This window comes from Microbacterium sp. NPDC089189 (genome assembly GCF_040685095.1).
Classification (GTDB): Bacteria; Actinomycetota; Actinomycetes; order Actinomycetales; family Microbacteriaceae; genus Microbacterium.
On sequence record NZ_JBFBHG010000013.1, the window covers coordinates 1 to 101,762 of the forward strand.

Here is a 101,762-nt window from a genome sequence, read left to right on the forward strand (position 1 = left end):
CTGCTCGGAGGGTCGGCCGCGTCCTTCGCGGAGGCGACCGGCGGCTCGCCCGCGGTGGCGCTGTACGACGGCCCCGCGGTGACGGCGGGGCGTATCGAGACGCTGCCGTACCTGCGCGAACAGGCGGTGTCGATCACCGCGCACCGGTTCGGCACACCGCGTCGCTATCCGGTTCCCGCGCCGATCGGCGGTGCCCGGTGAGGCACACGCCCGACTACGCCGTCGGGGATGCGGAGTGGGTGAAGGCCCTCGTGCGTGAGAACCCGTGGGCATCCATCGTCTCGTACGTGCCGGGCACGGGGCTGGTCGCCTCGCACTACCCGGTGATGCTCGACGAGGACGACGACGGCATCGTCCTCCTCAGCCACGTCGGTCGTCCCGATGAGCGCCTGCACGAGCTCGGCCGACACGAGCTGCTCGTGATGGTCTACGGTCCGCAGGGCTACGTCTCGCCGGGGTGGTATCAGACGTCGCCCGCGGTCCCCACCTGGAACTTCGCGGTGGTGCACGCGTACGGGACCCCCGAACTGCTGAGCGACGAGGAGAACCTCGCCGTGCTCGACCGTATGGTCGCGCACCTCGAGAACCCGCTTCCCGAACCGTTCCTCATGACCGCGACGTTGGAGAACGAGGAGTACGCGCGGCGGATCGTCGGCGGCACGGTCGGCTTCCGGATGCGGGTGGAGCGGTTCGAAGCCAAGGAGAAGATGAGCCAGGACAAGCCGCAGGCCGTGGTCGACCGGGTGCTCGGGCACCTGCGCGCACCCGGCCCGTATGCGAATCCCGCGCTCGCCGACAGGATGGAGCGGGTGCACCACCCCCGCCGAGGAACGGAGAACGCATGACCGCCCCCGATCTCCTGCTGCGCGGTGCCCGTGCCTACGATGCGGGAGCGCCGCTCGATGTGCGTCTCTCCGGCGGTGTCATCGCCGAGATCGCGCCGGCCGGCACGCTCTCGGCCGACGGCGCCGAGACGCTCGACCTCGACGGTCGTCACATCGGCCCCGGGCTCTGGGACGCGCACGTGCACTTCACCCAGTGGGTGATCCAGCAGCGCCGGGTCGACCTCGCCGGCACGCGGAGCGCGTCGGACGCGGTGGCCGTCGTGCGTCAGGCGCTCGCCGCCGGGTTCCCGACCACCGACGGCGTGCTGTTCGGCTACGGCTACCGCGACGGCCTCTGGAACGAGCCGACGACCCTGGCCGCGCTCGACGTCTTCGCGCAGCCCGTCGTCCTCATCAACGGCGACCTGCACAGTGCCTGGATGAACACCGCGGGCGCTCGGCGTCTCGGCCTCCGGCCCGACGCCACCGGCGTGGTGAGCGAGGGGGAGTGGATCGGGGTGTTGCAGCGCTTCCACGCCGAAGCGGCGCTGCCCCTCGCCGACTACCGCGGCGCCGCCGATGCCGCCGCCGCGCGCGGAATCGTCGGCGTGGTCGAGTACGAGAACGTGCTCAACATCGACGAGTGGTCCGAGCGTGTCGCCGGCGGGATGTCGAGCCTCCGCGTGGATGCGGCGGTCTGGCCCGATGAGCTCGACACCGCGCTGGGGCGCGGGCTTCGCACCGGCGATGCCGTCGAGCCCACCGGACTCGTCACGATGGGACGCCTGAAGGTCGTCGTCGACGGCTCGCTGAATACCCGGACGGCCTACTGCTGGGATCCGTATCCCGGCCTCGACGCGCACGCCGCGCACGGCTGCGGCGTGAGCAGCATCCCCGTGTCGGAACTGCGCGATCTGCTCGTGCGCGCCCGCGCCGGCGGAATCGAGGCGGCGGTGCACGCGATCGGCGATCGCGCGAACACCGAGGTGCTCGACACCTTCGAAGAGCTCGGGATGCGGGGCATCATCGAGCACGCGCAGCTCGTGCGCTCCGACGACTTCGCCCGGTTCGCCCGGCTCGGGCTCATCGCCAGCGTGCAGCCCGAGCACGCCATGGACGATCGCGACGTCGCCGACCGTTACTGGGCCGGGCGCACCGACCGGGCGTTCGCCTTCGGTTCGCTGCACGCGGCCGGGGTCGCTCTGCGCCTGGGGTCCGATGCGCCCGTGGCGCCGCTCGACCCGTGGCAGGCGATCGCCTCGGCGGTCGCGCGCAGCCGGGGCGATCGCGGCGCGTGGCACCCCGAGCAGTCGCTGCCGCTCGACGTGGCGCTCGCGGCGAGCACGCGGCATCCGCTCGCCGTCGGCTCCCCGGCCGATGTGGTGATCACCGACGCCGATCCCTTCGCGCTCGATCGAGACGCCCTGCGCGCGATGCCCGTGGCGGCCACGCTGCTGGCCGGCCGCTTCACGCACCGAGCCCTCTAGGACCGGCGGATCAGGTGTCGAGGGTCAGCGTCGGGCTGAGCGCGCGCGAGACGCAGGGGTAGACCACCGACGCGCCCTCGGTGCCGAGCGAGTCGCGGTGCTCGGGGGTGCCGTCGAGCACCGGGAGCGCGCACGAGCCGCACACGCCGCGCAGGCACGACCCCGGGGCGTCGACGCCCGCGCCGCGGAGGGCCTGCAGCATCGTCCACTCCGCCGGCACCGCGATCTCCTGCCGCGTCCGCGCGGCGACGACCGTGAACGCCTCGTTCGGGCGGAACTCCCGTCGTGCCGGCTCGAACCGCTCCATGTGCAGGCGCGATCCCTCGGGAAGCGCGTCGCGGAGATCGGAGAGGGCGTCGGCGAAGCGTGCGGGCCCGCACGCGTAGACGTCGGTGCCCGATGCGGCCGACCCGAGCACCTCGCGCAGGTCGAGGCGCCCTTCGGCGCCGCTCAGATGCACCCGCACCCGGTCGCCGAACACGGCGAGCTCCTCGGCGAACGCGACGTCGTCCGCGTGGCGGGCGAGGTACAGCATCCGCCACGGCGCCCCGACGGCCTCGAGATGACGGGCCATGGCGAGGATCGGGGTGATGCCGATACCGGCGGCCAGCAGCAGATAGGCGGGGGCGTCGCCGAGCGCGAACAGATTGCGCGGCGGACGCACGTACACGCGGCGTCCCACCTGCAGGTGGCGGTGGATGTAGTGCGATCCGCCGCGGGAGAGCGGCTCCTTCAACACGGCGATGCGGTAGGCGTGGGCGTCGGCGGGATCGCCGCAGAGTGAGTACTGGCGTTCCTGACGCGTGATGAGCTGCACGTCGACGTGTGCGCCCGGCTCCCAGGCCGGGAGCACGTCGCCGTCGGGGTGGGTCAGCCGGATGCTGACGATGGAGGGCGTCTCTCGGATGATCTCGCTCACGACGAGCGGCATCATGTCACTGCGGTCGCGCATTCAGTACAGCACCCGGTTGCCCGATTCCACGGCGCGGTCGATCGCCTCGCCGACCTCGGTGTCGAGCCCGGACATGCTCGCCCAGATCGCGCCGGAGGTGGGAACCTCGGCGGCGAGGTCCTGCATCTCCGCGTCCCAGATGCCGCCGCGAAGCAGCGCCCGGCCGCAGTGCAGGTAGACCTCCTCGGTACGCACGACGATCGCGAGCTCCGGCACCGAGTGGTCCTGCTCCAGCATGGTCAGCAGGGCGGGGTCATCGGTGATGTAGGCGCTGCCGTTGATGCGCAGGGTCTCGCTCATGCCGGGGACGAAGCACAGCAGACCGACGTGCGGGTTCTCGAGCATGTTGCGGAACGAGTCGACCAGACGATTGCCGAGCCGATCGGGGATCACGAGCGTCCGCGGGTCGAGCGCGCGGACGAAGCCCGGGTAGTCGCCGCGAGGAGAGCAGTCGCAGTTCCCCTCGGCGTCGGAGGTCGACAGGCAGAGGAACGGCGAGTGGGCGAGGAACCGCAGGCAGTTGTCGTCGAGGTGATCGAGGATCTTGTCGACGGCGGCCTGACTCGGGTCGCCCAGTTTGGCGCGGATACCGTCGAGATCGACGCGCGCGAAGTCGGTCGGGGGCATCCTTCGACGATAGGCGAACGGTCGCCAGAAGCAACGTGCCGCGGGCACAGCATTTCGCTCCGAGATGTGCTGTCGGCACAGGAGCGCGATCCGACGGTGCGCGTCAGCGACTCGCGCCCAGCAGGCGCACGCGGCACGCCAGTTCGACGGCGAAGCGGACGTCGGGATCGTCGAGATCCAGCTGCAGCACCTCCCGGATGCGTTTGAGACGGTACCCCACGGCGTTCGGATGGAGGTTCAGCTCGCGCCCGGCGCTGGCGAGCGAGTTGCGGTGCGCGAGATACGCGAGGAGCGTCCGTACCGAGGTCGTCGCCCGTTCGCCGCCCAGCGCGTCCAGGGGGGTGAGTACATCGTTGAGCAGGCTGCGGCTGATCGGCGAGGCGTAGAAGTCGAGCAGGACGCGCCGGAGCCCGGTCACATCGGTCAGCTCCACCCCGCCCGGGCGGCCCGCGGCGACGGCGGAGTCGGCGGCGATCCGCGCCTCGGCGGCCGACTGGCGCAGACCGATCGCGCCGAGCTGCGGTGTGCCGAGGCCGAGGGTGTACGCCCAGCCCGGTCCCGCGAGCTGCTGGGCCTGCCGTTGGAGACGCGCGCCGAGCTCGCGCAGGCGGCGCTGGTGATCGCCCGCGCCGTGCGTCTCGGTGCTGACGATCAGCATGTCCTCCTGGATGAATGCGACGTGCCACATCTCGTCGCGCCCCTCCACCAGCTGCAGGGCGAACAGTTCGAGAGCCGGTTCGACCCCCCGCGGCGGCCGTGCGTCGGGATCCCCGATGGCCGTGGGTTTCAACCAGCCGACGACGTGGGACAGCTGCAGGGGGAAGCCCAGCCGCGCCGCCTGGCCGACGAAGGCCTCGACCCGGGACGACTCGGCGAGCACGAGCTCGACGAGGAGGTCGGCGCGCGACTGCGTCGGCGCGTATCGATCGCGCATCTGACGCTGCGACGCGCGCGAGAGGAGCGAGGCCACGACCGGTCGTGCGACGTCGGCTGCGGCATCCGTCCGGTCGGCGACGAGTCGCCCGATCGGCACTTCGCCGATGCACACCGCATCGTTGTCGCTCCAGAGCGCGGTCGGATCGTCCTCGAGCGAGAGCCGGACCCCGAGCGCGCGGCTCGCCGCGGTGAGGATGTCGTCGACCGAGCCGTCGGCGCCCGCGGCCGCGGCGGTCGCCTGTTCGATCGCGTAGGCGGCACGTGTCATGGCTTCCGAGGCGCCGGCCGACAGCAGGCGGTCGATCGCGACGGCGAGGTCGGACGGCTTCGCGTGCGGTGCGGCGAGCACCGGCACCCGTCCGCGTTCCGCCAGGACGACCGCGGTCTCGGGCAACGCCAGGTCGGTGGTGAACACGAGACCTGCGAGGCCCCGCGCGCTCGCCCGGCGGAGGGCGACATCTAGTCGGTAAGGCGCGGGATCCTCGTCGCCGGGGATGATCGCGAGGGTGCCTGCGGCGAGGGAGTCGAGGGCATCGAGAGTCGCAATGTCGACGGACGCGATGTCGATCCCCGACACCGGCCCGGCCGCCAGGTCGAGCCCCAAACGCTCGCGCTCAGCGAGGAGGTCTCGCACGGAGAACTGTGCCATGGGCACAAGTGTGCCTGATTCTCTAGGTTTGCGACACATTGTCGAGTCGCGGAACCGTGCCTACTGTCGGAACATGGTCCACGCCCCCACCGATGCCCCGTCGCGCGAACGGCTCTCCTCCATCGCCGCCGCAGACGTCGCCCCGCTCGCCGCCGGCTGCGCCGTCTTCGGCACCGGGGGCGGTGGCGCGGTCTACACGTCGCAGCTCGCGACCGAGCAGGCGCTCGAGGCGGCGGGTCCCGTACGTCTCGTGACGGTCGACGAGCTCGGCGCCGATGACGCGATCATCATGATGTCGGGCATCGGCGCCCCCACGGTCGGCATCGAGATGCTGTCGTCGACCAGCCAGATCGACGCGCTGCTCGCGGGGGCCGAGGCCGCCGCGGGCCGCCGCATCACCACGCTCATGGCGGCGGAGATCGGTGGCAGCAACGGCGTCAGCCCGGCGGGGTGGGCGGCTCGGCTCGGACTGCAGCTGCTCGACGCCGACGGGATGGGCCGGGCGTTCCCCGAGGCGACGATGATCGCGATGAACGTCGCGGGCGTGCCGTGCGACTTCGCCGTGATGGCGGATGTGGTCGGCAACGTCGTCACGATGAAGACCGTCGACCTCTCCTGGCTCGAGCGTCACGCCCGCGCCGTCACGGTGGCCAGCGGCGGGCTCTGCCTCGGCGCGCACTACCCGTTGACCGCCCGTACCGCCCGCGGCGCGGTGATCGAGGGCACCGTGAGCGCCGCCATCCGCGTCGGCCACGCGCTGCTGTCGTCGTCGGACCCCGTCCACGCCGTCGCCGACGAGCTCGACGCCGCCGTCCTGATCGCGGGCAAGGTCATCGACGTCGCCCGTCGCACCGAGGGCGGCTTCGTTCGCGGCTCGGTCACGATCGCGGGCGTCGGCGCCGATCGCGGACGGCTGCAGCGCATCGAGCTGCAGAACGAGAACCTGATCGTCCTCGAGGACGGAGAGGTGCTCGCCACGGTTCCCGACCTGGTCACGATCGTCGACTCCGAGACCGGTCATGCGATCTCGACCGAGATGCTGCGCTTCGGCCAGCGCGTGTCGGTGCTCGCGTGGGCGTGCGACCCACTGTGGCGCACCGAGCGCGGTCTCGAACTCGCCGGACCCCGCGCCTTCGGCTACGACCTTCCCTACGTGCCCTTCGAGGGAGGACAGCGATGAACGCCCCGCGCACCCTGTCGATCGGCGTCGACGTTGGCGGAACCAACACGGACGCCGTCGTGCTCGACGCGGCCGGCGCCGTGCTCGCCTCGACCAAGCAGCCGACCACGCCCGACGTCACCGGCGGCATCCGCGCGAGCATCGCCGACGTGCTGGCGCAGATCGGCGACGCGCGCGACCGAGTCTCCCGGGTGATGCTCGGCACGACCCACGCGACCAACGCCATCGTCAGCCGCCGCGAGCTCGGCCGCGTCGCGATGGTGCGCCTGGGCGCCCCCGCGGCGACGGAGTACCCGCCGCTGAGCGGATGGCCCGCGGACCTCACCGCCACCGCCCTCGCCGGCACCGCGATGCTCGGCGGCGGACACATGGTCGACGGCACCGCGATCGCCCCGCTCGATCGGGACGGCATCCTCCGCTTCCTCGACGGCCTCGACCGGTTCGACGCGGTCGCCGTCGCCGGCATCTTCAGCCCCTCGTTCCCCGATCAGGAGCTCGAGGTCGCCGCGCTCATCCGTTCGCACTTCGGTCCAGACGCGCAGGTGTTCCTGAGCCAGGACATCGGTCCCATCGGACTGCTGGAGCGAGAGAACGCGACGGCGCTCAATGCCGCTCTCTACGGTGTCGCGCGGTCGGTGACCCGCGCGCTCCTGACGGTCGTCGACGAAGAGGGACTCGACGCGGTCACCTACTTCGCGCAGAACGACGGCACGCTCATGTCGCTCGACTACGCCGCGCAGTACCCGGTGCTGACGATCGGGTCGGGCCCGGCCAACTCGATCCGCGGCGCGGCCTATCTCTCCGGCGTCGACGATGCGATCGTCGTCGACGTCGGAGGCACGACGTCCGATCTGGGGGTGCTCGTGAACGGGTTCCCGCGCGAGTCGACGCTGCCGCGCGAGATCGGCGGGGTGCGGACCAACTTCCGGATGCCCGACATCCTGAGCCTGGGCGTCGGCGGCGGCACGATCGTCGACCGGGCCACCGGCAGGATCGGTCCGGACTCGGTCGGGTACCGCATCGAGAAGGAGGCGCTGCTGTTCGGCGGCTCCACTGCAACGCTGACGGATGCGGCAGCCCTGGCGGGCGCGGCCGTGGCGGGCCGGTCGCTTCCGAGTCTGCCCACCGCATCCCGATCGGCTCTCCGCTCCGCGCTGGCACGGGCGCATGAGCGCCTCGAGGAGGCCGTCGAGCGGCTCTCTCTCGGCCGCCTCGACCTGCCGCTCGTGGTCGTGGGCGGGGGAGCCTTCCTCGTCCCCGACGACCTGCCCGGCGCAGGTCCCGTCATCCGCCCGAATCACGGCGGCGTCGCCAACGCCGTGGGCGCGGCCATCTCGCTCGCCGGAGGCCGCGCCGATCAGATGAGCGACGTCGAGGACCGCGATGCCGCCATCGAGGCGGCGTCCACGGCGGCGATCGCGAAGGCCATCCAGGCCGGCGCGGACCCGCTGCAGGTCGCCGTCGTCGACATCCTCGAGACCCCGGTCTCGTACACCACTCGTCCCACCGTCAAGGTCTCGGTGAAGGCCGCCGGCCCGCTCGCGCACCTCGGTGCGTTCGCTCCCGCCAGGACCTGACAGCTCCACCCCCTTGCACCAGCAACCCGAGGAGTAATCATGCACAGACGCACCATCCTGCCGGCGGCACTCGCCGGCGGCGCCATTCTCGCCGTCACGCTCGCCGGATGCTCCGGCGGCGGGAACGCAGACGGCGAGCCCGTCTCCGGCGGCATCTTCACCCACGCCGTGTACCCCGAGGTCGGCAGCATCGAGCCGATGACCGCGAACCAGCCGCAGGAGCTGCAGATCCTCACATACGCGTACGAGGGACTGATCTACACCGACGGCGAGGGCGAGGAGTACCCGTGGCTCGCCGAGTCGTGGGAGACCGGCGAGGACGGCAGATCCGTCTCGTTCCAGCTGAAGGACGGCGTCACCTTCCACGACGGCACGCCCTTCGACGGCGCCGCCGCGGCGGCGAACATCAACTATCACGCCGATCCGGCCAACGCGACGGTCCTGGCGGACGTGCTGCCGGAGGGCCTGACCGCGACCGGTGACGGCCTGACGCTGGAGGTCACCGCCGACGAGTCCGATCCGTTCCTGGCGAGCATCGTCGGCGACATCTTCATGGTCGCCCCGGCGGGCCTCGACGATCCGTCGAGCCTCGAGTCGGGCTCGAACGGGACGGGCCTCTACGAGCTGACCGACGTCGCCGCAGACAAGTACACCTTCGTGACCCGCGACGACTACACGTGGGGCCCCGACGGCCTCACGTCCGAGACCGAGGGGCTCCCCGACGGTCTCGAGGTGTCCGTCGTGACCGACGAGTCCACGCGAGCGAACCTGCTGCTCTCGGGCAGCCTGAACGCCGCGCAGGTCGAGGGCCCCGACATCGATCGCATCGAGGCCGCCGGCTACGAGTACGCCGGACGCATCAACCCCATCGGGCAGATGCTCTTCAACGAGCGCCCCGACCGGCCGACGTCCGATCCTCTCGTCCGCGAGGCGCTCGTCCTCGGCTTCAACCACGATGAGGCCACCGAGGTCGTCACCGGGGGCCGCCCGTACGAGCTGACCTCGTGGATCACGGATGCCCCGTTCACATGCTTCAGCGAGGAGCCGGTGTGGGAGCGCCCCGCGTCCGATCCCGAGCGCGCCGCGGAGCTTCTCGACGAGGCCGGCTGGGTGGAGGGCGCCGACGGGACCCGGTCGAAGGACGGCGTGCCGCTGTCGATCAACTTCATCTACGACGCCGCGTCCGGCGGACACGCGTCGGCGGGTGAGCTGGTCGCCGAGGATTGGGATCAGCTCGGCATCACGACCAACCTGATCGCGATGGACGGCGCGGCGTGGTCGGAGTACCTCTACGAGACCTTCGACTACGACACCGGCTGGATCCAGATCGGCGTCGGCAGCCCCGTGACCCAGGACCTGTTCTACGGCGGCGCGTTCCCCGAGGACGGCGGACTGAACTTCATGGGTGTGAACGACCCCGAGTACGTCGCGTTCGCGGACGCGGCTCGTGCGGCGGCGACGCCCGAAGAGGCGTGCGAGTCCTGGGAGCAGGCGGAGAAGGTCGTCGTCGAGAGCTTCCACACGTTCCTGATGGCCGGCACCGAGGCGCCGACCTTCATGAACGGTGCGACGTTCGAGATCACCGACTACATCCAGCCCGTCACGATCCGCATGACCGAGTGAGGAAGCGGCGATGACCACGACAGACCAACGGGTGCAGACGCCCGCCGGGCCCGCCTCGGATCGCAGGACGCTGCGGTCGCGGCTCTCGCCGCGCAGCGACTTCGCGATCCGGCGGATCGGCCGCCTCGTCACCAGCCTGGCTGTCGTGGTCCTCGCCGCGTTCTTCCTCGTCTACCTCGTGCCGGGCGACCCGGTGCGCGCCGCCCTCGGGCCGACCGCACCGGCAGCACTCGTCGAGCGCACGCGGGAGGCGCTCGGACTCGATCTTCCCGTCCTCCAGCAGCTCGTCAACTACCTCGCCGGCTTGCTGCGGGGTGACCTCGGCACATCGATCCAGTCGGGCCTGTCGGTCGCCGACACGATCGCGGCCCGGTTCCCGACCACGCTGACCCTCGCGGCGCTGGGCTTCGCGCTCGCCGTGATCGGAGCTCTGCCGATCGGGATGGGGGCGGCGCTGCTGGCCCGCTCGGGTCGTGGTCGAACCGCCAACAGCGGCATCGCGGGGCTCCTCGGCGTCCTCATCGCCGTCCCGGACTTCGTTCTCTCGGTCGCCCTCATCGCCGCCTTCAGCATGGGCCTCGGGCTCTTCCCGCCGGCGGGCTGGGGAGATCCCGCGAACGCCGTCCTCCCGGTGCTCGCGCTGGCGCTCGGACCGATGGCGTATCTCGCCCGCATCGTGCAGGTCGAGATGATCTCCGTGCTCGACTCCACGTACATGGCGACGGCGCGCGCCAAGCGCCTGCCGCAGCGGGTGATCCTGCTGCGTCACGCGTTGCCGAACATCGTCACCTCGACGTTGACCGTCGGCGGTCTGCTGCTGTCGGGACTCGTGGCGGGCACCGTGATCATCGAGACGGTCTTCGCCATCCCGGGTGCCGGCAACACGCTTATCTCCGCCGTGGGAACGAAGGACTACCCCATGATCCAGGGCATGGTGATGGTCTACGCGGGACTCGTGCTCGCCGTGAACCTGATCGTCGACCTCATCCTCATCACCATCGATCCACGCACGACGATCGCGGAAGGGTGAGAACCCGCTCATGACGAACACGATCCCCGGAAGAATCGGCGGGAGCACCGTCGCCGCACCCCCGAAGCGCCGTCGCCGATCGCGGTGGGCGAGCGTCACGGGCGTCGTCGCGATCGTCGGCGTCGCCGCGCTGGTCACGATCGCGATCATCGGTCCGGACATCTGGATGGAGGCGGCCACCGCGCGCAACATCCCCGACCGCTGGGCGCCCGCGGGCGCCGAGCACCCCTTCGGCACGGACGACATCGGGCGCGACATCTTCGCGCGCGTCATGGTCGCCACCCGCCTGTCGCTGCTGCTGACGGCGGGTGCCACCGCGATCCTCATCGGGGGAGGGCTCATCATCGGGCTCACGGCGGCCGTCCTGCCGCGGCATCCGCGTCGCGCGCTGATCTGGGTGATGGACATCCTGCTGGCGTTCCCGTGGCTGCTGCTCGTGCTGTTCTTCTCGGTCATCTGGAACGTCTCGGCGATCGGCGCGATGCTTGCGATCGGCCTGGCCGGCATCCCCAGCATCACGCGCCTGGTGTACAACATGGCGTCGTCGGTCACGGACCAGGACTACGTGCGCGCCGCGCGCGTGATCGGCGTCGGACCGATCGGGATCATGCTCAGGCACGTCCTCCCGAACATCGCCAACCCGCTGCTGGTGCAGTCCGCGGCGGCGGCGAGCACGACGCTGCTGTCGTTCGCCGGGCTGTCGTTCCTCGGCCTCGGTGTGCAGCCGCCCGAGTACGACTGGGGGCGCCTGCTCGACGAAGGGCTCGTGCACCTGTACACCAACCCGATGGCGGCGATCGGTCCCGGGCTCGCGGTGGTCTTCGCGGCGCTCGTCTTCACCATGATCGCCGAGACCATCGGCGAGCAGCCCGGTCAGGGTGTCCGGGCGCTCGCGAAGGCGACGCGGGCGGCCGCCCTCGGCCGTCGGCGTGCCGGGGCGGCAGCGACGCGCACGACGACGGTCGGCGGCGCCGACGAGAGCCTCGCAGAGGTGCGCGATCTGCGCGTGTCGTTCCCGGACGGCGAGGGCGGGATGGTCGAGCGCGTCCACGGCGTCAGCCTCCGCATCGCGCCGGGCGAGATCGTCGGCATCGTCGGCGAGTCCGGATCCGGCAAGTCGCTCACCGCCATGGCCCTCGCCGGGCTCCTGGAACGCCCCGCCGTCATCGAGTCCGCCGTCCGGCGCTTCGACGGCATCGATCTGGACGCGAAGCTCGGCCCCGTCGAGCGCCGCCGTCTCGGCGTCGAGATCGGCGTGATCTTCCAGGACCCGCTCACGTCGCTGAACCCCGCCCTCACCATCGGCCGTCAGCTCACCGAGGTGCCGCGCGAGCACCTCGGGATGAGTCGAGCCGCCGCGCGCCAGCGGGCCGTCGACGGCCTCGACGCCGTCGGCATCCCCGACGCCGCGGGCCGCCTGCACGACTACCCGCACCAGTTCTCGGGCGGGATGCGCCAGCGCGCCATGATCGGCATGGCGCTGACGGGCACGCCGCGCCTGATCATCGCCGATGAGCCGACGACCGCTCTCGATGTGACGGTGCAGCGCCAGGTGCTCGCGGTCCTGCGCGCGGCGCAGCGCGCCACCGGCGCCGGCATCGTGTTCATCTCGCACGACATCGCGCTGGTGTCGGGGTTCTGCGACCGCATCATCGTCATGAAGGACGGTGCGATCGTCGAGGAGCTGCCCGCAGCGCAGCTCCGTGAGCACGCGCAGCATCCGTACACGAAGGGGCTCATCGCCTGCCTTCCCGACATGAGGACCGACCGCACGCAGCCGCTGCCGGTCATCGGCGAGAGCGGGGGCCCCGTCTCCGCGCCGCCCCCGAGGCAGCCCGACGCCGAGAACGAGCGGCCGCGAGTGGAGGTCGGACGATGAGCGCTCTCGAGATCGAGGACCTGGTGGTGAGGTACGGCAACCGTGAGGTCGTCTCGGGTGTCTCCATCGAGGTGCCGGCGGGTCGCACGCTGGGTCTGGTCGGCGAATCCGGGTCGGGCAAGTCGACCGTGGCGAACGCGGCCGTGGGCCTCGCGCCCGTGCACTCCGGCGACATCCGCGTGCACGGCACGAGCGTGGTCGGTCGCAGCAAGGCGGCGCGGACGGCGCGCCGGCGGTTGCAGCTCGTCTTCCAGGACCCGTTCTCGGCCCTCGACCCGCGGATGTCGGCCGGCGACTCCATCGCCGAGGGCCTCATCGCGAGCACGCGCACCTACACGCGCGCCGAACGCCGAGACCGGGTGGCCGAGTTGCTGCGACAGGTCGAGCTCGACCCGTCCCGGGCCGACGAGCTGCCGCGCGCGTTCTCCGGTGGGCAGCGTCAGCGCATCACGATCGCGCGTGCACTCGCGAGCGACCCGGGCATCCTGATCGCCGACGAGGTGACCTCGGCGCTCGACGTGTCGGTGCAGGGTTCGATCCTCAACCTGCTGCGCGATCTGCAGCAGCGGCTCGACCTGTCGATCCTGTTCATCTCCCACAACCTCGCGGTCGTGCGCTACGTCAGCGATGAGATCTGCGTGATGCGCGGTGGGCGGATCGTCGAGGCCGGCCCCACCGAGACCGTCCTGGCGAACCCGGCTGCGGCCTACACCCGCGAGCTGCTCGAGGCCGTGCCCGTGCTCGGTCGCCGTATGGAGTTCAGTGAGTGAGCGCGCGGTGATCGCCGCGCCTCGCGACCTCCTGCCCGCCCTCGTCGCGCTGCGCCGGGCGCTGCACGCTGATGCCGAGGTCGGGCTCGTCCTGCCCCGGACGCAGCGCCGCGTCCTGGACGCTCTCGCCGACCTCGACCTCGAGATCACCACCGGCGCGCGGGTGAGCTCGGTCACCGCGGTGCTGCGGGGCGGGCTGCCGGGCCCCGTGGTGCTGCTGCGGGCCGACATGGATGCGCTTCCGGTGGTCGAGGCGACCGGGCTCCCGTTCGCGGGGGTCGACGGGGCCATGCACGCGTGCGGGCATGATCTCCACATGGCGGGGCTCGTCGGGGCGGCGCGCCTGCTGGCCGCGCGCCGCGACGACCTGCCGGGAACCGTGATCTTCATGTTCCAGCCCGGCGAGGAAGGTTACGCCGGCGGGCGCATCATGCTCGAGGAGGGTGTACTCGACGCGGCGGGGGAGCGCCCCGTCGCGGCGTACGCCGTGCACGTCGACTGCACGACCGAAGGCGGCACCGCCGTGACGCGGCAGGGGCCGATCATGGCGAGCGCGAGCGGACTCCGCGTGCGCGTGCGGGGCACCGGCGGACACGCGGCGTGGCCGGAGCACGCGATCGACCCCATGCCCGTGGCCGCGGAGATGGTGATGGCGATCCAGTCGTTCGTCGCGCGGCGTGTTCCCGCGACCGATCCGGCCGTCGTGTCGGTGACGCGCATCTCGTCCGATTCGGCGGCGGGCAACGTGCTGTCGACGACGGTCGATCTCGAGGCGAACGTGCGCACCCTGTCGCCGCAGACCCTGCGGCTCGTGCGCGACGAGCTGCCGCGTCTTCTGGGCGCGATCGGCGAAGCGCACGGCTGCTCCGTCGACGCCGAGTGGGTCGACTCGTACCCCGTGACCGTGAACGATCCGGTCGAGACGGGAATCGTTCTGGCCCACCTCGACGAGCTGTTCGGCGCCGAGAAGGTGGTGCGGCTGACGCAGCCGTCGATGGCGTCGGAGGACTTCGCCTACGTCCTCGAGGAGGTTCCCGGCACGCTGGTCTTCCTCGGCGTGCGTCCGGTGACGATCCCGGCGGGGGAGGCCCCCGGCATGCACTCCGAGGGTGCGGTGTTCGACGACGGGCGCCTCGACGACCAGGCGGTCCTGCTCGCCGAGCTCGCGTGGCGGCGCCTCACCCGCTGACGATGCGTCAGCGGGCTCCGGTGTCCGCAGATCCTCGCCGCTCCCACCGCCGTCCGGAAGGCGCGGCGCGGGCGACGGACGGGATCAGGCGCTGAGGCAGTCCTCGACGCTCGCCGCGTACTCCTCGCTCGCGAGGATCTCGAGGTCGGACTCGGAGAACACGTCGGTGCCGTCGCTGCTGATCACGGCGGGGTCGTCGATCACCGCCTTGAGCGCATCCTCGGAGATGCCGGAGTCGTCGACCAGGTAGGTGGCGATGCACGTCGCCGCGGCCTCGCCCGCTCCGGTGCCCGACGAGATGGCGGTGGCCAGCTCGCCGGTGTCGACTCCGCTGCCGCCACCGCTGCATGCGGTGAGGGCGAAAGCGCCGAGGACGACGGTGAGGGTGGCTGCGGTGCGGCGGAAAGACATGGTGCTCCTGTGCGATGGGTGACGGGGCTCTACGCGAGAAACGGTACCGTAGTGAGGTAAGGATAACCTTATTCGGAAAGAGGCGAATGATCACCGCGGAGCGTCGTGCCGGGAGGAGGGCGCTCGGGCTGTCCGTGGGGATCGGCGCCGTCGCGCTGGGAGTGCTCGCGAGCCTGCAGTTCGGCTCCATCCCGGTGTCGGTCACGGACGCCTGGGAGGCGATCGTCGACTACGACCCCGACGTGTACGAGCAGATGGTGGTGCGAACGATGAGGGTGCCGCGCACGGTGTTCGCCCTGGTCGTGGGCTGCGGCCTCGCCGTGGCAGGCGCCGTCATGCAGGGTGTCACGCGCAATCCGATGGCAGACCCGTTCCTCTTCGGCGTGAGCGGGGGCGGAGCGCTGGGGTTGACGATCGCGGTGAGCATCGGCGTCCTGTACGGCCCGGTGCAGCTCATCTCGTTCGCGTTCCTCGGTGCCCTCTGCGCCACGGTGCTCGTCTACGTGATCGGGTCGGGCGGGCGGAGAGGCGGCAGCCCTGTGCGCATGGTGCTGGCGGGGGTGATCACCGCGACCCTGATGAGCACGTGGAGCTCGTTCATCGTCTACACGGACTCGTCGGCGCGCGAGACGATGCGTCACCTCCTGATCGGGACGCTCGCCGGCCGGTCCTTGGACGACTACGGGATCACGGTGCCCTTCATCCTCGGGGGCGTCGTCGTCTGCATCCTCATGGCGCACCAGCTCAATGTGCTCGCGCTCGGCGAGGACGCCGCACGGTCGGTGGGCATGAAGACGAGCCGGGTGCGGTTCACGCTGCTGCTGCTCACCGCGGTGATCGCGGGGGCGTGCGTCGCCGCGGTCGGTCCGATCGGCTTCGTCGGCCTCGCGGTCCCGCACATGGTGCGGTACTTCACGGGGGAGGACTACCGGTGGTTGCTCGTCTTCTCCGCGATCTTCGGCGCGGCGCTCCTGCTCGCCGCCGACGTCCTCGGGCGGGTGCTGCTGAACCCCGCGGAGCTGGAGGCCAGCATCGTGATGGGCATGATCGGAGCTCCGTTCTTCATCTGGCTCGCCCGGCGTCGGAGCCTGTCGTCGTGACGGCGTCGTCGAGGCTCCGTCCCGGGCTCATCGCCGTCCGGACCCGGCGCTGGTCGTTGCGTCTCAACGGACGCGTGCTCGCGCTGTCCGCCGTGGCGCTCGCCGTCATCGCGGCCATCGCGACGTGGTCGATGTCGCTCGGCGAGATCCAGCTCCCGTGGGATGTGGTGGCGCGCGCGGTCGTCGGGATCGGGCATCCGGGCGACGTCTTCATCGTCCAGCAGCTGCGCCTCCCGCGGATCGTCGCCGCGCTCCTGGTGGGGGCCGCACTCGCGCTGTCGGGCATGATCTTCCAGGGGCTGGTGCGCAACGAGCTCGCGTCGCCCGACATCATCGGCATCAACGCGGGGGCGGCCGCGGCCGGCTTCGTCTGGCTGCTGCTCGTCGGAGACACGAGCGCGCTCCCGGTCGCGCTCTTCCTCGGGGCGCTGGGCACGGCGGCGGTGATCTACGGCTTGAGCTGGCGCGGCGGGATGGCTCCCGACCGGATGATCCTCGTGGGCATCGGTGTGGCATCGCTGCTGACGGCGGCCGAGACGTTCCTCGTGCGCCGGTTCCCGATCGAGAACGTGATCTGGGTCGACAATCTGCTGCTGGGCACGGTCGGTGTGGCGGACTGGTCCGACAACATCCTCCTGCTGACCGGGCTGGGCGTCCTCGTCCCGCTCGCTCTCGTGCTCTCGTGGCCGCTTCGCACCATGCAGCTGGGCGACGATGCCGCGCGCAGCGTCGGCTGGTCGGTCGAAGTGATCCGGCTGCTGCTCATCGTGGTGGCGAGCTGGCTGTCCGCGCTCGCGATATCGGTCGCGGGGCTGATCGGGTTCATCGCCCTCCTCGTCCCCCACGCGGCGCGGATGATCGCCGGCCCGATCTCGGCATCCGTCATGGTCTTCACGGCGCTGCTGGGCGCCGGCGTGCTGCTCGCGGGTGACATCGTCGCTTTCCACCTGCTGCCGGTCGGTCTGCCCGTCAGCGTGGTCATGGGCGCCATCGGAGCGCCGTACTTCCTGTTCCTGTTCTGGCGGTCGGAGGTGCGACTGTGACGGCCGCGCTCCGCGCGGACGGCGTGAGCCTCGGCTACGCGCGCGACGCCGCAGACGTCGTCGCCGACCTGTCCCTCGCGATCGAGGACGGTCAGGTGACGACGATCGTGGGACCGAACGGATGCGGCAAGTCGACGCTGCTCCGCGCGTTCGGGAACCTGCTCCGCCCCCACACCGGGGCGATCATCCTGGACGGCGCGTCGCTGTCGGTCCTGCCGACGAAGGCCGCCGCTCGCCGCGTCGCACTCATGCGTCAGCAACCGGCGGAGCCCACCGGTGTCACGGTGGAGAGCCTCGTCGCGAGGGGACGATACCCCCACCAGGGGTTTCTGCAGTCGGCGACCGACCGCGACCGTGGTGCGGTCGACCGCGCGCTCGCGCTCACCGGCATCCAGCATCTGCGCGCCCGGGATCTCGAGACGCTGTCCGGGGGACAACGCCACCGCGTGTGGCTCGCGCTGGCGCTCGCGCAGCAGACCGACATCCTCCTGCTCGACGAGCCGACCACGTACCTCGACCCGGCCCACCGCGAGGAGGTCCTCGGCGTGGTGCGACAGATCGCGGACGACGGCGTGACCGTGGTGCTCGTGCTGCACGACGTCAACGAGGCCGCGCGGGTCAGCGATCGCGTCGTCGTCATGCGCGACGGACGCGTGGTGCGCGAATGCACGCCCGAGGAGCTCATGGACGCGGACCTGCTCGGATCGGTCTACGACATCGGTTTCGACATCGTCCCTCATCCGCTCAGCGGGGCCTCGATCGCCGTCCCGGTCAGCGAGGTCGTGGATTTCGCGCCGGTGCCGCCGCGCGGAGTCATCGAGGTGCGCGGTCTCACCACGGGGCACCGCTCCGACGCGGTCGTGAGCCGTGACCTCGATCTCGACCTTCCGCTGCACGCGATCAGCTGCATCGTCGGACCGAATGCGAGCGGAAAATCGACCCTGCTGCTCACGGCGGCGCGTCTTCTTCCCGCGCTCGCCGGATCGGTGCGCATCGACGGTGTCGACACGCGGCAGGGGACGCGGCGCTCGCTCGCCCGTCGGCTCGGCGTCGTGCAGCAGGGGATGAGGCCTCCGGCCGGCTTCTCCGTGGCGGACGTCGTCCTCACCGGGCGCAATCCTCGGCAGCGCTCCTGGCGTCAGTGGAGCGCGGAGGACGAGGAGATGGTCGATGGCGCCCTGGATGCGATGGGGATCTCCGATCTGAGGGACCGGGACGCCGGTGCGCTGTCGGGCGGTCAGCTGCAGCGCGTGCTGATCGCCCGGGCGCTGGCGCAGGACACCCCGGTGCTGTTCCTCGATGAGCCGACGACGTTCCTCGATCCGGGGCATCAGATCGAGCTCCTCGACCTCATCCATCGCCTCAACCGCGAACACGGGCGTACCGTCGTGATGGTGCTCCACGATCTGCACCTGGGCGCCCGGTACGCCGACCACATCGTCGCGGTGAAGGACGGCCGCGTCGCGGCGCGTGGGGCGCCCGACGAGGTGCTGACGCCTCAGACCGTCAGCGATGTCTTCGGCGTCGACACCACCGTCACGACCGACCCGCGAACGGGGCGACCGCTGGTTCTTTCCGCCCCGACCCGAGAAGAAGGATGACATGTACGGCGAAGTGATACGCACCGATCGGATCTCCGACAGCCTCATTCGTGTGGTGCTGGGTGGGGAAGGGCTGGCCGACTTCGCGCCGTCGAGCGATGCCGATGCCTACGTCAACTGCTTCTTCCTGCCCGACGCCTCTCCGCTCGTCGTTCCGTGGCAGGACGCGCAGGCGCGCGAACTCCCGGCCGAGCAGCGCCCGCGTCCGCGGCGGCTCACCGTCCGCCGGTGGGACGCGGATGCCGGCGAGCTCACGCTGGATGTCGTCAGCCACGGCGACGTCGGCCACTGCGGTCGATGGGCGGGCCGCGCTCGCCCCGGCGACCGGCTGCAGCTGCGGGGGCCTGCGGGCGGATACTCGCCGCATCCGGATGCCGACTGGTATCTCCTCGTCGGCGACGAGTCCGCGCTTCCGGCGATCGCCGCCGCGGCCGAGGCCGTCCCGACCGGCAAGCCGGTGCGGGTCGTGGGGCTCGTCGATCACCCCGGTGAGGAGATCGAGCTGCGTTCTGCCGGCGACCTCCGCGTCGTCTGGGTGTATCGCTCGGCGGATGCATCCGAGACTGCGCTCGCGGATGCCGTCGCCGCACTCGAGCGGCCGGTCGGCGCGGTGAGCGCCTTCGTCCACGGCGAGGCGGAGGAGTCGCTCGCCGTCGTCCGCGTGCTCGCGCGTGGTCGCTGGGGTGATCCGGAGCGGCTGTCGTTCTCGCCCTACTGGCGGCGGGGTGCCGACGACGACGCATGGCGCACGGTCAAGGGCGAGTGGGTGCGACGGGCCGGCGACGAGGCCCGAACGCTGTTCGCGGGCGACGGCGGCGCGGCGTAGGGAGAGTCAGCGGAACAGCGCACTGAACTCGCCGAGGAAGCGGACCTGTCCTTCGGCTCCGGGGTAGCCCAGGCGGTCGAATGTGTGCACGTTCCCGGCCCGGACCGCCGGGAGGGTCGCCATCAGCGGGTCGTTCCGAACCTGGGTGAGCGCGAGGTCTTCGCCTTCGGCCGAGCTGCTCTGCAGCAGCACCATCAGGGGCGCCTGGAATCGGTTCAGCTGCTCCAGGGAGAGTCGTGCGCGTCCGTTCTGATCGTGCTCGAGGTCGGAGCCGGGAACGAGTTCGCATCCGACGGAGAGGATCGCACTCGGGATGTCCCACGGCCCGTCCACAAAGGCCACGATGCTCGGTCCGGTGTAGATCGTCGCCAACGAGACGCGGCAGTCGTCCGGTACCGCATCGGCGGCGGCAGCGGTGGCTGTCTCGAGGCCCGCGAGAAGGCCGTCGGCCTCGTCCTCCGCGCCGAGGAGCGTGCCGAGTTGCGTGACGCGTTCGGGGGTCGTCAGACCGTCCGGCACGACGATGACGCGGGCGATGCCTTCGAGCCGCTCGCGGCCGATGTTGTCGGCCCAGAACGCGTAGGTGATGATCGTGTCGGGCCGGAGGGCGATGACCTCCTCGAGATCGAGCTGGATCATCGGCAGGACCTCGACGTCTGCGACGAGTTCCTCGTCGATCCCCTGGAAGCCCGCATCGTCGACCGAGGCGCTGCTCGCCACCACGTCGACGTCCAACGCCAGGATGTCTGCCAGGAGCGCCTCCTCGCCGAGCGCGACGACGCGACCCAGCCCGCCGTTGGTCGTCGGCGCGGGGCGATCGGCGGCCGCCGGTGCGCACGCCGAGAGGGTGACGAGCGTGAGCAGCGCCACGATGCCGATCGAGCCCGAACGCAGAAGTCGTCGTGTCATGAGGCCACACTATCGAATAAGTAAGGGTGCCCTTACCTTCATCCCGTCGCCCGGTGAACAGGCGTGATCAGCGGCTCCTCCCCACCGCGCCGCTGTGGATAACTCCTGCGCTCGCACCGATCCGGGGGTGAGGATGCTGCGCATGTCGCTCGCCCCCGCGCTCACCGCCGCGGCGACCGCTGCGCCCGCGCTGATCGCGGAGCGGGTGCGCGAGCGCCTCCGAGCGGAGGGCGTCGATCCGACGCGCGACGCGGCCGCCGGTGAGCGGGCGGCGCGCGCCGAGGTCCGCCGGCACAACGATGCGGCGCTGGCGCGGGGCGGCGCGACGATCGACGACGAGGACGCGTGCGTACGCGAGGTGCTGGCGGCGGTCGCGGGCTACGGGCCGTTGCAGCCGTATCTCGATGATCCGTCGATCGAGGAGGTCTGGATCAACGCCCCGGACCGGGTGTTCGCGGCGACGGGCGGCCGCGCGCGACGTCTGCCGCTCCAGCTCACCGAGTCGGCGGTGCGCGATCTCGTCGAACGGATGCTGCACGCCACCGGTCGCCGCGTCGACCTCAGTCAACCGTTCGTCGACGCCTCTCTGCCCGATGGCAGCCGCCTCCACGTGGTGATCGGGGGCATCACCCGCCGGCACTGGGCGGTCAACATCCGCAAGTTCCTGCCCACCTATCGCCGGCTCGGGCAGCTGGTCGATTCGGGGATGCTGCCGCCCGTCGTCGCGCAGGGACTGGGTGAGGCGATGCGTGCGGGCCGCAGCATCCTCGTTTCCGGTCCGACGCACGCCGGCAAGACGACGATGCTCGCGGCGCTCATCGGCGAGTGCCTGCCGCAGCAGCGCATCATCACGGTGGAGGAGACGTTCGAGCTCGCGGTCGACGCCCACGACATCGTCGCCCTGCAGGGTCGGCAGCCGAGCCTGGAGGGGACGGGGGAGGTCACGCTCCGGCGTCTGGTGAAGGAAGCCCTGCGGATGCGGCCCGAACGCCTCATCATCGGCGAGGTGCGCGACGCCGAGGCGCTCGACCTGCTGCTGGCGTTGAACACGGGTGTGCCGGGGGCCGCCACGATCCACGCGAACTCGGCCCGTGATGCTCTCGTCAAACTCGCCGCACTGCCGCTGCTCGCCGGCCGGAACATGGATCGAGGCTTCGTCGTGCCGGCCATCGCCGCGAGCGTCCACCTGGTCGTGCACTGCGCGCAGCGGCCCGACGGCACCCGGCACGTCGTCGAGGTGATCGAGACGACGGGGCGGGTCGTCGACGGAGACGTCGAGACGCGCGTGCTCTACGAGGGCCCGCGATGATCGTGCTGCTGGGGGCCGCGCTCGGGGCGGGCCTGCTGCTGATGCTTGCACCGCACCTATGGCCGGCGCGACCGACGCGTGCGTCCCGCGACCCCGGAGACAGTCGGATGTCGCGCCTGCTGGCCTCGGCGGGGTTCGCGCACATCGCACCGACGGCGGTCGTCGCGATCGGCGCCGGAGCGGCGGTGGTCGCCTTCGCGGTGGCATGGCTGCTCACCCAGGTGCCGGTCTTCGCGGTCCTGGCCGCGGGTGCCGGCGCGGCCGCGCCCGTCCTGTGGCTGCGGGGCCGCGCGCGGCGGCTCCAGCACGCGCGGCGGGCGATGTGGCCGGACGTCTGCGATCTCCTCATCGCATCGGTTCGCGCGGGGCTCTCCCTGCCGGATGCCGTCGCCACCCTCCGCACGTCGGCCCCGGTGTCGTTGCGCCCGGCCTTCGCCACCTACGCGCGGGATCTCGCCGCCTCTGGCCACTTCGACGCGAGCCTCGACCGGCTGAAGGCGTCGCTCGCCGACCCCGTGGCCGACCGCATCCTCGAGACGCTCCGCATGGCGCGTCAGGTCGGCGGCACCGAGCTCGTCCCCGTCCTGCGCTCGTTGTCGGCGGCGGTCCGGGCCGATGCGACCGTCCGTGCCGAGATCGACGCGCGGCAGTCGTGGGTGCGCGGAGCAGCCGTGCTGGGGCTCCTCGCCCCGTGGGTGATCCTCGTGCTCCTGGCGCTGCGTCCCGAGGGCTCGGCCGCCTACAGCAGTCCGGAGGGCATCGTCCTCATCGTCGTGGGGGCGCTCGTCTCGGTGTCGGCCTTCCGGCTGATGCTGCGCATCGGGCGCCTGCCCGAGCCGCGGCGGTGGTTCGCATGAACGCCGTCGCGCTGACGCACCTGGCCACTGCTGTCGTGCTGGGAGGAGCGCTCGGCGCCGGACTGATGCTGATCCTGTGGGCGACGCCCCGATGGAGCGCCCCCACGCTGGCCCGTCGCATCGCGCCGTACGTGCGGGATGTGGCCGACCCGCTGGGTCTCACGCCGCTGCAGGCGCCGACGCGGGAGCCCGGCCGCTCCGCGCTCACGCGCCTCGCGGCACGGTGGGCCACACCGGACGGCCTCACCGACCGCCTGCGCCGCGCGGGATGGGAGATCGATCCGGCGACGTTCCGTGCCCGCCAACTCGGATGGGGCATCACCGGTCTCGTGGTCGGCGCCGCGGTCGTGGTGTCGCTGGTCCTCACCGGTGCGGCGTCGCCCGCGCTCGCCGTCGTCCCGGTGCTGGCGGCGGCCGCCGGGATCGTCGGCTACGACATGTGGCTGGGAGCGGCGGTCCGCGCGCGCGCCGCCCGCGCCGCCGAGGAGCTGCCGACGATCCTCGAGTTCCTCGCGCTGTGCCTCGCGGCCGGAGAGGGAGCGCTCGATGCGATCCGCCGTGTCGCCGCGGTCGGATCGGGCGAGATCGTCACCGAGCTGCGGCGTGCGGTCGTCGCGGTCGGCACGGGAGCGACGCTCACCGACGCCCTCATGGATGTCGGGCGAGCGCTCGAGACACCCGGGGTCACGCGCAGCATCGATCAGATCGTCGCTGCCATCGAGCGGGGTGCGCCGCTCGCCCACGTCCTCCAGGCGCAGGCGTCCGACGCCCGCGAAGACGCCAAACGTCTGCTCATCGAGAAAGCCGGGCGCAAGGAGATCTACATGCTCCTGCCGCTCGTGTTCCTCATCCTGCCGCTGAGCGTGCTCATCGCGGTGTTCCCCGGCATCGTCCTGCTCCGGCTCGGCATGCCCTGATCACGCGGCGGTCGCGCCGCATCCACGAAGGAGAGAACCCATGACCAACCGATCCGTCTCACCGCCCGTCCGCCGGGTGCACCGCACCGCCTGGGGAGAGATGCTCGACGACGAGCGCGGCGATGTGCCCGGCTGGGTCCTGATCACGTTGATGACCGCCGGGTTGGTCGTGGTGATCTGGGCGCTCGCCGGTCCCGCGCTGGCGGGGTTGTTCGAGCAGGCCATCTCGAGCGTCTCCGGCTTCTGAGTGCGGTGGCGGGCGTTGCGGCATCCGCAAGCAGGACTCGACGACCTCGGTGACGACGAGCGCGGCTCGGCGCCGGTCGAGTTCGTGCTGGTCGGCACGCTGCTGACATTCCTCACGCTCGCGGTGCTGCAGCTGGGATTCACCGTCTACGTGCGCAATGTCGTGCACGACGCCGCTGTGGAGGGCGCGTATCACGCCGCGCTCGCCGACACGACGTTGGCGCAGGGGGCCGAGCGCGCGCAGCAGGTGGTGGAGCGCGCGGTCGGCGATGGCTACGTCACTGAGGTGCAGGTCGTCGAAGAACAGTCCGGAGGTCAGCCCGTGATCCGGGTCACGATGCAGGCGACGCTGCCGCTCGTCGGCCTGCTCGGTGTGCCGCGTGGCATGGAGGTGCAGGCGTATGCGCCCGCCGAGAGCTTCGACTGAGCGCCAGCGTCAAGGCCTGCGCCTGCGCGGGTGGCGTACGGCGCTTGCCGACGACACGGGCAACGCCTCGCTCGAGTTCATCGTGGTGGGTCTGATCCTGCTCGTTCCGCTCGCGTACCTCGTGATCGCGCTCGGCTCCATCCAGGGGCACACGCTCGGCGTCGAGGCCGCGGCGCGTCACGCCGCGCGGGCGATCTCGACCGCGACGGATGCGACCGACGCGTCGCAGCGTGCCGAGCGGATCATCGGTGCCGTCGCCGACGAGTACGGGCTGTCTCGCGACGATGTGGCCGTGCGCTGGGACTGCGCACCCGCGGGCGTCGAGTGCCCGTCAGCCGGGGCGACACTCATCCTGACCGTCTCCTTCCGCGCCCCGTTGCCGCTCGTCCCGCCCGTGCTCGGGCTCGAAGACACGGCGGCCGTCCCGGTCGAGGCGACGGCGGTGCAGAAGGTCTCGCGCGTCTGGGGGACGCCATGAATAGGCTCAGGCTCGGGCGGATGCACGATGACGAGGAAGGCAGCATCCTGCCCCTCGCGATCAGTTATGCGGTGCTCGCCATCGCCGTGATCTTCGTCTGCGTCTGTGCGACCGACCTCTACATCCAGCAGAAGCGTCTCGACGGTCTCGCGGATGCGGCGGCGCTCGCCGGAGCCGACGGGTTCACGCTCGCGGTTGTCGACGGCGAACCGCGAGCGGAGGTCACCGCATCCGGGGTGCGCGAGCAGGCGGAGGCGATCGCGAGTTTCGTCGGCGACGTGTCGCTCGTCGCGGCCGACTCGCCGGATGGGGTGTCCGCGCGCGTGACTCTCGCGACGGTGTGGCATCCGCCGCTCGTGTCGGCGTTCGTTCCGGAGGGGGTGCCGCTCGAAGCGACCGCCACCAGTCGCACCGCCCTGCGGTGAGAGCGGGAGGGGCGCGCTCAGGCGGTGAGGGCGCGAACGACGGGTGCCCAACGTTCGGCCCACGCCTCGATGACGCCGTCCTCGGTGTACGTCGAGTCGATCAGGCTGAGTGCCGTGGTCGGCAGTGTGGCGCCGAGCTCCGACAGCACCGGGCGCAGCTGATACTCGACGGCCAGGGCGTGATGCGGCGCGGCGGTGAGCATGAGGGGGACCGCGACGACGTTCGCGAGACCGGCCTGTCCGGCGAACTGATCGAGGAAGAGCTTCAGCAGCCCGGTGTACGACGCCTTGAAGGTGGGGCTCGCGAACACCGCGACATCGGCGCTCGACACCTGCGCGACCGCATCCTTCACGGCCGGATCACCCCAGCCGAGCAGCGCCGGTCCGAGCTCCGACACCTCCAGCACGGTGACCTCGTCGACGCCGAGCGCCGCGAGGGTGCGCTCGGCGGCATCCCGGGTGCGGGAGTTGAGCTTGGGGTTTCCGATGACGGCGACGCCGCGCATGTCGATCTCCTCAGGACGGGATGGATGGGGCTGCCCTCGGGCCGTGCCCCGGGCGCGGAGGATGCGTGGGCCGTGACGCGCGAAGCGTCCTCACCCAGGGCTCCGCCCCTCACTGTGCCCCGCCGGCTTCTGCTCTGGCAAGAATGTGACGCTGCCCTCCCTTACTCGCTCGTCGCAAAAGCGGGGTGCACGCGCCGCGCACCCCGCCTTCGCGACGAGTGAGCCGGGACGACGCATGACGCCGTCGCCCCCCACCTGTTCACTCGTCGCGAAAGCGGGGTGAATGTGCCGCACACCTCGCTTTCGCGACGAGTGAGCACAGGGGGCTCCGTGCCCGCGACTCTCGATGCCTCATTGCGCACGGGGCACGAAACCCGCGGGCATCGCGGAGGGGTAGTGGGGGGCCGTGCCGCCCCACCTGCTCGCTCGTCGCAAATGCAGAGTGGATGTGGCGCGCACCCCGCTTTTGCGACGAATCAGCACAGTCGACGAAGCAGCACAGCCGACGAGGCACGACAGCCGACGAAGCACCACAGCACGCGAAGCAGCACAGCCGACGAGACAGCACAACAGCCGCCGCGGGGTGTACGCGACGGAGGCGCGGCGCGGGAGGATCAGCGGCGGCGCAGGAGGATGACGCCGTCGTCGATGGATGCGGGCGAGCCGTCCGGAGCGGTCGTGTCGCGGTGCCGGTGCTCCACGACGACCCTGTCCCACGCCGCGTCGTCGAGGTCCAGCGCGGCCACCTCCTCTTCGGCGGTGCGGAACAAGGGTGCGTGCCCGGGCTCGAACGTCGACCACGACGGCGGCGAGACGTGCGAGGTGATCAGCAGGTGCCCGCCCGGCGCGACGCGCGCCGCCGCGGCCCGCAGGATGTCGACGCGGGGCAGCATGACGGGGGAGTGCAGGAAGCTCGCCGTCACCAGGTCGAAGGCCGCCTCCTCATCCCACTCGCCCAGATCGGCCGCCACGAAGCGGGTGCGTGCGCTCATGCCGCGCTCGCCGGCGGCGGCCGTGGCGCGCGCCACCGCCGTCGCCGAGATGTCGATGCCCGTCGCCCGCCACCCCTGCTCCGCCAGCCAGATGACGTCGGCGCCCTCGCCGCACCCGAGGTCCATCGCGGTGCCCGGTCGCAGCGTCGCCGCGACGTCGGCGAGCACGCGGTTGACGCGCCCCGACCACACGCGGGCGCTGTCGGCGTAGCGGCGCTCCCAGAAATCGGCGAGGGTCGCGCCCGACGCCGCGTCGTGGGCGACTGCCCTATCGACGTCCTCCTGGACGAGCGCGGCGTTCACGGCCGCCCCTGCGAAGGATCCCGCGCCCATCGCGACCGGCACGTTCGCGGCGGGATTCACGACGTTCCCGGCCGCCCAGATCCGTGGGTGGCTCGTGCGACCCCGCTCATCCACGGTCAGCGTCCGGCCCATCGGGCCGTCGGTGCGGGCGAGATCGAGGTGCGCGAGGAAGCCGTCGTGCGGCTCCGCGGTGCCGGCGGTGAAGATCGCGTCGACGCTCACGAGCTCGCCGGATGCGGTGCGCACCGCGCTGATCGCCTCGCCCTCGCCGAGCACCTCGACGACGGGCGAGTCCACCAGTCGTGACCCGCGCGCGGTCAGCCGGCGGCGTGCCTCGGCGTCGAGTTCGCCCAGCCCCGCGGTGAACACGACGACACGGTCCGTCCACTGGCGCAGGAGGAAGGCCTGGTGGATGCTGAGGGGAGACGTCGCGAGCACACCGATGACCGCGTCGCGGACCTCCCAGCCGTGGCAGTACGGGCAGTGCAGCACGCTGCGTCCCCACCGGTCGGCCAGCCCCGGGATCTCGGGCAGCCGGTCGGTGAGCCCCGTGGCGACGATGACCGCCCGCGCGGCCAGATCACGCCCGTCGCGCAATCGCACGAGCATCCCCTCCTCGCTCTCGTCGACGCGAGCGACCTCGCCCGTCACCGTGGCGACCCCGTACGCCGCGACCTCGGCGCGCCCGCGGGCGAGGAGTTCGCCGGGCGGGGTGCCGTCGTCGCCGAGCACGCCGTGCATGTGCGCCGCGAAGCGATTGCGGGGGCTCCCGGCATCGATCACCGAGACCCGTCGCCGCGCCCGCCCCAGCATCAGCGCAGCCGACAGGCCCGCCGCCCCGCCGCCGATCACGATCACATCGTCTGTCTTGTCCATGACTCCATTCCGGGGCATGATGGCGCATACGGCAAACGATCTTGCACAATCGGCAAAAGCGTCGATGAGGAGGGCCACGCACCATGCACGACCTCGAACAGGTCGGTCCGCGCCTGCGCTCGGCGCGGCGGGCACGGGGATGGACGCTCGACGACCTCGCCTCGCGCGCGCAGGTCTCGTCCAGCACGCTCTCGCGCCTCGAGTCCGGCAAGCGGCAGGCGAGCCTCGAACTGCTGCTCCCGCTCACGCGCGAGCTCGGCATCCGCATCGACGATCTGTTGCAGCCCGAGGATCGCGACCCGCGGGTGCGGCGGCCGGTCATCCACCGCGACGGACACGTCATCGCGCCGCTCGCTCCCGAGGGGTCGGCGACGAACGCGTTCAAGATCACCTACCCCGCCGGGGGACCCGTGCCCGAGCCGCGCGTGCACGACGGGTTCGCCTGGTTCTACGTGCTCTCCGGGCGCCTGCGGCTGATCCTCGGCGACCAGGACCTCGTGCTCGGTCGCGGTGAAGCGGCCGAGTTCGACACCCGCACCCCGCACGCCATGATGGCGGCGGGCGGCCAGCCCGTGCAGGTGATCAGCATCTTCCACGGTGACGGCGACCGCATCCACACCCACACCGAGGCCGGCTGACCCCGCGCCGGCCGGCTGACCGGCGGCTCCCGTCAGTGGTCCTGCAGGGCGGCGCCCTCCTCGTCGGCGTACGCGGTGGCGCGGATGCGGGGGGATCCGCCGACGACCCAGTACGCGAGACCGACGACGACAGCGCCGCCGACGAGGTTGCCCAGACCCACCCACAGCAGGTTCGCGCCGACGAGCGACCAGGTGGCGTCGGGCGCGCCGGTGACGAGCCCGATCGCGTAGGTCGTCATGTTGGCGACCACGTGCTCGAAACCGGACGTGATGAACGCGAGGATCGCGCAGAAGATGACGGCCAGCTTCACGCCGTCGGACTGCAGCCGCGCGCACATCCAGATGGCGAGGCACACGAGGACGTTGCAAAGGAGGCCGCGCACGAACAGTTCGCCGGCGCCCTCGTGGGCTTTCGCCGTCAGCATGTCCTGCAGCATCGTGCCGGCGGCGGCGTTGCTGTGCAGGACGCCCGACATCGCCACCAGGGCGCCGAACACCATCGCGCCCATGAGGTTCGCGACGAACGTGGCCAGCAGGGTGCCGACGGCCGCGCCCGGACGGATGGCGCGCAGCAGTGCTCCCTGCGTGAGGGTCATCATGGACGAGGTCACGAGCTCGCCGCCGCCGAACACCACGAGGGTGAGGGCGACCCCGAAGACGACGCCGCTGACGAGCTTCCCCCACCCGCTCCCGGCCGCGGTCAACGGTCCGGCGGCGCTGACCATGAGCAGCACGCCGACACCGATGTATCCGCCGGCGAGCATGCCCGAGACGAGGAAACGGCCCGGGCTCCGGAGCGCATAGACCTTGTGCCGCGCAGCGGGCGCCTGCACGTCGAGCAGCGCCCGTTCGATGGTCAGCATCCGTCGCGGTGCCGTGGTGTCGTGGTCACGTCAGCCTCCGCCGACCATGCTCCTCGCCGCAGGCGCGCACGGGCACCGGCCCGCGCCGTGCATAACGGCCGAGGCGGACAGCCCCGGCGCGATTACGCCCCGAGCTCGGTGAGGAACGCGTTGCGGAACACGCCGCGCGGATCGAACTCGCCTCGGAGAGCGGCGAAGCGCTCCCAGCGCGGATAGCGCGCGCGGATCTCGTCGGCGGGCAGGGTGAAGACCTTGCCCCAGTGCGGGCGCGGGGCGAACGGCGCCAGTGCCTCCTCGATGAGGGGGAGGAGCGCCTCGACCGCGGGCTGATCGCGGTGCCACGTGAAGTGGAAGCCCACGGTGTCGCGACCGAACGCGCCGCTCAGCCACAGATCGTCGGCGGCGATCATGCGCACCTCGGTGACGTAGAGGAACGGCACGATCCGCTCAGCCAGGGGCTGGAGAGCGCGCACGGCGGCGGCCGCATCCGCCCGCGCGACGAAGTACTCGCTCTGCAGCTCGGCGCCCTGCGAGGGCGTGAATCCGAGCCGGAAGTGCGCGAGCCGGTCGAGCCAGGGCCCCGCGACACCGCCCTGCTCGGTGCAGTTGTCGGCGGCGACGCCCGGGAGGGGATGCCGCGGGCCCGCTGCGGGCAGTGCACCGAGCACGTCGGCCGGGGCGGGCGCCTGATCGCTGCGAGCCTTCAGCCACACCTGGTCGACGATGGCGGGATCCCGCCACGTCGTGAACAGGCTCACGCTGTAGGCGAGGGAGGTCACCGCATCGAGGTCGGCGAGGATCGCATCCCAGGGGACGTTCTCGTACACGGTCTGCGCGACGTCGAAGGTGGGCTCGATGTCGAGCTCGACGTCGAGGACCACGCCCAGCGCGCCGAGCGAGACCACCGCGCCGTCGAACGACGGGTCGCCCCGCCGGATCCACCGGACATCGCCGTCGGCCGTCGCGATCTCGACGCCGGCGACCGCTCCCGCCAGCGAGCGGTTGCGATCGCCCGAGCCGTGCGTGCCGGTGGCGATCGCTCCCGCGACGGAGATGTGGGGGAGCGAGGCGAGGTTCCCGAGGGCCCATCCCTCCGCCTGCAGTCGGCGTGCGACATCGCCGTAGCGCTGCCCGCCCGAGACGCGGGCGATGCGCCGCTCGCCGTCGATCTCGACCGTGGGGGTGAGCCCGGCCGTCGAGAGCAGCATGCCCGTCGTGTCGGCGATGCGGTTGAACGAGTGGCGTGATCCGAGCGGCCGGATGTCGGATGCGGAGCGCACCAGCGCCGTCAGCTCCTCGCGGGTGGATGGGGTGGCCACCGACCCCGAGTACGCCAGATTGCCGGCCCAGTTGTGCTCGCTCATGCTGCGTCTCCGTCGTCGTCTCGATGATCGTCCTGCGGTGCCTCGGGCCGTGCCGCGCGGGGGACGAACCGGGGCACCCACCGCACGAAGGCGGCCGCTCCCACCAATCCCAACACGCCCATCGCCCCGGCCGCCACCGACAGCGACACGAGCGCCGTCAGCGCCGAGACCAGGAGCGGCGCGAGAGCCCCGCCCGCGTCGGTCAGCGTGCGCCAGGATCCGAGGAACGCGGCGGGCGAGGAGCGCGGGGCCACATCCGCGCCGAGGGTCAGCAGGATGCCGCTCGACAGTCCGTTGCCGACCCCGAGGACGGCCGCGAACATCGCGAACCACATGCTCGCCGAATCGAGATCGTGCGTGAACGAGAGGGCGATGAAGCCGCCGCCCATGAGCAGCATGGCCGGGAGGGCCGCCCAGAGTCGGCCGAAGCGGTCCATCACCTGCCCGCTCGCGTAGAAGAGCGCGAAGTCCACGGCTCCCGAGATGCCCACCACCAGCGCGATCGTCTGCGCGTCGAGCCCGAGCGAGAGGCCCCAGAGCGGCAGCACCGCCTGGCGTGCCGAACGGACGGCCGACAGGGATGCCGCGGCCACGCCGAGGCGGGACAGCACGCCGCGGTACTGCCAGAGCGTGCGGAAGACGCCGACGCGTTCGGCGGTGGGGATCGAGCCCGTGACGGGCTCGCCGCTGTCCTCGGCGGGCGAGGGCGCAGGCGTCCCCGCCCGCGCGGACGCGGTCGGAGCGGGTGCGGCGGTCTCGGGATCGGGGCCGAGCAGCACGAGCAGGATCACTGCCACGAGACAGATCAGGAAGAACCACACCGCGGAGAGCTCGCCGGCGCCGAGGCCGAGCAGTGCGGCGGCGACGAACGGCCCGACGAACGTGCCGAGGCGGAACGACCCGCCCAGCAGCGACAGCGCCCGGGCGCGGAACGCGAGCGGCACGCGAGTGGTCATGAAGCTGTGGCGGGCCAGGCCGAAGGTCGCGGCGCAGAACCCGATGACGAAGACGGCGATGGCGAGGACCGCGGGGGACGGCGCGAACAGCAGTCCCGATGCTCCCGCGATGGCGACCACGCCGCCGAGGGCCATCGTCACGCGCTCACCGAAACGGGCGACCGTCCAGCCCGCGGGGATGTTGCCGCACAGCTGGCCCACGACGAGGAAGGAGGTGATCAGCGCCGCCTGCGCGATGTCGGCGCCGAGCTCCGCCGCGAGGATCGGGATGAGGGGGATGACCGCGCCCTCGCCCAGCGCGAAGAGCACGGTCGGACCGTAGATCATCGGAGCGAACCGCCGGAGCACGGATGCGGCGCTGTCGGACACGTGCATCCACGTTACTCTGGAGTGTCATGCTCGAACTCGATCTGTCATCCGACATCCAGGCCTTGCGTTCGACCTTCGCCGATATCCAGGCCGTGGTCGATGTTGAGGCGTTGAAGAGCGAAATCGCGCGTCTGTCCGAAGAGGCCGGCGCTCCCGATCTCTGGGACGACGTCGACAAGGCGCAGAAGGTGACGAGCGCGCTGAGCCACCGTCAGGCCGAGCTCAAGCGCGTCGCCGAGGTCGAGGCGCGTCTCGACGACCTCGATGTCCTGATCGAGCTCGCCCTCGAGATGGAGGACGAGGAGTCCGCCGACGAGGCCCGCAAGGAACTCGCTGTGCTGCAGGACGTGATCGGCCAGCTCGAGGTGCAGACGCTCCTCGACGGCGAGTACGACGAGCGTTCCGCCGTCGTGACGATCCGCTCCGGCGCGGGCGGCGACGACGCCACCGACTTCGCCGAGATGCTCATGCGCATGTACCTGCGCTGGGCCGAGCGCCACAAGTACCCCGTCAAGATCATGGACACGTCCTTCGCCGAGGGCGCCGGCATCAAGTCCGCGACGTTCCAGATCGACGCGCCCTACGCCTACGGCACGCTGTCGGTCGAGGCCGGCACCCACCGCCTCGCACGCATCAGCCCGTTCGGCGGCGCCGACAAGCGCCAGACGAGCTTCGCCGCCGTCGAGGTCATCCCGGTGATGGAAGAGGCGCAGGAGGTGGATGTGCCCGAAGGCGACATCCGCGTCGACGTGTTCCGCTCCTCGGGCCCCGGTGGCCAGTCGGTCAACACCACCGACTCCGCCGTGCGCATCACCCACCTGCCGACCGGCATCGTCGTGTCGATGCAGAACGAGAAGTCGCAGATCCAGAACCGCGCGGCGGCGATGCGCGTGCTGCAGACGCGGCTCATGCTGCTGCAGCGCGAGGAGGAAGCTGCCAAGAAGAAGGAGCTCGCGGGCACGATCACCGCGAGCTGGGGCGATCAGATGCGCTCCTACTTCCTCTACGGCCAGCAGCTGGTCAAGGATCTCCGCACCGGCCACGAGGTGGGCAACCCGGCCGTCGTGCTCGACGGTGACCTCGACGGCTTCATCGCGGCCGGCATCCGGTGGCGCAAGCGCAAGGACGACGACTGACCCGTCGACGGGATGCGTGACGCGCGGGTGTCGCGAACGGCAACGCGCGATCGCGCGCTTAGGCTGTCACAGCCATGATCCGGTTCGAGAACGTCACCAAGCGGTATCGCGGCACCTCCCGACCCGCTCTCCAGAGCGTCGACTTCGAGGTGCAACGCGGCGAGTTCGTCTTCCTCGTCGGAGCTTCCGGATCGGGGAAATCCTCGTGCCTCCGGTTGATCCTGCGCGAGGACATCCCCAGCGAGGGGCGCGTGGTCGTGCTCGGTCGCGACCTCCGGTCCGTGCCGAACCGCAAGGTGCCGTACTTTCGGCGCCATGTCGGCGCGGTGTTCCAGGACTTCCGCCTGCTTCCCACCAAGACCGTCTTCCAGAACGTGGCCTTCACGCTGCAGGTCATCGGCTCCTCGCGCGGGTTCATCCAGCAGGCCGTGCCCGAGGCGCTCGCGCTCGTCGGACTCGACGGCAAGGAGAAGCGCCTGCCGCACGAGCTCTCCGGCGGTGAGCAGCAGCGTGTCGCGATCGCCCGCGCGCTGGTCAACCGGCCCCAGGTGCTGCTCGCCGACGAGCCCACCGGAAACCTCGACCCCGCCACATCCGTCGACATCATGCGCCTGCTCGCGCGTATCAACGCCGGCGGCACGACCGTGGTCATGGCCACGCACGAGGCCGGCTTCGTCGACCAGATGCAGCGTCGCGTGATCGAGCTGCGCGGCGGAGAGATCATCCGCGACGAGCGTCACGGCGGCTACGGCGACACGTCGGGCATCCCGCGTCTGGCACCCGAGGTCGAGAAGGGCGCGGCCGCTGTCGCCGCGCTCACCGCCGTCCTCGAGGTGCACCGCGAGATCGCCGAGACGGGGCAGGTCGAACCGATCACGCTCGACGCGGCGGTCGCTGCGACCGAGCAGGCCGCGGAACCCGCCGTGCAGGACCCGATCGCGCGCGCGGCCGCTGTGGCCGAGGCGGAGGCCGCCGCATCCCTGGCCGCACGGCTCGCCGGTCAGACTCCCGCGGCGACGCGTCCCCCGGCCGGCTCGGGGCTCCCCGACGAGCTCGGACTGGCGGACCGCCTGGGGCTCGGCGGCTCTGACGATGAAGTGGGGCCGACGCGATGAGGTTCGGACTGATCATGGGGGAGGCCCTCAGCGGCCTCCGCCGGAACGCGTCGATGGTGATCTCCGTCGTGCTCGTGACGTTCGTGTCGCTCACCTTCGTGGGCGCCGCGGTCCTGATGCAGATGCAGATCGGCAAGATGAAGGACTTCTGGGTCGATCGGGCCCAGGTCGCGGTGTTCATGTGCGCCAGCGTGTCGACCGACGACACCTGCACGGACGGCGTCGCCAGCGAAGAGCAGATCGACGCCGTACGCACGCAGCTCGAGGGGCCGACGCTGTCGCCGCTCATCCGCGACTACACGTTCGAGACGAGCGAGCAGGCCTACGACAAGGCCATCGCGCAGCTCGGCGACGAGTACGCGACGATCATCACGCCCGACCAGATCAACGCGACGTTCTCGATCAACCTGGTCGATCAGAGCCAGTCGGATGTGATCTCGGAGGCCTTCAGCGGCACGGCCGGGGTGGAAGAGGTCACCGACCAGATGCAGTATCTGGAGCCGCTCTTCTCGGCGCTCACGGTGGCGACCTACATCGCGGTGGGCATCGCCGGCCTCATGCTCATCGCCGCGGTTCTGCTGATCGCCACCACGATCCGATTGTCGGCTTTCGCGCGCCGGAAGGAGATCGGCATCATGCGGCTCGTGGGCGCATCGAACAGGTTCATCCAGACGCCATTCGTGCTGGAAGGCGTGTTCGCGGCTCTCATCGGCTCGGTGCTGGCGAGCGGCGGCGTCTGGGCGGCGGTGGAGTTCGGCGTCAACGGCTATCTGCGGTCACGCGTGGCGTTCGTCACGACCTGGGTGGGGTACGGCGATCTGGCGCTCGTGATCCCCATCATCATCGTGATCGGCGTGGTGCTCGCGGCGCTGTCGGCGGGCTTCGCCATCCGGCGATGGCTGCGCGCCTGACCGGCGCCCGGGGGACTTGATAGACTGACGGGCTGCCGTGCGCTGGCGCGGCTGATCCGGAGGAGAAACGCCATGCCCAGGGAACGCGGAGAGAAGGTCATCGCGACCAACCGCCGCGCGCGCCACGAGTACGAGATCGACAAGACGTACGAGGCGGGCCTGGTGCTGACCGGCACCGAGGTGAAGTCGCTGCGTCAGGGGCGGGCGAACCTCAGCGACGGCTACGCGTACATCGACGGCGGCCAGGCGTTCCTCGACTCGGTGAACATCCCTGAGTACTCGCAGGGGCACTGGACCAACCACTCGGCCAAGCGCACGCGCAAGCTGCTGCTGCACAAAGAGGAGATCGTGAAGATCTCGCACGCGGTCTCGGCCGGCGGATACACGCTGGTGCCGCTCAAGCTCTACTTCCTCGACGGGCGCGCCAAGGTCGAGATCGCGGTGGCCAAGGGCAAGCGCGAGTACGACAAGCGCCAGACGCTGCGCGAGCGGCAGGACAAGCGCGAGGCCGAGCGCGCCATGCGCACGAAGAACCGCCTGGGGGAGTAAGTCGCCGTCGGTCAGTCGTCGGCCGTCGTGCGGTCGCAGAGTCCCTGCACGCGCGCGACCAGATCGTTGCCCGTGAACGGTTTCGTGAGCACATCGTCGAATCCGCTCGAGCGTGCCAGCGCGTGATCGGCCGGCGACACGCGTGCCGTCAGCATCAGGAGGCGCACGTCCGCCATGTCGGATGCCGCGCGTACCTCGCGTGCCAGGGCGATGCCATCCATGCGCGGCATCATCCAGTCGACGACGGCCACGTGGGGGTGGAGCTCGCGGATCGCGTCGAGTCCGCTCAGGCCGTCGGAGCGGGATTCGACGTCCATCCCCGCGCGGGTCAGCTTGAGCGTCAGCAGACGGGAGATATCGGGATCATCGTCGATGACGAGTACTCGAGTCACATCTCACCTGCAGTCCCGGGCCGGCGGCCCGTGTGCTCATCGTATGCGGTCCCGCCGGATATCGTGGTCTCCGATGACGCGCCCGAACCTGATCTCGCAGGTCAGCGCCCTCACGCCGAGGCGTCGGGGCGTGGTCGTCGCTGTTCTCGTGGTGGTCGCATTCCTTTTGGCGGTGATCTTCGCGCTCGACCAGGCGGGCGAGTTCGCGCTCGCCTGGTGGTGGCCTGCGGCCGGTGTCGCCTCCGCCGCCGTGCTGTGCACGCCCCGACGCTACGCGCCGGTCACGATCGTGCTCGTCGCGCTGCTGACCATGACGGCGACGGGGATCGCGGGGCGCCCGCCGGCGATCGTGGTGGCGGGGGGCGTCGGAACGGCGGCGCAGCTCGCCGTGATGTGGCTCGGCCTGACCCGCGGCGGAACGATCCCTCGCCTGGCGACCACGCGCGACGTCGGCCGGTTTCTCGGCACGGCCGCCGTGGCGGCGGCATCGCTCGCGGTCGTGTTCTCGCTGGCCGCGGTCCCGTCCGGCATCGAGTTCCTGCCGCGATTCCTGTCGACGACGGCGTCCCACCTGTCGGCGCTCCTGCTGATCGTGCCGCTCGTGCTCATCGACCGTTCGCGACAGCGCGTGAGCCCGTGGTGGCACACCACGCTCATGACGTTCGCGATCGTCGTGGCGGTGGTCGTCGCTTTCGGGCCCGTGGGCAACGCACCGCTCGCCTTCCTTCCCGTGCCGCTGTTGGCGTGGGCCGCGTCCTCGGAGTCGATGTTCCTCACGGTCGGCCATGTTCTTCTCGCGATCGTCCTCGCGGGGGCCTTCACGGTGGCGGGCAGCGGCCAGTTCGTCTCGACGAACGGCCTCCTCGGCGCGGCCGCGCTGCTGCAGATCTATGCGGTCGCCGTCAGTGCCACGTGTCTGCTGATCGCGGCCCAGCGCGTCGAACGGCAGGAGCTGGAGGACAGCCGGGCCGCGTTCGGGCGCCTCCTGCGCGATTCCTTCGCGCGCTCCCGCAGTGGCTTCGCGATCATCCAGCAGGCCGATGACGGGGCGCTCACGGTCATGCAGGCCAACGGGGTGGCCGGTGACCTGCTGGGCCCGCAGCTGGTGGCGGACGCATCCTCGGGCTGGGCCGTCGCGGCAGGATCGCCGTTCGAACGCCTCCTCGGCGGGGCCGACCACGTGCGCACGCACGAGAGCAGCGAGCTCGGCGGGCTCCTCCCCGCGTCGCGATTCTGGATCGACCCGATCACGCGTCCGGGACTCGGGCGCGTGCTGCTCGTCACGGTCGAGGATCTGCGTCCCGTGCGCGCCGTCGAGCAGGCCATGAGCGCGCAGCTCGAACGCGAACGCGGCATCAGCGACGCCCTCCGAGACCTCACCGACAAGCAGGATGCGTTCGTGGCGAGCGTCTCGCACGAGCTGCGGACGCCCATCACCTCCATCGTCGGCTACGCGCAGGAGCTCGATGAGGAGCTCGACGACCCGCTCCTCCGTGAATACGTCGCCGTGATCACCCGTAACGCCGACCGCCTCGGCGGGCTGGTCGACAACGCGCTGCGCACCGCCTCATCCACGCCGCCGATCGGTGCGCGCGCGGCCGGCACGCTCGATCTCGCGCGCCTCGTGCGCGACTGCGTGGCCGACCTCCGCCACCAGATCGACGCGCGCGGACTCCACGTGTCGGAATCCGACACCGGGCAGAACGCGGCCGTGCGGGCGGATGCGTCCGAGCTGGGCCAGATCGTGTCGAACCTGCTCACGAACGCGATCAAGTTCTCGCCCGTCGGCGGTGAGCTGGGGGTCGCGGTCTCCGCCTCCGCGCATCACGCGACGCTCGAGATCACCGACGACGGGCCGGGCATCGCCGAGTCGGAGCGTGCGCGGGTGTTCGAGCGCTTCTATCGCAGCGCGCAGGCGACCCGTGAGGGTGTGGCGGGCACCGGTATCGGGCTGGCGGTCGCGCAGACACTGGCGGGCGCCATGGGCGGAAGCATCGTGCTCTCGGGTCACGACACCGCGGGCACGCGGGCCACGCTGCGTCTGCCGCGCGCGGATCCGTCGCCGGTGGTCAGCGCGCCGTGAACCGCGCCTCGACGACCGCGTTCACCGCGACGTCGTCGGGGCGAAGGTCGACGCCGGGGCTCCCGGCCGCGTCGAACGCGGCGCGCATCATCTTCGGTGCGGCGGCCGGCGCGTCGGGGGAGAGGAGCCCGGCGTCGGCGACGGCGACGGCGGTCACGTCCGTGTGCCCGAGGGCAGCGGCATAGGCCGTTGCCCGCGACACCGCGTCGCGCACGGCCGCGGCCGCCACGCGATCGCGCGCGATGGATGCGGTCTCGTCGCTCAGCCGCCACGTGACGCTGTCGATCTGCGCGCCCTCGCGCAGCGACACCTCGTCGACCCAGGCCGACAGCGACGCGGGGTCGGTGAACACGGCGGTCAGCTCCAGCGACGCGTGGTGGACGGGGTTCAGCCGTGTGCCGTCCGGGCCCCAGGGGCGGTCGGTCCAGATGGTGGCCCGCGAACTCGACCACGACAGCAGCGCGCCGGCCTCCTCGCGCGTGCGCAGGGCGTCGCGGATGGGGCCCGCTTCCGCGGCGAGCCTCTCGATCGAGATGCCGCGATCGGAGGCTTCGACGCGCACGGTCAGACGGACGACGCCCTGCTCGGCGGGGAGACGTTCTTCGTGCTCGCCGCGGACGGTGATGGTGACCTCGCTCATGCGGTCAGCCTACGCGCGGCCCCCGTGCGCACGATGGGTGCCGTGGAGCTGCGGCAGCCGGGACCGCGGGGGCTCCGGGGAATGGCGGGGCGCCGGCATCCGTTGTAGTCTGGGACGCTCGGGCGGCTCGCCGTCCGGGTTCGTAATTCAACAGAGTGACAGTGGCCCCTTCACACGAAGGATCACGGGGATGATCGGTTTCGACATCGCTTGTGAATCTGCGAGAAGCGGGCCGAGGATGCAGGGTTATCTCGTAAACGCTCCCCGCAAAACCAATAAGTGCCGAATCCAAGCGCACTGACTTCGCCCTCGCTGCATAAGCGAGCCCGATAGTCCGTCAGACCGTAGGTGATCCCGCTACGGATCCTGGCGTCATTTAGGGATCTTGCTGCTCACCGGCGTCTGGACGGTGAGCGGGACTTTTCCCAGGCTGGGCTCGTCGACTTAGGTGTCTGTGCTAAAGGTCGGAGCCGAGCAGAACGTCTCCACAGACTGCGCCCGGAGAAGACGCCGTATCTCAGCGATGGACGGGGGTTCGATTCCCCCCATCTCCACGACGCCACTGTCACCAGAGGAAGCCCCTCGATCCCATGTCTCGACTGGGATCGGGGGCTTTCGTCGTTTCTGGGAGAAGGTCGCCGAGGACCGAGATCCCACAGAAATCCCACATACCGCTCAGGCGGAGAGTCCGAGCGACCTCATCGCCCGCGCGGCGAACGGTGCGGCGCGCTCTGCCATCCGCTCGGCGATGTCGTCGAGGTCACCGTCGAAGAGGTCGGCGTACGTGTCGAGCGTCATCGCCGCGGACTTGTGCCCGAGCATCTTCTGCACGACTTTCACGTGCGCGCCGGACGAGACCGCGAGGCTCGCGGCCGTGTGGCGCAGGTCGTGCAGCGTGAGGTGCTCGAGCCCCGCCCGCTTCAGAGGCGCGAACGCCCCTCCCCCTCGGTCGCTATGGTCGGGTGGGTGGATGAGCGTGGGCCTGCGACTGTCGGTGCGACGGCTCGTCCGTGGGCGTTCGAGGGTCTGCGGCGTTCGGTGGGCGGTCTGCAGTCCCTCGGGTGGGTGGACGCACACATCGTGCTCGGGCAGGCGCTGTGGTGGGCCTGCCTACTGGATGAGACGTGCTGGCCGGAGCCCGGCTACGAGAAGGCGCGTGCTGCGCACTCGTCGGGTCGGGTGCTCCCAGGTCTGCGGTACGCGCGGAACGCGATGGGGCATGGGGCTGCGCCGGTGCGCTCGCTGACGACGTTCTCGCTGGACGGTGACCCGCTGCCGTACGAGTGGATACCCGCAAGGTTGCTCGACATGTACTCACCGCCGCAGCGTCCACGCAGCCCGCGCACGACTGCGGACCGCGCGGCGTACGACGACCATGTCGCCGGGCGCCCGCTCGAAGAGCCTCTGCAGGATGCGATGCGCTGGTTCGAGCACGTCGACGCGATCGAGTGGGACTTCCCTCACTCCGCTGGCACCCACTGACGCGAGAGCACGCCGAGGCCTCCGACGGCCATGCTGTTGCCGCGAGCCTCGTTGCACTCGGCGCACGACGGGCGCCAGTTGTCGGGGTCGTAGTAGAGCTCCGGGTGTGTGGACGCGGGGAAGAAGTGGTCGCGCTGGTAGCGGCGCGGGTTATCGAAGTCGTCCCACGCTGCGGCGTAATCGATCTTGCAGCCGGAGAGCCAGCAGGGCAGGTCTGTCTCTGCGCATTCGTCCTTGAACCTCTTCTTGGCAATGCGGTCGGCGCGGGTGCTGTTGTGGTGCTGAGACATAGACTCTTCCGCTCGTGGCTCCCGCGTCGATACCTTGGCCGAATGAGCTTCTCGGATGACTTTGATCGCCTGCTCGATGGGATCGTGAACGACGCGGTAGCGGACGTTGAGGAGCAGATGGCTGAGGACTTGGCCCAACGCTGCAGGGATGCCGGTAAGACGACCGCGGACGACGCGATCATCGACATCGAGCACACACCTGAGTCAGGCGATATCCGAGTCGATCCGGAGCGCGTGCGGGCTCGGGCGAGCGCACTCCTCGCCGCCGATCGATTCAAGTTCTGAGGGGCGCCGACGTAGGCCGGAGAAGATGGCGGCGGTCGGCGCCCCTTGGGGAGCGGTGCAGGTGTCTCCTCCGCCTGAGGAAGTGCAGGCGGTCATGGGAGCCCTTCGCGGAGAGAACTGCCGCGTTGACACCGGGTGTGCACCTCGGCCGGGAGGAGCGGACGCGGCAGCGCGCGGGGCTGCAGGGCGTCATGGTCGGCTCGACTCCCGGCCGAGGGATCGTCGGCGTGGACGACGAAGCCCCCGGCGACCTCATGGGTCCTCACGGGGGCTTCGTCGTTCGGTGTCTCCGTCTGACACCTTGCCGATACTGACGTTAGGGGCGGCAAACGGTGGCGGGTCAGGATGCTGGTGAATCACGGCGTGTCGCGCTCACCGCTGCCGACGGTCGCTACAACGGCGACGCCTTCACCGCGCCCCAGACGGTCTGACCGCCGTCACCACGAGGCCCCCGGTCGGTATCAACGGATACCGGTCGGGGGCCTTTCGTGTTTCCGGGTCACTGCTCCGGTGGGAAGAGCTCTATCAGGAGCGGGGTGAGGGCGACATAGGTCGTGCTCGCGATCCACCGGAGCTGCTGCATCGGTCCCGCTATCTCGATGTCGGTCGCGGCGTGGGAGATCATCTCGAGGTAGCCGTCGCCATCACCCGAGACATGCACGCCGCCGTGCTTATTGGCGAAAAACTTGATCAGTTCGCCCACCCGGTAATAGCGGCCGTTGCCGTGACCGACCTCGTGTTGCATCCACTGGGGGAGCGTGAGTTCACGAATGGGCTGAGGCACGACTGGATCGTCGGGCATGTTCGCGTCGAGGACGTGCTGAGACCAATACGTCCACTGGTCGAGGTAGGTCTGACGGTCTTTCGTCGAGAGATGTTCCCGCATGACCGCAAACGGTGGCGCGACCGTTTCGACCCGGGGAAGCATCCTGGCCCGGAAGACGATCTTCATCCGGAACGCGTTGGCATTCGAGACACCGTTCTCGATCAGGAGAAACCGCAGTGCTGCAGCCGCGTCCAGCAAATGGCGGCGCGACGGCTCACGAAGGAAGGCCTCGAGCAGCGTCTCCATCCGATCGGCAAACGCTTCCCGGATAGTGCGCCACTGGTCGATCGTGTGGCGCGCGCGGGGGTTGGTGGTCACGTGGCAGAGATCACCTGGGAGCGCTGCGTACGTCGGGTACGCTCTCACGCGCCGCATCATTCGACCTAGGGGGACAACATGACCGACCAGCCGCTCTACCGCTTCACTTCGCACATCCTCGGCAAGAACGCAAAGCTGAGCGTCTACACCGACCGGATCGAGTGGGAGGTCGCGCGGGGCGTCTCCGGCGGCAAGGTCACCGCGGGCGTGCTGACCGCGGGGCTCTCGGTCCTCGCGACGGGTGTTCGCAACGGCAAGGCCGGGACCGAAATGATCCCCGTCAAGTCGATGACGTCGGTCACTACGAAGCGCGACGGCATGCTCAACTCGAAGGTCTCCGTCATCACCGGGGGGAATACGGTCGACTTCCGGGTCTCGCACGCCGAGGCGCAGATAGTGAAGGACACGCTCACCGACCTGATGCTCGGCAAGCACCCCGCCGTGCAGGAGGCCTCGCCCGCACCGGCTGTCACCGTCGTCACTCCGCCGGCACCCGCGCCCGCCGCTCAGCCCGATGTCGCCGCGCAGCTGCAGCAGCTCGCCGGCCTCCGCGACGCCGGCATCCTCACCGAGGAAGAGTTCACCACGAAGAAGGCCGAGATGCTCGCACGCCTCTGATGTCGGAGGTCGGCGAGAGGATCGTCGTCGTGTCTGCTCCGATCCCGCTCCCTGACCTGCTCGACTTCGAGGACGCCCACCGTAAGCACACCGGGTGGAAGGATGAGGCGATCATCCGCAATCGACACGCTTGAGGCCGAGCAGCTGCGGCCTCTCCTGGCGCATCGGCTGCGCCGCATCCGTGACCAGCGTGAGGTCGATCGCCGGCGTCATCTCAATGTCGGGTGAATCCCACAGAAGATACTGGAGCACCCCTGAACTTGCCTCCGCTTACCAGCACTTGCGCCGCGTGATTCCGCGGATCGCAGGCCAGGACAGAGGTTCTAGGCGGGTTCGATTCCCCCCATCTCCACGACGCCACTGTCACCGCAGAGAGCCCCTCGTCACGCCCGACATGGTCGCGACGAGGGGCTCTTTTCGTGCGAGCAGGCCATCGTCGCGCGCTGTGTCACGATGGCCTGACCCCGATGAAAGGTTCCGCATGTCCGATCCGCGTCAGCATCCCATCGACATCGGGCCGGCGGTCCTCGGCCCCGACGCCGCGTCCGGACGATGGATCCTGCGCACCCACGACGATGTCGGTGCCGCCGTCACGGCGGGGTGGGCGGAGTGGGTGCGCCTCGCGACGCGGATCCAGCAGATCGAGGACATCCGTCGCGAGCGCGAGCTGCGGGGCGATGCCTGGGATCAGGGCTACGCCGCGGGCTCGATGGACGAGACCGGCCACGCCACCAATCCGTTCCGCTGATCGGGCGGGGTGTCAGCGGAGACGGTGCGGATCCGTGGCGCCGTCGACGCAGCGGTATCGCTCGACGTCCCAGCCCGCGAGGGTGGCGCCGGCGACGTAGGAAGCCTCGAAGAACGCCAGCGCCGCCGCGCGCGGGTCGCCCGTGGCCTGCGCGCTCGTCAGCGGATAGACCGCGAGGTGCGAGCCGCCGCGATCGACCCACATCGCGCCCTCCGGGAGCGGCTGCTGCGCGATGCCCGCCGGTTCCGGCGATGTGTACGAGTAGAACGCGGGATACGGCGTCGAGTCGTCGCCGAACCAGAAGCCCGCGCTCACGACCTCGCGCGAGTACGCCTCGCGCGTGACGGAGTCGGTGCCGGCCGCGTGCGGCACGACGACATCCGAGAACCGGGTGGCGGCGATGTCGAACGTGTGCCAGAAGTGGTGGACGGGGCTCGTCTTGCCCGAGAAGCGGCCCGAGAACTCCTCCAGCACCAGATTCACGTCCGACAGGGTGCGCCAGTAGCGCGTGACGGCGATCGGGTCGTACTGCGTGTGCTCGGTGTCGTCCGCGAACCTCCGATCGGCGTCCGGGAGGTCGAACGGGGCGGCGTCGCGCACGGGCGCGGGGTCGACGCCCACCGCTTCGAGCGCGTCGAGGAAGGCGCGGTGGAAGCTCGCGACGCTCTGGCCGACGAGTGAGAAGGAGGCCCGCGCTCCCGCGGCGGTCGCCACGTGCAACCGATGGTCGATGAAGTCGACGTCGACCGAGAACGTGGGGGCGTCTCCCATCGGCCGCGTGGTGATGCCGGTGCCGGTGAGATGGAACGGGACGTTCCACCAGTGGTTACGACGGACGCTGAGTGCGAGACGGAGCTTGCCGACGATCTGCACGAAACGGTGCAGCGTCTCCTTCGTCGGGGTCCAGTCGTCGTACGGAACCTCTTCGCTCAGCATGGGGGTCGGCTCCTGTCGGGATGTGGGTGCGCGCGGGCGACGCCGAGGCGCCGGTCCGTGCCCGCACCAGCCTACGGGTGGGTACGATGACGGCATGGCCCCGACCGGATCGACCCGCGCAGACCTGCGCGTCTCGGCCTCTGCGCGTCGGCCTCGGCTCTACGGTGCCGACGAGAGCCGTCGCGAACTCCATCCCTGACCCCGTCCTGCCTCTCCGGCGCCGCACAGCCGCGGCGTCTCCGACGACGACAGGACATTCCATGAACCATTCCCTTGCCCCGAGCGGGCTCCCGGGCATCGACTGGGCCGCTCGGCATATGCCGTTGCTGGCCGACACCTTCGCCGAGGTGGGATCGGCGTTCGCCGGTCTGCGACTGGCGATGACCATCCACATCGAGCCGAAGACGGCGGTGCTGTGCCAGTATCTGGTCGCCGCCGGCGCCCAGATGACGCTCACCGGGAACATCGGCACCACCCAGCCCGACACGGCCGAGGCGCTGCGCGCCCTGGGCGTCGTCGTTCTCGGCGCCCGCGACGACACGGTGCTCGAACGCGAGGCGCACCTCGACGCGATGCTCGCGCAGCGCCCGGATCTCGTCCTCGACAACGGCGGCGACCTCGTCATCCGCCTGATCGAGGGAGCGCCGCGATCGCCGGACTTCCGCGGCGCGACCGAGGAGACCACGACGGGCGCGTTCCGCATCCGCGCCCTCGACGCGAGCCCGGACTTCCCGGTCGTCGTGATCAACGACAGTCGGCTGAAGCTGCTCGTCGAGAACGAGTTCGGGGTGGGGCAGAGCATCGTCCAGGGCTTCATGAACGCGACGAACCTCATGATCCCGGGCCAGCGGATCGGGGTGGTCGGGTACGGTCCGTGCGGCAAAGGCACCGCCGATACGCTGCGTGCCCTCGGAGCGTCGGTGACGGTCGCCGAGATCGACCCCTTCCGCCAGTTGGACGCGCTCATGCGCGGTCACGCGGTGGCCGATCTCGACGCGGTGCTGGCCGCCTCCGACGCGGTCTTCCTGGCGACCGGTGCCCGGCAGGTCATCACCGAGGAGCACCTTCCCTCCCTCCGTGACGGCATCGTCCTCGTCGGCGTCGGGCATGAGGGGCGCGAGCTCGACATCGCGGCTCTGCGCGCAGCGAGCGGGGAGGTCGTCTCGCTCTCACCGGCGGGAGCGGATGCGGATGCGCGACTGCTGCATCGGCTGACCGACGGTCGCGAGGTCGTCGTGCTCCACAGCACGCACATGATCAACCTCACCGCCGCCGGCGGCAACCCCATCCAGGCCATGGATCTCGGTCTGGCGCTGCAGGCGCGCAGCTTGGCGGCGATCGCCGGGGGAGACGTGGCGGACGGGGTGGATGCGGTGCCCTCCCGCGTCGACCGCGTGCTCGCAGAGGGTCTCGTGCGCCTCTTGTCGCGACGCTGAGGGAGCGGCTGCGCTCAGTCGAAGGTGAGGCCGCAGCGGCGGCAGATCCACGGGCCGTCCTCGTCGCGCGTCACCTGGTCGTGTTCGCAGTCCATGTCGCCACGCTAGGGGATGAGGGGTGGCGCCCGCGTCCGCCGAAAGGATGACCTCGGCGGACGCGGACGGCGCTCAGGCGGCGAGCCGGAACAGGTCTTCAGCCAGGTGGAAGAAGTCTCCCTGCGCGGCGGTCAGGGCGCCGGGGTCGCTACTCGAGAGCAGCAGGACCACCGTCAGCTCGGTGCCGTCGGCGGCCTCGGCACGCCAGGTGCCGGTGAGGACGCCGGGCGACGATCCGCCCTTGAACGCGATGTACGGCCACTGTGCGGAGTCGAACGTCAGACCGGCGCCCGGGTTGGCGCCGAGGATCGAGCGCACCACCGGGTCGCTCCGCTGCTGGAGCGCCTCGTGCACCGCCGCGATGTCGGTCGCCGAGGCGAACCAGTCGAGACCGTCGACCCAGACCGCGGTCGGCGTCACGTCGGCGACGTCGACGGCGAGCGGCGCGGCGTCGATGCCCTGCTGGATGTCGAGCCGCTCGTCCGTCCCGGCGTTCAGCCAGGCGTCGCGCCCCGCGCGGTCGCCCCATCCGAGGGTGAAGAGGTCCTTCGTCGTGAGCAGCGGCACGTTGGTCTGCGGGTCGGAGTGACCCGCGGCGGCCATCGCCTCCGTCACCGCCGCACGACCCACGCGCGCCACGAGCAGGTCGGTGGCCGTGTTGTCGCTGATGGCGATCATGGCGGATGCGGCCTCCTCCACGGTCACGGTCGTGCCCGTGGGAGCGTCCTGCAGCTCGCCGGAGGGGAGGCTGCGCGCTTCGTCGTCGACGGTGAGCTGGTCGTCCCAGGCCAGCTCGCCCGCGGTGACGGCATCGGCGACAGCCAGCAGCACATAGAGCTTGAACGCGGACGCGAGGGGCGCGAGCGTCGCGGAGTCCGCGTCGATCAGCGTCTCGGTGCCGGTACCCGAGGCGGGGGTGCGCTGGACGAGTGCCCGCACCTCGCCCGGTAGGGCGTCGAGGCGCTCGGTCACCTCAGCGATCGAGGCCGATTCTCTTCACGGCTCGGCGGCGGGAGCGAGGAAGAACCCGACGATCTGGTCGTTCTCGTCGATCGTCACGGTCATATCGAGGGGTTCGCCGACGGAGCCCGCGAGCGTCGTGACGCCCGTCACGTCGTCGCCGGTGTAGGCGGTGACGGTGAACGGAGCGGCGGGACGGATCTGCACGTTCAGGAGCTGAGCGACGTCCTCCGCCGAGACCTGAGCGAGGAACGACTCGTGGAGCTCGGGTTCCCACACGGCGGCGGTGGTGTCGTCCTCGGCCTCGAGCACCTCGAGAATCCACTGCGTCTTCTCGCCCACCGGGGTGTCGGCGATGAGGTCGGCGCCGGCGGAGGCGGGCGCGGGTTCGGCGACCGGGCTGCAGGCGGTCATCACGGCGATGACGGCGACGGCGGCGACGGCGAGCAGGGAGCGGCGGGCGCGGGGTCGAGAGAGCGCGGGCATGGTGTCCTTTCGAGCGGGGATCCCTCCACGCTAACCGCCGCCCCGCGCGGGCGCCTCCGTCCCGAGGGGGAGGTGTTCGCGAGGATCCTGCGCGCGAAAAAGCTGATATCGCCCGGATATCAGCTGTTCTGCAGCGCGAAGAGGAAAGCGGCCGCCAGCCCCGCGAGGGTCCAGCTCACCAGGCTGCCGACGAGGAACTCCTCGGCCTTCGACCCGCGTCGGTTGTCGGCGTTGATCTCGGGAAAACGCACCACGCCCTTCGCGGCGAGGAGCCCCACGATGACGGCCTGCGCGCCGCTGAGCGCGAGCGCGGTCAGCAGGATCCGCTCGAGCGGACCGATTACGCGCCCGCCCTGCAGCGGCGCCGGGGGAGCGTCGTCCGCGTCCGCCGCCGCGTCCGACGTGTCGGTGAGCGTCGCGATGCGGCGGGTGCCGAGCGCGAGGGACCAGCGTCGGGGTGGGCGCGAACCCTCGCGCTCCGGCGCCAGCACGGTGCGACCGAGCGCCGCGCGGCAGATGAGGTTCGAGGTACGGGTGAGAGCGGCGACGACCGCGACGGCGGCCACCACGAGGGTGGCCGGGATGCCGGTCGCGCCGTCGCCCGCGGGAACCAGGCCCGAGGTCGTGAAGACGCCCGCGAGCGTCGCCGGGACGAAGAGGAGCAGAGCGATCATCGCCACGACGAGCAGCAGGGAGAGCGCGAGCAGCGCGGTCGGTCGGCCGAGATGTGTGAATCGCCACCCCGCGCCGAGCCACGACGCGGCGAAGGCGACCGAGACGAGTGCGAGCCACAGGGGTGCACCGCCGGCGACACCGAGCCCGGCGACCGCGACGGCGACGACGCCGCCCGCGGCGAGGGCCACCCGCATCCGCGTGCTGGTGGCGCGCCGGCCGTCGGCGTGCGCGTCGGGGATCGTCTCGGTCGCGATCACCAGGCCCACCGCCACATCGGCCAGTGACACGATGAGGAGGAGCAGGGCGGCGCTCATGAGGTCTCCTTCGAGGCGAAGAGGTCGAGGCCCGCCGCGAGCGCGGTCGCGCCGGAGCGTTGCAGGCTCTGCGACACCGCGGACTGCGTGATCCCCTCGGCGACGGCGAGATCGCGCTGCGCGCGTCGTTGCAGCAGCCCCGCCGCCAGCCGTCGTTCCCGGGCCTTCATCCGCGAGATCGCGTGATCGCGCATCAGCAGCAGCGCGTTCACGCCCGACTGCGCCGTCGGATCGGGGCCGACGAACCAGGTGCGCAGCGACGGCTGACCGTGGCTCTCGGCGCGGTGTCCGATCTCGATGGCCTCGCGGGCGCGCCACCACGCGGCTCCGTCCTGGATGGAGGCGCCGTCGGCGCGTGCGTCGACGGCGTGGGCGTCTCCGTTCCCGAGCCCGAAGCGGCAGTCGAGGTCGGCGGGCAGCAGCAGTCGGACGAGTGCCGTCGCCCCGAGCGCGTCGTGGAGCGTCAGGTAGCGGGCCTGGAACTCGTCGCCCACCGTCGCCCAGAGCGGCATGTCCGCGGCGTAGGTCTCGTGGGCTCGGGCGAACGCGTCGGCGATCGCGGCCTGCGCCGCCCGCCGGTCCGCGAGATCGCGGGAGCCGACGATATCGACGATCACCGCCACATACGAGGTCATAGCCCGATGTTATCGCTTATATCCTTCAGATATAAGGAAAAAAGAAATCCCGCGTCAGGAGGCGGGGCGCTCGATGAGCAGCAGGCTCTGCTTCGTGTCGGCCAGCGTCACCCAGCCGTCGCCGAACTCGTACGTCATGCCGTAGCCCTCGTCGTCACGGGCCACGGCCGTGTCGGAGTTCTCGGTGATGTATGCGCCGGAGGTGCCCGACACGACCGACCAGCCGGAGGCGATCAGCGAGGTGCGCGCGGCATCCGCCTCGGAGTCCGAGATCGGCGCCCAGCCGAACACCTGCACGTGGTCGCTCGGGACGGTGTAATCGCCCCACACGCACTGGATGCCCTCGTCGATCGTGAGGTCGCCGATGCGGAACACGTCTTCCTTCGCCGTCCACTTGTGCGACGCGAACTCGTCGATCACGGACTGCGAGAGCAGCGAGTCGCAGGTGACGTCGGTCACGGCGTCGGGCGTCGGAGTGCTCGTCGCCACGGGTGTCTCGGGGATGGTGGCGGTCGGGACGGGAGCGGCCGCGGAGGGCTCGGCGGGTTCCGTGGAGCCGGCGCAGGCGGTCACGAGCAACAGGGTGCCGGCGGCGAGCGTGGTCGCCATCAGCAGGCGCGAGCCGAGACGGGTCATGCGGAGCGCTCCGATGCGGGGGAGAAGAAGTCGAGGAAGCGCTCATGCAGCGCGCCGTTCGTGGCGAGGACGGACTTCTCGGTCAGAGAGTCCGAGCCGTCGAAGGCGGTCAGTCGCCCTCCGGCCTCGGTGATGATCGGGTGCAGGGCGGCGATGTCGTACTCCTGTACGCCGAACTCCGCCACCATCTCGAGGCGTCCCTCGGCGAGCAGCATGTAGGGCCACGCGTCGCCGTAGCCGCGGTCGCGCCACACCGAACGCGAGAGACGCACCAGGTCGTCGAGCTTGCCGGCCTCGTCCCACTGCGCGACGCTCTGGAAGCTCACGCTCGCGCGCTCCAGGGTGTCGACATCCGAGACGCGCAGGCGCCGCTCGACGCCGTCGACCTCGGTGAAGGAGCCGTGGCCTTCGGCCGCCCACCAGCGGCGTCCGATCGAGGGCTGGCTGACGACGCCCACGCGCGGCACGCCGTCGACGGCCAGCGCGATGAGGGTCGCCCAGATCGGGATGCCCTTGAGGTAGTTGTGGGTGCCGTCGATCGGGTCGATGATCCACTGCCGGGGACTGTCGCCCACCGTGCCGAACTCCTCGCCCAGGATCGCGTCGTCCGGGCGCTCCGCGGCCAGCAGGTCGCGGATGGCGCGCTCCGTCGCGAGGTCGGCCTCGGTGACGTACGACGCGTCGGGCTTGGCGTGCACGTCGAGGTCGGCGGCGTCGAAGTGGGACATCGCGATCGCGTCCGCGGCGTCGGCCAGCCGCAGCGCCAGCGCGAGGTCGTCGCGCAGGTCGGTGCCGGCGATCGCCGAGGGGGCTGACGCATCCGCGCGCGAGGCAGCGGAGGAGGTGTCGGGGGACATGCGGCCAGTTTATCCGGGCCCGCAGAGGGCGCATGCGGAGTGTGTGGACAGCGCGCGCGAGTCGATCATGCGGCCCGATTGGCGCTGCACCCGGATGGACTGCTAACGTTGACCCTCGGTTCGGTTGAACGAAAAACTCACCGGATCACGCACCTCTAGCTCAATCGGCAGAGCAACTGACTCTTAATCAGTGGGTTCTGGGTTCAAGTCCCAGGGGGTGCACGGATCAGCCTCGATGACTCTCGCCAGTCGTCGGGGCTTTTCTGCTTTTCGGTGCGTTCCGACCGACCCACGAGGCGGAGTCGGCGCCGGAGACGCGGTGTGAGCGGGGCGTCAGGGGGTGGCTTTCGCCAGGGCGCGCTGCACGGCCATCCCGAGCCGCTCGGAGCCTTCGTAAGTCAGCACTTCGCCCTCGTCCGTCGGGGCGAAACCTCGGCTCGGCCCGCCGTTGGCCTCGGCCGTCACCTCGACACGGCGGAGGTCTCCTGCGCCGCCAGCAGCCCACACGCTGACACTGCGCACGCCCCGCGCGTACGCTGCGTACGTCGGCACGCCGAGCCAGTCGAGAAAGCCCGCATCCGGTGGATAGCGGCGAAGGTCTCGTGCCGGAAGGACACCGTCGGTCGAGCGCTGAAGCCCCGCTACGACAGCGTCGCCGAGAGTCAGCGCGTCTTCGGCGTTCTCGACGACGAGCGGTAGCCCGTCCATGATTCGATGACCATCGGTTGTTTTCGAGAACGTGATCACGAAGACTCGGCCGTCCTTCTGCTGCTGGACACTCGCGACGTGGTCGCTCATCGCCCTGTCTCCAATTCTTCCTGTCTCGGGTGCTCAAGGGGTCGCGAGCTCGAGGGAGCGCTCGATGGCGGCTCCGAGGGCTTCGGCGCTGACGTCCTCGAGCGATTCACGGTGCTCGACCTTCGGCGTGAAGCCCTCCCAGCCATGGTTGGTCTCAGGGGTCACGAGAAGGCGATTCACGCCACCCTTCTCATCGAAGAAAGCATGGACCTTCACCGAGCGCACTCCCTTCGCATACTCGCCGTAGGTCTCCACGCCCACCCAGGCGAGAAGCTCCCGGTTGGGTGTATCAGTCCGGAAATTGCGGGCAGCGACGACACCCTCCGTGCTGGCGAACAGGGCGGAGATCGTGGCTTCACCTAGCCGTCCGAGTCCCGCTGCGTTCTCCACGACTGTAGGCAGACCCTCGGACACCCAGAATCCTGCGGTGTCACGGGAGTAACCGAAGACGAAGAACCGTCCGTCGACTTGGGCATGGACGTCGGCGATAGCTCGGCTCATCGGATGACCTCGACAATCGTTTCGACTCTTACTCGCCTCGTGCGCGCGCGTTCATGATGCTGATGCTGATGCTGATGCTGGTCAGCTGCTCAGAGCGATGTCCTCCGTGGCACCGCGAGGAGCAACCCGTGAGCCACGGTATCGAACTCTTCGGTCGAGACGTCCTGGAGCACCCTGCCGCTGTGCGCGGCCGACTCGCCTGTTCCGGTCGACCCGATGTCCGCCGAGCGCCCGTCACGTGGAGTCAGCCCGACTGGAGGCGTAGGCGATACCGCTCGGCGCGTACGCCCGCGGGGCCGAACGGTTGCACCCGACGAACATCCCCGTATGCGGGGCATCGCCGAGGGCGATGTCGGACCCCCGGCGTAGCGTGAAGTCATGTTAAGCGACGGCATCGTCATCCTCGAAGACGAGGGTGCGTTCGCGGGCGACGCGTTCGATGAGGATGCCTCGCGAGCGGGCGATTCGACGTCGGCGTCGCCCGCGCCATCGCGGTGCGAGGCCCCCGATGCGATCGACCGTGTCGTCGACGTCGCCAACCTCGTGTCGTCGTTCGCCGCACAGCAGGCGGTGGCCATCCATGAGATGCACGAGCAGGCCGTCGCCGACGCGGCGCGTGACGGGCTCGTCGATCGCGACGTCATCGAGCGATCGATCCGGCTCGAGCTCGCCTGCGCCCTGCGTGTCACCGAGGCGACCGCCGGGGCGCTGCTGCGGCGCGCAGAAGCGCTGACGCAGCGGTACCCCGCGGTGTTCGAGGCGCTGCAGCGCGCCCGCATCACCGAACGCCATGCGGACGTGCTGGTCGAGCTCGTCGACCGGGCCGAAGAGGAGCTGCGCGCCGACCTGGTACCGGTCGCCCTCGAGCTGGCCGAACGACTGCCGGTCGGCACGTTCCGCCGCGCCCTGCGCGCTCTGGTGGATCGCGCCCGAGCGCTGACGCTTCCCGACCGGCACCGCGAGGCCCTCGCGCAACGCCGCGTGTCGGTGCAGGTCGACGACGACGGGATGGCGTGGCTCAACGCCTATCTGCCCGCGGTCGAAGCCCGCGCCATCCTCAACCGTCTGACCGAGATGGCGCTGCGAGTGATCGACGGCGAGAAGGCCCTGGAACGCGAGCGTACGGCGTCGCTCGCCTCGCTCGACCTCCCGATCGATGGGTCGCCTGGCTCGCTCGGCCCGCGCACGCTCGACCAGGTGCGCGCCGACGTCCTCGGCGACCTGCTGGTCGACGGCGAAGCGTCCGCGCTCCCGGAGGCGGCGCGTGGTGTGCGGGCGACGGTGGCCGTCACCGTTCCTGCGCTGTCGTTGCTCGACGATGCGACGGCCGCCGGTGCGCCGGCCGAGATGGAGGGCATCGGCCCCATCCCGATCGAGACCGCCCGCCGGCTGGCGGGAACCGCTGACGGCTGGATGCGGGTGCTCACCCATCCCGAGACGGGCGTCGTGCTCTCGGTCGGACGAGAACGCTATCGCCCGCCCCGCTCGCTGCAACGCCTCGTGCGATGGCGAAGCGGCCGATGTATGGCACCGGGGTGCCATATGCCGGCCGACCGGTGTCAGCTCGATCACTCGATCGCCTGGCAGCACGGCGGCCGCACCGCAGCAGACAACATCTCCCCGCTCTGCCAGGGGCATCACACCGTCAAACACCACGGTGGGTGGAAGCTGCGACAACGCGCGGGCGGCACGATCGAATGGACCTCGCCGAGCGGGCGCCTGTACACCGTCGAGCCCGAGCGTCGTCGTCCCACCTTCGTCGCCGATTCGGTCCCCGCGGTCGCTCCGTTCTGATCGACGCACCGACGCGGGTGCTCCCCGTCACGGGAGTATGGTGCGCGAGAGTGATCGGCGGGGCGATCGATACACTCGCGCCATGAGCATCGAGCCGGTCTTCACCGCGGTCGCCGTCGGGTTCGAGGTGCTGGGCGCCGGAGCGATGGTGATCGGCTTCGTCATCGCCGTGGTGCTCGGCATCCGCTCGCTGACGCGCGGCGACGGCGGCAAGGCGGCCTTCCTCGTGCTGCGCACCACGCTCGGCTCGGCCATTCTGCTCGGACTCGAAGTGCTGGTCGCCGCCGACCTCATCCGCACGATCACGTCCAAGCCGTCGCTCGAGGACGCGCTGATCCTCGGCCTCATCGTCCTCATCCGGACGCTGCTGTCCATGTCGATCCAGATCGAGATCGAAGGCGTCCTGCCCTGGCGTCGCGCACTGCTGACCAGTGGCGGCCAGCTTCTCGGCGAGGCCGTCGCGCGCGACCGCCGGAGGAGCGCGTCCGGTCGCACCGACGCGGATTGATCAGCAGGCGTCGGGCTTACCGAACAGCACCTGCCACAGCCATCCCGCAGCCACCTCCACGGGCGCCAGCTCGTCGCGGTCGAGCCACGCCGTGATGACCCCGAGAGCGCTGCCGGTGATCGCCGCGGCGATCACATCGACGGGCAGCCCCGCGAACGGCTCGGGCATGGCCCGCGCCATCGCGGCGCGGACGATCCCGTCGACGCGGTCGCGCAGCCGCGCGGAGATGAGCGCCGACCCGTGGTCTCCGAGCACGCGACGGTAGAGGTTGGCGTTCTCCGCGATGTGCTGCAGGTACTGCGTCAACTCGTCGGGTGCGGCGATGTCGGCGGGGGAGACGCTGCCGATTCGCGTCGACACGTCGTCGATGATCATCTCGAGCGCATCCGCCAGCAGGGTCTCCTTGTCGGTGTAGTGCTGGTAGAAGCTGCTGCGGTTGACGCCCGCACGCTCGGCGATGTCGGCGACGGTGATGGCGTCCAGGGGATGCTCGCGCGCCAGCTCCAGGAGTGCCTCCTGAAGGCTTGCGCGGGTACGCGCGACACGGGGATCCATGTGCCGATCATGCCAGAGCCGGCGCCGTTTGCTGGGAGTTCTCCGACACGTGCCGTCTTGTCGACAAGTGTCGGATAAGTTTGGTGCGGCCCGACGTCGTGCCGGTACCCGCACATATCGCGAAAGGCTCGTCGTGGCCCAACTGCTCTACCGTCTCGGACGCTTCGCCGCGCGCCGGGCATGGACCGTCCTGATCGGATGGATCGTCATCCTCGGACTCGCCGGCGGCGCGTTCGTCGCCTTCGGCGGCACGCTGGCCTCGAGCTTCAGCATCCCGGGCACCGAGACCGAGCGCGTCAACGACCAGCTCGCCGATGCCCTGCCGGATCTCACCGGCGCCAGCGCCTCGGTCGTGTTCCAGTCCGAGGACGGCGCGTTCACCGACCAGCAGAAGACCGAGATCGCCGATCTGCTCTCCGAGGTCGGAGAGATCGACGGCGTCGCGGGCACTCTCGACCCGTTCGTCGCCGACGCGCAGCGCGCGGACCAGGCCGCTCAACTGACCGCGGGTGAGCAGCAGCTCGCCGACGCCCGCGCGCAGCTCGACGCGAGCCAGGACCAGCTGGATGCCGGTCAGGCACAGCTCGACGCCGCCATCGCGCAGGCGCAGTCGGCCGCTGCCTACGAACAGGCCGCGCCGCAGTTCGAGGCGCAGCAGGCGCAGCTCGACGCCGGTCAGCAGCAGATCGACGACGGCCGCGCGCAGCTCGAGGAGCAGACCCCGGCCCTCGAGGACGGACAGGCGCTGCTCGACGCGGCCTCCGGCATCCGCACCGTCTCGGAAGACGGCGCGACGGCCGTCGGCAACGTCTCGTTCGACGAAGACATGTTCGGCCTTCCCGAGTCCACGAAGTCCGAGGTCGCCGACGCCCTCGACGCCGCTGAGATCCCCGGCGTCAGCGTCGACTACTCCTCGACGATCGCCGCCACGACCGAGGGCCTGATCGGCGTCGGCGAGATCGTCGGCGTCATCATCGCCGCCCTCGTGCTGATCATCATGATGCGCGCGTTCCTGCCTGCCGTGACCCCGCTCATCAGCTCGCTCATCGGCGTGGGCGTGGGTGTCGCCGGTTCGCTGTCGTTCTCCGGGATCACCGACATGGCCTCGATCACGCCCGTGCTCGGCGTGATGCTGGGCCTCGCGGTCGGCATCGACTACTCCCTCTTCATCCTCAACCGCCACCGCAAGCAGGTGCTCAGCGGCATGGATGTGGCGGACTCCATCGGCCTGGCCAACGGCACCGCGGGCAACGCGGTCGTCTTCGCCGGCACCACGGTCATCGTCGCCCTCGTCGCGCTGCTGGTCACGGGCGTCCCGTTCCTGGGCGTGATGGGCATCGTCGGCGCGGCCTGCGTGCTGGTCGCCGTGCTCGTGGCGATCACCGTCACTCCCGCCCTCCTCGGCCTCATGAAGGTGCGGGTGCTCCGCCGGGGGCTCCGGGCCAAGATCGGCCACCCCGACCACGCGCCCGCCGAGCTGCGTCCGATGCGCACCGGCCGTGTCGTCGCAGCGGGAGCCGCGGCCATCATCGCGCTGCTCATCATCGCCATCCCCGCGCTCTCGATGCGTCTCGGGCTCCCCGACGGGTCGTCTGAGGCCGCCGACACCACGCAGTACCGCTCGTACACGGCGGTCGAGCGTGATTTCGGGGCGGGTCTGAACGGGCCGCTGCTCGTCGTGGCCGACATGCCGCAGGCGGTCGCCGAGGCCGACGAGCTCTCGACGCAGGTCTCGATCGTCGACACGCTGATGGCGCAGGACGACGTCGTCGCGGTGGCCCCGATCGCAGTGTCGGACGACCGCACGGTCTTCGCCTTCCAGGTGGTGCCCGAGGACGGACCCTCCAGCGAGACGACCGAGACGCTGGTGCGCGAACTGCGGAGCCTCTCGCCCCTCGACGGTGACATCGAGCTCGGTGTCGCGGGTCAGGCATCGGGCAACATCGACGTGTCGGAGAAGCTCGCCAACGCGCTGCCGGTCTACCTGGCGGTCGTGATCGGGCTGTCGCTGCTGATCATGATCCTGGTGTTCCGCTCGATCCTCGTGCCGATCATCGCGACGGCCGGCTACGTGCTCTCGCTGTTCGCCGCGCTCGGCGCGGTCACCGCGATCTACCAGTGGGGATGGCTGTCGGCCATCTTCGGCGTGCACGACCCGGGGCCGGTGCTGAGCTTCGCGCCGATCATCATCATGGGTGTGCTCTTCGGTCTCGCCATGGACTACCAGCTGTTCCTCGTCTCCGGCATGAGGGAGGCCTACGTGCACGGCACATCGGCCCGCACGGCCATCGTGGCCGGCGTGCGCGGCGGCAGGGCGGTCGTCACGGCCGCGGCGATCATCATGATCGCGGTCTTCGGCGGGTTCGTGTTCAGCCACCTCGGCATGGTGCGACCCATCGGCTTCGGCCTGGCGATCGGGGTGCTGTTCGACGCCTTCGTGGTGCGCATGGTGATCGTGCCCGCGCTCATGCACCTCTTCGGCCGTTCGGCCTGGTGGCTGCCGCGCTGGCTCGACCGCATCCTCCCCGACGTGGATGTGGAGGGCGCTGCCCTCGAGCGCTCGCACCCCGTCGCCCACGCCGACACCACGCCGGCCGGCGATGCCGCTCCGAAGACGCGCAGGGAGATCCGCACGTCCTGACGGCAGAACGAAGGGGGTGGTGCGCGTACGCACCACCCCCTTCGTCGTTCGTGCTGTCAGGCGGCGTCGCCCACGACGATGGCGGCCGCCTCGTCGGCGGCGTCCACCGGCCGGGCGTCGACGCGCGCGAGGGCGCGGCGCCCGAGCAGGATCGTTGCCGCGGCGAGCAGCACCGACACCGCCGCCACGACGTACGGGACGGTCGCGCTGAACGCGTGCCACAGCAGGGCGGCGAGCGGGGGCGCCACCGCGCCGCCGAGGAAGCGCACGGCCGAGTACGCCGAGGATGCGACGGAGCGCGGCAGATCGGTGGCCTCCATGACGGCCTCGGTCAGCACGGTGTTCATGACGCCGAGCAGCAGGCCCCCGATGACGATGCCGGTGACGAGCGCCGCGGGCGAGGCGACGAACAGCCCCGCCAGCAGCAGGTCGAGGGCCAGCAGGGGGAGAACGGCGAGCATGATGCCGCTGCGGGTGAAGCGCCGCAGCAGGGCGGGGGCCACCCACACGCTCGTGATCGCCAGGGCCACGCCCCATCCGAAGAACGTGAACCCGATGCCCATCGCCCCGAACCCGAGCGGGAAGGGCGAGAACGCCAGCAGTGTGAAGAAGCCGATGTTGTAGAACAACGCGGTCACGGCGAGCACGGCGAGAGCGGGGCGCCCGAGGGCGCGGAACGGCGCCGAGAACGGGATCGGCGTACGCGGGGTCGCCGCCGGTCGCAGCAGCACGGCGACCGCGACGAACCCGATCGCCATGAGGGCGACGACACCGAAGAACGGACCGCGCCAGCTGACTTCGCCCAGGAGCCCGCCCACGAGCGGGCCGACGGCGATGCCGACGCCCAGCGCGGCCTCGTAGAGGACGATCGCCGCTCCGCTGCCGCCCGCCGCCGACCCCACGATCGTCGCGAGTGCGGTGGAGATGAAGAGCGCGTTGCCCAGGCCCCATCCGGCGCGGAAGCCGATGATCGCGTCGACGCTGCCCGAGAGCGCGCACAGCAGCGCGAAGACCACGATGAGCGCGAGGCCCACGAGCAGCGTCGCCTTCGCGCCGATACGGCTCGAGATCCAACTGGTCACGAGCATCGCGAGGCCGGTCACCAGCAGGTAGCTGGTGAAGAGCAGCTCGGTCTCGACGGGGGAGGCCGAGAGCGACTCGGCGATCGCCGGCAGGATCGGGTCGACGAGCCCGATGCCCATGAACGCCACGACGCACGCGAAGGCCACCGCCCAGACCGGCGCGGGCTGCTTCCAGATGCTGCCCGTCGCCCCGGTCGCGCTCATCGTGCGGACTCCACGGTCCCGGTGCGCGACATGAGGATGTGGGAGGCCCGCTCCAGCGCCTGCCACTCGTCCGCGTCGAGGTCGTCAAAGAGGGGGGCCAGCGCGCGTCCGAGCTCGCTGCGCCACCCGTCGATCGCGTCCGCCCCGGCGGGGGTGACGGTGACCCGGGTGACGCGGGAGTCCTCGGAGTCGCTCTGACGCTCGACGAGGCCCCGTTCGGCCAGCTGGCCGATGAGGCGCGTCATGCCGGGCTGCGTCGTGCGGCTGAGCCGAGCGAGGTCTCCCACCCGCTGAGCGCCGTCGCGCTGCAGGATGCTGAGCGCCCGCCACTGCGCCGCCGGCGCATCGTTGCCGGTCGCGACGGCGGCGACGCGGGTGAGCGCGTGCGCGGCGACCACGATGCGCTCGATATCGTCTGATCGTGTCATACCAGAAGTATATACCTGCGTTATATAAACCGGGTGGGAACGGTGGCTCTAGGCTGAAGACATGATCACCGACGACGTCGTCATCGTGGCGGCAGCCCGCACCCCGCAAGGCCGGCTCAAGGGGCAGCTCGCCGCGTTCACCGCGCCGCAACTGGGCGCCGTCGCCATCCGCGGCGCGCTCGAGAAGGGCGCGATCCCGGCGGAGTCCGTCGACGCCGTCCTCGTCGGTCACGTGCTCTCGGCCGGCGTCGGGCAGAACCCGGCACGCCAGGCCGCCCTCGGCGCCGGTCTCGGATGGGACGTGCACGCGGCATCCGTCAACAAGGTGTGCCTGTCGGGCCTCAGCGCCGTCATCGACGCCGCCCGCATGATCCGGGTGGGCGATGCGCGCGTCGTCGTGGCCGCGGGCATGGAATCGATGACCCGGGCGCCGCACCTCCTGATGGGTTCACGCGACGGATGGGCCTACGGCAGTGTCGAAGCCCTCGACCACATGGCCCACGACGGACTCACCGACGCCGAGGACGGCATCAGCATGGGAGCGTCGACCGAACGGCACAACGAGCGCTTCGCGGTCACCCGTGAGCAGCAGGACGAGGTGGCCGCCCGCTCGCACGCCCGCGCCGCCGCCGCTTCCGCGGCGGGCGTGTTCGCCGACGAGATCGTGCCGCTCGAAGTGCCGCAACGCCGCGGCGAGCCCGTCGTGGTGTCGGCCGACGAGGGGATCCGCCCCGAGACCACGGTCGAGATCCTCGCGAAGCTCCGTCCCGCCTTCGCGGAGGGCGGCTCGCTCACGGCGGGCAACTCGTCGCCGATCTCCGACGGCGCGTCGGCCGTCGTGCTCACCACGCGTTCGCATGCCGATGCCGAGGGGTGGCCGGTTCTTGCCGTGGTGGGGGCGAGCGGGCAGGTCGCCGGGCCCGACAACTCGCTGCACGCGCAGCCCGCTCAGGCGATCGCCCGCGCGCTCGAGACGCAGGGGATCGAGGCGTCTGAGCTCGACGTCGTCGAGATCAACGAGGCCTTCGGCGCCGTGGTGGTGCGCTCCCAGCGCGAGCTCGGTCTCTCGGACGACGTCGTGAACATCCACGGCGGCGGCATCGCGCTCGGCCATCCCATCGGGGCCTCCGGCAACCGTCTCGTCGTCCACGCCGTCCACGAGCTCGTGCGTCGCGGAGGCGGAACCGCGGCCGTCGCGCTCTGCGGTGGCGGCGGACAGGGCGACGCGCTGATCCTCACGCGCTGATCCCGCGGGATCAGTCCGATCCGGGAAGCGAGACCTGCTCCTCGCAGGTGATGCGTCCGGAGAGCGTCGCGTCGAAGCGTTCGGCGTCATCCGGCTGCACATCGAGGTCGTCCTCCGGCGTCGAGCCGGCGAGGGTCGCCCCGAGTCGGCGCATGATGTCGGCGGAGGCGGCCCGTGCGGTCAGCGGCTCAGGCGCTTCTTCAACAGCTTCGCCTCGTCGCCCGAGACCGCGGAGTCGCCGGCGGTCGCGCGTCCGCGCTTGGCGCGGAACGTGTCGACGATGGCGCCGATCGCGAGCGCGAGGGTGATGCCCCAGCTCGCCCAGGCGAGGGCCGTGCGCCACGTGAACGGCTCGTCATTGTCGCGCAGACCCCGCAGCAGCGTCACGCCGCCGATGAGGGCGCTGAACAGACCGGTGCCGAAGACGTAGTTGCGCATGCACACACGCTACCGCGCGAGGGTATCCGCCCGCGGTGGTTGACGCCACCGACGCACGTCTGCAACACCCCGCTGATACCGTGAGAGAAACCCGAAGATTCTGGAGATTCCGTCGTGCCGCACGCAGATTTCGTCGTCGTCGCCAACCGTCTTCCCGTGGATCACGACCCCGAGGGCGGCTGGCGCCGGAGCCCCGGCGGCCTCGTGACGGCCCTCGAGCCCGTGATGCGCAAGAGCGACGGCGCCTGGGTCGGCTGGGCGGGCAAGCCCGACGTCGAGATCGAGCCGTTCGAGGCGGACGGGATGCAGCTCATCCCCATCAGCCTGTCGGCCGAGGACGTCGAGCTCTACTACGAGGGCTTCTCGAACGACACCATCTGGCCGCTGTACCACGACGTCATCGCGGCGCCGCGGTACCGCCGTGAGTGGTGGAACGCCTACGTCGCCGTGAACCGGCGTTTCGCCGAGGCAGCCGCGGAGGCCGCCGCCGAGGGCGGCACCGTGTGGGTGCAGGACTACCAGCTCCAGCTCGTGCCAAAGTTCCTGCGCGAGCTGCGCCCGGACCTGACCATCGGGTACTTCCACCACATTCCGTTCCCCGCATACGGTCTCTACTCGCAGCTGCCGTGGCGCAAGCAGGTGCTCGAGGGGCTCCTCGGGGCCGATGTCATCGGATTCCAGCGCGTGGCCGACGCCGGCAACTTCGCGCGCGCCGTCCGGCGGCAGCTGCGCTACGAGACCAAGGCCACCGGCATCCGCGTGCCGCAGGAGGACGGCTCGACACGCGTCGCGCTGGCCAAGGCCTTCCCGATCTCGATCGACGCCTCCTCCTATATCGCGCTGGCCGAGCGCGAGGACATCCAGGCGCGGGCCAAGGAGATCCGCGAGGAGCTCGGCAACCCGAAGACGATCCTGCTGGGCGTGGACCGCCTGGACTACACCAAGGGCATCCGTCACCGCATGAAGGCGTTCGGTGAGCTGCTGCAGGACTCGCGCGTGGATGTGGAGGACGTCACCCTCGTGCAGGTGGCCAGCCCCAGCCGCGAGCGCGTCGAGACCTACATGCAGCTGCGCGACGAGATCGAACTCACGGTCGGTCGCATCAACGGCGACTACGACACGATGGGCCACACCGCCATCCGCTATCTGCACCAGGCCTTCCCCCGCGAGGAGATGGTGGCGCTGTACCTGGCGGCCGACGTCATGCTCGTGACGGCGCTGCGCGACGGCATGAACCTCGTGGCCAAGGAGTACGTCGCCAGCCGCATCGACAACCGCGGGGTGCTCGTGTTGAGCGAGTTCGCCGGCGCCGCCGACGAGCTCGGCAGCTCGCTGCTGGTGAACCCCCATGACATCCAGGGCCTCAAGGACACCATCATGCGGGCCATCGAGATGCCCGCCAGCGAGCAGGGACGACGCATGAGGTCGCTGCGTCGCCGTGTGCGCGAGCACGACGTCGAGGACTGGTCCGACGAGTTCCTCTCCGCGCTGGCACAGGTGCGCGGCACCGAGGGGGTCGGCTCGTGAGCTCCGACGCGCTCGAGGCCCTCGCCGCGACCCCGCGGCTGCTGATCGCGCTGGACTTCGACGGCACGCTCTCGCCGCTGGTCGACGAGCCGATGTCCGCGCGGATGGTGCCGGAGGCGCGCGCTGCGCTCGAGGCCCTCGCCGCGCTCCCCGACACGACGGTCGCCCTGGTCTCGGGGCGCTCGCTCGCGGACCTCGCGGTCATCGCCGAGCACGACGCGGCGTCGCCGTTCCACCTCGCCGGCTCCCACGGCGCCGAGTACCGTCACCCCGGAACGGAGGAGGCGGCGGACGAGGGCGATGCGCAGGCCCGCGAGCGTCGCGACGCGATCGTCGCCGAGGCGGAGGCCGCCGTCGCCGACATCCCGGGAGCATGGGTGGAGCGGAAGGCCTTCGGCCTCGGTCTCCACACGCGCACGGCCGACGCGCAGGACGCGGCGCGAGCGCAGGAGCGGGTCGACGAGCTGATGGCGCAGCAGGCGTCCGACTGGCGGCGCCGGAGCGGCCGCGACATCCTCGAGTTCGCCTTCCGGCACGAGGGCAAGGACGCCGCGATCGCGGCGCTGCGCGATCGTGTCGGCGCGACGGCCGTGCTCTTCGCGGGCGACGACGTGACGGATGAGGATGCGCTGCGCGCACTCGGCGCCGACGACCTCGGCGTGCGCGTGGGGGAGGGCGAGACCTCCGCCGCGGTGCGCGTCGCCGACCCCGCCGCGCTGGCCGCGCTGCTGGGCGATCTGGCCGAGCGACGACGCCGCACCCGGAGCTGACGCCGAGGTCGCCGCAGCGGCCGGAACACGGCGGCGACGGCCATAGACTGCAACGGTGAGCCACCCCGACGAAGCCATCGACATCAAGCCTCGCAGCCGAGCCGTCACCGACGGCATCGAAGCGACCACCTCCCGCGGCATGCTGCGCGCGGTCGGCATGGGAGACGAGGACTGGGACAAGCCCCAGATCGGTATCGCGTCCAGCTGGAACGAGATCACCCCCTGCAACCTGAGCCTGGACCGCCTCGCGCAGGGCGCCAAGGAAGGCGTGCACGCCGGCGGCGGCTACCCGCTGCAGTTCGGCACCATCTCGGTCTCGGACGGCATCTCGATGGGCCACGAGGGCATGCACTTCTCGCTCGTGAGCCGCGAGGTCATCGCCGACTCCGTCGAGACCGTCATGATGGCCGAGCGCCTCGACGGCAGCGTGCTGCTGGCCGGCTGCGACAAGTCGATCCCGGGCATGCTCATGGCCTCGGCCCGCCTCGACCTCTCGAGCGTGTTCCTGTACGCCGGATCGATCGCCCCGGGCTGGGTCAAGCTCAGCGACGGCACCGAGAAGGACGTCACGATCATCGACTCGTTCGAAGCCGTGGGCGCCTGCCTCGCCGGCAAGATGAGCGAGGCCGACCTGAAGCGCATCGAGTGCGCGATCGCGCCCGGTGAGGGCGCGTGCGGCGGCATGTACACGGCCAACACCATGGCCTCCGTCGCCGAAGCGCTCGGGCTGAGCCTGCCCGGCAGCGCCGCGCCGCCCTCGGCCGACCGCCGCCGCGACTACTTCGCGCACCGCTCCGGCGAGGCCGTCGTCAACCTCCTGCGGCTGGGCATCACGACCCGCGACATCCTGACGAAGGAGGCGTTCGAGAACGCGATCGCCCTGGCGATGGCCCTCGGCGGCTCGACGAACGTCGTGCTGCACCTGCTGGCGATCGCCCGTGAGGCCGACATCGACCTCACGCTGCACGACTTCAACCGCATCGGCGACAAGGTGCCGCACGTGGCCGACATGAAGCCGTTCGGCCAGTACGTCATGAACGACGTCGACCGCCACGGCGGCATCCCGGTGATCATGAAGGCGATGCTCGACGAGGGTCTGCTCCACGGCGACGCGCTGACGGTCACCGGCAAGACGCTCGCCGAGAACCTGCGCGACCTCGATCCCGACCCGGTCGACGGCACCGTCATCCACTCGTTCGACAACCCCATCCACGCGACCGGCGGCATCACCGTGCTCCACGGCTCGCTGGCCCCCGAGGGCGCCGTCGTCAAGACCGCCGGCTTCGACGCCTCGGTGTTCGAGGGCCCCGCCCGCGTGTTCGAGCGCGAGCGCGCCGCGATGGATGCGTTGGAGGCGGGCGAGATCAACGCCGGCGATGTCGTCGTCATCCGCTACGAGGGCCCCAAGGGCGGCCCCGGCATGCGCGAGATGCTGGCCGTGACGGCCGCCATCAAGGGCGCCGGCCTCGGAAAAGATGTACTACTCTTGACGGACGGACGATTCTCGGGCGGCACAACCGGCCTGTGCATCGGCCACGTAGCACCGGAGGCAGTGGACGCAGGTCCGATCGCCTTCGTGCGCGATGGTGATCTGATACGGGTCGATATCGCGGCTCGCTCTCTCGACCTACTCGTCGATGAGGCCGAGCTGAGCTCCCGCCGCTCTGGCTGGGAGCCGCTTCCCCCGCGCTATACCCGTGGCGTCTTGGCCAAGTACTCGAAGCTGGTGCGTTCCGCTGCGGAAGGCGCCGTCACGGGGTAACTTCGGCTCCGACATCGTCTCCTCATCATCGCGAGGTTCTTCACCATGTCTATCGACACTTCAGCGGCCGTTCCCCGGCCGCCGGCCCGATCGCAATCGGCTCCCGTCATGACGGGCGCCGAGGCGGTCGTCCGCTCTCTCGACAACCTGGGCGTCACCGACGTCTTCGGTCTGCCGGGCGGCGCCATCATGCCCGTCTACGACCCGCTCATGGACGACGAGGCGGTCCGCCACATCCTCGTCCGCCACGAGCAGGGGGCCGGACACGCGGCGGAGGGCTACGCCTCCGCGTCGGGTCGCACCGGCGTCGCGATCGCGACCTCGGGCCCGGGCGCGACCAACCTGGTCACCGCCATCGCCGACGCCTACATGGACTCGGTGCCGCTCGTGTGCATCACGGGGCAGGTCTTCTCGACCCTCATGGGGACGGACGCCTTCCAGGAGGCGGACATCGTCGGCATCACGATGCCGATCACCAAGCACTCGTTCCTCGTCAAGACGCCCGAGGACATCCCCGGCGCCATCGCCGCCGCGTTCGAGATCGCGGGCACGGGTCGCCCCGGCCCCGTGCTGGTGGACATCACGAAGGACGCGCAGCAGGCGTCCGCGCCCTTCGTCTGGCCGCCGAAGATCGATCTGCCCGGCTACCGTCCGGTGACCAAGGCCCACGGCAAGCAGATCCAGGCCGCGGCGCAGATGCTCGCCGAGGCCAAGAAGCCGGTGCTCTACGTCGGTGGCGGCGTCATCCGCGCGCACGCCTCCGAGGAGCTCCTGACCCTGGCCGAGACCACGGGCGCGCCCGTCGTCACGACGCTGATGGCGCGCGGCGCGTTCCCCGACTCGCATACGCAGCACCTCGGCATGCCCGGCATGCACGGCACGGTCCCCGCCGTGCTGGCGCTGCAGGAGGCCGACCTCATCGTCGCGCTCGGCGCTCGGTTCGACGATCGCGTGACGGGCAAGGCGGCGCTCTTCGCGCCGCACGCCAAGGTCGTGCACGTCGACATCGACCCCGCCGAGATCTCCAAGATCCGCTTCGCCGATGTGCCGATCGTGGGCGACGTGCGCGACGTCCTGGTCGACCTCGACGCGGCGTTCCGCCTGCAGCTCGGCGACGGCACTCCCGACACCGCCGAGTGGTGGTCGTACCTCGACGGTCTCCGCGAGGAGTTCCCGCTGGGCTACGCGCCGACGACCGACGGCCTCCTCTCGCCGCAGCACGTCATCCAGCGCATCGGCGAGCTCACCGGGCCCGAGGCCGTGTACGCGGCCGGCGTCGGACAGCACCAGATGTGGGCGGCGCAGTTCATCAAGTACGAGCGCCCCAACTCCTGGCTGAACTCCGGCGGCGCGGGCACCATGGGCTACGCGATCCCCGCGGCGATGGGCGCGAAGGTCGCCCAGCCCGAGCGCGTCGTCTGGGCGATCGACGGCGACGGCTGCTTCCAGATGACCAATCAGGAGCTCGCGACCTGCGTCATCAACGAGATCCCGATCAAGGTCGCGATCATCAACAACTCGTCGCTGGGCATGGTGCGCCAGTGGCAGACCCTGTTCTTCGACGGTCGCCACTCGAACACCGACCTCAACACCGGTCACGGCACGGCCCGCATCCCCGACTTCGTGAAGCTGGGGGAGGCCTACGGCTGCCTCGCCATCCGCGTGGAGCGCGAGGACGAGATCGACGCGGCCATCGAGCTCGCGCTCGCGACCAACGATCGGCCCGTGATCATCGACTTCGTCGTCTCGGCGGACGCGATGGTGTGGCCGATGGTTCCGCAGGGCGTCAGCAACAGCTACGTCCAGTACGCGCGCGAGCACGCGCCGTCGTTCGACGAGGAGGCCTGAGATGACCAGTCACGTGCTGAGCCTGCTCGTCGAGGACAAGCCGGGCCTGCTGACCCGCGTCGCGGGGCTCTTCGCCCGCCGCGGCTTCAACATCGAGTCGCTCGCGGTCGGCGTCACGGAGGTGCCGGGTCTCTCGCGCATCACCGTCGCGGTGGATGTGGACCAGTTGCCGCTCGAGCAGGTCACCAAGCAGCTGAACAAGCTGATCAACGTGATCAAGATCGTCGAGCTGGACCCCGAGTCGTCCGTGCAGCGCGAGCACATGCTCGTGAAGGTGCGCGCCGACAACGCCACCCGCTCGAACGTGCTCGAGGTGGTGAACCTCTTCCGCGCGTCGATCGTGGACTACGCGCCCGATGCGCTGGTGGTCGAGATCACCGGCGACCGCGGCAAGGTCGAGGCCTTCCTGCGGGCGCTCGAGCCGTTCGGCATCAAGGAGCTCGCGCAGTCGGGTCTTCTCGCCATCGGCCGCGGCGGCAAGAGCATCACCGAGCGCGTCCTGCGCGGCTAGACCCACCCATCCCCGCTGCCGCTCCCGTCCGTCGAGCGAGCACAGCGAGAACACACGATCAGAACGATCCCCACATAAGGAGTAGGACACACATGGCTGAGATCTTCTACGACGCCGACGCCGATCTGTCGATCATCCAGAACAAGAAGGTCGCGATCGTCGGGTACGGCTCGCAGGGCCACGCCCACGCGCAGAACCTGCGCGACTCGGGCGTCGAGGTCGTCATCGCGCTCAAGGACGGCTCGAAGTCCGCCCCGAAGGCGCAGGAGGACGGCTTCGAGGTGCGTTCGGTCGCCGACGCCGCCGAGTGGGCCGACCTCATCATGATCCTCGCGCCGGACCAGCACCAGCGTTCGATCTTCAGCGAGTCCATCAAGGACAAGCTCACCGCCGGCAAGACGCTCGCCTTCGCGCACGGCTTCAACATCCGTTTCGGCTACATCGATGCCCCCGAGGGCGTCGACGTGATCCTCATCGCGCCGAAGGCCCCGGGCCACACGGTGCGGCGCGAGTTCGTCGCCGGTCGCGGCATCCCCGACATCATCGCCGTCGAGCGCGACGCGTCGGGCTCGGCCTGGGCCACCGCGCTGTCGTACGCCAAGGCGATCGGCGGCACCCGTGCCGGCGTCATCAAGACGACGTTCACCGAGGAGACCGAGACCGACCTGTTCGGCGAGCAGGCCGTGCTCTGCGGCGGTGTCTCGCAGCTCGTCCAGTACGGGTTCGAGACGCTGACGGAGGCGGGCTACCAGCCGCAGATCGCCTACTTCGAGGTGCTGCACGAGCTCAAGCTGATCGTCGACCTCATGTGGGAGGGCGGCATCGCCAAGCAGCGCTGGTCGGTCTCGGACACGGCCGAGTACGGCGACTACGTCTCGGGCCCGCGCGTCATCGACCCGCGCGTCAAGGAGAACATGCAGGGCGTTCTCGCCGACATCCAGTCGGGCGCCTTCGCGGACCGCTTCATCACCGACCAGGACAACGGCGCCGTCGAGTTCACCGAACTCCGCGAGAAGGCCGCCCAGCACCCGATCGAGACCGTCGGTCGCGAGCTCCGCTCGCTGTTCGCGTGGAAGCAGCAGGACGCCGACTACACCGAAGGCAGCGCCGCGCGCTGAGACAGACCCGCCGTGCGCTGATCCGCACCGCGACACGGCCCGGCCGCCGCACCCTCACCAGGGGATGCGGCGGCCGGGTTCTTTGTTCCGGCCCGCGCTCGTTTCGAGAGGTCAGACCACTCATTATTCTGACCCCAGAGCGCGGCGAACGTCCGCGCGGAGTGGGAGCTACCGATGTCTGTCGCCATCGATGCCCTTGTCGACCGGGCGCAGGAGGCGCTGGCCGCATACGCATCCTTCACGCAAGAGCAGATCGATCACATCGTCCGAAAGGCATCGGTCGCCGCGCTCAGTCACCACGCGGACCTCGCCGAGCTCGCCGTCCAGGAGACCGGACGCGGGCTCTTCGAGGACAAGGCCGTCAAGAACATGTTCGCCTGCGAGCACGTGACGCACTCGATCATCGACCAGCGCACGGTGGGGGTCATCTCGGTCGACGAGATCACTGGGATCACCGAGATCGCGGACCCCGTCGGCGTCGTCTGCGCCATCACGCCGGTCACGAACCCCACCTCGACGGCGATCTTCAAGGCGCTGATCGCGCTGAAGACCCGCAATCCCATCATCTTCGGCTTCCACCCGTCCGCGCAGCAGTGCTCGGTCGCGGCCGCGACGATCGTCCGCGATGCGGCGATCGCGGCGGGAGCCCCCGCTGACTGCGTGCAGTGGATCGCGGAGCCGTCGCTGGCGGCCTCCGGTGAGCTCATGAACCATCCCGGTGTCGCGCTCATCCTCGCGACCGGCGGCAATGCGATGGTGCGCGCGGCCTACTCCTGCGGCAAGCCCGCACTGGGCGTCGGCGCGGGCAACGTCCCCGCCTTCATCGAGCGCACCGCCAAGGTCGGCCGCGCCGTCAACGACATCGTGATCTCGAAGTCGTTCGACAACGGGATGGTGTGCGCCTCCGAACAAGCCGTCATCCTCGACGAGCCCATCGCGGAGGAGGCCCTCGCCGAGTTCGCGCGGCTGCACGCCTACCGGGCGACGCCGGCCGAGAAGCGCCTGCTCGAGGAGTTCATCTTCGGCGTGGCGGCGGAAGACGCCAACTGCGCCGACGCCAAGCTCAACGCCGCCGTGGTCGGGCAGTCGCCGGTGTGGATCGCCGAGCAGGCCGGCTTCTCGGTGCCCGAGGACACCTCGATCATCCTGGCCGACGTCTCGGGCGTGGGCCCGCACGAGCCGCTCACGCGCGAGAAGCTCGCGCCGGTGCTGGCCGTCCTCCGCGCGGCCAACGCGCAGGAGGGCATCGACCTGGCCGAGCAGATGGTCGCCTTCGACGGCCTCGGCCACTCCGGGGCGATCCACAGCAACGACCCGGCGGTCATCGCCGACTTCGCCGACCGCGTGAAGGCGGTGCGCATCATCGAGAACGCGCCCTCGGCGCTCGGTGGCATCGGCGACATCTACAACGCGTTCATGCCGTCGCTCACGCTCGGGTGCGGCTCCTACGGACGCAACTCGGTCTCCAACAACGTCTCGGCGGTGAACCTCGTGAACATCAAGCGCGTCGGGCGACGCAACAACAACCTGCAGTGGTTCAAGATCCCGGCGAAGACCTACTTCGAGCCCAACGCGCTGCGCTACCTCATCGACATGAAGAACGTCGATCGCGTCACCATCGTCACCGACGCGACGATGACGCGGATGGGGTTCGTGGACCGCGTGGTCGACATGCTGGGCCGGCGGGCCGATCGGGTGCACGTGCAGATCATCGACGGCGTGCAGCCGGAGCCCACCGTGGCGAGCGTCCAGGCGGGAGCCGCGCAGATGCGCGAGTTCCAGCCCGACACCATCATCGCCCTCGGCGGCGGGTCTCCCATGGACGCCGCGAAGGTCATGTGGCTGCTCTACGAGAACCCCGACGTGCAGTTCTCCGACATGCGCGAGAAGTTCTTCGACATCCGCAAGCGCGCATTCACGTTCCCCGAGCTCGGCGCGAAGGCGAAGCTGGTGTGCGTGCCGACCACCTCGGGCACCGGCTCGGAGATGACGCCGTTCGCGGTCATCACCGACGAGACGACGGGCATGAAGTACCCTCTCGCCGACTACGCCCTCACCCCGTCGGTGGCGATCATCGACCCGCAGCTGACGGCCGCGCTGCCGGCGTTCCTCGTGGCGGATGCGGGCTTCGACGCCCTCACCCACGCCACCGAGGCCTACGTCTCGGTGTACGCCAACGACTTCACGGACGGTCTGGCGCTCCACGCCATCAGCCTGATCTTCCAGAACATCGAGCGCAGCGCCCAGGCACCGGCGGGATCGACGGATGCGGCCGACATCCGGGCGCGGGAGAAGATGCACAACGCGGCATCCATCGCGGGAATGGCCTTCGGCAACGCGTTCCTCGGCATCGTGCACGCGATGGCCCATGTGACCGGATCGAAGTTCCACCTCGTGCACGGCCGGACCAACGCCATCTACCTGCCCCACGCCATCCGCTACAACGGACGGGTGCCCGCGAAGGTCACGAGCTGGCCCAAGTACGAGCGCTACATCGCCCCCGAGCGGTTCCAGGAGATCGCCCGCCACCTGGGCCTTCCGGCGGAGACGCCCGGGCAGGGCGTCGAGAGCTATGCACGGGCCGTCGAAACCCTGCGCGACGCGGTCGGTATCGAGCGGTCGTTCCAGCAGCAGGGCGTGGCCGAGTCCGAGTTCATCGGGCGCCTCGACGAGCTCGCGATGGCCGCTTACGGCGACCAGTGCGCACCGGCGAATCCGCGGATGCCGCTGCTCGCCGACATGCGCACGATCATGGAGGCCGCCTACTACGGCACGAGCTTCGACGAGGTGCGCGCCCGGCGCGCGGCCGCGACCACGACGCCGGACGACGCCGTGACACCGGAGCGACCCACGCAGGACGCCTGACGCCCTCCTGCCGTCGGCCCCGGGATCGTCGCGATCCCGGGGCCGACGGCATGCCACGCGATAGGCTCGACGCATGGCTTCGCGTGACGATGACGCCCTGAGCTGGGACGGCGACGACGATCCCACGCTCGTGGGCGCGGCAGCTCCCGCCGTACCGGTGCGCGTCCCGCAGGATGCGGCCGCGGCGCCCGCAGCGGATGCGGGGGAGACCCCGGCCGATCCCGACGATTCCGCGCCCGCGACGCTCAGCAACGCGGCGCTCGTCGGGGTCGGCGTCTTCGGCGGCATCTACCTGCTCCTGGCGATCGGCTGGTTCATCGGCGGCTCCCGCCTGCAGCTCATCGCGCAGCTCTTCGTCGATCCGGCGGCCCACACGGCGGCCTGGATCCTCGCGACCCTCGCGCCCGTCGCCTGGTACGCGACGATCCTGCTCCTGACCCGCGCACGGCCGTCCTGGCTGCGGTTCGCCCTGCTGGTGGTCGGCGCCGTCGTCCTCGTCCCCTGGCCGTTCCTCATGGTGGGAGTGGGCGCATGAGCGCGGTGACCACGTCGCGGCCGACGGCACTTCCCGTCTGGCTCATCGTCACGATCGCGGGATTCGCCGCGCTGTTCTACGCGTTCGCCGTGTGGACGGCGGTGGGCTTCCTCGTCCAGCAGTCCGGCGGGGCCGCGGGCCTCACCGGCTACGGCTGGTTCGTGCTGCTGCTTCCCGTCGTCTTCCCGCTCGCGGCGTTCGCCGGCGCGTTCGCGCTGGGATGGCGGCGCCGGGCGCTGCCGTTCGTCCTGCTGCTGGTGTGCGGGCTGTGCCTGGTCGCCGCCCTCTGGCTCAACGTGTTCGCCTACGCATCCGTGACGCCCGGACTCTACGGCGGCTGAGCGTCGTCACGCGGTCCGGGGCACCTCGGACGGCGCGCTAGGCTGGCAGCACTGCGCCGCGGGTCCCGCGCGATCGCATATTCCCCGCCTCCGCCGTCGTGCCGTGCGCGACGTCCCGCTGCAGAAGGACATCGCTGTGACCAAGCCTGTCGTCCTCATCGCCGAAGAGCTCTCGCCCGCCACGATCGACGCTCTCGGACCCGACTTCGAGATCCGCTCCGTCGACGGTGCCGACCGCGCCGCGCTCCTGCCGGCCCTCGCCGAAGCGCACGCCGTCCTCATCCGCTCGGCGACGAAGATGGACGCCGAGGCGATCGCCGCGGCCCCCGTGCTCAAGGTCATCGCCCGCGCGGGCGTCGGGCTCGACAACGTCGACATCAAGTCCGCCACGACCGCCGGTGTCATGGTGGTCAACGCGCCGACGTCGAACATCGTCTCCGCCGCCGAGCTCACGGTCGGCCACATCCTGAGCCTGGCCCGCCGCATCCCGGCCGCCCACGCCTCGCTCGCCGACGGGCAGTGGAAGCGCAGCTCGTTCACGGGCACCGAGCTCTTCGAGAAGACCGTCGGCATCATCGGCCTGGGCCGGATCGGCGCGCTCATCGCCGCCCGTCTGCTCGCGTTCGACATGCGCGTCGTCGCCTACGACCCGTACGTCACGAGCGCTCGCGCGCAGCAGCTGGGGGTCGAGCTGCTCACGCTCGACGAGCTGCTCGAGCAGAGCGACTTCATCACGATCCACATGCCGAAGACGCCCGAGACCACCGGCATGATCAGCACCGCGCAGCTGCAGCGGATGAAGCCCACCGCCTTCGTCGTGAACGTCGCCCGCGGCGGCCTCATCGACGAGGAGGCGCTGTTCGAGGCGCTGACGGCGGGCGAGATCGCCGGCGCCGGACTCGACGTGTTCACGAGCGAGCCCCCGGTCGAGGGTGGCTCGGCGGCACGACTGCTCGCCCTGCCGAACGTGGTCGTCACACCGCACCTGGGTGCGTCGACGGAAGAGGCGCAGGAGAAGGCCGGCGTCTCGGTCGCCCGGTCGGTCAAGCTCGCCCTCGAGGGCGACCTCGTGCCCGACGCGGTCAACGTCGCCGGCGGCATCATCGACCCGTTCGTGCGCCCCGGCATCGCCCTCGTCGAAGCCCTCGGCCAGTTCTTCTCCGGTCTCGCGCAGGGCGCGCTGACCAACCTCGACATCGAGGTCCGCGGCGAGCTCGCAGGCTACGACGTGAGCGTCTACCGCCTCGCGGCCCTCAAGGGGATCCTCGCCAACATCGTGAGCGAGAGCGTCTCGTACGTGAACGCGCCGTTGTTCGCCGAGCAGCGGGGGATCGAGACGCGACTGATCGTCGAGGCCGACAGCCCGCTGTACCGCAACATCACGACCCTGCGCGGCACGCTCTCGGACGGCACCGTCCTCACCGTCTCGGGCACCCTCGCCGGCACCCGCATGGTGCCGAAGATCGTCGACATCAACGGGTACGAGATCGAGGTGCCGATCGAGCGCCACCACGTCGTCATGCGCTACGCCGACCGCCCGGGGATCGTCGCGATCTACGGCCAGAAGCTCGGCGACGCGAACATCAACATCGCGGGTCTGCAGGTCGCCCGCTCCGACGTCTCCGGTCGCGCGCTGTCGGTGCTCACGGTCGACTCGCCCGTGCCCGACGCGCTGCTCGAGGAGATGGGCACCGCCGTCGGCGCCGACCTCTTCCGTCAGATCGAGATCACCGAGTCCTGAGCGAGACCCCTCACGCCTTCGTCGTCCGTTCGACGAGGGCGATGAGGGCGCTCATGGCGGCATCGGTCGGCACGGGGCCGGCGATCCCATCGCCTTCGAGCGCGTTGTTGTAATACAACCCGTCGCTGACGAGCATGACGAGGTCGAGCGCGGTCTGGTCGGCCACGTGGGGGCGCAGCTCGTCGGCCCACCGCTCGCGGACCGAGCGCAGCGCCGCACCCGCCGGAGCGTGCCCGCCCTGCGCCAGACGTGACACCGAGATGATCGCGCGGTCGAGCGGGTCGTCCGACATCGCCGAGGTGCGCACGAAGAAGGCGACCGGTCCCTCGGGTGCCGATGCCATCTCGGCGATGTCCTCGGTGACGAGGGCGTCGAGGCGTTCGATCAGCCCGGCCTCCAGCGCGTCCTTCGAGGCGAAGTGGTAGAGCAGCCCGCCCTTGGACACACCGGCGACGCGCGCCGTGGCCTCCATCGTGGCGGCGCGTTCCCCGTCGGAGATGAGCAGCGACTCGAAGGCGTCGAGCACCAGCTCGCGGGCGCGGGGTGGTCTGCTCATGGTCTCGATCGTATCCATTCCCTCGCGTCGAACCTCTGTTACTATACCAGCTGGACGGTATAGAAACTATGAACACACTCACTCAAGACATCGCGATCGCCGACGCGCAGGGAACCCGCGTGGGATGGCGCGGCTGGGCCGCTCTCGTCGTGCTGATGCTGCCCGTGCTGCTCGTCTCGGTCGACAACACGGTGCTGAGCTTCGCCCTGCCCGTGATCGCGCTCGACCTGCAGCCCACGAGCACCCAGCAGCTCTGGATCATCGACGTGTACCCGCTGGTCCTGGCCGGCGCGCTCGTCACGATGGGCACCCTCGGCGACCGCTTCGGGCGCCGTCGGCTGCTCCTGATCGGCGCGACCGGATTCGCGGCCGTCTCGGCGCTCGGGGCCTTCGCGCCGACCGCCGAGCTGCTCATCGCCGCGCGCGCTCTCATGGGCGTCTTCGGCGCGATGCTCATGCCCTCCACGCTGTCGCTGCTGCGCAGCATCTTCACCGATCGCGACCAGCGCCGGCTCGCGATCGCGGTCTGGGCCGCGATGTTCTCCGCCGGCTCGGCACTCGGGCCCATCGTGGGAGGCGTCCTCCTTGAGCACTTCGCGTGGGGATCGGTCTTCCTCATGGCCGTGCCCGTGCTCGTGCCGCTGCTCGTCCTCGCACCGTTCCTCGTGCCCGAGAGCCGCGACCCGAACCCCGGCCGCATCGATCCGCTCAGCATCGTGCTGTCGATGGCCACCATGGCGCCCATCGTCTACGCGATCAAGGAGGTGGCCGCGCACGGTCCGAGCCTGCTGGTCGGCGTGCTCGTCGTCGCGGGCCTGGTGTTCGGCTGGTTGTTCGTGCGTCGCCAGGTGCGCTCGAGCGCACCCATGCTCGACGTGCGGCTCTTCCGGCGCGGGTCCTTCACCGGTGCGCTCCTGGTGAACCTCCTGAGCGTGCTCGCCCTGGTCGGCTTCATCTACTTCGTCTCGCAGCACCTGCAGCTGATCGTCGGACTCTCGCCGATGGATGCGGGGCTGGCACTGGTACCGGGCATGGCGGCCACGATCGTCGCCGGCCTCGCGGTGGTCCCGGTGGCCAAGCGCGTCTCGCCGAGGATCGTCGTCCCCGGCGCCCTCGTGTTCTCCTTCCTCGGGTACGTGCTGGTCGCCACCTCGACCGACCCGAACGCCGTGGGCACCCTCGTCCTCGCGTTCGTGTCCTTGGGCATCGGCATCGGCGCGGCCGAGACCGTCTCGAACGAGCTCGTGCTCGCCAGTGCGCCGCCCGCCAAGGCGGGTGCGGCCAGCGCCGTCTCCGAGACGGCGTACGAGGTCGGTGCCGTGCTCGGCACGTCGCTGCTGGGCGGGCTCCTGACGGCGCTCTACCGGGCCAACCTGCAGATCCCCGAGGGAGTCCCGGCCGCGGCGGGCGAAGCGGCGCGCGAGACGCTCGCGGGCGCCATGCACCAGGCGGGCCAACTGGATCCGGCGCTCGGCCGATCGCTCGCGGATGCGGCCGCCCACGCCTTCGACGCCGGCGTCGGCGCGACGTCGTTGATCGGCGCCGGACTCGTCGTCGTGGCCGGTGTGATCGCCGCCACTACGCTGGGAGGATCCCGCCACACGCCGCGGCGCTGATCCGCGGCATCCCAGCAAGGAGTGCCATGTCGCGCGTCGTGAAGCTCGCCGTCATCCCCGGTGACGGCATCGGTCCGGAGGTCGTCGCTGAGGCCGTCAAGGCTCTCGATGCCGTGACGGCGGACAGCGGCGTCGCGTTCGAGAAGACGACGTTCTCGCTCGGCGCCGGTCGCTACCTCGAGACCGGCGACACGCTCTCCGACGACGACCTCGCGGCGATCGCCGGCCACGACGCGATCCTGCTGGGCGCCGTCGGAGGCGTGCCGGGCGACCCCCGGCTCGCGAACGCGAACATCGAACGCGGGCTGCTGTTGAGGCTGCGGTTCGCCCTCGACCACTACGTGAACCTGCGCCCGTCGAAGCTCTACCCCGGCGCCGCCGGACCGCTCGCCGATCCGGGCGAGATCGACTTCGTCGTGGTCCGCGAGGGCACGGAAGGTCCTTATGTCGGCAACGGCGGCGCGATCCGCGTGGGGACGCCCCACGAGGTCGCCAACGAGACCTCGGTGAACACCGCCTTCGGCGTGGAACGGGTCGTGCGGTTCGCGTTCGCCGAGGCCGAGCGGCGTCGGCGCCGTCTCACGCTGGTGCACAAGACCAACGTGCTCGTGCACGCGGGCGGCATCTGGAAGCGGATCGTCGACGAGGTGGCGCTCGAGCACCCCGAGGTCGCCGTAGACTACCTGCACGTCGACGCGGCAACGATCTTCCTGGTCACGAACCCGGGCCGTTTCGACGTGATCGTCACCGACAACCTCTTCGGCGACATCCTGACCGATCTGGCTGGCGCCGTCACCGGTGGCATCGGCCTCGCCGCTTCCGGCAACATCAACCCGGACGGCGCGTTCCCGTCGATGTTCGAGCCCGTGCACGGATCGGCTCCCGACATCGCCGGACAGCAGAAGGCCGACCCCACGGCCGCGATCCTCTCGGTCGCCCTGCTCCTGGACCACCTGGGACTGCAGGACGAAGCGGGCCGCCTCACCGGTGCGGTCGAATCCGACATCGCCGCCAGAGGGTCGTCCCCCCGCACCACGACGCAGATCGGCGACGCGATCGTGGCCCGGCTCCGGGCGTAACCTGGACCCGCAGCATCCGTCGCCCCCAGAACGCGCCCCGCGCGCAGACGAAGCGAGACATCTCATGACACTCCTCGACACCGATCCGGACGCCGGCCTCGAGCCGCTCACGTTCCAGGTCACGAAGAACCTGGCGGCGAAGGCTCCGGCCCAGCGCGCCGAGATCTTGGCCAACCCCGGCTTCGGCACCGCGTTCACCGACCACATGGTCGACATCTGCTGGTCCGTCCGCGGTGGCTGGCACCGTCCGCGCGTGCAGCCGTACGGCCCGATCTCGCTCGACCCCGCCGCGGCCGTCCTGCACTACGGCCAGGAGGTCTTCGAGGGCATCAAGGCCTACCGTCACGCGGATGGGTCCGTGCACACCTTCCGCCCCGACCAGAACGGACGCCGCCTGCAGCGTTCGGCGCGCCGCCTCGCGCTCCCCGAGCTGCCCGTGTCGTACTTCCTGCAGTCGTTGCGCGAGCTCGTCGCTCTCGACGGCGACTGGGTCCCCTCGGGCGAGGACCAGAGCCTGTACCTGCGCCCCTTCATGTTCGCGAAGGAGGCGTTCCTCGGTGTGCGGCCCGCCAACAAGGTGGCCTACTACCTGATCGCGAGCCCCGCGGGCGCCTACTTCAAGGGCGGCGTGCAGCCGGTGTCGATCTGGTTGAGCGAGGACTACTCGCGCGCCGGCAAGGGCGGCACGGGAGCGGCCAAGACCGGCGGCAACTACGCGTCGAGCCTGCTGCCGCAGTCGGAGGCGTACGAGAACGAGTGCGACCAGGTCGTGTTCCTCGACGCGGACGGCAACGTCGAAGAGCTGGGCGGCATGAACATCGTCTTCGTCAAGAAGGACGGCACCCTCGTGACGCCGCAGTCCGACTCGATCCTCGAGGGCATCACGCGCGACTCGATCCTGCAGCTCGCGATCGACCGCGGGCACAAGGTCGAGGGACGCGCGGTGACGCTGGCCGAATGGCGCGAGGGCGTCGCCTCCGGCGACATCGTCGAGGTGTTCGCCTGCGGCACCGCGGCCGTCGTCACCCCGATCGGTCAGCTCAAGGGGAAGAACTTCTTCGACGAGCAGCCGACGGGCTCGCTCGCGCTGTCGCTGCGCGAGGAGCTCACCGACATCCAGTACGGTCGCCGCGAAGACCGCCACAACTGGCTGGTCCGCCTCGACGGCTGACCGGTGAGGCGGCGTCCTGGGTAGGCTGAGCGGGTGAAGATCGCCCGTTTCAGCCACCAGGACGCCATCGCCTACGGCATCGTCGACGACACCGACCTGGTCGTGCTCGCCGGTGACCCCATGTTCGCCGGATTCGAGCCGACCGGGCGCCGCATCCCGATCGCCGACGTCGCGCTGCTGGCCCCCGTCATCCCGCGCTCGAAGGTCGTCGCCATCGGCCGCAACTACCGTGCGCACGCCGCGGAGTTCGGCAACGAGGTGCCCGCCGAGCCGCTGATGTTCCTCAAGCCCAACACCTCGGTCGTGGGCCCGGGCGACACGATCGTGCGCCCGCCGCAGTCGGAGCGGGTGGAGTTCGAGGGTGAGCTGGTGGTCGTGATCGGCCGCATCGCCAAGAACGTCCCCGCCGACAAGGCCCTCGAGTTCGTGTTCGGCTACACGGTCGGCAACGACGTCACTGCCCGTGACCTGCAGCGCAGCGACGGTCAGTGGGCCCGGGCGAAGGGGTTCGACACCTTCTGCCCGCTCGGCCCCGTGATGGAGACCGAGCTCGACCCTGCCGCCGTGCTCGTCACGCGGGTCAACGGCGAGGTGCGCCAGAGCGCCCCGCTGTCCGACATGGTGCACGGCGTCGCCGATCTCGTCGCGTACGCGTCGGCGGCCTTCACGCTGCTTCCCGGAGACGTGATCATGACCGGAACGCCCGCGGGTGTCGGGCCGATCGTCGCCAGTGACGAGGTCGAGGTCGAGATCGAGGGGATCGGTACCCTGCGCAACAGCGTGCGCGATGCCTGACGCGCGCGCCGTCGACCCGCTCGGCGGCGCACGGCTGGCGGCGATCCGTCGCCGCACCGTCTGGGTGCTCTCGCTCGGACAGACCCTCGGCGGGGTCGCGTTCGGCGCCACCGTCTCGCTCGGTGCCCTGCTCGCCGCCGATCTGTCGGGCGACGAGTCGCTGTCGGGGCTCGCCGCCGCCGCGGTGACGCTGGGCGCCGCCGCCTTCGCCATTCCGCTCGCCGCGCTCGCCCGGCGACGCGGCCGGCGTCCGGCGCTCACCTCGGGCCTCGGGGTGGCGCTCATCGGGGTGATCCTCGTCGTGATCGCCGCCGGCTCGCGTTCCTTCCCGCTTCTGCTCGCCGGCATCGTGCTCATCGGCGCGGGGCAGGCGGCCAACCTGCAGTCGCGCTTCGCCGCCGCCGACCTCGCAACGGATGCGTCGCGCGGACGCGACATCTCGATCGTGGTCTGGGCGACGACCATCGGCGCGGTGCTCGGTCCGAACCTGATCGGTCCCGGTGAGGTCCTCGGCGACGCGCTCGGCATGCCGCGGTTCACCGGTCCCTACCTGTTCACCGTCGTCGCGCAGGTGCTCGCCGTCGCGCTGTTCCTCGCGTTCCTGCGGCCCGATCCGCTCGTGGTCGCGGGGCAGCTCGCCGAGGGCGGCCACGGCGCGGTCCGGACGACCGTCGCCCGAGCGGATCGCCCGGTGGCGGCGCGCTACGCGATCCTCGCGATCGCCGGCTCGCACGGGGTCATGGTCGCGATCATGGCGATGACGCCCGTCCACCTGACCCATCAGGGCGCGAGCCTGTCGATCGTCGGCCTGACGATCAGCCTGCACATCGCCGGCATGTACGCGCTCTCGCCGGTGTTCGGGCTGCTCGCCGACCGCTGGGGCCGCGTGCGCACGATCCTGCTCGGCCAAGCGCTGCTGGCCGCCTCCCTCGTCGTCTCGGGCCTCGGTCAGTCCTCGGGTGCCGCCGTGACGGTCGGACTCGTGCTGCTGGGCCTCGGATGGAGCGCGGCGACGGTCGCGGGCGCCGCCCTGCTCGTCGAGGCGAGCGGGGAGGCGGAGCGGACGCGTCGCCAGGGCCGTAGCGACCTCGCCATGAACCTCGTCGGCGCCGGCGGTGCGATCGCCGCCGGCGCGGCGCTCGGGTGGATCGGGTACGGCGGTCTCGCCTTCGCTGCGTTGGCGATCGTCGCGGTGATCGCGCTCCTGTCGCCGCGGGGGCGGCGGAGCGCCTAGCGGCCGAGTGACGCCGCGGCCGTGTCGACGTCCTCGTCGTCGTTGAAGACGTGGAACGCGACGCGGGCACGCCCGGCGCGGCCGGAGACGACCAGACCCGCGGCACGGAGGGCCGCCAGGTCCCGGCCGTCGGGATCGGACCAGGTGACGATCGCCGTGGGCCGCGCTGCGACGGGAAGCCCGATCCGCGCGGCGAAGCGGCCGGCGAGCCCCGTCGTGTAGGCGTGGATCGCGGCGACATCGGCGTGCGCGAACAGGGCGAGCGCCGGTCGTGCCCCGACGAACGCCTGCCACGCCGGCGACACGTCGAAGCGTCGCGCATCCGAGGCCAGCTCCACCTCTGATCCGTAGCAGGAGCGCCACGGGTCGGCTCCCGCGTACCACCCCGCCTGCGCCGGACGGAGCGCGGCGGCGAGCCGGGGCGCGAGCGCGAGGAATGCGACGCCCCGCGGCGCGCAGAGCCATTTGTAGGAGTGCACCACGAATGCGTCGACCAGGCCGGCGTCGACCGGCATCCATCCGACCGCCTGGGTGCCGTCGCAGAGGGTCAGCGCGCCGACTGCACGCGCCGCGGCCGAGATGGCCGCGATGTCCGCGACCTCCCCGGTGGCGGACTGCACGAGGGAGAAGGCGACGAGCGCCGTCTGGGCGGTGACGGCCCCCGGCAGCTCGGCGAGGGGCACGGACCGCAGACGCAGGTCGCGGCCGGCGTGCGCGAACGGCAGGAGCAGCGAGGAGAAGTCCGCCTCGGCGCACACCACCTCGGCGCCGATCGGCAGGGATGCGGCCAGCAGGCTGACCTGCACGGAGGTCTGCGACCCGATGGCGATGCGCGCGGGGGAGACCCCGAGGAGACGGGCGATGTGACCGCGTGACGCCTCGACGTCGTCGCTGTAGGCGCCGAGGTCGGGGCCCTCCGTCACGCTCCGCTCGAGATCGCGCCGCAGCGCCTCGTGCGCGGCGCGCGGCGGGAGCCCGCCGGTGCAGGCGGCGAGGTAGCCGCGGCCGCCCGCGAACGCCGCTCGCATCGGCGGGATGCGGAGGGCGGGGGCGTCGCTCACGAGGGTCACCTCCCCAGCGTGCGACGGCCTGTCGCGCAGGTCTACGGCAGGTTCGGTATCCCGGATATAAGCTCGCGTTATAGGTTGTCCGCGTGGACGAGATGACGGATGCCGAACGCGACCCCGGTCTGCACGCCTTCCGTGTGGTGCGGGCGATCGCAGATACGGGATCGATCACGGCGGCTGCCGCGGCCCTCGGGTACAGCCAGCCCGCGATCAGCCAGTACGTCCGGCGGATCGAGCGTCGTGTGGGCATGCCGATCGTCGAGCGCGTGGGGCGACGGGTGCGGCTGACGGCCGCCGGCGAGGTGCTGGCGCGGCACGCGAGCGCGGTCGCCCTGGCGATCGATGCGGCGGCGGGGGAGCTCGATCAACTGCGGGGACTCCACTCCGGCCGCGTGCGCATCGTGGGATTCCCCTCCGCGTCGCCGACGATCGTGCCGCGCGTGCTCGCTCTTCTCGCTGACCGCGCGCCCGGTGTCGTCGTCACGTACGTCGAGGCGGAGCCGCCCGAGGCCGTCGCCGCCGTCCGCGAGGATCGCGCCGACATCGCGCTCACCTTCAGCTTCCCCGGCGACCGCGAGGATCCGCACGGGGCGAGTGCGCGGGGTCTCGCCGTCGACCGGATCGGCGTCGATCCGATGTACGTCGTGGTGCCCGAGGGGCACGCGGTCGCGGCGGCCGCCGTCGCCGACCTCGGCGACCTGTCCGAGGCGTCGTGGATCGCGGGGTGCCCGCGATGCCGCGGCCACCTCCTCGACCTGTGCGAGCGGTCCGGATTCACCCCGCGGATCGCCTTCGAGACCGACAACATCGTCGCCGTCGAGAGTCTCGTCGCGCGCGGCACGGGCGTGGCGACCCTCCCGGGGCTCGCCGTGTCGTCCTTCCCGCTCCTCGCCGGCATCCGCGCCGTCCCGCTCCCGCCCCGCGCGCAGCGGACGCTCCACACGGTCACGGCGCAGGGCGCGGAGCGTGTCCCCGCCCTCCGTGCCGCCCTGGCGGCGGTGAGCGAGGCCGCGGCGGCCACGGAACGATCGGCGCCACGCGGCTAGGCTGGAGGTCTATGGCTTCCGCACCCGATCCCCGCACCACGACCGCCAGCGGCTCGGACGTCCGCGTCCGGTTCTGCCCGTCGCCCACCGGTCTGCCGCACGTCGGCCTCATCCGCACCGCGCTGTTCAACTGGGCCTACGCCCGGCACAACGGCGGCAAGCTGATCTTCCGCATCGAGGACACGGATGCCGCGCGCGACAGCGAGGAGAGCTACCAGCAGCTGCTCGATGCGCTGCGCTGGCTCGAGATCGACTGGGACGAGGGCGTCGAGGTCGGGGGTCCCCACGCGCCGTACCGCCAGTCGCAGCGCCACGACCTGTACCGCGGCGTGCTCGAGAAGCTCGTCGCCGCCGGTGTCGTGTACGAGAGCTACTCGACGGCCGAGGAGATCGATGCCCGCAACGCCGCGAACGGGCGCGCCAAGCAGCTCGGGTACGACAACTTCGACCGCGACCTCACGGACGAGCAGAAGGCCGCCTTCCGCGCCGAGGGCCGCGAGCCGGCGTGGCGCCTGCGGGTGCCGGACGAAGACCTGACCTACGTCGACCTCATCCGCGGCGAGGTGACGTTCCCCGCCGGGTCGTTCCCCGACTTCGTCATCGTGCGTGCCGGCGGCATCCCGCTGTACACCTTCGTGAACCCGGTGGACGACGCGCTGATGGGCATCACCCACGTCATCCGCGGCGAAGACCTCATGCCCTCCACCGCGCGGCAGCTCTCGCTCTACCGCGCGCTCGTCGAGGCCGGTGTCACCGACTTCGTGCCGCGGTTCGGCCACATGCCGCTCGTGCTCGGCGAGGTCGGCAACAAGAAGCTCTCCAAGCGCGACCCGCAGGCCGATCTCTTCCTGCAGCGCGAGAAGGGCTTCATCCACGAGGGCCTGCTCAACTACCTCTCCCTCCTCGGCTGGTCGCTCGCCCCCGACCGCGACGTGTTCTCGCTCGACGAGCTGGTCGCCGCCTTCGACATCGCCGACGTCAACCCGAACCCCGCGCGCTTCGACCAGAAGAAGGCCGAGTCGATCAACGGCGACCACATCCGGATGCTGTCGCCCGCAGAGTTCGAGACGCGGATCCTGCCGTATCTGGTCACCGCGGGCGTCGTGGGGGAGACGCCCACCGACCGCGAGCGCGCGCTGATCTCGGCCGTCGCGCCCCTCGTGCACGAGCGCGTCCAGCTGCTGGGGGAGGTTCCCGCCCTGGTGGGCTTCCTCTTCCGCGACGACGTCGAGTACGCCGACGACGCCCTCGCGTCGCTCCCCGCCAACGCGGGCGAGGTGCTCGTCGCCTCGGTCGGTGCGCTGGAGCTGGTGCCCGAGGCCGAGTTCACGGCGGCGGCGGTGCAGGAGGCGTTGCAGGCCGCGTTGATCGACGGCCTCGGTCTCAAGCCGCGTGTCGCGTACGGGCCGCTGCGGGTCGCGGCGAGCGGTCGCCGCATCTCGCCGCCGCTCTTCGAGTCGCTGGAGCTCCTCGGCAAGAAGGAGAGCATCCGCCGGCTCGGAGCACTGGTCGATCGCGTCGGGTGACACGCGCTCGATTTGTCAGGCCCGCAGGAGTCGACTAAACTCGATCTTCGGTACGACTTCGGTCTGACCCGGTGGGGTATGGTGTAATTGGCAACACGGAGGTTTCTGGTACCTTTGTTCTTGGTTCGAGTCCAGGTACCCCAGCTGTGAAAAACCCCCGCTCAGGCGGGGGTTTTTCGTTGCCCGGACGCGCGCCGCGGACCGAAGGCGACGCGCGTGTCCGACCGCGTCGGACGCCGTTCGAGTCCGGAGCCGGCCCAGAGCTCGACGACCTTCCGCGGAAGGGGCGGCAGGAGCGCCGCCGAGCCGCGTGGGGCCCGCGCGACCCCCGCCAGGAGCACCACATCCCTGCCGTCCGCGAGGCGTGCTTCCAGACGCGCACCCTCGCCGGACTGCTCCCACAGCAGCAGCGTGGCGCGGGCGAACGGGGCGACGAAGGCGGGGCGCGCGCCACCGGCATCCGCGTCTGTGTCTGTGTCTGTGTCTGTGTCGAGGAAGATGCGCAGCGCGTCGACCGTCACCTCGATCCGGGCGGGCACCGTGCGCCGACGCAGCAGAGCGGTGACGACGGCGTGCGCCGGCAGCGCCAGCAGGAGGCCGAAGGCGAGGATCAGCGGGTACGGGCCGAGGCGCGTCACCGTGTCGTAGAGCAGGATCAGCGCGGTGAGGGCGATGGCCGCGACGGCGCCTCCGGCGGCGATCAGCGTCCACCGCAACGACCGCGAGCCGATCGGGACAGCGGGGAAATCGAGGATCCAGCGACGGCCCACGTGCCGCCACGCCGGCACCGCGAGTGTCGCGGCGCGGGCGGCCGAGCCCGCGTTCACCCTCCCGCTGATACGGGCCAGGAGCGTCAGCCAGATCCACCCGGCCGCGGGAGCGGCGGCGAGTCGGGGGAGAAGCGCCAGGGCGCGGAGCGGATCGGGCACGTCCTCCGGAAGCGCGGCAGGCGAGGCCATGGCGATCAGCAGGGGAACGGCGGCCACCGCGCCCGCGATGTGCAGGACGATGCCCCACGGCGCGGGCAGGCGGGCGGTGGCGCCGACGAACGACACGGCCACGAGCCATCCGGCGACGAGCGCGAGCAGATAGCCCGGCAGCTCCATCCCCCGACCTGTGACGTAGAGCGGTGCGGCGATCACAGTGCACACCGCGGCCCCGGCGAGCGGGCTGCGCAGGAGCCGGCGCCACCACGGCAGGGCAGGGGGCCGATCGACCGGGGTCTCCGGGTGCACGCTCGCCGTCATCGGTTCGATCCTAGGGGCGCGCTTAGAGTGGGCGGATGGTCGATATCGAGATGGCGCCCATCGCGGGCGGCTCGCTCGCGCTGCAGGACGCGCGGGGCCGGACGCGGCGCACGGTCGACGTCCTGCCGTTCGAGCTCGGCGTCTTCCCGGTGACCCAGGAGATCGCCGCCGAGATGATCGGCCTGCCGTCGCGTCACCCTCGGCGCCCGGTCACGGGCGTCAGCTGGATGCGGGCCGTCCGGCTGTGCAACGCCGCATCCGAGTGGGAGGGATGGGACCCGGCGTACACCTTCGACGGACCCGAGGTCACGTGGCACCCGGATGCCGACGGCTACCGGCTCCCGACCGAGATCGAGTGGGAGTTCGCCTGCCGCGCCGGCTCCCACGCCGCGCACTACGGATCGCTCCCCGACATCGCGTGGACCAGCGCCGACGGCGTCTCGTCGCCGCAGGACGTCGGCGGAAAGATGCCGAACCTGAACGGTCTGTTCGACACGCTGGGGAACGTGTGGGAGTGGTGCTGGGATCTCTTCGACCCCGACAGCGACGACGAGTACCGGGTCTTCCGCGGTGGCGGCTACGCCGACGACTCGTGGAGCGCACGCGCCTCGGCGCGTCGCGGCGGTCGACCGGGCTCCGAGCACGACGACGTCGGGCTGCGCCTGGCCCGCGGGGCGACGGAGCTCTAGTCCCGCATCGCGTTGCCGATGTAGGAGTACTTCACGAAGACCTCGGCGGCGATGCCCGCTTCTTCGAGCACGCCCTGGACGGCGGCGAGCATGTAGCGCGAGTCCCATCCCATGTAGAGGTAGGCGTTGTCGCCGAGGGTGTCCCAGGCGCCGTTCCAGGCCCGCGTCTCGTACACCGGGCCGCCGCGACGGGCGCTGAACGAGACCACATCCGCGCGGGAGTCCGCCCAGAGCCGGGCGAACACCCGGTTGAACAGGTACTTGATGTCGGGCACCTCCCAGTGCTCGCCGCGGTACTCGACGTACGACCATTCGCGCTGCCATCCCGGCGGGAAGCCGCGACGGCGCTTCGCGTCGAGGATGGGGGTGAGGTCGTCGTCGTCGATCGCGACGTCGACGGGGCGGCGCCAGATCGCGAGGAAGCGGTCGGTGAGCTCCGCCGTGCGCGCGGCGATCGCCGCCGTGTTCCACGCCGCGTACGCGGCGATCTCCGTCGTCGTCGGCAGATCGCTCGCGCGGTAGGCGGCGCGCTTGTCGGGGAACGAGCGGTCGATGACACGCTCGACGAGCGGCTCCTCCAGCAGCGCCAGGTTGCCGAGCGTCGCCGCGAGCGCGCGGTGGCTGTTCTGCTCGTCGTCCGTGTAGTCGGCCCACGGGCGGATGCCGTCGCCGCTCCAGGTGTCGGCGGGAGCCAGTGGCACGATGTGCTCGATCGCGAGATCGGTGAGGCTCGATGCCCCCGACAGCCGGCCCAGGACGTAGGCGGGATGCGGCAGCGCGGTGAACTTGAGCGCCATCCGCACGCGCTCGTCCGACGGAGTGATGCGCCCGAATGCCCGTCCCAGAGCGTCGGCACCCTCGGCGCGGGCGCGGCACAGGCGTGCGACGAGGCGATCGTTGGACAGGCCCGAGACCGCACGCCGCAGCAGCAGCGACTGCACCGCCTCGAGCGTGTCGATCAACGCGGCGGCGTCGATGGCGCTCGTCGTCCAGTCGCGGTAGGCGTGCATGACGAGGGGATACATCCCCCGCCCGAAGGTGGCGAGGTGGCGCAGCTGCTGCGCCACCTGCTCGTCGGGGGCGTGAGCGGGCTCGAGGAGGACCCGGTAGATCTCCGAGAACTCCTTCCACTCGCGTGCCGCGCTGCGGAGGGCGTCGAGATCGAGCACCGGGAACTCCTGGCGGAACGCGTCGTAGACCGCACGGCCTCCGCCGCCGGTGACTTCGCGACCCGTGCGCATGACGAGGTAGTGCCGCCAGAAGTCGGCGATCGTCTCGCCGGTGTTCTGCTCGATCGGGAGCCAGAACGCATCCTCGACATCGGTCTGCTCGGCGTGCGTGAGCCCCATCAGCATGTAGTTGTGGATCAGCTCGTGGTCGCGCAGCGGCTCGCCCGTCGAGTTGAGGCTCTCGAAGATCTGCTGCGCGTTCGCGTCGGCGCCGAGTGCGATCGCGACGTGCTCCAGCCGCCGCAGACCGCGCCAGATGCGCGGCGCCTCGTCGGCGCGGATCTGGCTGCGGAAGAACGCGTAGTTGTCGTCGAATCGCGACTCCGGATCGTCGCCGGCGGGGGAGGAGTCCCCGAGGATGACCCGCTCGAACACCTCGGCCCACGCGCGATGGGGTCGGAGCTTGGTGCGGACGGGGTCGCCCGGCCGCACCAGAACCCGGTGCAGCTCCGCCGCGAGCGCCGCGTCGGTGCCCGCGACCGTGTGCGCCAGCGCGGCGATGAGCAGCATGAGCGTGGTGATGCGCTGCTGCCCGTCGATGAGGACGAGCTCGCCCTCATCCGGCCCGCTGCCGCGCGACGACAGGATCGAGGCGAGGAAGTGCGTGCTGCCGTCGTCGAGGTCGGCCACGGCGCGGATGTCGGAGAGCAACTGCTCGCAGGCGCCGATGTCCCACCGGTACTGCCGCTGGTAGACGGGGACGACGATCGAGGTGTCGGACGCGGTCAGCCAGGCGATGGTGTTGACGGCGGTGGCATCGACATTCGTGGCGCTGACCATGTGCTCGTTCTCGTCTCCCACCGTGCGTTTCTCCTCGGCGATGCGGGCCGCCGACATCCACTCTAGGTGGAGGTCGCGACGCTCTGCCGGCTACCCGGGACTTCGCGGGGGCGACGAGTAGGGTGGCCTTACCTGGGCCAGTAAAAACGCGCTGACCCCCCACCGAAAGGCATGATTCGTCATGGGTTACATCAAGTCCGCCGCTCTCGAGGAGACCGGCTACGTCGTCCTCGACAGCTACAACCAGGAGCTCGACCCCAAGGAATGGCTCGACATCGAGTACAACGACTGGAAGTCGTCGGGGGACACCCGTTTCGCACCGTTGGCCAGCGCCTTCGGCGAGATCGAGTGCAACGGGTTCTGGAACCACAAGCCGCCGCGCACCGACAAGGACGGCGTCTGGATCGACTCGCAGGTGGCCAAGGCCCCGAACCTCACCCGCCGCGCGCAGGAGCCGGGTGCGAACGTCGGGCGCTGCCGCGTCATCGAGCTGCAGCCCACGCCCTACGGCGAGTGCCTGTACAACCTGCACCAGGATGACAACAACCGCCTGAACCCGGATGGCACGGGATGGGTCGTGCGGGGCTTCTTCAACCTCACCGACGACACCGACAGCTACTTCGTGCTGCGCGAGAATCGCACCGACCCGCGCGGTGAGGTGCGCATCGCGCTTCCGGCCGGTGCGCAGCTGATCATCGACACGCAGCGGCTGTGGCACGCGGCGACGCACAACGGCACGGACCCGCGCTACTGCCTGATCACGTCGTGGACCAGCGGACCCGAGCTCGACGCCTACATCGAGAAGTACAACGGCGTGAACACCGTCGAGAGCGTCGCCGTCGACCAGGCCGTCCTCGATGCCGGATACGCCGAGCAGGCGCGCAAGGATGCGGCGCGTGCCGCCTACTACGCCGCCAAGGGGCAGGCCGCCGTTCAGGCCATGAGCGAAGCCTGATCCTTCGCACCCCGCGATGGCCTCGACCCGGTGAGGGTCGGGGCCATCGCTGCTCTCGGGGCCTTCATATCTGTGGATCTGTGTTGTATTCTGTGGGAATCGAGGAGGATTTCCCATGTACGCAACGGAGCGCCATCACGCGATCACGCGCATTCTTGACGCCGAAGGGCGGCTCGCCGTCGTCGATCTGGCGCAGCGGTTCGAGGTGACGACCGAGACGGTCCGTCGCGATCTCGGCGTCCTCGAGGAGCAGGGGCTTCTACGCCGCGTCCACGGCGGCGCCGTGGCGCCCGACCGCTCGAGCACGCGCGAGATCTCGCTGGGCCAGCGCATGGGCGAGCACGCGGAGCTCAAGCAGCGCATCGCCCAGCGCGCGCTGGCCGAGGTGGGGGAGCGCTTCGCCGGATCGATCTACCTCGACGCCGGATCCACCGTGGGCGCCGTCGCTGCGGCCCTGCCCGCCTACCTCGGCGCATCGCAGGGCACCGCGGATGTGGTCACCCACGCCTTCGCCCTCGCGCCCGCGCTGACGGCATCCGATTGCGTGGCGCTCACCGTGGTCGGCGGCCGCGTGCGCGGCGTCACGGGCGCCGCCGTCGGGGCGTCGACGACACTCGCCATCGCGGGCCTCCGCCCCGACATCGCCTTCATCGGCACCAACGGCGTCTCCGCGCCGTTCGGTCTGAGCACGCCCGACCCGGAAGAGGCGGCGGTCAAGCGTGCCATCGTGACAGCGGCGCGACGGGTCATCGTGGTCAGCGACGCCCGGAAGTTCGATCTCGAGCTGCTGGTCGGGTTCGCCCCGCTCACCGACATCGACGTGCTGGTCACCGATGCCGCGCCCCCGGTGGAACTCGCCGCCGCGCTCCATGACGCCGGAGTGGAGGTGCGGGTCGCATGATCGTCACCGTCACCGCGAACCCCTCGCTCGACCGCGCCGTGACACTGGGCGCGGCACTCCGACCCGGCGAGGTGCAGGCGGCCGTCTCGTCACGGGAGGACGCCGGGGGGAAGGGCGTGAACGTCGCGCGTGCGACGGCCGCCGCGGACGTCGGCACGACCGCCGTCATCCCGCTGTCCGCGACCGACCCCTACGCCGCCGTCCTGGCCGCCACGGCCCTGCCGCTGCGTATCGTGCCGATCGTCGGACACGCGCGCGCGAACCTCACCGTGCTCGATCCCGACGGCATCACGACGAAGATCAACCTGCCCGGGGCTCCGCTCAGCGAGGGCGACGTCGCGGCGCTCATCGCGGCGACCGTGGATGCCGCCGCGGGCGCCGACTGGCTGGTGCTCGCCGGGTCGCTGCCGCCCGGGGCCGGGGACGACCTGTACGCGCGCATCATCGCCGCAGTGCGGTCGGCCTACGGAGCCGCGGCGCCGCGCGTGGCGGTCGATACCTCGGGACCCGCGTTGCACGCCAGCGTGGAGCACGCCCGGCCCGACCTCATCAAGCCGAACGAGCACGAACTCGCGGAGCTGACCGGGGCGGCCGCGGACCCTGGCGACATCGACGGCCTCGTGCGGCTCGCTCGCACCCTCGTCCCCGAGAAGGTCGGCGCGGCGCTGATCACGCTGGGGGCCGCGGGCGCGCTGCTCGTGACGGCCGACGGCGTGTGGGTGGGAACCGCCCCGCGCATCGAGGCGGTGAGCACGGTCGGCGCCGGAGACAGCTCGCTGGCGGGCTTCCTGCTGGCCGACGTCGCCGGAGCGTCGCCCGCGGAGCGGCTCCGCCATGCCATGCGGTACGGCGCGGCCGCCGCGTCACTGCCCGGAACCCAACCCCCCACGCCGGCGGATCTCCCCGCCGTCGACATCCCCATCGAGCATCTCGCCCGCTGACAACCCCGACCACTGGAGGTCATCGTGTCCGACACCATCATCCGGGGCCTTGTCAGCCTCGATCAGAACCTGGGCGGCGACAAAGCCGCCGTCATCCGAGCCCTCGCGGAGCTCGTCGTCGCGGAGGGCCGCGCGAACGACGCGGAGGCCCTGTTCGCCGACGCGTGGGACCGCGAGCAGAAGGACGAGACCGGCCTCCCGGGCGGCATCGCCATCCCGCACGCGAAGAGCGCCGCTGTGACGACGCCCTCGCTGGCGTTCGCGCGGCTCACGCCCGGCGTGGACTTCGGCGCGCCCGACGGCCCCGCGGACCTCGTCTTCCTGATCGCCGCACCCGCCGATGCGGCCGAGGAGCACCTCGCGGTCCTGTCGCGACTGGCGCGCAACCTCATGCAGGAGCAGTTCACCAGCGACCTGCGGGCCGCGGCGGATGCCGATGCGGTCGTCGGGATCGTGCGCGCCGCCATCGGCGAGGGTGAGCCCGCGCCGGCCGCAGCCCCCGCGCTGGCGCCGGAGAGCACACGCGCCGCCCGGAAGGCGGAGGCCGGAGCATCCGACCTGCAGGTCGACGGACGCCCGGCACGCATCGTCGCCGTCACCGCGTGCGCCACCGGCATCGCCCACACCTTCATGGCCGCGGACGCCCTCACCGCCGCGGGCAAGGAGCAGGGCATCGACCTGATCGTCGAGCCGCAGGGCTCCAGCGGCTACAAGGCGTTGCCCCAGAGCACGATCGACGACGCGGACGCCGTGATCTTCGCGGTCGACGTGGATGTGCGCGAGCCCCAGCGTTTCGCGGGCAAGCCCGTCGTGCGCTCCGGGGTCAAGCGGGGGATCGAGCAGCCCGTCGCGCTCATCACCGAGGCCATCGCGGCGGCGCGCGACCCGCGCTCGGCGCGCGTGGCGGCGGCGACGGCACAGCAGAGCGCACCGTCGGCCACCGAACGCATCGGATGGGGCGCGAAGATCCAGCGGATCCTGCTCACCGGCGTCAGCTACATGATCCCGTTCGTCGCCGGCGGCGGTCTGCTCATCGCCCTCGGGTTCCTGCTCGGCGGCTACAACGTCACCGACAACGCGGCCGACGTGATCGTCAACAACTCGCTGTGGGAGCTCCCCGCCGGCGGCCTGGGTCAGTATCTGGGCTCGGTCGCCTTCATGATCGGCTCCACGTCGATGGGCTTCCTCGTCTCGGCCCTGGCCGGCTACATCGCGTTCGCGATCGCCGACCGCCCCGGCATCGCCCCCGGATTCGTCGCGGGAGCCGTCGCGGTCCTCATGAACGCGGGCTTCATCGGTGGCATCATCGGCGGTCTCCTCGCCGGCTTCATCGCCTGGTGGATCGGTCGCCTCGATGCGCCGCGCTGGTTGCGGGGCCTGATGCCCGTCGTGATCATCCCGCTCATCGCGTCGATCGTCGCGTCGGGTCTGATGATCCTCTTCCTGGGCCGGCCGATCGCCGCGCTCATGGACCTGCTGAACGAGGGCCTGACCAACCTGGCCGGCACGTCCGGCATCGTGCTCGTCGGCGTCATCCTGGGTCTCATGATGTGCTTCGACCTCGGCGGACCCGTCAACAAGGTCGCGTACGCCTTCGCCACGGCCGGTCTCGCGAGCGCGTCGACGGGCGACGTCCACGCCGTCCCGTTCCTCATCATGGGCGCCGTGATGGCCGCGGGCATGGTGCCGCCGCTCGCGATGGCGCTCGCCTCCACCGTGCTCTCGCGTCGGGTGTTCACGCCCGTCGAGCGCGAGAACGGCAAGGCCGCCTGGCTGCTCGGTGCCGCCTTCATCAGCGAGGGAGCGATCCCGTTCGCCGCCGCCGACCCGCTGCGCGTGATCCCCGCGTCGATGCTGGGCGGCGCGGTCACGGGCGGGCTGAGCATGGCGCTGAGCGTCTCGTCGCTCGCTCCGCACGGCGGCCTCTTCGTGCTCTTCGCGATCGACCCGTGGTGGGGCTTCCTCCTCGCCGTCATCGCCGGCACCGTGGTGTCCGCGCTGGCGGTCGTGGCACTGAAGACCTGGGTCGGGCGCAAGGAACTCTCCCAGGCGGAAGCGGCGGCAGAACCCGTCACGGCCTGAGAGCATAGGAAGCGTTAGACGAGAGGAACAACTCATGGCAGAACGTCAGGCGACCATCGCCAGCAACTCGGGCCTCCACGCCCGCCCCGCGAAGCTCTTCGTGCAGGCCGTGCAGGAGAAGAAGATCCCCGTGACGATCGCGGCGGAGGGCGGTCCCGACCTCAACGCCGGGAGCATCCTGTCGATCATCGGCCTCGGAGCCAGCAAGGGCTCGGTCGTCACGCTGAAGGCCGAGGGCGACGGCGCCGAGCAGGCGCTCGACGAGCTCGTGGCGCTTCTCGAGACGGATCTCGACGCCCAGTAAGCACGCGCCTCACGACGAAGGCGGACGCCGCGACCTCGGTCGCCGCGTCCGCCTTCGTCGTGAGGCGCTCAGATCTCGGCGCTGTCTCCGGGCTCGAGGATCACGAGCTCGCCGTCGTGCTGCTCGGCGGCCCACCGCAGGCGCTCCCGGCCCATGTCGCGGCCCGCGACGGACAGGGTCATGTCGTGCGTGGCGAACACCTGCCGGGGCGCCACGGCCAGCACGAAGTCGATCGCGTCGCCGATCTTCAGCCACGGCGCGCCGACGGGCGCCGCCAGCAGCGCCACATGGGCTCCCTTCGGCAGCGAGAACGAGTCGCCGGGGTAGTAGAACGCGTCGTCGACGAGGACGCCCACGTTGTCGATCACCGGGATGCTCTTGTGGATGAGGGCGTGTTCACCGCCGAAGAACTCGAGGTGGAACGGACCGACGTCGACACGATCACCGGGGGACACCTCGGTGATCGTGTAGCCGGGAGCGGCGGCCACGACGCCCGCGGGCGCATAGATCGGCAGGCCGGGGTTCGTCGCGAGGATGCGGTCGATGTGGTCGCCCGTCCAGTGGTCGGGGTGCTCGTGCGTGATGACGAGTGCGGCGACGTTCTCGGCGTCGGGGAGGGGGGAGGTGAAGATGCCTGGATCGATGAGGAGCTTCTCGCCGTGCTTCTCGAGGGTCAGGGCGGCGTGCTCGTGCTTCGTGACTCGCATGAGCCGAGTCAACATCCCCGGGCCTCCGGACGGCAAGCGACGGGCCGTTCCCGGCTCGATTTTGCATGAGCAGAAAACGCATGGCATACTTGAACGGTTGCCACGGCAGCGGCCCCATCGTATAGCGGCCTAGTACGCCGCCCTCTCACGGCGGTAACGCGGGTTCGAATCCCGCTGGGGTCACTCGGATACTACAGAGAATGTATCCCTGCGACAATGAAAACCCCCCGGTCACCCGGGGGGTTTTCTGCATCCTGGGATGTTGTCGGGTCGCCGTGGTGTCCGCGCCGCCGCATCCGGGGTATGCTGAGAGGGATAGGCGAGCTCTCACTCGTCTCGCCCCGGCCGCGTGGTAACGGTCGGGGCTTCTTCTTTGTCGGAAGGTCTCGATGGCACGCGCGCGCTGGGCGATCCTCGGTACCGGCGCCATCGCGCGGGTCTTCGCCGCGGCGCTCCCGGACTCCTCCCTCGGTGTGCTGCACGCCGTCGGCAGCGCCGACGCGGCCCGAGCGGACGCGTTCGCCCGCGAGATCGGCGCCCGCGTCTCGGGAACGTACGACGACGTCGTGCGCCGCGACGACGTGGACGCGGTCTACGTCGCGACCGTCCACACGACGCACGCGGAGGTGGCGATGGCGGCTCTCGCCGCGGGTAAGCCGGTCCTCTGCGAGAAGCCGCTGGCGCCGTCGCTCGATCAGACCTCCGCCGTCCTCACCGCCGCCGACCGGGCGCAGCGTCCGGTGGTCGAGGCGTACAAGTACCGGTTCACGCCGTTCTCGGAGCGGATCGAACGGGAGATCCGCTCCGGTCGGATCGGTGCGGTCCGTGAGATCCATGCGTCGTTCGGCTTCGCGGCGCCGAGCCGCACCGGGCGGTTGTTCGACCCGCTGCTGGCCGGAGGGGCGATCTACGACGTCGGGGGATATCCGGTCTCGTCCGCGGTCGCGATCGCCCGCTGGGCGGGACTCGACCCCGCCGGGCTCACGGTCCAGGCGGCGGACGGCGAGGTCGATCCCGATTCCGGCGTCGACATCGACGCGCGTGCGCGCCTCGTGGTAGGCGACCTCGTGGCGAACGTCGCCGCCTCGATCACCCGCCCGCTGTCGCGGGAGATCCGCATCGTCGGCGACGCCGGCGAGATCGTGGCGCCGTCCGGATGGGGGAGCGGTGCGCGCTCGGCATCCTCGTTCGAGGTCAGGGTCCCGGGCGCCGGCGCATCGATCGTGCTCCCGGAGGTCAACCCGTTCGCGGCCGAGGCCGACGCGCTCGTCGCCGCGGCGGCGGCCGGTCGTCGCGCGGCGCCGCAGATGCCCTGGAACGACAGCCGCGCCACGGCAGGGATCCTCGACACATGGCGGGCGATGCTGGGGCGATAGCCTGTCGGCGTGGGCGAACTCGTGCTGTGGCTGATCATCGCGTTCGGCGCGCTCCTGGTGATCGGCGGCGTCATCGCGGCCGTCGCCTTCGGATGGGGCTCGGGCGGCGTCCGCGCGCGGAGCCGGCGCTGGTACGCCGTGGTGATCTGCGTGTCGGCCGGTGTCGGCATCACCATCGCCCCGACACTGGAGCTGCTCGGTGTCCTCGGCTGACGAGGTGGCTGGGCCGCTCTCGGGCGCCGCCGCCGGCGACCTCCGCGCCTTCGAGGCGCCGCCGGTGGATCCGTTCGTGATGCTCGAGGAGTGGCTGCACCATGCCGCGCTGAGCGCGGTGCGCGAACCGCTGTCCATGACGCTCGCGACGGCATCCGCCGAGGGTGCGGTGAGCGCGCGGACCGTCGACGTCAAGCGCGTCGACGCCCGCGGCCTCGTCTTCGGAACGTCCCGTGCGAGCCGCAAGGGCGCGGATCTGTCCGAGAACCCCCGGGCGGCGCTCCAGGTGTACTGGCGCGAGACGATGCAGCAGCTGCGCTTCGAGGGACGTATCGAGCAGCTGAACGACGACGAGTCGGACGCGCTGTTCGCGGCGCGGTCTCCCGCGTCGCGCGCCGCCACCGCGGTCGCGCGGCAATCCGCGGTCTTCGACGAGTCCGCGACACTCGCGGATCTCGGGGATGCGGCGCGGGCGCTGCAGGACGAGCAGGGCCCGGATGTCCCGCGCCCTGCGGACTGGGTCGCGCTGCGGCTCGTCCCGCTCTCCATCGAGTTCTGGCAGGGGAGTCGGGACCGGCTGCATCGCCGGCTCCGTTACCGCCGCGAGGGCGACGCGTGGGAGGCTGAACGCCTGCAGCCGTGACACGCACGAACGATTCGTGTAGAGTGAGGGAGTCTGCGTGCGCTTCCTTTGCACGCGGTGAGCGTTCCGGTCAGATCCAAAGACGGATTCGACCACCAGCTCCCTTCTCCGCATCGCCCCCGCGATGCGATGCGTCCGCCCTCTGCGTTGCGGACGCCGCGACATCGAATCGATACCCCATTTCTGCCATGCTGTCCTTCCCCCTGTCCGCCACGACCGAACTGCGTTGGTTCCAGGCCGACCATGACGTCCACGTCGCCCACGCGGGCGACGAGTACGCCGGCCACCTGACCATCGACGCCGACGGGACGACCGCCTACGACGCCATCGGGCGCGTGGTGGGCGTGTACGCCGACGATGCCCGCGCGAAGTCCGCGCTCGAGGACGCCCGCGCGTCCGCCACCGCCCGCCCGGTGTCCGAGACGCGCCGCCGTCGGCGGCGGACGTCGGGTCTCCGCGCGGTGAACGCCGCGTCGCGCGCCTAGGCGTCCTCGCCACCACGACGTTTCGATCACCTGCGGGTGTCCTGTGCATCGTGTCGGTTCCCGGGATATCCGCCCCCGACCGCGTATGGTCAGGAGGACCGGGTGGCCGCACGTGTCTCCCGCATTCAGCTCGGGCTTCAGGGTCTCGCTGCAGAGACTCAAGGAGCCGCTTATGCCCGTATCCTCGCCGCCTGTTTCGGTCCTCGGACCGGTCCGTCAGACCTACGCCGGCGAGGCGAGCTTCCCACCGATCGCCCGTGCGTACACCCAGGTGTCGCAGGTCGTGAAGGAACTCGGGCTCCTGCGTCGCACGCCGTGGTTCTACGCCATGGTCGGCGGCGCGATCCTCCTCGGCATGGCCGGCTGCGTCGCCGGCTTCATTTTGCTCGGCGACAGCTGGTTCCAGCTGCTCATCGCGGGGGCGTTCGGCATCCTGTTCACGCAGGCCGCGTTCCTGGCCCATGAGGCCGCGCACCGCCAGATCCTGCGCACCGGGCCCGGCAACGACCGCCTCGCGCGGATCCTCGCCTGCGGCGTCGTGGGCATCAGCTACTCCTGGTGGGACTCCAAGCACAGCCGCCACCACGCCAACCCGAACCGGGTCGGCAAGGACCCCGACATCGAAGTCGACACGATCTCCTTCCTCGAAGAGGACGCGGCCGAGGCGCGCGGGATCCGCCGCCTCATCACGCAGCATCAGGGCTGGTTCTTCTTCCCGCTGCTGACGCTCGAGGGCCTCAACCTGCACTACCTGGGCGTCAAGCACCTGGTCACCACGCGCGAGAAGATCCCGGGCCGGTTCCTCGAGCTCGGACTCATCGCGCTCCGCCTCGCCGTCTTCATCGTGCCGGTCTTCCTCTTCCTCCCGCTCGGAATGGCCTTCGCCTTCATCGGCGTCCAGATGGCCGTCTTCGGCGTCTACATGGGTGCGTCCTTCGCCCCCAACCACAAGGGCATGCCGGTCATCGCGCCCAACGCTCGACTCGACTTCTTCAGCAAGCAGGTGCGCACGTCGCGCAACATCGGCGGCGGATGGTGGGCGACCTGGCTCATGGGCGGACTCAACTACCAGGTCGAGCACCACCTCTTCCCCAGCATGGCGCGCCCGCACCTGTCGCACGCACGCGCCATCGTCCGCGAGCAGTGCCGCACCCTGGGTGTGCCCTACACCGAGACGAGCCTCTGGCGCTCCTACGCCATCGTCATCGACTACCTGAACCGCGTCGGACTCGCCGCGCGCGATCCGTTCGACTGCCCGTCGCGTACCGAGCTGCGCCGCGCATCCGCTGCCGCCTGAACCCGGCGTCCACCGCTCCGCAGCCCTCGTCAACCACCCTTCGGGAGCCCGGCCGACCGGATAGTGTCGGCGGGTCCTGAGGAGGTTCTATGCGCTCCCGCACGGCCGTGACGGCTGCCGGTGCCCTGCGCGCCGCCGGATCCGATGTGTGGCAGGCCTCGCGTCTGCTGCTCGCCGCCAAGACCGCGCTCGCGGCGGCGATCGCCTGGTATCTCGCGCCGTGGGTGCCCTTCGCCGACGCCGAGTACTCGTACTACGCGCCGCTCGGCGTCCTCGTCAGCATGTACCCGACCCTGGCGGACTCGGCGCGTTCGGGTCTGCAGGCGATCCTCGGACTCGCGACCGGCATCGCGATCGGGCTCGCCGCGCTGTGGACGGTGTCGGCCGGGGCTCCGCGGATCGCTGCGGTCGCTCTGGTGGTGGGGCTCGGCGTCGCCCTGGGCGGCATCCGCGCGTTCGGTGTCGGACGGGAGTGGATCGCCATCGCGGGGCTGTTCGTCCTGCTGCTGGGCGGAGCGGATGCCGACGGCTTCTCGCTGTCGTACATCGTGACCATGGCATTCGGCGTGGTCGTCGGCGTGACCGTCAACCTGCTGCTCTTCCCTCCGGTGTACGTGCGCCGCGCCAGCCGGCGGCTCTCGGTGCTGCGCGATGCGACCGCCGAGCGTCTCCGCGACCTCGCCGACGCGGCACGCGCGGGCTCCCTCGATGCGCCCCGGGTCGAGTCGGACATGGATGCGCTCGCGATCTCGGTCACGGATGTCGCCGCCGAGGTGCGCGAGGCCGGCATGAGTCGGCGGGGCAACCCCCGAGCAAGGCGATCGGTCGACACGCACGAGGAGAACGCGCGTCGGTTGCGAGCGCTGGAGCGCATCGTCTTCTTCGCGAGAGACCTGGCCGACGTGATGATCGTCGGTCTCGCGTCGCGGGAAGAACCGACCCCGCTGCTGGCGGAGGCGATCCGTCGGAGCGCGGACCTCGTCGCCGCCGCGCCCGAGGCGGAGGCCGCCACGGACCTGCTCGCGGCGGCGGAGCACGCGGTCGAGGCCTACGTGGACGCGGTCGACGAGGCCGTGCGGGGCACAGCTTCAGCGTCCGCCGACGACCTCACCGTGGCGACGTGTCTGCGTCGCATCGTCGACGCCTCCCGGCCCTTCGTCTGACCGGTTGACGCACGAGGGCGGGAGCCCTCAGCCGCGGATGTCCTCGGCGGCGCCCTGCGGCGGCTCCGGTACGAGATAGAGGCCGGTCGGGGAGTTCGCGGTGTGCATGAGTGCCTCCAGCCAGCTCCGGTTGATCGCGGGCGACCGGCTGCCCGAGAACGTGAACACGAGATGTGCGTGAGCATGGATCCAGACGGCCGTGCGGCCGCTGCCGAGGCTCACCTCGTCCTTCCACGCGAAGAAGAACGCCTCGCCGCGACGGAGCTTCGCGCCCATCACGGCCTGGAGATGCGCGAGCGCGCGGTCCTCGACATCGACTCGTGCGCCGCCGTCGTACGTGAATCTGCCCATGTGTGCTCCCTGCTCCGACGCGGTCCGCGGGGGTGGGGGACTGCGCGAGAAGCTCAGGTCCCGGGGTGCGCTCTTCCACCTTCGCCCCGTGGTCGTGCGCGTCCGAGGGGGTTGACACATGTCGCCGGGGGGACGGTCCGGTGGGGTGTAGACGATCAGCCGCACCGGGTCAAGCCGTCCGGTTCTCCAGGTGCAACGGCGAGGGTAGGAGGACGACGGCGACGAGGAGGCCACCCATGGGCACGCAGACACAGTCCGCTTCAGCGGTGGTCACGACCGAGCCCGACGTCTGGGACGCGCTTCGTCACCTGGCCCCGCGCCGCCCGGCGGCGCTGCCGGAGCCGCATGACGGGGTGCAGTGGCAGAGGGTGTCGCCCGACCGTTACCGGGCTCTGCGCGGCGAAGCGACCGTGGGGTTCGTCGACGTCGTCGGCGCGGTCTTCGTGGTGATGGCGGGGACGCGGTACGACCGATGCGTGGAAGTGGCGCAGACCCTGGTCTTCGAGCGGGCCGAGGAGCACCTCCTCGCACGATCCCGCTGACGTCGTCGTCAGTGCCCGGAGTGCGTGGGCACGACGGGGAGCGTGCCGTCCTCCTGCACGATGATGCTGTTCTGGACGGCTCCGAGCGCCGGCGTCACGAGCACGGCGATAAGCGCGGCGGCCACCATCAGTCCCCAGACGGAGGGCGTCGCGGGGCGTGATGATCGACGACGCGCGGCGACCGCGCCGATCGCGACGACCATGAGGAGAACGATCGCGATACCCACGGCGAGCACGCTCGTGCGTTCGGGGAGGATCGCGAGCAGGCCGGTGACGGCCAGCATCCCGGCGAGGGATGCCGTCAGCGCGACGGTGGGGAGGACGAGTCGCCCGCGGTGAAGGCAAACGCCGCCCCAGACCAGAGCCGCGAGCCCCGCGGAGACGAGGAGGACGCCGAGCGCACGAGCGGCGGGCGTCGACTCCGACGCGACGACCGCACCGGCGCCCAGTGAGGCCTGGACGAGCCCGGCGCCCCACGCCGCGGCCGACGGCCACGACCGGGAGAACGAGGTCGTCCTCCCGGTCGTGGCCGTGGGCACGACGGTGCTCACGCGACGGCGGTCCGAGCCGAGCGGTCGGCCCCGAGGCCGACGCCGAGCAGGATGACCGCACTGCCGAGGTGCAGGAAGTGGTCCGGCACGTTCAGGGCGAGGATGTTGGCGGCGGTCCCCACCAGGAAGAAGCCGACGACGCCCAGGAGCAGGTAGGCGGCACCGACGATGACGTTGACGGTCTTGGCGGCCCGCACGGAGGCGAGGCCGGCGATCAGCAGTGCGCCGCCGATCAACAGGTGTGCGATGTTGTGCAGCGGGTTCACCTCGAAGATGCCGAGGAGCAGACCGCCCCTGGTCGCGAGGAAGTCGACGCCGCCGGTGAAGGCGAAGCCGAGCAGTCCCACCAGCAGGTAGACGGCGCCGAAGACGACGGCGATGAGACGGTTGGGTGAAGAGCTCATGAGGACCTCCGGTGTCGATGTGCAGACACGACGTCCGTCGCATCTGGTGGTGATTCGTGCGGTGCGGTGAATCGGATTGGCCGCGCAGGAAGATGTCGTCATACGACGATGGCGCCGCCCCTGAGGGGCGACGCCATCCGTGAGGGAGTGCGGTCAGCGCAGGATCCCACCGAGGTCGAGGACGTTGTCGAGGTCGCCGGTCACGTTGTCGACGATGTCGCTCACGTCGGCGCCGATGTCGCCGACCGAGACACCGTTGTCGTTGCCCGCGTCCACCGGGGCATCGACCGAGGTGTCGTTGCCGGAGCCGACGGGGGCCTCGACCGGCGCGGTCACGTCGACCGGTGCCGTGACGTCGTTACCCGAGCCCACCGGAGCCGAGACGTCGTTGCCCGACGCGATCGGAGCCTGGTTGCCCGAGAGAATGTCTCCGGTCAGGGGGCCTTCGATGAGGCTGACATCGCCCACCGAGGTGTCGGGGGAGACACCGGTGACCGGGGCCACCGTCGTTCCGTCGGCGCTCACAGCGTCGCTGATCCAGGTCTGCAGGGCGTCGACCGGCGCCGTCAGCGACGACGAGATCTGCGTCCAGTCGGTGGACGAGCCGCGCTCGTCCGCCTGTGCGGGCAGGGCCAGGCCCGTGATGGCGAGGGCGGCGACGCCGGCTCCCGCGGTAGCGATCAGTCCGAAACGGGTCTTCGTGGTGTTACGCATCGATTTCTCCTTTGGCTTCCGTCTTGTCGTTCTCGTGCGGCTTTCGTCGCACAGAGGGTCATCCGACCCGGGCCGCGAATCGGATGGGATGCGCGGCGGAGAATCCACGGATTACGGGGCTGAGGGGCTCCGACAGCCCCGGAAAGACGGGGGTTTTCGGGGTTCCTGGCAGGTCTCTGGGAGGCCGATATACCGCTCGGGGGATGCGTCGGACCGGACACGAAGAATGAAACTGGGCGAAAAAATCGACCAACAAATCTCGACAATTCCAAGTGGTTCTCTTGCACTAGATGTTGCTTTAGGGATAGGTGGCTATCCTCGT

General features: G+C 70.7%; 104 protein-coding genes, 3 tRNA genes, 1 other RNA gene and 2 pseudogenes. 71 read left to right on the forward strand and 39 right to left on the reverse strand.

Annotation, left to right across the window (positions count from 1 at the left end; translation table 11 throughout):
- The 3 genes from AB0N73_RS08890 to AB0N73_RS08900 form a co-directional block, all read left to right on the forward strand.
- Positions 1-201: hypothetical protein (locus AB0N73_RS08890; RefSeq protein WP_363562517.1), on the forward strand; the 201-nt coding region annotated here is incomplete at its 5' end.
- On the forward strand, positions 198-845 hold the full coding sequence (locus tag AB0N73_RS08895) for an FMN-binding negative transcriptional regulator (RefSeq protein WP_363562519.1): 648 nt from the start codon (positions 198-200) through the stop codon (positions 843-845). The genes AB0N73_RS08890 and AB0N73_RS08895, both read left to right, overlap by 4 nt.
- Positions 842-2,311, forward strand: a complete 1,470-nt coding sequence (locus AB0N73_RS08900) for an amidohydrolase family protein (protein ID WP_363562521.1) — start codon at positions 842-844, stop codon at positions 2,309-2,311. The genes AB0N73_RS08895 and AB0N73_RS08900 overlap by 4 nt, the downstream gene beginning before the upstream one ends.
- Positions 2,312-2,321: 10 nt before the next feature.
- Here the strand turns inward: AB0N73_RS08900 and AB0N73_RS08905 are convergent, their stop codons facing one another.
- The 3 genes from AB0N73_RS08905 to AB0N73_RS08915 form a co-directional block, all read right to left on the reverse strand.
- Complete coding sequence (locus AB0N73_RS08905; RefSeq protein ID WP_363562523.1) at positions 2,322-3,263, reverse strand: PDR/VanB family oxidoreductase; 942 nt, start codon at positions 3,261-3,263, stop codon at positions 2,322-2,324.
- Positions 3,264-3,890, reverse strand: a complete 627-nt coding sequence (locus AB0N73_RS08910) for an MSMEG_1061 family FMN-dependent PPOX-type flavoprotein (protein ID WP_363562525.1) — start codon at positions 3,888-3,890, stop codon at positions 3,264-3,266.
- 103 nt (positions 3,891-3,993) lie between these two features.
- A complete protein-coding gene (locus tag AB0N73_RS08915; RefSeq protein ID WP_363562527.1) occupies positions 3,994-5,475 on the reverse strand; it encodes a helix-turn-helix domain-containing protein in 1,482 nt (493 codons plus the stop codon).
- A 73-nt stretch (positions 5,476-5,548) separates the two neighbouring features.
- On the opposite strand from AB0N73_RS08915, the gene AB0N73_RS08920 reads away from it, so the two are divergent.
- From AB0N73_RS08920 to AB0N73_RS08950, 7 genes are read left to right on the forward strand one after another with little or no spacing between them, the layout of a single operon-like run.
- Positions 5,549-6,655: a DUF917 domain-containing protein gene (locus AB0N73_RS08920; RefSeq protein WP_363562529.1), complete on the forward strand. Its 1,107-nt coding sequence runs from the start codon at positions 5,549-5,551 to the stop codon at positions 6,653-6,655.
- Positions 6,652-8,232, forward strand: coding sequence for a hydantoinase/oxoprolinase family protein (locus AB0N73_RS08925; protein WP_363562531.1), 1,581 nt, complete (start codon positions 6,652-6,654; stop codon positions 8,230-8,232). The genes AB0N73_RS08920 and AB0N73_RS08925 overlap by 4 nt, the downstream gene beginning before the upstream one ends.
- Before the next feature lie 39 nt (positions 8,233-8,271).
- Positions 8,272-9,855: an ABC transporter substrate-binding protein gene (locus tag AB0N73_RS08930; RefSeq protein ID WP_363562533.1), complete on the forward strand. Its 1,584-nt coding sequence runs from the start codon at positions 8,272-8,274 to the stop codon at positions 9,853-9,855.
- Positions 9,856-9,865: 10 nt separating this feature from the next.
- A complete protein-coding gene (locus AB0N73_RS08935; protein ID WP_363562535.1) occupies positions 9,866-10,885 on the forward strand; it encodes an ABC transporter permease in 1,020 nt (339 codons plus the stop codon).
- 10 nt (positions 10,886-10,895) lie between these two features.
- Positions 10,896-12,764, forward strand: coding sequence for a dipeptide/oligopeptide/nickel ABC transporter permease/ATP-binding protein (locus AB0N73_RS08940; RefSeq protein ID WP_363562538.1), 1,869 nt, complete (start codon positions 10,896-10,898; stop codon positions 12,762-12,764).
- Positions 12,761-13,534 carry an ABC transporter ATP-binding protein gene (locus AB0N73_RS08945; RefSeq protein WP_363562540.1) on the forward strand — a complete coding sequence of 258 codons (774 nt, stop codon included), beginning with the start codon at positions 12,761-12,763 and terminating at the stop codon, positions 13,532-13,534. The genes AB0N73_RS08940 and AB0N73_RS08945 overlap by 4 nt, the downstream gene beginning before the upstream one ends.
- Positions 13,527-14,723, forward strand: a complete 1,197-nt coding sequence (locus AB0N73_RS08950) for a M20 family metallopeptidase (RefSeq protein WP_363562542.1) — start codon at positions 13,527-13,529, stop codon at positions 14,721-14,723. The genes AB0N73_RS08945 and AB0N73_RS08950 overlap by 8 nt, the downstream gene beginning before the upstream one ends.
- 84 nt (positions 14,724-14,807) lie before the next feature.
- On the opposite strand, the gene AB0N73_RS08955 is transcribed toward AB0N73_RS08950, so the two are convergent.
- Positions 14,808-15,134, reverse strand: coding sequence for a hypothetical protein (locus AB0N73_RS08955; RefSeq protein ID WP_363562544.1), 327 nt, complete (start codon positions 15,132-15,134; stop codon positions 14,808-14,810).
- Positions 15,135-15,220: 86 nt separating this feature from the next.
- Between AB0N73_RS08955 and AB0N73_RS08960 the strand changes: the two genes are divergently transcribed.
- The 4 genes from AB0N73_RS08960 to AB0N73_RS08975 are packed head-to-tail and all read left to right on the forward strand — an operon-like array spanning position 15,221 to position 19,704.
- Positions 15,221-16,234, forward strand: a complete 1,014-nt coding sequence (locus AB0N73_RS08960; protein ID WP_363562546.1) for an iron ABC transporter permease — start codon at positions 15,221-15,223, stop codon at positions 16,232-16,234.
- Complete coding sequence (locus AB0N73_RS08965) at positions 16,231-17,277, forward strand: iron ABC transporter permease (protein ID WP_363562548.1); 1,047 nt, start codon at positions 16,231-16,233, stop codon at positions 17,275-17,277. Before AB0N73_RS08960 ends, AB0N73_RS08965 begins: the two co-directional genes overlap by 4 nt.
- Positions 17,274-18,878 (forward strand): ABC transporter ATP-binding protein, encoded by a 1,605-nt coding sequence (locus AB0N73_RS08970; RefSeq protein WP_363562550.1) that lies wholly within the window; start codon positions 17,274-17,276, stop codon positions 18,876-18,878. Before AB0N73_RS08965 ends, AB0N73_RS08970 begins: the two co-directional genes overlap by 4 nt.
- Before the next feature lies 1 nt (position 18,879).
- Positions 18,880-19,704, forward strand: a complete 825-nt coding sequence (locus AB0N73_RS08975) for a siderophore-interacting protein (RefSeq protein ID WP_363562552.1) — start codon at positions 18,880-18,882, stop codon at positions 19,702-19,704.
- A gap of 6 nt (positions 19,705-19,710) precedes the next feature.
- On the opposite strand, the gene AB0N73_RS08980 is transcribed toward AB0N73_RS08975, so the two are convergent.
- Positions 19,711-20,613: an ABC transporter substrate-binding protein gene (locus AB0N73_RS08980; protein ID WP_363562554.1), complete on the reverse strand. Its 903-nt coding sequence runs from the start codon at positions 20,611-20,613 to the stop codon at positions 19,711-19,713.
- A 142-nt stretch (positions 20,614-20,755) separates the two neighbouring features.
- Here AB0N73_RS08980 and AB0N73_RS08985 point away from each other — a divergent pair, with 142 nt between their 5' ends.
- From AB0N73_RS08985 to AB0N73_RS09015, 7 genes are read left to right on the forward strand one after another with little or no spacing between them, the layout of a single operon-like run.
- On the forward strand, positions 20,756-21,922 hold the full coding sequence (locus tag AB0N73_RS08985; protein ID WP_363562558.1) for an ATPase, T2SS/T4P/T4SS family: 1,167 nt from the start codon (positions 20,756-20,758) through the stop codon (positions 21,920-21,922).
- On the forward strand, positions 21,919-22,779 hold the full coding sequence (locus AB0N73_RS08990; protein WP_363562560.1) for a type II secretion system F family protein: 861 nt from the start codon (positions 21,919-21,921) through the stop codon (positions 22,777-22,779). Before AB0N73_RS08985 ends, AB0N73_RS08990 begins: the two co-directional genes overlap by 4 nt.
- Positions 22,776-23,696 (forward strand): type II secretion system F family protein, encoded by a 921-nt coding sequence (locus AB0N73_RS08995; RefSeq protein WP_363562562.1) that lies wholly within the window; start codon positions 22,776-22,778, stop codon positions 23,694-23,696. Before AB0N73_RS08990 ends, AB0N73_RS08995 begins: the two co-directional genes overlap by 4 nt.
- 40 nt (positions 23,697-23,736) lie before the next feature.
- On the forward strand, positions 23,737-23,943 hold the full coding sequence (locus AB0N73_RS09000; protein ID WP_363562725.1) for a hypothetical protein: 207 nt from the start codon (positions 23,737-23,739) through the stop codon (positions 23,941-23,943).
- A 15-nt stretch (positions 23,944-23,958) separates the two neighbouring features.
- Positions 23,959-24,369, forward strand: coding sequence for a TadE/TadG family type IV pilus assembly protein (locus AB0N73_RS09005; RefSeq protein ID WP_363562564.1), 411 nt, complete (start codon positions 23,959-23,961; stop codon positions 24,367-24,369).
- On the forward strand, positions 24,344-24,847 hold the full coding sequence (locus tag AB0N73_RS09010; protein WP_363562566.1) for a TadE family protein: 504 nt from the start codon (positions 24,344-24,346) through the stop codon (positions 24,845-24,847). The genes AB0N73_RS09005 and AB0N73_RS09010 overlap by 26 nt, the downstream gene beginning before the upstream one ends.
- A 20-nt stretch (positions 24,848-24,867) precedes the next feature.
- Complete coding sequence (locus tag AB0N73_RS09015) at positions 24,868-25,272, forward strand: pilus assembly protein TadG-related protein (protein WP_363562568.1); 405 nt, start codon at positions 24,868-24,870, stop codon at positions 25,270-25,272.
- Between the two features lie 17 nt (positions 25,273-25,289).
- Here the strand turns inward: AB0N73_RS09015 and AB0N73_RS09020 are convergent, their stop codons facing one another.
- Both AB0N73_RS09020 and AB0N73_RS09025 read right to left on the reverse strand, forming a co-directional pair.
- A complete protein-coding gene (locus AB0N73_RS09020; RefSeq protein ID WP_363562570.1) occupies positions 25,290-25,778 on the reverse strand; it encodes an NAD(P)H-dependent oxidoreductase in 489 nt (162 codons plus the stop codon).
- Between the two features lie 614 nt (positions 25,779-26,392).
- Positions 26,393-27,949, reverse strand: coding sequence for an FAD-dependent oxidoreductase (locus AB0N73_RS09025; protein WP_363562572.1), 1,557 nt, complete (start codon positions 27,947-27,949; stop codon positions 26,393-26,395).
- Positions 27,950-28,032: 83 nt separating this feature from the next.
- Between AB0N73_RS09025 and AB0N73_RS09030 the strand changes: the two genes are divergently transcribed.
- Positions 28,033-28,587, forward strand: coding sequence for an XRE family transcriptional regulator (locus AB0N73_RS09030; RefSeq protein ID WP_363562574.1), 555 nt, complete (start codon positions 28,033-28,035; stop codon positions 28,585-28,587).
- Between the two features lie 32 nt (positions 28,588-28,619).
- Here AB0N73_RS09030 and AB0N73_RS09035 read toward each other — a convergent pair whose 3' ends face one another.
- From AB0N73_RS09035 to AB0N73_RS09045, 3 genes are all read right to left on the reverse strand, one after another.
- Positions 28,620-29,450 (reverse strand): formate/nitrite transporter family protein, encoded by an 831-nt coding sequence (locus AB0N73_RS09035; protein ID WP_363562576.1) that lies wholly within the window; start codon positions 29,448-29,450, stop codon positions 28,620-28,622.
- A gap of 122 nt (positions 29,451-29,572) precedes the next feature.
- Positions 29,573-30,814: a D-arabinono-1,4-lactone oxidase gene (locus tag AB0N73_RS09040; RefSeq protein ID WP_363562578.1), complete on the reverse strand. Its 1,242-nt coding sequence runs from the start codon at positions 30,812-30,814 to the stop codon at positions 29,573-29,575.
- Positions 30,811-32,145 carry an MFS transporter gene (locus AB0N73_RS09045; RefSeq protein WP_363562580.1) on the reverse strand — a complete coding sequence of 445 codons (1,335 nt, stop codon included), beginning with the start codon at positions 32,143-32,145 and terminating at the stop codon, positions 30,811-30,813. The genes AB0N73_RS09040 and AB0N73_RS09045 overlap by 4 nt, the downstream gene beginning before the upstream one ends.
- A 20-nt stretch (positions 32,146-32,165) precedes the next feature.
- On the opposite strand from AB0N73_RS09045, the gene prfB reads away from it, so the two are divergent.
- The 4 genes from prfB to smpB all read left to right on the forward strand — a co-directional run bounded on the left by prfB (position 32,166) and on the right by smpB (position 35,850).
- Complete coding sequence (gene prfB / locus AB0N73_RS09050; RefSeq protein WP_363562582.1) at positions 32,166-33,275, forward strand: peptide chain release factor 2; 1,110 nt, start codon at positions 32,166-32,168, stop codon at positions 33,273-33,275.
- Positions 33,276-33,349: 74 nt separating this feature from the next.
- A complete protein-coding gene (ftsE, locus tag AB0N73_RS09055; protein WP_363562584.1) occupies positions 33,350-34,390 on the forward strand; it encodes a cell division ATP-binding protein FtsE in 1,041 nt (346 codons plus the stop codon).
- The gene (ftsX, locus tag AB0N73_RS09060; RefSeq protein ID WP_363562586.1) at positions 34,387-35,301 is read left to right on the forward strand and encodes a permease-like cell division protein FtsX; all 915 of its coding nucleotides are present in this window, start codon (positions 34,387-34,389) and stop codon (positions 35,299-35,301) included. Before ftsE ends, ftsX begins: the two co-directional genes overlap by 4 nt.
- 72 nt (positions 35,302-35,373) lie before the next feature.
- Positions 35,374-35,850 carry an SsrA-binding protein SmpB gene (gene smpB / locus AB0N73_RS09065; protein WP_363562588.1) on the forward strand — a complete coding sequence of 159 codons (477 nt, stop codon included), beginning with the start codon at positions 35,374-35,376 and terminating at the stop codon, positions 35,848-35,850.
- An 11-nt stretch (positions 35,851-35,861) separates the two neighbouring features.
- On the opposite strand, the gene AB0N73_RS09070 is transcribed toward smpB, so the two are convergent.
- Positions 35,862-36,242, reverse strand: coding sequence for a response regulator transcription factor (locus AB0N73_RS09070; RefSeq protein ID WP_363562590.1), 381 nt, complete (start codon positions 36,240-36,242; stop codon positions 35,862-35,864).
- A gap of 73 nt (positions 36,243-36,315) precedes the next feature.
- Between AB0N73_RS09070 and AB0N73_RS09075 the strand changes: the two genes are divergently transcribed.
- Entirely contained in the window at positions 36,316-38,325 is a 2,010-nt protein-coding gene (locus AB0N73_RS09075) for an ATP-binding protein (RefSeq protein WP_363562592.1), read from the forward strand.
- Here the strand turns inward: AB0N73_RS09075 and AB0N73_RS09080 are convergent.
- Positions 38,312-38,965, reverse strand: a complete 654-nt coding sequence (locus tag AB0N73_RS09080; protein ID WP_363562594.1) for an SIMPL domain-containing protein — start codon at positions 38,963-38,965, stop codon at positions 38,312-38,314. The genes AB0N73_RS09075 and AB0N73_RS09080 overlap by 14 nt on opposite strands.
- A 186-nt stretch (positions 38,966-39,151) precedes the next feature.
- On the opposite strand from AB0N73_RS09080, the gene ssrA reads away from it, so the two are divergent.
- Positions 39,152-39,522: a transfer-messenger RNA gene (gene ssrA, locus AB0N73_RS09085) on the forward strand.
- A gap of 118 nt (positions 39,523-39,640) precedes the next feature.
- Here the strand turns inward: ssrA and AB0N73_RS09090 are convergent.
- Positions 39,641-39,874, reverse strand: a pseudogene (locus tag AB0N73_RS09090) (tyrosine-type recombinase/integrase); the annotation flags it as partial.
- A gap of 57 nt (positions 39,875-39,931) precedes the next feature.
- Between AB0N73_RS09090 and AB0N73_RS09095 the strand changes: the two are divergent.
- Positions 39,932-40,447 carry a hypothetical protein gene (locus AB0N73_RS09095; protein ID WP_363562727.1) on the forward strand — a complete coding sequence of 172 codons (516 nt, stop codon included), beginning with the start codon at positions 39,932-39,934 and terminating at the stop codon, positions 40,445-40,447.
- Here the strand turns inward: AB0N73_RS09095 and AB0N73_RS09100 are convergent.
- Complete coding sequence (locus AB0N73_RS09100) at positions 40,426-40,737, reverse strand: hypothetical protein (protein ID WP_363562596.1); 312 nt, start codon at positions 40,735-40,737, stop codon at positions 40,426-40,428. The two genes, AB0N73_RS09095 and AB0N73_RS09100, sit on opposite strands and share 22 nt — an antisense overlap.
- A 42-nt stretch (positions 40,738-40,779) precedes the next feature.
- Between AB0N73_RS09100 and AB0N73_RS09105 the strand changes: the two genes are divergently transcribed.
- Entirely contained in the window at positions 40,780-41,022 is a 243-nt protein-coding gene (locus AB0N73_RS09105; protein WP_363562598.1) for a hypothetical protein, read from the forward strand.
- 499 nt (positions 41,023-41,521) lie between these two features.
- On the opposite strand, the gene AB0N73_RS09110 is transcribed toward AB0N73_RS09105, so the two are convergent.
- Complete coding sequence (locus AB0N73_RS09110) at positions 41,522-42,166, reverse strand: hypothetical protein (protein ID WP_363562600.1); 645 nt, start codon at positions 42,164-42,166, stop codon at positions 41,522-41,524.
- A 78-nt stretch (positions 42,167-42,244) separates the two neighbouring features.
- On the opposite strand from AB0N73_RS09110, the gene AB0N73_RS09115 reads away from it, so the two are divergent.
- The gene (locus AB0N73_RS09115; protein ID WP_363562602.1) at positions 42,245-42,784 is read left to right on the forward strand and encodes an SHOCT domain-containing protein; all 540 of its coding nucleotides are present in this window, start codon (positions 42,245-42,247) and stop codon (positions 42,782-42,784) included.
- A gap of 111 nt (positions 42,785-42,895) precedes the next feature.
- On the opposite strand, the gene AB0N73_RS09120 is transcribed toward AB0N73_RS09115, so the two are convergent.
- Entirely contained in the window at positions 42,896-43,036 is a 141-nt protein-coding gene (locus AB0N73_RS09120) for a hypothetical protein (protein WP_363562604.1), read from the reverse strand.
- Between the two features lie 229 nt (positions 43,037-43,265).
- On the opposite strand from AB0N73_RS09120, the gene AB0N73_RS09125 reads away from it, so the two are divergent.
- Positions 43,266-43,532, forward strand: coding sequence for a hypothetical protein (locus tag AB0N73_RS09125; RefSeq protein ID WP_363562606.1), 267 nt, complete (start codon positions 43,266-43,268; stop codon positions 43,530-43,532).
- 12 nt (positions 43,533-43,544) lie between these two features.
- Here AB0N73_RS09125 and AB0N73_RS09130 read toward each other — a convergent pair whose 3' ends face one another.
- Positions 43,545-44,468, reverse strand: coding sequence for a DUF5996 family protein (locus tag AB0N73_RS09130; RefSeq protein ID WP_363562608.1), 924 nt, complete (start codon positions 44,466-44,468; stop codon positions 43,545-43,547).
- 260 nt (positions 44,469-44,728) lie between these two features.
- Here AB0N73_RS09130 and AB0N73_RS09135 point away from each other — a divergent pair, with 260 nt between their 5' ends.
- The gene (locus tag AB0N73_RS09135; RefSeq protein ID WP_363562610.1) at positions 44,729-45,904 is read left to right on the forward strand and encodes an adenosylhomocysteinase; all 1,176 of its coding nucleotides are present in this window, start codon (positions 44,729-44,731) and stop codon (positions 45,902-45,904) included.
- Positions 45,905-46,072: 168 nt separating this feature from the next.
- On the opposite strand, the gene AB0N73_RS09140 is transcribed toward AB0N73_RS09135, so the two are convergent.
- The 6 genes from AB0N73_RS09140 to AB0N73_RS09165 form a co-directional block, all read right to left on the reverse strand.
- Positions 46,073-46,972 (reverse strand): serine hydrolase, encoded by a 900-nt coding sequence (locus AB0N73_RS09140; protein ID WP_363562612.1) that lies wholly within the window; start codon positions 46,970-46,972, stop codon positions 46,073-46,075.
- Between the two features lie 24 nt (positions 46,973-46,996).
- Entirely contained in the window at positions 46,997-47,446 is a 450-nt protein-coding gene (locus tag AB0N73_RS09145) for a Cpe/LpqF family protein (protein ID WP_363562614.1), read from the reverse strand.
- Between the two features lie 119 nt (positions 47,447-47,565).
- Positions 47,566-48,435, reverse strand: a complete 870-nt coding sequence (locus tag AB0N73_RS09150; protein WP_363562616.1) for a hypothetical protein — start codon at positions 48,433-48,435, stop codon at positions 47,566-47,568.
- Positions 48,432-49,070 carry a SatD family protein gene (locus AB0N73_RS09155; protein ID WP_363562618.1) on the reverse strand — a complete coding sequence of 213 codons (639 nt, stop codon included), beginning with the start codon at positions 49,068-49,070 and terminating at the stop codon, positions 48,432-48,434. The genes AB0N73_RS09150 and AB0N73_RS09155 overlap by 4 nt, the downstream gene beginning before the upstream one ends.
- Before the next feature lie 54 nt (positions 49,071-49,124).
- Complete coding sequence (locus AB0N73_RS09160; RefSeq protein WP_363562620.1) at positions 49,125-49,706, reverse strand: hypothetical protein; 582 nt, start codon at positions 49,704-49,706, stop codon at positions 49,125-49,127.
- Entirely contained in the window at positions 49,703-50,563 is an 861-nt protein-coding gene (locus AB0N73_RS09165) for an inositol monophosphatase family protein (RefSeq protein ID WP_363562622.1), read from the reverse strand. Before AB0N73_RS09165 ends, AB0N73_RS09160 begins: the two co-directional genes overlap by 4 nt.
- A 149-nt stretch (positions 50,564-50,712) precedes the next feature.
- Between AB0N73_RS09165 and AB0N73_RS09170 the strand changes: the two genes are divergently transcribed.
- Positions 50,713-50,785: transfer RNA gene (locus AB0N73_RS09170), tRNA-Lys, on the forward strand.
- A 111-nt stretch (positions 50,786-50,896) separates the two neighbouring features.
- Here the strand turns inward: AB0N73_RS09170 and AB0N73_RS09175 are convergent.
- Positions 50,897-51,361: a hypothetical protein gene (locus tag AB0N73_RS09175; RefSeq protein ID WP_363562624.1), complete on the reverse strand. Its 465-nt coding sequence runs from the start codon at positions 51,359-51,361 to the stop codon at positions 50,897-50,899.
- A gap of 33 nt (positions 51,362-51,394) precedes the next feature.
- Complete coding sequence (locus AB0N73_RS09180) at positions 51,395-51,862, reverse strand: hypothetical protein (protein ID WP_363562626.1); 468 nt, start codon at positions 51,860-51,862, stop codon at positions 51,395-51,397.
- A 378-nt stretch (positions 51,863-52,240) separates the two neighbouring features.
- Between AB0N73_RS09180 and AB0N73_RS09185 the strand changes: the two genes are divergently transcribed.
- Together AB0N73_RS09185 and AB0N73_RS09190 are read left to right on the forward strand one after the other, a co-directional pair.
- Entirely contained in the window at positions 52,241-53,656 is a 1,416-nt protein-coding gene (locus tag AB0N73_RS09185) for a DUF222 domain-containing protein (RefSeq protein ID WP_363562628.1), read from the forward strand.
- Between the two features lie 82 nt (positions 53,657-53,738).
- Complete coding sequence (locus AB0N73_RS09190) at positions 53,739-54,164, forward strand: DUF1622 domain-containing protein (protein WP_363562630.1); 426 nt, start codon at positions 53,739-53,741, stop codon at positions 54,162-54,164.
- On the opposite strand, the gene AB0N73_RS09195 is transcribed toward AB0N73_RS09190, so the two are convergent.
- On the reverse strand, positions 54,165-54,719 hold the full coding sequence (locus AB0N73_RS09195; RefSeq protein WP_363562632.1) for a TetR/AcrR family transcriptional regulator: 555 nt from the start codon (positions 54,717-54,719) through the stop codon (positions 54,165-54,167). It lies immediately after the preceding gene.
- Positions 54,720-54,852: 133 nt separating this feature from the next.
- On the opposite strand from AB0N73_RS09195, the gene AB0N73_RS09200 reads away from it, so the two are divergent.
- Positions 54,853-57,360, forward strand: coding sequence for an MMPL family transporter (locus AB0N73_RS09200; protein WP_363562634.1), 2,508 nt, complete (start codon positions 54,853-54,855; stop codon positions 57,358-57,360).
- Positions 57,361-57,416: 56 nt separating this feature from the next.
- Here the strand turns inward: AB0N73_RS09200 and AB0N73_RS09205 are convergent, their stop codons facing one another.
- The gene (locus tag AB0N73_RS09205; RefSeq protein WP_363562636.1) at positions 57,417-58,646 is read right to left on the reverse strand and encodes an MFS transporter; all 1,230 of its coding nucleotides are present in this window, start codon (positions 58,644-58,646) and stop codon (positions 57,417-57,419) included.
- On the reverse strand, positions 58,643-59,074 hold the full coding sequence (locus AB0N73_RS09210; protein WP_363562638.1) for a MarR family transcriptional regulator: 432 nt from the start codon (positions 59,072-59,074) through the stop codon (positions 58,643-58,645). Before AB0N73_RS09210 ends, AB0N73_RS09205 begins: the two co-directional genes overlap by 4 nt.
- 61 nt (positions 59,075-59,135) lie before the next feature.
- On the opposite strand from AB0N73_RS09210, the gene AB0N73_RS09215 reads away from it, so the two are divergent.
- Positions 59,136-60,320, forward strand: coding sequence for an acetyl-CoA C-acetyltransferase (locus tag AB0N73_RS09215; protein WP_363562640.1), 1,185 nt, complete (start codon positions 59,136-59,138; stop codon positions 60,318-60,320).
- A 10-nt stretch (positions 60,321-60,330) separates the two neighbouring features.
- Here AB0N73_RS09215 and AB0N73_RS09220 read toward each other — a convergent pair whose 3' ends face one another.
- Positions 60,331-60,474: a hypothetical protein gene (locus tag AB0N73_RS09220; protein ID WP_363562642.1), complete on the reverse strand. Its 144-nt coding sequence runs from the start codon at positions 60,472-60,474 to the stop codon at positions 60,331-60,333.
- Positions 60,475-60,500: 26 nt separating this feature from the next.
- Complete coding sequence (locus AB0N73_RS09225; RefSeq protein WP_363562644.1) at positions 60,501-60,758, reverse strand: hypothetical protein; 258 nt, start codon at positions 60,756-60,758, stop codon at positions 60,501-60,503.
- 114 nt (positions 60,759-60,872) lie between these two features.
- Here AB0N73_RS09225 and AB0N73_RS09230 point away from each other — a divergent pair, with 114 nt between their 5' ends.
- From AB0N73_RS09230 to serA, 10 genes are all read left to right on the forward strand, one after another.
- Entirely contained in the window at positions 60,873-62,285 is a 1,413-nt protein-coding gene (locus tag AB0N73_RS09230) for a trehalose-6-phosphate synthase (protein ID WP_363562646.1), read from the forward strand.
- Entirely contained in the window at positions 62,282-63,055 is a 774-nt protein-coding gene (gene otsB / locus AB0N73_RS09235) for a trehalose-phosphatase (RefSeq protein ID WP_363562648.1), read from the forward strand. Before AB0N73_RS09230 ends, otsB begins: the two co-directional genes overlap by 4 nt.
- A 55-nt stretch (positions 63,056-63,110) precedes the next feature.
- Entirely contained in the window at positions 63,111-64,817 is a 1,707-nt protein-coding gene (ilvD, locus tag AB0N73_RS09240; protein ID WP_363562650.1) for a dihydroxy-acid dehydratase, read from the forward strand.
- A gap of 45 nt (positions 64,818-64,862) precedes the next feature.
- Positions 64,863-66,665 (forward strand): acetolactate synthase large subunit, encoded by a 1,803-nt coding sequence (locus tag AB0N73_RS09245; protein WP_363562652.1) that lies wholly within the window; start codon positions 64,863-64,865, stop codon positions 66,663-66,665.
- Position 66,666: 1 nt separating this feature from the next.
- On the forward strand, positions 66,667-67,176 hold the full coding sequence (ilvN, locus tag AB0N73_RS09250) for an acetolactate synthase small subunit (protein ID WP_363562654.1): 510 nt from the start codon (positions 66,667-66,669) through the stop codon (positions 67,174-67,176).
- 92 nt (positions 67,177-67,268) lie between these two features.
- Positions 67,269-68,294, forward strand: a complete 1,026-nt coding sequence (gene ilvC / locus AB0N73_RS09255; RefSeq protein WP_363562656.1) for a ketol-acid reductoisomerase — start codon at positions 67,269-67,271, stop codon at positions 68,292-68,294.
- Between the two features lie 174 nt (positions 68,295-68,468).
- Positions 68,469-71,159 carry a bifunctional acetaldehyde-CoA/alcohol dehydrogenase gene (adhE, locus tag AB0N73_RS09260; RefSeq protein ID WP_363562658.1) on the forward strand — a complete coding sequence of 897 codons (2,691 nt, stop codon included), beginning with the start codon at positions 68,469-68,471 and terminating at the stop codon, positions 71,157-71,159.
- A 73-nt stretch (positions 71,160-71,232) separates the two neighbouring features.
- Positions 71,233-71,694: a DNA polymerase III subunit gamma/tau gene (locus tag AB0N73_RS09265; RefSeq protein WP_363562660.1), complete on the forward strand. Its 462-nt coding sequence runs from the start codon at positions 71,233-71,235 to the stop codon at positions 71,692-71,694.
- Positions 71,691-72,035: a bacitracin resistance protein gene (locus AB0N73_RS09270; RefSeq protein ID WP_363562662.1), complete on the forward strand. Its 345-nt coding sequence runs from the start codon at positions 71,691-71,693 to the stop codon at positions 72,033-72,035. Before AB0N73_RS09265 ends, AB0N73_RS09270 begins: the two co-directional genes overlap by 4 nt.
- Before the next feature lie 136 nt (positions 72,036-72,171).
- Entirely contained in the window at positions 72,172-73,776 is a 1,605-nt protein-coding gene (serA, locus tag AB0N73_RS09275; protein WP_363562664.1) for a phosphoglycerate dehydrogenase, read from the forward strand.
- Positions 73,777-73,786: 10 nt separating this feature from the next.
- On the opposite strand, the gene AB0N73_RS09280 is transcribed toward serA, so the two are convergent.
- A complete protein-coding gene (locus AB0N73_RS09280; RefSeq protein ID WP_363562666.1) occupies positions 73,787-74,332 on the reverse strand; it encodes a helix-turn-helix domain-containing protein in 546 nt (181 codons plus the stop codon).
- 68 nt (positions 74,333-74,400) lie between these two features.
- On the opposite strand from AB0N73_RS09280, the gene AB0N73_RS09285 reads away from it, so the two are divergent.
- The 5 genes from AB0N73_RS09285 to AB0N73_RS09305 all read left to right on the forward strand — a co-directional run bounded on the left by AB0N73_RS09285 (position 74,401) and on the right by AB0N73_RS09305 (position 80,227).
- Positions 74,401-75,948, forward strand: coding sequence for an MFS transporter (locus tag AB0N73_RS09285; RefSeq protein ID WP_363562668.1), 1,548 nt, complete (start codon positions 74,401-74,403; stop codon positions 75,946-75,948).
- 26 nt (positions 75,949-75,974) lie between these two features.
- Positions 75,975-77,027 (forward strand): 3-isopropylmalate dehydrogenase, encoded by a 1,053-nt coding sequence (locus AB0N73_RS09290; protein ID WP_363562670.1) that lies wholly within the window; start codon positions 75,975-75,977, stop codon positions 77,025-77,027.
- Between the two features lie 64 nt (positions 77,028-77,091).
- A complete protein-coding gene (locus tag AB0N73_RS09295; protein ID WP_363562672.1) occupies positions 77,092-78,198 on the forward strand; it encodes a branched-chain amino acid aminotransferase in 1,107 nt (368 codons plus the stop codon).
- Between the two features lie 33 nt (positions 78,199-78,231).
- The gene (locus AB0N73_RS09300) at positions 78,232-78,993 is read left to right on the forward strand and encodes a fumarylacetoacetate hydrolase family protein (protein WP_363562674.1); all 762 of its coding nucleotides are present in this window, start codon (positions 78,232-78,234) and stop codon (positions 78,991-78,993) included.
- Complete coding sequence (locus AB0N73_RS09305) at positions 78,986-80,227, forward strand: MFS transporter (RefSeq protein ID WP_363562676.1); 1,242 nt, start codon at positions 78,986-78,988, stop codon at positions 80,225-80,227. Before AB0N73_RS09300 ends, AB0N73_RS09305 begins: the two co-directional genes overlap by 8 nt.
- On the opposite strand, the gene AB0N73_RS09310 is transcribed toward AB0N73_RS09305, so the two are convergent.
- Complete coding sequence (locus tag AB0N73_RS09310) at positions 80,224-81,255, reverse strand: aminotransferase class V-fold PLP-dependent enzyme (protein WP_363562721.1); 1,032 nt, start codon at positions 81,253-81,255, stop codon at positions 80,224-80,226. The genes AB0N73_RS09305 and AB0N73_RS09310 overlap by 4 nt on opposite strands.
- A 134-nt stretch (positions 81,256-81,389) precedes the next feature.
- Between AB0N73_RS09310 and AB0N73_RS09315 the strand changes: the two genes are divergently transcribed.
- The 3 genes from AB0N73_RS09315 (at position 81,390) to AB0N73_RS09325 (ending at position 84,010) form a co-directional block, all read left to right on the forward strand.
- Positions 81,390-82,340, forward strand: a complete 951-nt coding sequence (locus AB0N73_RS09315) for a LysR family transcriptional regulator (RefSeq protein WP_363562723.1) — start codon at positions 81,390-81,392, stop codon at positions 82,338-82,340.
- An 11-nt stretch (positions 82,341-82,351) separates the two neighbouring features.
- Positions 82,352-83,866, forward strand: a complete 1,515-nt coding sequence (gene gltX / locus AB0N73_RS09320) for a glutamate--tRNA ligase (protein ID WP_363562678.1) — start codon at positions 82,352-82,354, stop codon at positions 83,864-83,866.
- 72 nt (positions 83,867-83,938) lie between these two features.
- A tRNA-Gln gene (locus tag AB0N73_RS09325) sits at positions 83,939-84,010 on the forward strand.
- A 17-nt stretch (positions 84,011-84,027) separates the two neighbouring features.
- Here the strand turns inward: AB0N73_RS09325 and AB0N73_RS09330 are convergent.
- Positions 84,028-85,113, reverse strand: a complete 1,086-nt coding sequence (locus tag AB0N73_RS09330) for a hypothetical protein (RefSeq protein WP_363562680.1) — start codon at positions 85,111-85,113, stop codon at positions 84,028-84,030.
- Between the two features lie 35 nt (positions 85,114-85,148).
- Here AB0N73_RS09330 and AB0N73_RS09335 point away from each other — a divergent pair, with 35 nt between their 5' ends.
- Complete coding sequence (locus tag AB0N73_RS09335) at positions 85,149-85,802, forward strand: SUMF1/EgtB/PvdO family nonheme iron enzyme (RefSeq protein ID WP_363562682.1); 654 nt, start codon at positions 85,149-85,151, stop codon at positions 85,800-85,802.
- On the opposite strand, the gene AB0N73_RS09340 is transcribed toward AB0N73_RS09335, so the two are convergent.
- Positions 85,799-87,868, reverse strand: a complete 2,070-nt coding sequence (locus tag AB0N73_RS09340) for a DUF262 domain-containing protein (protein ID WP_363562685.1) — start codon at positions 87,866-87,868, stop codon at positions 85,799-85,801. The genes AB0N73_RS09335 and AB0N73_RS09340 overlap by 4 nt on opposite strands.
- Before the next feature lie 124 nt (positions 87,869-87,992).
- Here AB0N73_RS09340 and AB0N73_RS09345 point away from each other — a divergent pair, with 124 nt between their 5' ends.
- The 5 genes from AB0N73_RS09345 to AB0N73_RS09365 all read left to right on the forward strand — a co-directional run bounded on the left by AB0N73_RS09345 (position 87,993) and on the right by AB0N73_RS09365 (position 92,994).
- Positions 87,993-88,766 carry a hypothetical protein gene (locus AB0N73_RS09345; RefSeq protein WP_363562687.1) on the forward strand — a complete coding sequence of 258 codons (774 nt, stop codon included), beginning with the start codon at positions 87,993-87,995 and terminating at the stop codon, positions 88,764-88,766.
- A 115-nt stretch (positions 88,767-88,881) separates the two neighbouring features.
- Entirely contained in the window at positions 88,882-89,667 is a 786-nt protein-coding gene (locus tag AB0N73_RS09350) for a DeoR/GlpR family DNA-binding transcription regulator (protein WP_363562689.1), read from the forward strand.
- Positions 89,664-90,608, forward strand: a complete 945-nt coding sequence (locus AB0N73_RS09355) for a 1-phosphofructokinase family hexose kinase (RefSeq protein WP_363562691.1) — start codon at positions 89,664-89,666, stop codon at positions 90,606-90,608. Before AB0N73_RS09350 ends, AB0N73_RS09355 begins: the two co-directional genes overlap by 4 nt.
- A 24-nt stretch (positions 90,609-90,632) precedes the next feature.
- Entirely contained in the window at positions 90,633-92,690 is a 2,058-nt protein-coding gene (locus tag AB0N73_RS09360; protein WP_363562693.1) for a fructose-specific PTS transporter subunit EIIC, read from the forward strand.
- Positions 92,691-92,724: 34 nt separating this feature from the next.
- The gene (locus AB0N73_RS09365; protein ID WP_363562695.1) at positions 92,725-92,994 is read left to right on the forward strand and encodes an HPr family phosphocarrier protein; all 270 of its coding nucleotides are present in this window, start codon (positions 92,725-92,727) and stop codon (positions 92,992-92,994) included.
- 68 nt (positions 92,995-93,062) lie between these two features.
- Here the strand turns inward: AB0N73_RS09365 and AB0N73_RS09370 are convergent, their stop codons facing one another.
- Positions 93,063-93,701 (reverse strand): MBL fold metallo-hydrolase, encoded by a 639-nt coding sequence (locus AB0N73_RS09370; RefSeq protein ID WP_363562697.1) that lies wholly within the window; start codon positions 93,699-93,701, stop codon positions 93,063-93,065.
- 110 nt (positions 93,702-93,811) lie between these two features.
- Here AB0N73_RS09370 and AB0N73_RS09375 point away from each other — a divergent pair.
- The 7 genes from AB0N73_RS09375 (at position 93,812) to AB0N73_RS09405 (ending at position 98,878) form a co-directional block, all read left to right on the forward strand.
- Positions 93,812-93,884: transfer RNA gene (locus AB0N73_RS09375), tRNA-Glu, on the forward strand.
- 206 nt (positions 93,885-94,090) lie between these two features.
- Positions 94,091-95,077 (forward strand): Gfo/Idh/MocA family oxidoreductase, encoded by a 987-nt coding sequence (locus AB0N73_RS09380; protein ID WP_363562699.1) that lies wholly within the window; start codon positions 94,091-94,093, stop codon positions 95,075-95,077.
- 9 nt (positions 95,078-95,086) lie between these two features.
- Positions 95,087-95,290: a hypothetical protein gene (locus tag AB0N73_RS09385; protein ID WP_363562701.1), complete on the forward strand. Its 204-nt coding sequence runs from the start codon at positions 95,087-95,089 to the stop codon at positions 95,288-95,290.
- A gap of 4 nt (positions 95,291-95,294) precedes the next feature.
- Positions 95,295-95,933, forward strand: a complete 639-nt coding sequence (locus tag AB0N73_RS09390; protein ID WP_363562703.1) for a pyridoxal 5'-phosphate synthase — start codon at positions 95,295-95,297, stop codon at positions 95,931-95,933.
- A gap of 188 nt (positions 95,934-96,121) precedes the next feature.
- The gene (locus AB0N73_RS09395) at positions 96,122-96,418 is read left to right on the forward strand and encodes a hypothetical protein (RefSeq protein ID WP_363562705.1); all 297 of its coding nucleotides are present in this window, start codon (positions 96,122-96,124) and stop codon (positions 96,416-96,418) included.
- A gap of 172 nt (positions 96,419-96,590) precedes the next feature.
- Positions 96,591-97,715: an acyl-CoA desaturase gene (locus AB0N73_RS09400; protein WP_363562707.1), complete on the forward strand. Its 1,125-nt coding sequence runs from the start codon at positions 96,591-96,593 to the stop codon at positions 97,713-97,715.
- 89 nt (positions 97,716-97,804) lie between these two features.
- Positions 97,805-98,878: an FUSC family protein gene (locus AB0N73_RS09405; protein ID WP_363562709.1), complete on the forward strand. Its 1,074-nt coding sequence runs from the start codon at positions 97,805-97,807 to the stop codon at positions 98,876-98,878.
- 27 nt (positions 98,879-98,905) lie between these two features.
- Here the strand turns inward: AB0N73_RS09405 and AB0N73_RS09410 are convergent, their stop codons facing one another.
- Positions 98,906-99,229, reverse strand: coding sequence for an ATP-dependent DNA ligase (locus AB0N73_RS09410; protein ID WP_363562711.1), 324 nt, complete (start codon positions 99,227-99,229; stop codon positions 98,906-98,908).
- A 236-nt stretch (positions 99,230-99,465) separates the two neighbouring features.
- On the opposite strand from AB0N73_RS09410, the gene AB0N73_RS09415 reads away from it, so the two are divergent.
- The gene (locus AB0N73_RS09415; RefSeq protein ID WP_363562713.1) at positions 99,466-99,771 is read left to right on the forward strand and encodes a hypothetical protein; all 306 of its coding nucleotides are present in this window, start codon (positions 99,466-99,468) and stop codon (positions 99,769-99,771) included.
- 8 nt (positions 99,772-99,779) lie between these two features.
- Here the strand turns inward: AB0N73_RS09415 and AB0N73_RS09420 are convergent, their stop codons facing one another.
- The 3 genes from AB0N73_RS09420 to AB0N73_RS09430 all read right to left on the reverse strand — a co-directional run bounded on the left by AB0N73_RS09420 (position 99,780) and on the right by AB0N73_RS09430 (position 101,440).
- The gene (locus AB0N73_RS09420; protein ID WP_363562715.1) at positions 99,780-100,322 is read right to left on the reverse strand and encodes a hypothetical protein; all 543 of its coding nucleotides are present in this window, start codon (positions 100,320-100,322) and stop codon (positions 99,780-99,782) included.
- On the reverse strand, positions 100,319-100,726 hold the full coding sequence (locus AB0N73_RS09425) for a DUF4383 domain-containing protein (protein WP_363562717.1): 408 nt from the start codon (positions 100,724-100,726) through the stop codon (positions 100,319-100,321). Before AB0N73_RS09425 ends, AB0N73_RS09420 begins: the two co-directional genes overlap by 4 nt.
- Before the next feature lie 153 nt (positions 100,727-100,879).
- On the reverse strand, positions 100,880-101,440 hold the full coding sequence (locus tag AB0N73_RS09430) for a hypothetical protein (protein ID WP_363562719.1): 561 nt from the start codon (positions 101,438-101,440) through the stop codon (positions 100,880-100,882).
- A gap of 226 nt (positions 101,441-101,666) precedes the next feature.
- Here AB0N73_RS09430 and AB0N73_RS09435 point away from each other — a divergent pair.
- A pseudogene (locus AB0N73_RS09435) lies at positions 101,667-101,762 on the forward strand (hypothetical protein); the annotation flags it as partial.

Excerpts from the sequence above, each read along its gene's own strand:
- AB0N73_RS09185 (WP_363562628.1), top strand. The coding sequence starts at position 52,241 with ATGTTAAGCGACGGCATCGTCATCCTCGAAGACGAGGGTGCGTTCGCG.
- AB0N73_RS09315 (WP_363562723.1), top strand. The coding sequence starts at position 81,390 with ATGACGGATGCCGAACGCGACCCCGGTCTGCACGCCTTCCGTGTGGTG.
- AB0N73_RS09405 (WP_363562709.1), top strand. The coding sequence starts at position 97,805 with ATGCGCTCCCGCACGGCCGTGACGGCTGCCGGTGCCCTGCGCGCCGCC.
- AB0N73_RS09280 (WP_363562666.1), bottom strand. The coding sequence starts at position 74,332 with ATGAGCAGACCACCCCGCGCCCGCGAGCTGGTGCTCGACGCCTTCGAG.
- AB0N73_RS09335 (WP_363562682.1), top strand. The coding sequence starts at position 85,149 with ATGGTCGATATCGAGATGGCGCCCATCGCGGGCGGCTCGCTCGCGCTG.
- AB0N73_RS08935 (WP_363562535.1), top strand. The coding sequence starts at position 9,866 with ATGACCACGACAGACCAACGGGTGCAGACGCCCGCCGGGCCCGCCTCG.
- AB0N73_RS09080 (WP_363562594.1), bottom strand. The coding sequence starts at position 38,965 with ATGAGCGAGGTCACCATCACCGTCCGCGGCGAGCACGAAGAACGTCTC.
- AB0N73_RS09220 (WP_363562642.1), bottom strand. The coding sequence starts at position 60,474 with ATGCGCCGACTCGGGGCGACCCTCGCCGGCTCGACGCCGGAGGACGAC.
- AB0N73_RS08990 (WP_363562560.1), top strand. The coding sequence starts at position 21,919 with ATGATCGTGCTGCTGGGGGCCGCGCTCGGGGCGGGCCTGCTGCTGATG.
- AB0N73_RS09415 (WP_363562713.1), top strand. The coding sequence starts at position 99,466 with ATGGGCACGCAGACACAGTCCGCTTCAGCGGTGGTCACGACCGAGCCC.
- AB0N73_RS09020 (WP_363562570.1), bottom strand. The coding sequence starts at position 25,778 with ATGCGCGGCGTCGCCGTCATCGGAAACCCCAAGCTCAACTCCCGCACC.
- AB0N73_RS09015 (WP_363562568.1), top strand. The coding sequence starts at position 24,868 with ATGCACGATGACGAGGAAGGCAGCATCCTGCCCCTCGCGATCAGTTAT.
- AB0N73_RS09035 (WP_363562576.1), bottom strand. The coding sequence starts at position 29,450 with ATGCTGACCATCGAACGGGCGCTGCTCGACGTGCAGGCGCCCGCTGCG.
- AB0N73_RS08980 (WP_363562554.1), bottom strand. The coding sequence starts at position 20,613 with ATGACACGACGACTTCTGCGTTCGGGCTCGATCGGCATCGTGGCGCTG.
- AB0N73_RS09010 (WP_363562566.1), top strand. The coding sequence starts at position 24,344 with ATGCGCCCGCCGAGAGCTTCGACTGAGCGCCAGCGTCAAGGCCTGCGC.
- AB0N73_RS09340 (WP_363562685.1), bottom strand. The coding sequence starts at position 87,868 with ATGTCGGCGGCCCGCATCGCCGAGGAGAAACGCACGGTGGGAGACGAG.
- AB0N73_RS09145 (WP_363562614.1), bottom strand. The coding sequence starts at position 47,446 with ATGCCCGCGCTCTCTCGACCCCGCGCCCGCCGCTCCCTGCTCGCCGTC.
- AB0N73_RS09130 (WP_363562608.1), bottom strand. The coding sequence starts at position 44,468 with ATGCTGAGCGAAGAGGTTCCGTACGACGACTGGACCCCGACGAAGGAG.
- AB0N73_RS09160 (WP_363562620.1), bottom strand. The coding sequence starts at position 49,706 with ATGACCCGTCTCGGCTCGCGCCTGCTGATGGCGACCACGCTCGCCGCC.
- AB0N73_RS09000 (WP_363562725.1), top strand. The coding sequence starts at position 23,737 with ATGACCAACCGATCCGTCTCACCGCCCGTCCGCCGGGTGCACCGCACC.
- AB0N73_RS09025 (WP_363562572.1), bottom strand. The coding sequence starts at position 27,949 with ATGGACAAGACAGACGATGTGATCGTGATCGGCGGCGGGGCGGCGGGC.
- AB0N73_RS09410 (WP_363562711.1), bottom strand. The coding sequence starts at position 99,229 with ATGGGCAGATTCACGTACGACGGCGGCGCACGAGTCGATGTCGAGGAC.
- AB0N73_RS09045 (WP_363562580.1), bottom strand. The coding sequence starts at position 32,145 with ATGCACGTGTCCGACAGCGCCGCATCCGTGCTCCGGCGGTTCGCTCCG.
- AB0N73_RS09290 (WP_363562670.1), top strand. The coding sequence starts at position 75,975 with ATGTCGCGCGTCGTGAAGCTCGCCGTCATCCCCGGTGACGGCATCGGT.
- AB0N73_RS09215 (WP_363562640.1), top strand. The coding sequence starts at position 59,136 with ATGATCACCGACGACGTCGTCATCGTGGCGGCAGCCCGCACCCCGCAA.
- AB0N73_RS08905 (WP_363562523.1), bottom strand. The coding sequence starts at position 3,263 with ATGCGCGACCGCAGTGACATGATGCCGCTCGTCGTGAGCGAGATCATC.
- AB0N73_RS08945 (WP_363562540.1), top strand. The coding sequence starts at position 12,761 with ATGAGCGCTCTCGAGATCGAGGACCTGGTGGTGAGGTACGGCAACCGT.
- AB0N73_RS08920 (WP_363562529.1), top strand. The coding sequence starts at position 5,549 with ATGGTCCACGCCCCCACCGATGCCCCGTCGCGCGAACGGCTCTCCTCC.
- AB0N73_RS09310 (WP_363562721.1), bottom strand. The coding sequence starts at position 81,255 with ATGCGAGCGGCGTTCGCGGGCGGCCGCGGCTACCTCGCCGCCTGCACC.
- AB0N73_RS09135 (WP_363562610.1), top strand. The coding sequence starts at position 44,729 with ATGAACCATTCCCTTGCCCCGAGCGGGCTCCCGGGCATCGACTGGGCC.
- AB0N73_RS09400 (WP_363562707.1), top strand. The coding sequence starts at position 96,591 with ATGCCCGTATCCTCGCCGCCTGTTTCGGTCCTCGGACCGGTCCGTCAG.
- AB0N73_RS08930 (WP_363562533.1), top strand. The coding sequence starts at position 8,272 with ATGCACAGACGCACCATCCTGCCGGCGGCACTCGCCGGCGGCGCCATT.
- ftsX (WP_363562586.1), top strand. The coding sequence starts at position 34,387 with ATGAGGTTCGGACTGATCATGGGGGAGGCCCTCAGCGGCCTCCGCCGG.
- smpB (WP_363562588.1), top strand. The coding sequence starts at position 35,374 with ATGCCCAGGGAACGCGGAGAGAAGGTCATCGCGACCAACCGCCGCGCG.
- AB0N73_RS08925 (WP_363562531.1), top strand. The coding sequence starts at position 6,652 with ATGAACGCCCCGCGCACCCTGTCGATCGGCGTCGACGTTGGCGGAACC.
- AB0N73_RS09430 (WP_363562719.1), bottom strand. The coding sequence starts at position 101,440 with ATGCGTAACACCACGAAGACCCGTTTCGGACTGATCGCTACCGCGGGA.
- AB0N73_RS09370 (WP_363562697.1), bottom strand. The coding sequence starts at position 93,701 with ATGCGAGTCACGAAGCACGAGCACGCCGCCCTGACCCTCGAGAAGCAC.
- AB0N73_RS09350 (WP_363562689.1), top strand. The coding sequence starts at position 88,882 with ATGTACGCAACGGAGCGCCATCACGCGATCACGCGCATTCTTGACGCC.
- adhE (WP_363562658.1), top strand. The coding sequence starts at position 68,469 with ATGTCTGTCGCCATCGATGCCCTTGTCGACCGGGCGCAGGAGGCGCTG.
- AB0N73_RS08955 (WP_363562544.1), bottom strand. The coding sequence starts at position 15,134 with ATGTCTTTCCGCCGCACCGCAGCCACCCTCACCGTCGTCCTCGGCGCT.
- AB0N73_RS09115 (WP_363562602.1), top strand. The coding sequence starts at position 42,245 with ATGACCGACCAGCCGCTCTACCGCTTCACTTCGCACATCCTCGGCAAG.
- AB0N73_RS09270 (WP_363562662.1), top strand. The coding sequence starts at position 71,691 with ATGAGCGCGGTGACCACGTCGCGGCCGACGGCACTTCCCGTCTGGCTC.
- ftsE (WP_363562584.1), top strand. The coding sequence starts at position 33,350 with ATGATCCGGTTCGAGAACGTCACCAAGCGGTATCGCGGCACCTCCCGA.
- AB0N73_RS09210 (WP_363562638.1), bottom strand. The coding sequence starts at position 59,074 with ATGACACGATCAGACGATATCGAGCGCATCGTGGTCGCCGCGCACGCG.
- AB0N73_RS08960 (WP_363562546.1), top strand. The coding sequence starts at position 15,221 with ATGATCACCGCGGAGCGTCGTGCCGGGAGGAGGGCGCTCGGGCTGTCC.
- AB0N73_RS09190 (WP_363562630.1), top strand. The coding sequence starts at position 53,739 with ATGAGCATCGAGCCGGTCTTCACCGCGGTCGCCGTCGGGTTCGAGGTG.
- AB0N73_RS09125 (WP_363562606.1), top strand. The coding sequence starts at position 43,266 with ATGTCCGATCCGCGTCAGCATCCCATCGACATCGGGCCGGCGGTCCTC.
- AB0N73_RS09355 (WP_363562691.1), top strand. The coding sequence starts at position 89,664 with ATGATCGTCACCGTCACCGCGAACCCCTCGCTCGACCGCGCCGTGACA.
- AB0N73_RS09175 (WP_363562624.1), bottom strand. The coding sequence starts at position 51,361 with ATGAGCGACCACGTCGCGAGTGTCCAGCAGCAGAAGGACGGCCGAGTC.
- AB0N73_RS09165 (WP_363562622.1), bottom strand. The coding sequence starts at position 50,563 with ATGTCCCCCGACACCTCCTCCGCTGCCTCGCGCGCGGATGCGTCAGCC.
- AB0N73_RS09380 (WP_363562699.1), top strand. The coding sequence starts at position 94,091 with ATGGCACGCGCGCGCTGGGCGATCCTCGGTACCGGCGCCATCGCGCGG.
- AB0N73_RS09225 (WP_363562644.1), bottom strand. The coding sequence starts at position 60,758 with ATGCGCAACTACGTCTTCGGCACCGGTCTGTTCAGCGCCCTCATCGGC.
- AB0N73_RS09395 (WP_363562705.1), top strand. The coding sequence starts at position 96,122 with ATGCTGTCCTTCCCCCTGTCCGCCACGACCGAACTGCGTTGGTTCCAG.
- AB0N73_RS09180 (WP_363562626.1), bottom strand. The coding sequence starts at position 51,862 with ATGAGCCGAGCTATCGCCGACGTCCATGCCCAAGTCGACGGACGGTTC.
- AB0N73_RS09195 (WP_363562632.1), bottom strand. The coding sequence starts at position 54,719 with ATGGATCCCCGTGTCGCGCGTACCCGCGCAAGCCTTCAGGAGGCACTC.
- AB0N73_RS09150 (WP_363562616.1), bottom strand. The coding sequence starts at position 48,435 with ATGAGCGCCGCCCTGCTCCTCCTCATCGTGTCACTGGCCGATGTGGCG.
- AB0N73_RS08975 (WP_363562552.1), top strand. The coding sequence starts at position 18,880 with ATGTACGGCGAAGTGATACGCACCGATCGGATCTCCGACAGCCTCATT.
- AB0N73_RS08915 (WP_363562527.1), bottom strand. The coding sequence starts at position 5,475 with ATGGCACAGTTCTCCGTGCGAGACCTCCTCGCTGAGCGCGAGCGTTTG.
- AB0N73_RS09305 (WP_363562676.1), top strand. The coding sequence starts at position 78,986 with ATGCCTGACGCGCGCGCCGTCGACCCGCTCGGCGGCGCACGGCTGGCG.
- AB0N73_RS09425 (WP_363562717.1), bottom strand. The coding sequence starts at position 100,726 with ATGAGCTCTTCACCCAACCGTCTCATCGCCGTCGTCTTCGGCGCCGTC.
- AB0N73_RS09030 (WP_363562574.1), top strand. The coding sequence starts at position 28,033 with ATGCACGACCTCGAACAGGTCGGTCCGCGCCTGCGCTCGGCGCGGCGG.
- AB0N73_RS08995 (WP_363562562.1), top strand. The coding sequence starts at position 22,776 with ATGAACGCCGTCGCGCTGACGCACCTGGCCACTGCTGTCGTGCTGGGA.
- AB0N73_RS09330 (WP_363562680.1), bottom strand. The coding sequence starts at position 85,113 with ATGACGGCGAGCGTGCACCCGGAGACCCCGGTCGATCGGCCCCCTGCC.
- AB0N73_RS08910 (WP_363562525.1), bottom strand. The coding sequence starts at position 3,890 with ATGCCCCCGACCGACTTCGCGCGCGTCGATCTCGACGGTATCCGCGCC.
- ilvC (WP_363562656.1), top strand. The coding sequence starts at position 67,269 with ATGGCTGAGATCTTCTACGACGCCGACGCCGATCTGTCGATCATCCAG.
- AB0N73_RS08940 (WP_363562538.1), top strand. The coding sequence starts at position 10,896 with ATGACGAACACGATCCCCGGAAGAATCGGCGGGAGCACCGTCGCCGCA.
- AB0N73_RS09100 (WP_363562596.1), bottom strand. The coding sequence starts at position 40,737 with ATGTCTCAGCACCACAACAGCACCCGCGCCGACCGCATTGCCAAGAAG.
- AB0N73_RS08900 (WP_363562521.1), top strand. The coding sequence starts at position 842 with ATGACCGCCCCCGATCTCCTGCTGCGCGGTGCCCGTGCCTACGATGCG.
- AB0N73_RS09075 (WP_363562592.1), top strand. The coding sequence starts at position 36,316 with ATGACGCGCCCGAACCTGATCTCGCAGGTCAGCGCCCTCACGCCGAGG.
- AB0N73_RS09040 (WP_363562578.1), bottom strand. The coding sequence starts at position 30,814 with ATGAGCGAGCACAACTGGGCCGGCAATCTGGCGTACTCGGGGTCGGTG.
- AB0N73_RS09205 (WP_363562636.1), bottom strand. The coding sequence starts at position 58,646 with ATGAGCGCGACCGGGGCGACGGGCAGCATCTGGAAGCAGCCCGCGCCG.
- AB0N73_RS09345 (WP_363562687.1), top strand. The coding sequence starts at position 87,993 with ATGGGTTACATCAAGTCCGCCGCTCTCGAGGAGACCGGCTACGTCGTC.
- AB0N73_RS09105 (WP_363562598.1), top strand. The coding sequence starts at position 40,780 with ATGAGCTTCTCGGATGACTTTGATCGCCTGCTCGATGGGATCGTGAAC.
- AB0N73_RS09285 (WP_363562668.1), top strand. The coding sequence starts at position 74,401 with ATGAACACACTCACTCAAGACATCGCGATCGCCGACGCGCAGGGAACC.
- AB0N73_RS09365 (WP_363562695.1), top strand. The coding sequence starts at position 92,725 with ATGGCAGAACGTCAGGCGACCATCGCCAGCAACTCGGGCCTCCACGCC.
- AB0N73_RS09245 (WP_363562652.1), top strand. The coding sequence starts at position 64,863 with ATGTCTATCGACACTTCAGCGGCCGTTCCCCGGCCGCCGGCCCGATCG.
- gltX (WP_363562678.1), top strand. The coding sequence starts at position 82,352 with ATGGCTTCCGCACCCGATCCCCGCACCACGACCGCCAGCGGCTCGGAC.
- prfB (WP_363562582.1), top strand. The coding sequence starts at position 32,166 with ATGCTCGAACTCGATCTGTCATCCGACATCCAGGCCTTGCGTTCGACC.
- AB0N73_RS09295 (WP_363562672.1), top strand. The coding sequence starts at position 77,092 with ATGACACTCCTCGACACCGATCCGGACGCCGGCCTCGAGCCGCTCACG.
- ilvN (WP_363562654.1), top strand. The coding sequence starts at position 66,667 with ATGACCAGTCACGTGCTGAGCCTGCTCGTCGAGGACAAGCCGGGCCTG.
- AB0N73_RS09155 (WP_363562618.1), bottom strand. The coding sequence starts at position 49,070 with ATGACCTCGTATGTGGCGGTGATCGTCGATATCGTCGGCTCCCGCGAT.
- AB0N73_RS08985 (WP_363562558.1), top strand. The coding sequence starts at position 20,756 with ATGTCGCTCGCCCCCGCGCTCACCGCCGCGGCGACCGCTGCGCCCGCG.
- AB0N73_RS09265 (WP_363562660.1), top strand. The coding sequence starts at position 71,233 with ATGGCTTCGCGTGACGATGACGCCCTGAGCTGGGACGGCGACGACGAT.